Raw genomic sequence first — 87,425 nt, 5'->3', positions numbered from 1 at the left:
CGCCGCCACCCGCCGCGGCCCAGGGCGCGCCGGCGGGCGGGCCACCGGGCGAGGCGCCGCCGCAGCGCCGCCGCAAGCCCAAGCCGGCCCTGCTGCTCGGCGCGGTGGGCGTGGTGGGCCTGCTGGTGGTCGCCGCCGGGTACTTCGGCTACACCAGTCTGAACAGCGGCTACTACCTGGGCGCCGAAGGACAGAAGGTCGTCGTCTTCGAGGGCACCAACAAGAGCCTCTTCGGCTTCCCGGCCGCCTCCCGGGCCCCCCAGAAGGAGCAGCCGGCCCTCACCCTGGCCGACCTCCCGAACTCCGAGCGGAGCAAGATCCGCAACAAGTCCTTCCACAGCGACGACCTCGCCGCCATCCGCCGGGAGCTGACCCGCCTGGAGACGGCCTGCAAGATCCAGCTCAGCAAGCAGGACGACACCGTGGTCATCGTCCGCGGCCCGGACCAGCCCGGCTGCCCCAGCGCGCCGCTCACCCAGGACCCCGCCTCCGGCGGCCAGCTCCCCCGGCCCGACCTGCAGACCCTGCCCCCGTCCGCCCTCGCCGAGGCGCAGAGCAAGGAATACCGGACGGTCCAGGACGCGATCAAGGAGCTGACGGTCCTGGCGGAGCGCGCCGCCGGCTGCAAGACGCCGCAGCCTGACCAGAACAACGACTGCCCCAAGTGACGGCGCGTGTGAGGAAGGGACTCCAGGAGTCATGACTGAGGTAGCCACGCCGACGGCCGCGCGGCCACGCCGGGCGGCTTCCCTCGGCCTGCTCGTCTTCGCGCTGGTCGTCACCATCGCGGGCTTCGCCCAGGTCGGTCTGGCCCGCGACGGCAGCCTGCCCACGAACATGTTCGGGTACGCGCTGGCGATCGTCGCGCTGGCCGCCGTCGCCTACTTCGTGATGCAGAAGTGGACGCCGTACGCCGACCCGCTCCTGCTGCCCCTGGGCGTGCTGCTCAACGGCCTCGGGCTGATGATGATCTACCGCATCGACCAGACGACGACCGCCGACTTCCCCGAGGAGAAGACGCGGTTCGAGGCCGCCAACCCCGGCGTGAAGTACGTGCCGTTCGGCGCGGGCTCCGACGTCATGGGCCAGCTGATGTGGACGGTCCTGTCCATCGGCCTGTTCATCGCCGCCCTGATCATCATCAAGGAGGTCAAGGCCTTCCAGCGGTACCACTACACGCTGGGCGCGATCGGCCTCGTCCTGCTGATGCTGCCGATGGTCCCGGTGATCGGCACCGAGCTCAACGGCGCACGGATCTGGATCAAGCTCGGGCCGTTCTCCCTCCAGCCCGCCGAGTTCTGCAAGCTGGCCTTCGTCGTGTTCTTCGCCGCCTATCTGGTGAAAAAGCGGGCGGCGCTCTCCCTGGTCCAGCGCAAGATCTGGTTGCTGGAGCTACCGCGCTCGCGCGACCTCTACCCGATCCTCGCCTTCTGGATCCTCACCCTGATGGTCCTGGCCGTGGAGAACGACTTCGGCACCGCGCTGCTGTTCTTCGGCCTGTTCGTCAGCATGATCTACATCGCCACGGGGAAGGCGTCCTGGGTCTTCATCGGCCTGAGCCTCTTCATCGGCGGCGTGCTCATCATCTACATCGGCGCCCAGCTGATCGGTATCGAGCACATCAACCAGCGCGTCGAGATCTGGTTGTCGCCCGAGAACTACTTCGGCGGCGGCTGCAAGCTGCCCGACGGCACCGTCGACAACATGCTGGACGGCAAGCCCGCCACCCAGGCCGAGTGCTGGGACCTGGGCGGCAGCTACGCCGAGAGCGACCAGCTCATGGCCGGCCTGTACGCCATGGGCGAGGGCGGCGTGCTGGGCACCGGGCTCGGCCAGGGCCAGCCCTACCGCACCCCGCTGGCGTTCAGCGACGAGATCTTCACCTCCCTCGGCGAGGAGCTCGGCCTGACCGGCCTCATGGCCCTCCTGATGCTCTACGTCCTGCTGGTGGAGCGCGGCTTCAAGGTCGCCATCGCCACCAAGGACGAGTTCTCCAAGCTCTTCGCGGGCGGCGTGTCCTTCGTCTTCGCCCTCCAGATCTTCGTGATCACCGGCGGTGTCACCAAGCTGATCCCGTTCACCGGCCTGACCACGCCGTTCCTCTCCCAGGGCGGTTCGTCACTGCTGGCCAACTGGGTGCTGATCGCCCTCCTGATCCGGCTCAGCCACGAGGCGCGCAAGCCCGCTCCCGTGGCGATCCAGGACGAGGGCATGACGCAGATCGTCAACGTGGGGAACCTGCGATGAACAAGATGTCGATGAACGACCAGCTCAAGCGGGTGGCCCTGGTCGGACTGGCGCTGATCGCCGTCCTGATGATCAACGCCAACTACATCCAGGCCTACCAGGCGGAGGACCTGCGCAAGCACAAGTTCAACAACCGGCAGCACCAGGGGATCTTCCTGCGGCCCCGCGGCGACATCTACTCCGCGGACAAGGTGCGGCTCGCCTACTCCGAGAAGCTGAGCCCCGACAGCAAGAAGTCGAAGTACCAGCGGAAGTACGTCAAGAACGCCGAGGTCTTCGTCCCCGTCACCGGGTACTTCACCAGCAACCTGAGCAAGGCCGGGGTGGAGCTGTCCTTCGACTCCATCCTCGACGGCCAGGACGAGCGGCAGACGGCCACCTCCTGGATCAAGACGCTGGCGGGTGAGAAGCCGCTGGGCGGCAACGTCTACACCACGGTCGACGCCAAGGCCCAGCAGGTGGCCTACCAGCGGCTCCACGCCCAGGGCGCCACCCGAGGCGCAGCCGTCTTCATCGACGCGAAGACCGGCGCGGTCAAGGTCGCGGCGGGCTTCCCGTCCTTCGACCCCAACACCGTCGCCGACATCCAGAAGCCGGACGCCGTCTCCGCCGCCCTGGACAAGCTGACCAAGGACCGGCAGCAGCCGATGGTCAACAAGGCGTACGCCGAGCTCTTCCCGCCCGGCTCGTCCTTCAAGACCGTGGTGGCCGCGGCCTTCCTCAGCAAGAGCGGCAACAGCATGGAGACGTCGGTCCCCGCCCAGGCGGCGATCCCGACCGGTGGCAGCAAGCCGATCGAGAACAGCCACAACGACGGCATCAACTGCGGCCTTCCGATGGCCCCTCTGATCAGGACCTTCGCCCACTCCTGCAACACCACCTACGCTCTGCTCGGCGCCGAGGACCAGTACCTGGGCAACGAGGCGGTGCGCGCCCAGTCGGAGAAGTTCGGCTTCTACAAGCGGATCCCGATCGAGGACGACCTGACCGCCCCGGCCTCGGAGTACCCGCACAACGTGCAGAACCGCGACGAGATCCTGCGCGGCTCGTTCGGCCAGGGCGAGACCAAGGCCACCCCTCTGCAAATGGCGCTGATCGGCGCGGCGATCGCCAACGGCGGCGAGATGATGAAGCCGTACCTGGTCGAGAAGGCCGTCACCCGGGTCGAGGGCGACGACGGCAAGCCCGCGGAGTCCGGCACGATCTACAAGGCCGACCCGTCCTCGATGGGCAAGCCGATCAGCAGCGACTCCGCCGGCCAACTGCAGGAGATGATGCGCCGGGTGGTCGCCGACGGCACCGCCGGCGTGTTGCAGGGCCGCAACATCGCGGGCAAGACCGGCACCACCGAGCTGACCGTGGGTCGTGGTGGCGCCTGGTTCGTCGGGTTCGCCCCCGCGGACAAGCCCAAGTACGGCTTCGCCGTCTTCGTCGAAGGCAGCGACAAGATCTTCGGCGCCAGCTCCGCGGGTCCGATCGCCGCCGACATCTTCAACGCCCTGACCCAGAAGTGACGGACACCTGATGACGGTTTCGCCCGTGGAGACTCCGGTCACATCGGAACTGATGGGACGGCCCTCCGCAACCTCCGCAGGACCGCGCTCTGCAGCCGCCCGGCCGTCGGCGAGGACCGCCACGACGACGACTCGTCACGAACCCGATCCCGAAAGCACTACCGCTCGGGCGCTAGGTTCGGGTAACAAGGTTCGACTCGGATCAAAGGACTGCGAGACATGACACAGCCTCGGCTGCTTGGCGGCCGTTACGAGCTCGGTGCCGTCATCGGGCGCGGAGGCATGGCCGAGGTGTTCCGTGCCCGCGACCTCCGGCTCGACCGCACGGTGGCCATCAAGACCCTCCGCACCGACCTGGCCAGGGACGCCACGTTCCAGGCCCGGTTCCGGCGCGAGGCCCAGTCGGCGGCCTCGCTCAACCACCCGTCGATCATCGCGGTGTACGACACCGGCGAGGACGACTTCGACGGCCAGCCCGTCCCCTACATCGTCATGGAGCTGGTCGAGGGCCACACGCTGCGCGAGCTGATCCGGCCGGAGAACGGCGCGGAGCGGCGGCTGCGGCCCGAGCGCGCGCTGGAGATCGTCGACGGGATCCTGCGCGCCCTGGACTACTCCCACCGCGGCGGGATCATCCACCGCGACATCAAGCCCGCCAACGTCATGCTGACCCGCGACCACGAGGTCAAGGTGATGGACTTCGGCATCGCCCGCGCGATGTCGGACTCCGCGGCCACCATGACCGCGACCGCCCAGGTGATCGGCACCGCCCAGTACCTCTCGCCCGAGCAGGCGCGCGGCGAGCGGGTGGACGCCCGCAGCGACCTGTACTCCACCGGCTGCGTGCTGTACGAGCTGCTGACCGCCCGGCCGCCCTTCCAGGGCGACTCGCCGGTCGCGATCGCCTACCAGCACGTGCGGGAGGAGCCGATCCCGCCGTCCCAGCTCGACCCGGAGATCCCCCAGTGGGCCGACCGGATCGTGCTGAAGGCGATGACCAAGGACCCGGCGCACCGCTACCAGAGCGCGTCGGAGTTCCGCGCCGACATCCAGCGGGCGATGCAGGGCGTCCAGGTCGCCTCGCAGAGCACCTCGACCATGGTGGTGCCGCCGATGGCCGGCACCCAGGTGATGGGCCAGGTCCCCGGCAACCCGACGCGGGTGCAGCAGCCGGTCGGCCCCGCCACCTACGCGGGGCAGGGCGGCTACGACGACCTGCCTCCCGTCCGGTACGACGAGCCCACCCAGGGCGGCGGCCGGCGGCGGGCGGTCGCCTCCAACGACGACGAGCCCGGCAAGAAGGCGCAGAAGGCCGCCTTGTGGGTGCTGCTGGGGGTCGTGGTCGTCGGCGTCTTCGCCGGTCTGGCCATGCTGCTGACCAGCGGCGGCGGTGACGACGAGGAGCCCGCCGCGGAACTCGTGGCGATCGAGCGCGTCGAGGGCATGTCCCGGGACGAGGCGATCAAGATCCTGCAGGGTCAGGGCTTCACCGTCGACCCCCGGGAGCAGGCCAGCGACTCCGTGCCCAAGGGCAAGGTCATCGGCACCGACCCCGAGGGCGGCCAGGAGGTCGACAAGGGCAGCGCCGTCACCCTGCTCGTCTCCACCGGCAAGGAGAAGGTGACGGTCCCCGGCGACCTGGTCGGCAAGCCCTTCGGCGAGGTCCAGCAGATCCTCCAGAAGGCGGGCTTCCTGGTCCAGTCGCGGGAGCAGAACAGCGACTCGGCCGAGCCCGGCACGGTCCTGAAGGTCCAGCCCGGATCCGGCTCGTCGGTGAACAAGGGCGCGACGATCAACGTCACCGTCGCCAAGGCCGTGGACAAGAAGATCGTGCCCGACCTGATCGGCGCCGACGAGGTGACCGCCAAGGCGCGGCTCAAGGACGCCGGCTTCAACAAGTTCCAGTTCACCACCGTGCCGGCGGAGGGCGGGGCCGTTCCCGGCACCGTCTTCAAGACCAACCCGGTCGCGGGCACCGAGGCGACGGTGAACACCACGATCGTGGTCTACATCGCCGCGCAGCCGGAGACCCCGCCGGAGCAGACGCAGCCGCCCACGGACCCGAACCAGCCCGATCCCGGCCAGCCCGACCCGGGCCTGCCGCCGGGCCAGGAGGACGACACCGACCCCGTCGAGCCGTGAAGCGTCCCTGAGACGCGCTGAGACGCCAGAAGAGCCCCGGACTCCGAGTCCGGGGCTCTTCTGCGTCGCTGAGGCCTGGAGCGTCTGTTCACCTGATTCTCCGGGCACGAAAAAAGGGCTTCCGCCACTCGGGGGCGATGGCGGAAGCCCTCATACGGTCTTCGTCGCGGCAGGGGCCGTTGTTACAGATTCCTGGAAAGAACTTGAAGAAAAAACTCCTCGGGACCGGAGCGAACGCAGCCAGGCGCCCAGGAGGGCGTGCCCGTGCTCGCTGAGCACCGACTCGGGGTGGAACTGCACGCCCTCCAGCGGGGCCGTCCGGTGCCGCAGGCCCATGATCACGCCGTCGGGGGTGGTGGCGGTGACCTCCAGCTCCGGCGGCACCGAGCGGGGGTCGACGGCCAGCGAGTGGTAGCGGGTGGCGCGGAAGGGCGACGGCAGGCCGGCGAAGACGCCCTGTCCGTCGTGGTGGATCTCGCTGGTGTAGCCGTGGACGACCTGCGGGGCGCGGGCGACCCGGGCTCCGCAGGCGTACGCGAGCGCCTGGTGGCCGAGGCAGACGCCCAGGACGGGCGGCCCGCCGTACCGGGCGGCGGCCAGCAGCGCCAGGCAGACGCCGGTGTCGGCGGGGTGCCCGGGGCCGGGGCTGAGCAGCACCCCGTCCATGCCGGAGGCGTGCTCGGGGCGCACCTCGTCCCGGTCGAGGACCCGGCAGTCGGCGCCGAGCTCCCGCAGGTACTGGACGAGGTTGTAGACGAAGCTGTCGCGGTTGTCGACGACGAGGACGCGCTCAGCCGTCCTCATGGATGGTCCCGCGGTCGAACTGGATCATGGGCTCCACCCACGGGAAGACGACGTACCACAGCAGCGCCGCCGCGGCGAGGACGAGCGCCGCGGCGATCGCGGCCCTGGCGAGCGGGCTCTTGGCGGGGAGGTGACGCCAGATCCACAGGTACATGGGGTCGCCTTACTTCTGGCCCCCGTCGTTCACACGGGGAAGCTGCCGGTCGAGCTCACCGAAGATGATGAGTCGCTGGGCCGCAGAATACTTGGGATGGCAGGTGGTGAGCGTGATCAGTTTCTTCTTCGGCTTGCGGCCGGGGTGGAAGGGGACCGGCGCGGTCACCTCGATCCGGGTCGGCGCGACGACCTGGGCGCCGGTCACCCGGTAGACGTACTGGGTGCTGCGGGTGTCGATGAGGATCTCGTCGCCGGCCTTCAGCCTGTCGACCTTGTTGAAGGGCGCGCTGTAGGTCGTGCGGTGCCCGGAGACCACGAAGTTGCCGGTCTGGCCGGGCATCGCGGTCCTGGCGTAGTGGCCGGGGCCGCGCCGCAGATCGTCCGGGGAGGTGCCCTCGACGATCACGTACCGGTACTTCTTGCCGAACTTCGGGATGCGGATCAGCGCCATCCCGTCGCCGAGCCTCACCTTCTCCCGGGTGACGTCGGCGGCCGCGGGCTCGGCCCAGCGGGCGTCCAGCTGCTCGGCGAGCGTCGTCTGCTGGGCCTGGGTGTAGCGTCCGGTGCCCCACAGCGTGTAGGTCACGAACAGGAGCACGACCACCCCGAAGGTGATGAAGAGCTCGCCGAGTGCCTTGATGAATCCGCGCATCAACCCAGCTCCCTCACCCGGATCAACCTACCAGCGGCGTACTCGGCGTCCGGGGACGCTGCGCCCACGTGCGGAGAACGATTAGACTTCAACGGACTGGACGTTTGCGCGGGAGACGCGCGACCCCGCGTTCGTTGAGGAGACTACCCGTGGCCAAGTCCAAGACCCGCAAGAAGGCCGTCTACACTCCGCCCGTGCGGGCGGAGAAGGTCGCGGTCACCCCGCGCTGGCTGGTGCCCGTGATGCTCGCCGCCTGGCTGATCGGCCTGGGCTGGATCGCCACCTACTACGTCGGCGCCAGCACCGCCTCCGACGTCCCGCTGATCAGCGACCTGGGCAACTGGAACCTCGGCATCGGCTTCACGCTGATCATCTTCGGGGTGATCCTGTCCACCAAGTGGCGGTAATCCCTACCCACATAACGCGTGGACCAATCCACGAATGTTTTCCACAGCCTGGGGACAACGACTCATATCGTCCCCGGGCTGTTCGGGTCACCGCAGGGATGACGCGCGCCCGGCGGCGCGCCACCAGTGGCTGAACGCGCGCTGACGCGCACTGCACGATCCACGGGGATGACACGTCCGCCCGGCGGCGCACCGCCCGCGGAAGGGACACGCCGGGGCGTGTCGGGTGTTCTGCGGGAAGTGCGCGTGCCGGGCGGAGTGCGGGCCTCAGGTGAAGGCCGCCGTGCGGAGCACGATCAGGACGAGCAGGAGTGCCGTGATCGCGCCTGCGGCGCCGAACTGGACGGCCGTGCGGTTCTGCCGGGGGGCGTGGGCGTAGGCGAACGCCAGCAGGCCGCCGGTGACGAGGCCGCCCACGTGGCCCTGCCAGCTGATGTTCGCGCCGCCCAGCAGCGGGATCACGAAGGTGAACGCCAGGTTCAGGACGATCACGACGGCGATCGGCCTGATGTCCAGGTTCATCCGGCGGGAGATCACGAAGATCGCGCCGAAGAGGCCGAAGATGGCTCCGGACGCGCCCGCGGTGTTCGACAGGTAAGGCGAGGCCAGGTAGACCAGCGTCGAGCCGCCCAGCGCGCTCACCCCGTACAGCACGAGGAAGCGCGAGCGGCCCAGCCACAGCTCCAGGGACTGGCCCACCGCCCACAGCGCCCACATGTTGAGCGCCAGGTGCGTCACCCCGTTGTGCAGGAACGCCGAGGTCAGCAGCCGGTAGTACTCGCCCTCGGCGACCAGCGGCGGGATCAGCCCGAAGTCGTAGCGGATCAGATCGGCGTCCCCCAGCCCGTACTGCAGCAGGAAGACCACGACGTTGACCGCGATCAGCGCGTAGGTCAGCCGCGGAACGGTGGCCACCTCGCCGCCGAACCTGCCCTTGGCGTGCCGGATGTCGCGGTTGCCCTGGTGGACGCATTCGGGACACTGGAAGCCGACCGACGCCTCGACCATGCAGTCGGGGCAGATCGGCCGTTCGCAGCGCGTGCAGCGCACGTACGTCTCGCGTCCGGGGTGCCGGTAGCAGGTGGGCACCCCGGTCTGCTCGGAAGCCGGGGGAGTGTCTGTCACGTCAGGACAACGGTCAGCGGCGCTCGATCGTCACCGACTCCAGCTTGACTTCCTCCTTCGGCCGGTCACCGGGAAGCGTCTCGACCTTGCCGATGACGTCGACCACGTCCTGGCCCTCGACCACCTCGCCGAAGATGGTGTGGCCGCCGTTCAGCCACGGGGTCGGCACGGTGGTGATGAAGAACTGCGAGCCGTTGGTGCCCCGGCCGCCCTGGATGCCCGCGTTGGCCATCGCCAGCAGGTAGGGGCGGTCGAACCTGTTCTGCGCGTGGATCTCGTCGTCGAACTGGTAGCCGGGGCCGCCGACGCCGCGGCCCAGCGGGTCGCCGCCCTGCAGCATGAAGTTGTCGATCACCCGGTGGAAGATCGTCCCGTCGTAGAGCGGCGTCTTGGAGACGACGCCGGTCTCCGGATGCCGCCACTCCTTCGTGCCCTCGGCCAGACCCACGAAGTTCTCGACGGTCTTGGGAGCCAGTTCGGGGAACAGGCGAATGACGATCTTCCCCTGGCTGGTGTTGAACGTCGCAAGTGTCTCGGCCATGGCTCCTCCTGATGGTTGTCAGCACCGACCCCGTCATCCTGCCACGGTCTTCAAGCTCCACGTTCACAAGGTGTGACGTGCGCCCGGGTCAGGTGTGACGTGCAGGGCGCAGGGAAGGGAGGTTTCAGGACCGTCAGCTATTCGGGGGAGGAAACGTGTCCATGCGCCGTTCCGTGAAGAGAGCGCCCAAGGAGGTCGACCGGAGGCTCCGCCTGAAGACCCGAGGCGTGTCCGGTGCTCTGCAGAACTCCGGCATGCCGGGCCACCGTTCGAAGGGCATGGGTCACCCGAAGGGGATGAGCCGTCCCACGGGCATGGCCCGCCGGGGCATGAGCCGCCCGAAGGGCATGGCCCGCTCCATGGGCATGAACGGCTCGAAGCGCTTCGGCCGTTCGATGGGCATGGGCGGCTCGAAGGGCCTGGGCCGTTCCATGGGGATGGGCCGCTCGAAGGGTCTCGGCCGCTCCATGGGGATGGGCGGCTCCATGGGGGCGGGCCACTCGATGGGGATCGGCCGCTCGAAGGGCCTGGGCCGCTCGAAGGGTCTCGGTCGCTCCATGGGGATGGGCGGCTCCATGGGGACGAAGGGCCGTGGCGCCATGGCCGGGAAGCTGGCCGGGTCCCAGCTGAAGTCCCGGGCGCGCACCGGCATATCGCGCGCGCGGACCGGGGCCTCCCGCGTGCAGACGGGGATGCACCGGTCGCAGACGGGGATGCACCAGGCGCACACCGGCGCCACGAAGGCCATCGCCTGGATGATCCCGGCCTCGATCGCCGCGCGCCGGGTGGCCTCCCACCGGATGACCGCCGCCCGCGGCTGGACCGCGCCGCGGATCGAGCGCGCCGCCGTCTACTTCAACGGCAGCATGGCGCCGAAGATCGGCTCCGCGCTGAGCGACACCGCCGCCTGGATCGAGCCGGACAAGCACCGCCACCGCACCCGCAACACCCTGCTGGGCGGTCTCGCCGTGTGTCTGGCGGGCGCCGCCGTCGCGATGATGACGTCCCGGCGCCGGCACCAGATGGAGCACCTGCTGGAGCCGGAGGAGAGCCTGGAGACCGAGCGCTACCGCCGGGAGCAGACGTACTCGGGCTCCTACGGCCCGAGCGCCACCGGCCAGAGCCCCTCTTCCTACGGGGGCGGTTCGGTCTCGGGCACCCGCGGCACGGGCGGCATCGCGCCCGAGTGAGACCCGGGTGAGCTGCGCTGACCGGGCTACCCGCCCTACCGGCGGGTAGCCCATTTTTTAGGTACATGTACCTTTACCCCATGTTCAAGGATGGCGCGCGCCGACTGGCCGGAGAAGCCGTGCACCGGGCCTACGCACTGATCCGCAGGCTGGGCGAGATCAGCCCCGCCTCCCCCGGGGGCAAGCGCTTCCACCATCTGGGCGAAGGCGCGTGCATCGCCTTCCCGCAGGGCGCCATCTTCGGCGAGCCCTGGATCTCGGTGGGCGCGCACACCCTGGTCGGCACCCACGTGTCCATCTCCGCGGGCTTCGTCCCCGGGCTGGACCTGGGACCCGACGTCATCGTCCGGATCGGCGGGAGCTGCTCCATCGGCCGGGGCAGCCACATCGTCGGCCACCAGTCGATCGTCATCGGCGACGACGTGTTCACCGGTCCCTACGTCTACATCACCGACCAGAACCATACGTACGCGCAGATCGACGCGCCCATCGGCCGGCAGTGGCCGGAGAACAGCGCCGTCGAGATCGGCGACGGCTGCTGGCTGGGGACCGGGTCGATCATCCTGCCGGGGACGAGGCTGGGTAAGAACGTGGCGGTGGCCGGCGGCGCGGTGGTCCGCGGCGAGTTCCCCGACAACTGCGTCATCGCGGGCGTGCCGGCGAAGATCGTCCGCCGCTACGACGCCGAGGACGGCTGGCTGCCGCCGATGAAGAACCGGCCGACCGCCACCGCCGAGGAGCTCGCCCTGCTGTCCCTGGACGGTCTGCGCGGCCTCCAGGAGCTCCAGGACCGCATCCGCGGGGAGGACGCCGCCAAGCGCGAGCAGGCGGGCTGACTCAGCGCCCCAGGTACTTCTTGCCGGGCTTGGGCTTCTTCTCACCTTCCGAGGCCGCCAGGACGTCCGAGACGGACGCCAGGGTCAGCCCCTTGCGCTTGGCCGCCTTGAGGATGCGCGGAACGGCGTCCACGGTCGTGGGGTGGATGTCGTGCATGAGGATGATCGAGCCCTCGCGCAGCCCCTTGATGGCGCGGCGGGCGACGAGGGCGCTGTTCTTGTTGCGCCAGTCGTCGGTGTCCACGCTCCACAGGACCACCGCCATGCCGTCCTTGCGGGCGTGCTGCTCGACCCGCTTGTCGGTGGCGCCGTAGGGCGGCCGGAAGAGGTTCGGGGGGAAGCCGAGCACGCTCCTGACGATGCGGCTCGTCCCGTCCAGCTCACGTTCGACGGACTTGTCGGATTCCGCGGTGAGCTGCAGGTGCTTCTGGGTGTGGTTGCCGACCTCGTGGCCCTCTTCGGCCTCGCGCAGAAGGACGTCGGGGTACTGCGCGGCGTTCAGGCCGATGACGAAGAACGTCGCCTTCGCCTTGGCGGCGGCGAGCATGTCCAGCAGCCGCTCGGTGTCGGGTCCCGGCCCGTCGTCGAAGGTCAGCGCGACGCACTTGAGCTTGCGGCAGTCGGTCTTCGGCCGCTCGAAGCTCGGCGGCAGGGTCGGCAGTGGCGGAAGCAGCGGTTCATCCGGTTTCTCCGCCGCCTGTGCGTGCTTCTTCTGCGCCCAGGTCCACTCGATCCGGTGGGCGTCGCTCGCCGATCCCCCCGAGATCAGCATCAGCCCCATCAGCCCGGCGACACCGATCGCCAGCCGCCTACCCCAACGCACGGCTCCCCGCATTCCTCGCGGCCGTCACGGCCATCGGAGTTGAGAACTCTGTCGCCATAAAAGACGAGAAAGCCCTAGAAGCAAGAAATGCTACAGGCCGGACCCGTCTTCGGGCCCGGCCTGTCGCGTTGGTCGGTGGAGCTCAGGTCGCGGCGCCGGTCAGCGGCGCCCGCGACTCAGGCGGTCGTCGAACGGCGCTGGCGGTACGGGCGCTCGCCGCCCGAGGAGTTCCCGCCGCCGTGCCGGCCCGCGCCGCCGCGGTGGGCGCGGTTGCCGCCGCCCTCGCGGTCGTTGCGCTCCCGGTACGGACGCCCGCCGCGCTCGCCGTCGCGGCCGCCGTCACGACCACCCTGGTAGCCGCCTTCGCGGTTGCCCTGGTAGCCGCCGCTCTCACGGTTGCCCTGGTAACCGCCTTCGCGGTTGCCGCCCTGGTAACCGCCGCCTTCGCGGCCGCCCTGGTAGCCGCCCTCACGGTTGCCGCCCTGGTAACCGCCTTCGCGGTTGCCCTGGTAGCCGCCCTCGCGACCGCCGCGGTAGGGACGGCGCCCGCCCTCGGAGGAGCCGCCGCCCTCGCCGTCGCGGAACCGGCGCGGACCGCCGCCGCCGCGGCGCGGGCCGCGGCCGAAGCCGCCGCCCTGGCGACGCGGGCGCTTCTCCTGCTCGGGGATGATCGGCTCGGGGATGGGCTCGCCGGAGGGCTCGCGGGCTCCGGTCAGCGCGATCAGCGCCGGGTCCATCGAGGTGACCTTGAGCCGCTCGGCCTGGATGCCGGCGCGGCGCATCATCGACGTGGTCGCCCGCACCTGGTGGGAGAGCACCATCGTGACGACGGTGCCCTTCTCCCCCGCCCGCGCGGTGCGGCCGGCGCGGTGCATGTAGTCCTTGTGGTCGGCCGGCGGGTCGACGTGCAGCACCAGGGTGACGTCGTCCACGTGGATGCCGCGCGCGGCGACGTCCGTGGCGACCAGCACGCTGATGCGGCCCTCGCGGAACTCGGCCAGCGTGCGGGTGCGCAGGTTCTGCGACTTGCCGCCGTGCAGGCCCGCCGCGCGCACGCCGACCGACGTGAGCTGCTTGGCGATCCGGTCGACGCCGTGCTTGGTGCGGGCGAACAGGATCGTCCGGCCCTCACGGTTGGCGATCTCGGCGGTGATGGTGTTCTTCTCCTTCGGCGGGACCAGGAGAAGGTGGTGCTCCATCGTGTCGACCGTGTCGTCGATCTCGCTGAGCGCGTGGGTGACCGGGTCGTTGAGGTACTTGTTGACCAGGACGTCGACCTCGCGGTCGAGGGTGGCCGAGAACAGCATCCGCTGCCCGCCGGGCCGGACCTCGTTCAGGATGTCGGTGACGTCGGGCAGGAAGCCCATGTCGGCCATGTGGTCGGCCTCGTCCAGCACCGCGATGCGCACGTCCGACAGGTCGCAGGCGCCCTGGCGCATGAGGTCCTTGAGGCGGCCGGGGGTGGCCACCAGGATCTCGACGCCGCGGCGCAGCGCGTCGATCTGGCGGGGCATCGAGGTCTGGCCGATGACCGTCTTCATCCGCAGGCCGACGGCGCGGCCGAGCGGCTCGATGACGGTCTGCACCTGCTGGGCCAGCTCGCGGGTCGGCACCAGGATCAGGCCGAGCGGCTTCTTCGGCCGGGCCTGCTGGTGGGCGAGCAGGGTGAGCAGGGGGAGGCCGAAGCCGAGGGTCTTGCCGGAGCCGGTCTTACCGCGGCCCAGGATGTCCCGTCCGGCGAGCGCGTCGGGGATCGAGGCGGCCTGGATGGGGAAGGGGTGGGTGATCCCGCCGCGCGCGAGGGAGTCCACCAGCGCGCTGGGCAGGCCGAGCTCGGCGAAGGAGGGCAGGGTCTCTTCTTCCGTGGCGGGGGTGGGCAGGGCAGGGGATACGTCTGACACGTACAGCCTTCCGAGAGGGGGGCACGTCTCGGGAGGCCCCCTGTGCCGGCGGCACGTGAATGAGGAGGGTCGCTGCAAGGACGAGCCCGGCGGCCGAGGACCGGCACACCGTGAAATGGGTGAACACTGGACTAACGTCGGGAGAACCAGGTTTATGCCAGGTTCTCCACAACAGCTGCTCAGCATACCCGCCTTCGCCCGGCGGCTAGGCCGTTCCGTCCCGCCGCGCCGCCTTCTCCCTGCGGGCGATCAGGCCCTCCACCTGCCCGTTCAGCTTGGCACCCATCGGCCAGCCGACGTAGTGCGTGAGGAAGATGACGATCTCCCGCAGCTCGGCGGCGTCGAGCTCGCCGTTGTCCAGGGCGGCGGGGAGCTGGAGGTCCAGCACGTCGTTGAGGCCCTGTCCGGCCAGCAGGCCGATGAGCAGCAACCTGCGCTCGCGCATGGTCAGGCCCTCGCGGGTCCAGATCTCGGCGAAGAGGTGGTCGACGGTGTAGCCGAAGAACTCGTCGCCGGGGCTGTCGGTGACGTCGAAGCCGTAGACCTCGGTCATCTTGCGCAGGCCCAGCTCACGCCGTCCGGTCGCGTCAGTCACGGGGCACCCCCAGGGATTCGGGCAGCAGTTCGGCGGCGAGTTCGGCCAGGGGGGTCGCCACGCCCAGCTCGCCGGCGAGCTCCCGGGCCAGGGCCAGGTCCTTGTCGCCCAGGGCCAGGACGTGCGTGAAGACGTCGTGCAGGGGGTCGTCGGCGGCCAGGGGGCCGGTCTCGGACCGGAGCATGATCGAGCCGGGCCCGCCGGTGATCCCGTCGCTGTGCCGCACCACCCGGGCCAGCCTGCGCAGGGAGACGCCGGCCGCCTCGGCCAGGCGCTGCGCCTCGCCCGCGGCGGTGAAGGCGACGAAGTGCAGCAGGTTGCGGGCGAGCTTGGCGTGGGTGCCCGCGCCGACCGGCCCCATGTGCACGGTCAGCCCCGACCAGGGGGCGAAGGCCTCCTGGCAGCGGGCGAATGCCTCCTTGGAGCCGCCGACCATGACGGCGAGATCGCCCTGGTGGGCTCCCATGAAGCTGCCGCTGACGGGCGCGTCGACGACCTCCACCCCGTACGGCTCGGCCTCGGCCGCCAGCTCGACGGCGGTCTGGGCGCGGACCGTGGAGTGGATCGCGATGACCGACCCGGGGGAGAGCAGCGGCAGGAGGACGGCGCAGACCTCCCGCACCTGGGCGTCGTCGCGGACCATCAGCCCGACGACGTCCGCCTCGGCGACGTCCTCCAGCCTGCGGGCGCCCCTGGCGCCCTTGTCCACCAGCTCCTGTACGGCCTCCGGGCGCACGTCGTAGACGATCACGCCGTGTTCCGCCAGGTGACCGGCCATCGGGGCGCCCATCTGGCCCAGGCCGACGAAACCGATCATCACCGCACCTCGCCGGGGGAGTCCGCCGTCGTGTACCAAACGATTGTTTTAGACACGTGTCCAGATTACGGTCCAGGTCATCTCCCGGCAAGGAACCGGGGAACTCCAGCGCTTCCCCGCAGGTGCGCGCGGCACGCCGCGCAAGATTCGACCCATGCGATCCGGCAGCCCGCTGCTCCCCAAGCTGGGGGTGGAGCGGCTCAACGCCTTCTCCGACGGGGTCTTCGCCATCGCCGCGACCCTGCTGGTCCTCGACCTGAGCACGCCCGACGACCTCACTCCCGAGCAGTTCCGCGCGGACCTGTACCACAACATCCCGTCCATGCTGACCTACCTGCTCAGCTTCGCGGTGGTCGGCGTCTTCTGGGTGCGCCACCACCAGATCCTCTCGCTGGCGCGGGCCGTCTCCCCCGGGCTGCTCCTGCTGAACCTGCTCTTCCTGGCGCTGATCGCCCTGATCCCGTTCCCCACGTCGCTGCTGGGCAACTACTACGACGACCCGCTGGCACCCGCGTTCTACGCGACCGTCGTGGGGTGCGCCGACGTCATCAACATGGGGCTGATGCTCTTCATCGGCCGCAGGCCCGACCTGCGGCGGCCCGGCCTGCATCCGGCGCTGGTGCGCGCCCATCTGCTGCGGCCCGGCCTCTCGGGGCTGATCGCCTTCGCGTCCGTTCCCGTCGCCTACCTGGTCTCCGCCGGGGCCGCCGAGCTCACCTGGCTCCTGCTGATCCCCGTCCGGCTCCTCGTCTCCCGCCACGTCCACCGCAGGGTGGCGAGCCGGGCCGATCAGGAGGAGCCGCGGAGGTAGGGCTCCAGGAGTTCGCGGGCGAGGGCGCGTGCCTTCTCCTCGGCGAGGGCGCCGCTCTCCAGCATCAGGGACGCGCGCTGGATGACGGCCTGGATCAGCTCACCCATCTCCGCGGGGTCGTCGCAGCCCAGGGCGACGAGCGCCTCGTCCAGGGGGGTGCGCAACCGGTCGTGCAGGACCTTGCTGGACTCGGCCAGGAACTCCCTGCGGGCGAAGGCGGCCAGCCCGCGGGCGATGGCGTGCTCGCCGGAGGCCACCAGGTGGAGGTTGGCGTCCACGTAGGCCAGGGCGCGGTCCGCCGGGGCGGACGCCTCATCGACGCGCGCCTCGACGTAGGCCGCCCACCGGGGGAACATCTCGATGATGACGGCTTCCAGCAGGTCGTCCTTGGAGCCGAAGTACTGGTAGATGCTGGAGCGGGCCAGGCCGGTGCGCTTGGCGACCGCGGCCAGGCTCGGCGGCTCGCTTCCGCCCTCGGCGAGGATGCCCCGTGCCGCGTCCAGGATGGCCTTGCGCTGCATGGCGCGGTGCTCCGCGACGGTGGCCGCCTGAATCTTCGGCACGGGATCTCCCCACTCCTGCCTAGTCGATGCGCGAGAGCCTTCCGTCGACCATCTCGTGGACGGTGTCGCAGTGGCCCAGCACGTCATGGTCGTGCGTCACCATGATGGTGGCCACTCCATGTTCCCTGGTCTCGCGGGCGAGCAGTTCGACGATCTCGCGGCTGCGCTGCCGGTCGAGCGCGGCGGTCGGCTCGTCCACCAGGAGCAGGCTCGGGCCGGTCATCAGCGCGCGGGCGATGCCCACCCGCTGGCGCTCGCCGCCGGAGAGCTGGTGCGGGCGCCGCTTCGCCTTCTCGGCCAGCCCGACCTCGGCGAGCAGCTCCAGCGGATCGCGCCCCTTCTTCCCGCCGAACTTCACGGGCAGGCGCAGCTGGTCCTCGGCCGTCAGCGCCGGGATCAGGTTGCCGGACTGGAAGACGAACCCGATGGCCTCCCTGCGCAGCGCCGTACGCTCCCGATTGCCGGCGACCGTCATGTCGCGGCCGGCGACCAGCACGGTGCCGGATGTGGGCGTCGTGAGGCCGCCCGCGACGGCCAGGAGGCTGGACTTTCCGGCGCCGGACGGACCGACGATGGCGACGAACTCCCCCGGCTTCACGACGAGCGACACGTCGCTCAGCGCGTTGACGATGTCTTCGCCGTCGCCGATCTGCAGGTTCACGTCCCGCATGACCAGCCCCGATGTGCTCTTCTCGGAACGTGCCTCGGACACGGTCTCGGCCGGTTTCATCGGCTGCCTCCCAGGGCGGTCAGGGGATCCACGGCGGTGATGCGCAGCACCGCGCCGAGCGCGCCCGCCACGCCGAGGAGGACGAGCAGCGCGGCGGCCGTCGCGACGGCGCCGGCCTCCAGCGCGAACGGCGCGGTGCCGCCGATCAGGCTGCCGAGCCCGACGCCGACGGCCACGCCGACGCCCACCGCCAGGGCCAGGAGGATGAGCGCCTGGGCGAGGGCGTCGCGCAGCAGGTAGCCCGTGGGCGCGCCCATCGCGCGCATCACGGCGATCTCCTGCTTGCGCTGGATCGTCAGGACGGTGAAGAACGCGCCGACGACCAGCGCGGAGATGGCGTAGAGGAACACCTCGATGAGCTGGAGCGTCGCCGTCTCGGCGCTGTAGCCGGGGGAGGCGTCGAAGGAGTCGGCCAGGGCGAGGCTCTCGGTGCCCGCCGCCCGGTCGCCCGCCGCGAGGTCGGCGGAATCACCCTTCACTGCGACCGCGGTGATCTCCCGGTAGGCGCGCTCGGGCACCTCGTCGCCCGGTCCCGCTCCGACGTGCACCTCCTGCCAGGTGCGCAGCGGCACGTAGGCGACGTCCACGTGGCCGTAGGTGTGCTGGTCGGGGAGCGTCCCGACGACCTTCAGCTCGGTGCCGATCCGGGCGATCTTGATCGTGTCACCGATCTTGATCCCGTCGTCGACGGCCGTCTTGCTGACGACGATCCCGGCGGGGGCGTCGCCGCTCAGCCGCGCGCCCTGGGCGACCGCGGGCGAGAGGTAGGAGCCGGGCTCCACGCCGAACAGCGCCAGGTCGATCTCGACGCCGTCGCCGCTGCGGCCGTTGACCAGGACGTTCCCGAACGGCGCGGCGTCCTCCACCCCGTCCCGCTCGGCCCAGGCCCGGACCGCGGCGGTGTCCACGACGCTGCGCGAGAAGGCCGACGCGTGCTGCACGCCCTTCTCGAAGGCGAAGGACGTCGCGGGGAGCCGCTGCAGCCCGGACACTCCGTCGTTGACCAGCCCCACCGACAGTCCGGAAAGCAGCACCATGAGCACGGCGATCAGCGCCACCACGGCGCCCATGAGCCCGAACCGGGCGCGGGCGAACTTCAGTTCCTTCAGTGCCAGGAACACGGGCACCGTCCCTGGGACGGGATTTTTATCGACATCATGTCGGCATCGTATCGACGCCTTGTCGATAACCCTGGGCACCCCCTTTTTCCGGGTCTCATCCCGCCGGGCGGCCGCCGAGGCCCTGCTCCCGCGCGAGGATCGCGGCCTGCACGCGGGAGCGCAGGTCCAGCTTGGTCAGGATGTGGGAGACATGCGACTTCACGGTCGTCTCGCCGATGTTGAGGCGGCGCGCGATCTGCTGGTTGGACAGGCCCTCGCCCAGGCGGACGAGGACGTCGCGCTCGCGGTCGGTGAGCTCGTCCAGGCCCGGGGGCCGGGCCGGGGCGGGGGCGGGCGCGACGAACCGGGAGATCACCCGGCGGGTCACCTCCGGGGACAGCACGCCCTCGCCGCGCGCCACCAGGCGCACCGCCTCCACCAGCCGCGGGGCCTCGACGGACTTGATCAGGAAGCCCGCGGCCCCGGCCTGCAGCGCGCTGTAGACGTACTCGTCGAGATCGAAGGTCGTGAGGATCAGGACCTGGCAGACGCCCTCCCGGACCAGGACCCGGGTGGCCTCGATGCCGCCGCCCGGCATGCGGACGTCCATCAGCACCACGTCGGGCCGCAGGCTCCGGGCCATCCGCACCGCGCCGTCGCCGTCCGCGGCCTCGCCCACGACCTCGATGTCCTCGGCCCGGTTCAGGACGAGCACCAGCCCCTGCCGCACCGCCGCGTGGTCGTCCGCGACCAGCACCCTAACGCTCATTCCGCTCCCTCTCTCCCGCCACGGGGAGCACCGCGTGGACCCGCCAGCGGTCGCCGTCCCGTCGCGCCGTCACCGTTCCCCTGATCGCCGCGGCCCGCTCGCGCATGTTGAGCAGCCCGGCTCCCGCGCCGGGCAGGACGGGCTCCCCGCCCCGCGTCAGCTCGTTGACGACCTCCACGTGCAGGTCGCCGCCCTCGGGGAACACCCTGACCCACGAACGCGCCCCGGCCGCGTGCTTGATCGCGTTGGTCAGCGCCTCCTGCACGATCCGGTAGGCGGTGAGGTCCACGGAGGCGGGCAGCCCGGCCGGCGGCGCCGCGCCCCCTTCGACGGCGACCTCCAGTCCGGCGGCCCGCGCCGAGTCCAGCAGGAGGTCCAGCTCCGCCAGCCGGGGCGGCGCCGTGTCGGGGATCCGCCGGTCCTGCGGATCCTGGCTGCGCAGCAGTTCGATCATGGCGCGCATCTCCCGCAGTGCCTCGACGCTGTTCTGCCGGATGGCGCGCAGCACGTCGTCGACGATCTCCCGCTCGTCCCGCCTCGGATCCACCGCGCCGGACTGGAGGGCGATGGCCGACAGATGCCCGGCGATCACGTCGTGCAGGTCCCGCGCCATCCGCGCCCGCTCCTCCGCGACGGCCGAACGGCGGTCGAGCTCGGCGATCCTGGCCTGCTGCTCGGCCCGCAGCCGCTCCGTCTCGGCGGTCTCGCGCTCCTGGCGCACCGTCACGCCCCACCACACCGGGACGAGGACGAGGTCCAGCATCAGCAGGACCAGCAGGACGACGACCTGCAGGTCCTGCGCCGTGGCGAAGAGGACCACCGCGATGGCGACCGTCAGCGCCATGACGGTGCGCGCGAGCAGGCGGCTCGCCCTCTTGGAGGCGTGGAGGACCGCGCTGTGGAGCAGTTCCCACAGCGCCAGCAGCATGGCGACGCTGAAGCCCGCCAGCAGGTCGAGCGCGCCGAATAGCACGCCGACGCCGAGCGCGGGCAGCGGCCTGGTCCTGCGGACCAGGACGGCGGCGCAGGCGCCCGCGAGCACGACCAGCCGCCACGGGAGGGGGACCGGCCAGGGCGGCTCCTTGCCCCAGGCGAAAGGATCCCAGCCGGCCGAAAGGAACACGACGCCCAGGACGAACAGCCCCGCCGCGGGCAGGACGTCTTTCCGCGCGAGGCTCCGACCCCGCAGGACACCGGTAACGGACACATGATGATGAAACCACGGCAGTCGTCGGTTCCCCCGCCCGTTCTCCCTGTTCAGAGGGCATCTCATCCGAAAGTCGGAGCCGCGGGAGGCGGATCCGGCCGGCCGTCCTCCGAAGTGATGGCGGGCTCCCCTACCGATCGCCGAAGACGCGGCGGGCCGCCTCCGATGAGACTCCCGTCATGGAACAAGGCACGGTTCTCCCGCCTGCGAAGGCGGCTCCGTCGGCAGCGTCGGGCACGGACCGGCGCATCGATGTGCTGGACGTCCTCCGGGGCATCGCGATCATCGGCACGCTCGGCACGAACATCTGGCTCTTCACCCACCCGATGGGGCCGCCGAGCATCTTCTCCGCCGCGCCCGACACCGGATCCGCCCTGGAGCTCCTCCTCCGCTACCTCACGAACGGCAAGTTCCTGGCGCTGCTCACCCTCCTGTTCGGCGTGGGCCTGGAGCTCCAGTACCGGTCCGCTCTGCGGAAGGGGAAGCGCTGGCCCGGCTGGTACCTGTGGCGGACCGCCCTGCTGTTCGTCGAGGGGGCGCTGCACTTCGTCCTCGTCTTCGAGTTCGACGTCCTGGTCGGCTACGCGTTCATCGCGCTGATCGTCGCCTACCTGGTCGGCCGCGGCGAACGCAGCGTACGCCGGTGGATGGCGGGGATGGGCGCGGTGCACCTGGCGCTGGTCGTCCTGATCACCTTCGCCCTGCTCACGGCGAACGCCTCCGGCGGCGGCGCGCTCGGGCACCCCGACGTCTACGCCGCGGGCGGCTACCTCGACCAGGTCGAGCTGCGGCTGAGCCGGTTCCTCCTGTTCCGCTTCGAGACGTTCCTCGTGATCCCGATGGGCGTCGTGCTCTTCCTCCTCGGCTCCCGCCTGCTTCAGGCCGGGGCGTTCGAGGACGGCGAGCGCGGCACCCGCCTCCGCAACCGGCTGATGCTCGTCGGGCTGGGCGTCGGCGCCCCCCTGAACCTGGTGACCGCCTTCGCGGGCCCCGCCTGGTTCATGGTGGACCGGTACCTGCTGCCGCCGCTGGTGGCCGTCGGCCTCCTCGGCCTGGTCACCACCCTGGTGCACCGCGCCACCGGCGTGCCCGGCCTCTTCCGCCGCGGCATGACGGCGGTCGGCCGGACCGCCCTGTCCGGCTACGTGTTCCAGAACCTGGCGGCCTCCGCGCTCTGCTACGGCTGGGGGCTGGGGCTCGCCGCCCGGCTCGACTGGGCGCGCCCGTGGTGGCCGGTCCTCGCCTGGGCCGGGATCGTCACCACGCTCACGATCCTGTCGTCGCTGTGGCTGCGGAGGTTCAGCCGGGGACCGCTGGAACTCGTCTGGCACCGGGCGTACCTGGCTCCCCAGCGCTCGGACCGCTCCTGAACCCGCCCTCGCGCGAGGGGCACCCGGCGGACCGGCGGCGCCGCGCCGGTGCCGCCGACGGCCTCCGTCCGTGGACCGGGGCCTTCACCCGGACGAGCGGAGGAGGCGGACCACGGCGGCGACGCGGCGGTGCCGGGCGTCGTCGTCGGGGGAGAGGCCGAGCTTGGCGAAGATGCGCTGGGTGTGCTTCTCGACGGCGCCGACGGTGACCACCAGCGCTTCGGCGATCGAGGTGTTGGAGCGGCCCTCCGCCATCAGCGTGAGCACCTCGCGTTCGCGGGGCGTCAGCGCGGCGAGCGGGTCGCGCCGCCGGTCCATCAGGCCGCGCACGACGGCCGGGTCGAGCACCGTCCCGCCGTCGGCCACGGTGTCGAGCGCGTCGAGGAAGTCGTCGATCTCGCTGACGCGGTCCTTGAGCAGGTAGCCGGTGCCGCTCGGGTCACCGGCGAAGAGGTCCTCGGCGTAGGGGATGACGACGTACTGCGAGAGCACCATCACCCGCGCCTCCTGCCACGTCCTGCGCACCTCCAGCGCGGCCCGCAGCCCTTCGTCGGTGTGGCTGGGCGGCATCCGGACGTCGACGATCCCGACGTCCGGACGTTCCCGCAGCATCGCCTCGACGTACGAGGGCCCGTCGCGGACCGCCGAGACCACCTCGTGCCCGGCCTCGCCCAGCAGCAGTTGCAGGCCCTCCCGCAGCAGCGCCGAGTCGTCGGCGACCACTACGCGCATCAGCGCCGGTCCACCGGGACGCACGCCCTCACCAGGGTCGGGCCGCCGATCGGCGAGGAGACCGTCAGCTCCCCCTCGACCGCCTCGATCCGCCGCGCCAGCCCGGCCAGGCCGAGCCCCTTGCCCTCGTGCGCGCCGCCGACACCGTCGTCGGACACCTCCACCACAAGCCCCATGCCCGACATGCTGACATGGACTTCGGCCTGCCCGGCCCCGCTGTGCTTGGCGACGTTGGTGAGCGCCTCGGCGACCACGAAGTAGGCGGCCGTCTCCACGTGCGGCGGAAGCTCGCCCGGCACGTCCGCCCTGACCGTCGCGGGCACCGGGCAGCCCTGCGCCATCTCCTCCACCGCGGCGACCAGCCCGCGGTCCACCAGCAGCGGCGGCGCGATCCCGCGCGAGAGCGACCGCAGCTCGGCGACCGTCTCCGTGGCCTGGCGGCGAGCGTCCTCGATGAGCTGCCCGGCCCGCTCCGGATCCCGGTGGACCTGACGGCGCGCCCGGCCGAGGTCCATCGCGAGCCGCACCAGCCGCTGCTGCGGCCCGTCGTGGATATCGCGCTCCAGCCGCCGCAACGACGCCGACTCCGCGACCCGCGCCGCGTCCCGCGACCCCTCGGCCCGGTCGACCCGCCCCTGGAGCTCCGCCCGCCCGCACAGCAGCGCCCTGGCCGGCCCGGCGTGCGTCAGCGCGGCCGCCCTGATCACCCAGGGCAGGGTCACCAGCGCGAAGATCCCGAACCCGGTGTTGAGCATGATCTCCGGCTCGCGCCCCTCACCGAGCCCGATGAGCGACGCCAGGGTGTCATCGCCCTCGTTCATGGGCAGGAAACGCTCCCAGTACCAGTAGGTCAGCCCGCCCCCGACGGCCGCCCACCACGCCACCACCAGCGTGGCCGCGACCGTGCCGGTGAACAGGCCCACCACCGACCACACGACGTCCAGCCAGCTCTGCGGATCCCGCAGCGGCGTGAGGACCCGCCGCACGACCCCGTCGTCCTCCCGCGCCCGCAGATAACGCGGCCCAGGCGCGTCCTTGCCCAGCATCCCCCGCAGCCGCACCCGCTCCGCCACCGCGAACCCGCGCGACATCAGCACCGCCAACGCCATCAGCGCGAGCCCGATCCCCAGCACGGACAGCCCCGCCCCGGCCACGAGCACCGACACCACCACCACGAAAGCGGCCAGCGAGATCAGAAAGGAGGTGAGCGCGTAAGCGGATTCGTGCAGCACCCGCCGGACACCGCGCACCCGCGTCGGTGGCCGTCCGAACCGCATCGTGGTCGTCGTCATGCCCTTCATGCTCCTCGCCGCCCCGAACCGACACCATCCGGCCAGCCCGACACTTCCGAGCCCGACCACCGCGCCCCCCGAGCCGAGGATCCCCGTCTACTTCCCGCCGACGGCACCCCGGTAGAGCCCATACGCGGCTTCCAACCCGCCCACGACCATCAGCACGACTCCGACCTTGGTCAACGTGACCACCGGCGTCTCGACATCACCGGCGAACGACCAGAGGGTCAGCCCGATCACGAAGGTGACACCGCCCCAGACCACCGCCTTGGAACCCGCGCCCATCATCGCCTCCCCATCCCGATATGCGGCCTTCTCCCGGATCCTCGCAAGGTCCGGCACGAACCACACCCGTCAAAAGGAGGAGACGAACGCCGCGCGTCCTCCACCGCTCCTCAGCGGACGGAGAAGATCCGGTCGAGCCGGTGGTCGATGAGGCTCAAGACCGATGCGGGGGTGCGCCGACCGAGCAGCTGTTGTAACCGGAAGGGCGTCAACGTTCGTCAGTGATCGGAGGTGAGCACGCAAAGACGCTCCCTGGTCTTTCGGATGGCGTTCTGCTGTGCGTCGAGGCGCGTGGCCAGGGCGTCCAGTTCGGCGCGAAGGTCCGGGCACATCTCCAGTGAAACGCCTTGGTCGCCGGTCCGCGCGCAGTCGATGTACCGGCGTATGGTGTCGGTTCCCAGGCCGGCGGCGATCATCGCCTTGATCTGGGCCACGCGCAGGATGTCGGACTCCGCATAGACCCGGTAGCCGTTGACGTCACGTGCGGGGACCAACAGGCCGCGATCCTCGTAGTGGCGCAGGGCTCGCGCACTGGCACCGGTCCGTTCGGCGAGTTCGCCGATCAGCACTCGTCCTCCCGCGGCTTGACCTTCACGTTGGCGTGAACCCTTATCGTCCAGCGCATGACCTCCACTGCAACCGGACGGCGGGCCTCGATCTTCCACGGCTACGGCGCCACACCCGATGACCATTGGTTCGGATGGCTCGCCGAACAACTCGAAGGCGCCCGCATCCCGACCACGGTCCCCGCTCTGCCGAACTCTGAAGCACCGGACCCGGATCAATGGACCGCAACGGTGGAAGCCGTCGTGGGAACACCGGACCAGGATGCGATCGTCGTCGCCCACAGCCTCGGCTGCATCACGGTCCTGCGACACCTTCTCTCACTGCCGGAACCGTGGCGTCTCGGCAACCTCGTCCTCGTCTCCGGCTTCGTCGACAGGCTCCCGGCGCTCCCGCTCCTGGACTCCTACATCGGCGACGGCCTGGACGTGGCAGGACTGAGCGACCGCATCGACCACCTCACGATCATCCGCTCGGACGAGGACCCCTACGTCCCCGCGGACCACACGGACCGTCTTGCCGACCTGCTCGGAACCTCAGCACTGATCGTCCCAGGAGCCGGGCACTTCCTGGCGTCCGACGGAGTGACAACGATTCCCCTCGCCCTCGACGCGATCGCATAACCGCCTCGGCTCAAGAACCGCCTGACGTACCGCGACGCCACTGCATTCCTACAGCACGGTCTTCGCCTTCAGGACTTGGACCAACGCCCCGAATGCAGCACGCCCGAACAGCAGAGCCGCCCACTCGGGATTCTTGGAGTCACGCACCGCAACGGTTGTTGCGACGCCCGCGAGCTCGACGCAGGCTCCGCCTTCCGAGTCGCTGTATGTGCTCTTCCGCCAGGACATCGTCGAAAGGTCGGTCACGATCACTTACCCTCCATGATCGATCGGATGAGCCACTCGGACTCTGCCGCCGATAGTGCAGCAGACCTGATCACGTCGATGTAGGCGACGTTCGTCCCGTCGTCGAAGCCGAGCAGCTGGCAACCTCCGGGGTGATAGACCGGAGCGCCCTCGGGGATGAGCTGTATGCAGACTTTGGGATCGCCCATCAAGTCGAGCATGCGTTTGCACTGCTCCTCCCGGAACTCATCCGGGATGCCGCGGATCACCCGCTCATGGCTGAGGATGAAGAGCCAGGGAGACTCCGCCTTCCCGAGGATCTCCTGCCGCTCCATCCGGATCGCCAGCAGTTCAGCCGCCTTGTCCGGGCGGGCCCCGACGCTGAACATATGGGTGGCGAACGCTTCCGTCTGCACGAGCCCGGTGACCAGCAACGGATCGTAGATGACGATTCTCTTGGCCTCCTTCTCGGCTTCCACCAGAGGCCTGAACCCGTTCGAGATGAGTCCGAGCCGCCGGGCCTCCACCATCTGTTCCCACAGTCGCCGAAAGGTGCCCCCTGTGGCGAAGAAGGTGTCGAGGTCGTCAGCCAGGCCTTCGGACGGAAGCTTCTCGAAGGTCTCGACCTTCCCCGGCCATTGGGGCGAGCACCCCAGGCGCTCGGCGAGCTTGTAACGCGAGAGCCCGGCGGTCTCCCTTCGAGCCCGCATCTCGATCACGAACGACTTCTGCGGCCCGAGCGCATCGGTTCCTTGCCGGTTTGCCATCAGGTGCCTCCGGGTGTCGAACCCACGCCCATCTCAGCTCTTGGACCAGATGAGCACCGTCCGGATGGTGAACGGTTCGTGGCACACGGTAACCGTCGCCTGTGACAGTCGTCCTGAAAATCTTGACGAAGGCGGCGGGCAAGGATTCGATCTGGACGGAGTTGCGGCTCTGAGGAGGGAAAACCGGCGTTAGGGGCCGCATCCCGTTCGACGCGGTGTTCGGGGGTCAGGGGCGGCGGGTGGCCCATACGGTGCGTACGGTCAGGTCGTCGCGGTGCGCGATGTTGTGCGGGCCGCCGGTGTCGAGGAGGCGGTCGAGGGCGGCGAGGTCTTCGGGGGAGAGTTCGGGGGCGGCGGCACCGCGGATGCGCTGCAGGCTGTTGAGGGCGTAGCGGCCGATCGCTTCGTTGTGGGAGCCCTCGATGTTCACGGTGATGGTGCGTTCGGCCTCGATGGTGAAGCCTGCGGCGGTCAGCATCGGGCCCCAGTCGGCGCCGCGGTGGGGCATGTGCTCGGCGTGGAGGCGGTCGGTCACGGCGTGGAGGCGTTCTTCCAGGCCGGGGCGGTCCTCGGGGGCGTTCTCGGGGAGGAAGCGGGGGAAGCCGGCCAGTTCGACGACGCAGAACAGGCCGCCGGGCGCGAGTACGCCGTGGACGGCGCGCAGGGTGTGTTCGGGGTCGGCCATGTGGTGCATCGAGGCCGACGCCCACACCAGGTCGGGTGAGCCGAGGTCGGGCCAGGCGGTGTCGTCGAGGTCGGCCTGCACGGTGCGCACGCGCTCCTCCAAGCCGAGGGCGCGTGCCTTCTCGCGCAGGCGCTGGAGGTGCCCGACGGATGCGTCGACGGCGATGACGTGCGCGTCGGGGAAGCGGTCGAGGAGGGCGAAGGTGCCCGCGCCCGTGCCGCATCCCAGGTCCACGATCTGACGCGGGTCGGTCTTCAGCGGCAGCCACCCGGTGATGGAGGCCGTGTGCTCGGCGAGGATCTCGGCGTCCAGGTCGAGGATCTCCGCCTGGCCGGCGTCGTCGTGCTCCTGGTGGTGGCCGTGGTGGCCGTGGTGGGAGGCGTGCGGGTGTGCTTGGTTCATACCTTCACAGTAGGCGGGCATGCGATCGGGGCAAAACTTCTCCCCGTTTAAGCAAGACGATGGCCCGATGCGTTGCCCGACGCGCAAGTCGTGGCCGTCGCACGGTCATTTGCGGGTGCCCTGAGCCTCGCGGTCGTCGCCCTCGCGCTGGTGGCCGCGGCGGGCGTCGCGGTCGAAGATGCCCAGGATCTCGCAGGGGCCGCCCTCGGCGCCGATCGCGTGCGGCATCATCGTGGGGAACTCGGCGGCCTGGTTGGCCTCGATGCGGAAGCGGCGGTTGCCGAGCATGAGGACCGCGGTGCCGGACAGGACCACGAGCCATTCGCGCCCCGGGTGGGCACGCATGCGCGCCGGGTTCTCGGGCGGCGGTCCGGTCAGGCGCTGGCGCATCACGACCATGCCGGGATCGCCCTTGACGGGCCAGCGCATCGAGCCGTGGGCGCTGTCGATCACCGGACTGGTGATGACGTCGTCGGTGGCGGTCTCCACGAGCTGATCCAGCGTGGTGTCCAGGGCCCGGGCGAGGATGACCAGCTGGTCCAGGGCGAGGCGGCGCCGGCCGTTCTCGATGCGGCTCAGCGAGGACTGGCTGAGGTTGGCGCGGTTGGCCAGCTCTTCCAGGGACCAGCCCTGCGCCACCCGCAGGGCGCGGATGCGTTTGCGCACGAGGCCGTCCAACTCTCCATCTTCTTGCGTCATAGGCAACATCGTATGCCCTTAGTGCAAAGCACGGTTAGTGTCATGTGCAGACGGCCCGGAACGTCCGGGGCCATCCACGAGAAAGGGCGGACAGCCATGACCCACTACACGAGCGACGCGCTGCCCGGTGGAACCGTCGACGCGGTGGTGATCGGCGGCGGCGCCGCGGGACTGAACGGCGCGCTGATGCTCGCCCGCTCCCGCCGCTCGGTCGTCGTGATCGACAGCGGCACTCCGCGCAACGCGCCGGCCGAGGCCATGCACGGTTTCATCGTCCTGGACGGCACCCCGCCCTCCGAGATCCTCCGGCGAGGCCGGGAGCAGGTGCGCCAGTACGGCGGCCACGTCGTCTTCGGCGAAGTGGCCTCGGCCGAGCCCACCACCCCGTCGGCCGACGGAGATCCACGCTTCACCCTCACCCTGGCCGACGGCCGGAGCGTGACCGCGCGCCGAGTGCTGGTGGCCACCGGCCTGCGCGACGTGCTGCCCGACGTGCCCGGCCTGGCAGAGCACTGGGGACACAGCGTGGTGCACTGCCCGTACTGCCACGGCTGGGAGGTGCGCGACGAGCCCATCGGCGTCCTCGCCACCAGCCCGGCCTCCGTCCACCACGCGCTCCTCTTCCGCCAGCTGACCGAGGACCTGACCTACTTCACCCACGGCACCCGCCTGGACGAGGACACTCGCGCCCGGTTCACCGCCCGCGGCATCCGCATCGTCGACACCCCGGTGCAGGAGGTCGTCGACGACGAGGACGGCGCCCTCGCGGGAGTGCGCCTGACCGACGGCCGGACCGTGGCCCGCCGCGTCCTGGCCGTCGCCACACGGATGCAGGCCCGCACCGACGGCCTGGACGGCCTGAAGCTGCCGATGGAGGACCTGCCCGACGACATGGGCCGCCGTTTCGCCTCGGGCATGGCCGGCTCCACCGAGGTACCGGGCGTGTGGGTGGCCGGCAACGCCACCGACCTCACCGCCCAGGTCGGCGCCTCCGCAGCGGCCGGCGCCCTGTCCGGCGCCCACATCAACGCCCACCTGGCCACCGCGGACACCGACGCGGCCCTCACCGCAGCCCAAGGCGAGGCCCCCGCCTCCTGACACCCCGGCGACGCTCCCACGCATGACCTGACGAAGCGCCACCCGCAGGCCCGCAGACGCTTCCTTCATTCGAAACCGAGCCGTGGAAGGGGGGCGGCCGGCGCCAAGGGTCATGCGGGGTCGCCGGGAGCCGGGATGGCGTGTTCGGCCGCACGGCTGACCTCCTCCCAGGCGGCCCAGGTGTCCATGCGGCGGCGGGAGATGTCGAAGGCCAGGTCGTAGACCATGCTGCCGAGGAGGAGGCGCAGGGGCGGGTCGTCGGAGGCGACCAGGTGCATCACGGCTTCGGCGGCCAGGCGGGGGTCGCTGTCGACGGAGCCTTCGGCCCACTGCTTCTGGAGTTCGGCGCGCAGCGGGTCGTACGCCTCCAGGGGTTCGGTCGCCGTCAGGCCGGTGGTGTAGAGGTCGGTCCAGTAGCCGCCGGGCTGCACGATGGTGACCTTCACCCCGAAAGCGGCCGCCTCCATCGCCAGAGCTTCGCTCATGCCCTCCAGCGCGAACTTGCTGGCGCTGTACATCCCGTTGCTGGGGAAGCCGCCCAGGGCGCCGATGCTGGAGATCTGCAGGATGTGCCCCGAACCCCGGGCGCGCAGGTGCGGCATGACGGCCTGGCTCACCCACAGGGCGCCGAAGAAGTTCGTCTCCATCTGGGCGCGGGCCTGGGCCTCGGTGAACTCTTCGAGCATGCCCAGGTGCAGGATGCCGGCGTTGTTGACCACGATGTCCAAACGGCCGAAGTGCTCGACGGCCCGGGCGACCGCGGCGAAGACGGCGTCCCGGTCGGTGACGTCCAGCGGCAGGGCCAGCAGGCGGCCCTCATGCGCGGCGACGAGCTCGTCCAACGGGGCGGTGTCGCGTGCGAGAGCGACGACGCGGTCGCCCGCTTCGAGGGCGGCCAGGGTGAAGGCACGGCCGAGGCCCTTGCTGGCACCGGTGATGAACCAGACGCGATTTCCGGAGGCGGTGGTCATGGAGAGACTCCTTCACAAGTTGAGACGAGACGGTCCGTCTCGCTTGATGCCTCTACCTTGCCCCCGTCGAGCCCCTAAGTCAAGACGAACCGTCTCGTCTTGTTTAAGATGGGCACATGACCACGGAACGCAGAAAGAGCCCCGACACCACCCGCCGCAGCGAGGCGTCGCGCCGCGCCATCCTCACCGCGGCGTTCGAGCTGACCGGGGAGGTCGGCTACGCCAAGCTCAGCATCGAGGGCATCGCCGCCCGCGCCGGCGTCGGCAAGCAGACCATCTACCGCTGGTGGCCCTCCAAGGGCGCCGTCCTGTTCGACGCGTTCCTCGCCCTCACCGAGGGAGCCGAAGGGGCCGGGGAACAGGAGGCGGCCCTGCCCGACACCGGAGACCTGGAGGCCGACCTCAAGACGGTCCTGCGCGCCACCGTCGACGAGCTGAACGACCCCCGTTACGACGAGCCCATGCGGGCGCTGAACGTCGAGATCCTCCAGGACCCCGCCCTCGCCGCCGCCTACGCCGAACGGCTCGACGGCCCCATGAAAGAGCTGAAGAAGACCCGCCTGCGCAACGCCCAGCAAGCCGGGGAACTCCCCGAAGGCCTCGACCTGGACCTCGCCATCGAGATGGTGTGGGGCCCCCTGCGCACCCGGTGGCTGGAGCGCAGGGGCCCCCTGACCCACGCGTACGCCGACCGGATCGTCGAGACGGCCCTCAACGGCCTCCGCCCCCGCCCGGCCTGAAAGCCGGGACCCCGGCCGAGGATCGGCAGGCCCCCGAACGTGAAGAGGCCCCGCTCCCAGAAGGGGAGCGGGGCCCGAGTGTGGAGCCGTGGGGAATCGAACCCCAGACCTCCTGCATGCAAGGCAGGTGCTCTACCAATTGAGCTACGGCCCCAGGTCGTGCCGTCAGCGTACCGGGGAAACCCGCCGGTCGCGAACGCGTTTCCCGGTCACGGAAACGGCGCCGCTCGGGAGCACGCGGCGCCGGTTCTCGTCGGCCTTCACTCCGCAGAGGTGGCCTCGGTCCACAGGTCCAGCTCGGCGCGGTCCTGCTGGAGGCGCTTCCAGACGGCGAAGCCGCCGAGACCGAGGATGGCGAGCACGAGAAGCTTCTTCATGGTGAGGACCCCTTCACCGTCGACAGTGGTCAGAACCAAACTTAGCAACGACTGCACACTATCGAACGTTCTCTTCGTCTCATCGGGGGGAGCGGTCGATCAAGGAAATCGGCAGGGTGGCGAACCCGCGCACGTTGGAGGAGTGCACGCGGACGGCGTTCGCCTCGTCCACCTCGTAGGCGGAGACCAGCCGGGTGAACTCGGTGAGCGCGACCCGGGCCTCCAGCCGCGCCATGCTCGCGCCCAGGCAGTGGTGGCGGCCGCCGCCGAAGCTGATGAGCTGCGAGGTGTCGCGGTCGAGGTCGTAGCGGTCGGCGTCGGGGAAGACCGTCTCGTCGCGGTTGGCGGCGCCGACCAGCAGGAGGAGCCGCGATCCGGCGGGGACGGTCCGCCCGTGGGCCGTGAAGTCCGCGGTGACGGTGCGCGCGAGCTGCTGGCTGGAGGTGTCGTAGCGCAGCGTCTCCTCGACCCAGGCGTCCACCGGCTCCTTCAGCGCGCGGTCGGTGAGCCCGTGCTTCCACGCCCAGTACAGGGCGTTGGCCAGCAGTTTCGTCGTGGTCTCGTTGCCGGCGATGACCATGAGGAACAGGAAGGCGATGATCTCGCGGTCGGCGAGGCGGTCGCCGTCGATCTCGGCCTCCAGCAGCGCGGAGGTGAGGTCGTCGCCCGGCTGGCGGCGCTTGGCGGCGAGGAGGTCCTCGTAGTAGCCGACGAGGGTGAGCGCCGCGTCCATCCCGGCGGGCGGCACGTCGTGCACGCCCTCCTCGCGGTGGACGACGACGTCGGCGAGGCGGCGCAGTTCGGGCCGGTCGGCCGCGGGCACGCCCATCAGCTCGGAGATGACGTCCATCGGCAGGACCCCGGCGAAGTCGGCGATGAAGTCGAACGGTTCGCCTTCGGCCTGCTTCTCGAGGAGGGACGCCAGCAGCGTCCTGGACATCTCCTGGATGCGGGGGTGCAGCTCGCGCACCCGGCGCGGGGTGAAGCCGCGGGAGACCAGACCGCGCAGGCGGGTGTGGCGGGGCGGGTCGAGCGCCAGGAACGACATCGTCCGGTGCGCGTGCGGGCCCCACGCCGACGCGTCGAGCGTGACGCCGTTGACGCTGGAGAAGCTCTCCCAGTCCCGGAAGGCCGGAGCGACGTCGGCGTGCCGGGACAGGGCCCAGAAGTCGAGCTCCTCGTTGCGGTAGAGCGGCGCCTCCCGCCGGAGCCGGGCGTAGAGGGGGTAGGGGTCCTCGTGGACGCGGTAGTCGTACGGGCTGTACTCGAGATCGCTGGACACGTGTCCAGACGTTAGTTCACGTTTCCGGCGGGGACAAGGGAGGGCCGCTGACGAGCCGTGCCACCTCGGCCAGCCGGTCCGCCGCCTCCGCGTACGTCATGTAGCCCATCCCCGCCTGCAGGAGCGCCCCCGAATAGGCCATCTCCAGCGCGTCCAGGACCAGCTTGTCCTCCCGGCCGAGCGCCTGCACCAGCCGCTGGTGGATGTCCAGGCCGATGCGCAGCCGCAGCTCCCGCACGTCCGGGTCGGACGCCAGGACCGCCGTGGTGCAGGCCGCCGCCAGCTCCGGCTCGCTCGCGATGAGCAGCACGATCTCCCGGAGCGCCTGCGCGGCGTCCCCCTCCGTCTGCGGCAGCGCCTCCAGCCTGCGCCAGAAGACCTCGGTGAGCAGGTGGTTCTTGGAGGTGAAATACGTGTAGGCGGTCGCCGCCGCCACACCCGCCCGGCGTGCGACGTTCCGGACGGTCAGGCCGTCGTACCCCGTCTCCCGCACCTCGGTGACAGTGGCATCGGTCAGCCGGCGGACGGTGTCGGCCTGGCGGTCGCTCAGTCTCCGCCGCGTGGACTCATGTACGGACACGCGTCGGGACGCTATCAGCCCGAGTGGTCTTCCACGGCCACCCGAAGGCTGTGGAAAGCCCGCTCAGCCAGCCGCACCAGCTCCGCTCGCAGCTCCTCCCCGCCCTCCCCGGCGGCGGCGCGGCGCACGCCCGTCGTGTAGACGGTGCGGTAGGCCGCGGCCGTCCATGCCGCGGCCAGCCGGTTCGCGGGGTCGTCGGGGTCCGTCCCGGAAGCCTCGGCGAAGGCGCCCGCGACGACCTCCTCCAGCTCTTCCACGAACTCCCGGACCCGCGCCTTCAACGCGGGGGACTCGCGTACCACCTGCCAGAACCGGATGAAGGTCGGCCGGTCCACGTAACCGCCCAGCGGGTCGCTCTCCCCCAGCAGCCGCAGCAGGTAATCGCGCAGCGCGTCCACCGGGTGAACGCCCTCCGGACGCTCCCGCACGACCCGCGCGGCCTCCTCCATCGCGTCGGGAAAACGATCGAGAAAGAGGTCCTCCTTGCGCGGGAAGTAGTTGAACACCGTCTTCGGCGAGACCCCGGCGGCGTCCGCCACCTCCCCGACCGTCACGCCGTCGAATCCGCGCTCCAGGAAGAGCGCGGTGGCGGTGTCGGAGATCTGCTGCCGGGTCTCCCGCTTCTTGCGCTCCCTCAGTCCGTCTTCCACGCCCTCACTCTGGCATTCACCGCTCGGCCGGAGCCAGGAGGGTGGTCACCAGGTCGTCGAGGCTGACCAGGCCGATCAGGCCCTGCTCGTCCCGGACCAGGCCGAGCTGGCTGTGCCTGCCCCGCAGGACCGCCAGCGCGTCGGCGACCGGCGTCCCCGGCGTGAGCACCGGCACCGGGTAGCCCGCGTCGCGGGCGCGGAAGGGCATGCCCTTGGCCCGCGCCAGATAGGCGTCCCTGGCGTGGACCATGCCGATCAGCTCGCCGTCGGCGTCGCGCAGCAGCAGCCGGGTGTGCCCGGTGCGCATCGCGGTGTCGATGACGGTGCCCGCGTCGGCGTCCGGCTCCACCACCGTCAGCTCGTGCAGCGGGGTGATCAGCGGGACCAGGCTGGTCTCCGGGGCGTCCAGCGCGCGGCTGAGCACGTTGCGGTCCACCTCGTCGATCAGGCCCAGGCGGCGCGACTCCTCCACCAGGTGCCTGAGCTGGTCGGGGGTGCGCGAGACCGACATCGAGTCGCGCGGCTGCACCCGCATCAGCCGCAGCAGCCCGTTGGTCGTGCGGTTGAGCGCCAGCAGGACCAGCCGGAACAGCCGGGTGAACCCGCGGAACGGCAGCGCCAGCAGCAGCGCCGACCGCTCCGGTCCGGCGATCGCCCACGACTTGGGGGCCATCTCGCCGATGACCATGTGCAGGAACGTCACCAGCGCCAGCGCGATCACGAACGACACCGCGTGCGAGACGGTGGTCGACAGGCCCGCGCCGTGGAAGAGCGGGCTCAGCACCTCGGCGATCACCGGCTCGGAGACGATGCCCAGGCCCAGCGAGCACATGGTGATGCCCAGCTGGGCGCCGGCCAGCATCAGCGACAGCTCGCGGATCCCGGCCACGGCGGACGCCGCGGCGCGGCTCCCCTCGGCCGCCGCCTTCTCCAGCCGGGGCCGCCGGGCCGCCACCAGCGCGAACTCCGCCGCGACGAAGAAGCCGTTGCCCAGCAGCAGCAGGACGGTCAGCAGGATTCCCGTGGGCACGCTCATCGCGCCTCCTCCACACGGACGGGCCGCTCGCGCAGCCGTACCTTGGCGGGGACGTGGTGGCCGTTGCTGAGCACCTCGATCTCGACGGTCCGGCCGCCCTCCTCGACCTCGATCACGTCGCCGGGCTCGGCGAACCGGCCCAGGCGGCGCAGGATGAGCCCGGCGAGGGTGTCGTAGTCGCCCTCGGGCAGCTCCAGGTCGATGAGCTGGCCGATCTCGTCGATCCGCAGCCCGGCGTCCAGGTGCCACCACTCGTCCTCGGGCCGGACCTGGGGGAGTTCCTGGTCGGTCTCGTCGGAGATGTCCCCGACGAGCTCCTCGGCCACGTCCTCCAGGGTGAGCAGCCCGGCGAAACCGCCGTACTCGTCGATCACCACCGCGATCTCGTCGCGGCGCTCCTGCATCTGGACGATCACCTCGGGCAGCGGCAGCGAGTCCGGGACGAGCAGCGCCTCGCGGGCCAGCAGCCCGGCCGTCACCTTGTCCCACTCGGCGTCGCCGACCGGCAGCAGCTGCCGCAGACCCAGCACGCCCACGATGTCGTCCACCCGCTCCCCGACCACCGGGTAGTGGGTGTGGCCGCTGCGCCCGATGATCTCCACGATCTCGTCGGCGGTGGCCTCGGCCGGGATGGTCACCACGTCGATCCGCGGGATCATCGCCTCGTCGGCGGTGTGGTCGGAGAAGACCAGGGCGCGCTCCAGCAGGTGGACGTGCTCGTCGGCGAACTCCTCCTCCGACTCCCCGATGATCAGGCCGAGCTCCTCCAGCGTCGCGCCGTGGTGCAGCTCCTCGACCGGCTCGATGCCCACCGCGCGCAGCACGCGGTTGGCCGAGGAGTCGAAGAACCTGATCAGCGGGGACGCGACCGCCAGGTACACCAGCGTGGAGGGGGCCAGGACCCGGGCGAGGGTCTCCGGCTTGGCCAGCGCCAGGTTCTTGGGGAAGAGCTCGCCCAGCACCATCTGGATGACGATCGCCAGGACGAATCCCAGGGCCAGCGCCACGCCGCCGACGGCGGCCTCGGGCACGCCCAGCGGGTCCAGCGCGGGTCTGATCAGCTGCGCCAGGGCCGGTTCGGCGATGAAGCCCACCACCAGGGTGGTGACCGTGATCCCCAGCTGGGCGCCGGAGAGCATGAACGACAGCCGCTCCAGCACCCGGACGGCCCGCGCCGCCTTCTTGTCGCCCTCTCGTGCGGCCTGCTCCAGCTCGATGCGGTCGGCCGTCACGTAGGCGAATTCCTGCGCCACGAAATACCCGGTCGCCGCCGTCAGAATGAACACGGCGGCCAACCCGAACAAGACCGTCACCGGGGTTCACCCGGCCCTGCCGACGGGCTCGTTCTATGACCGGAGTCCGAACTATCGGACACCGAACTCCTCTCCCTCTTCGTCTGTCCGTCCAGTTCTTCAACCGGAACCGGACGGTGTTGCTTCCCAAACCTTAAGGCCGACCGGCTCCCCCACCAGCAGGCACTTCACGGGTTTGGCGGGCATCTTTCCCTTTTCGGGCAGACCAAACCCCGGCCGGAAGCAGCCGTTACGTGACAGAGTAATGACGCAAGGTGACAAGAGCAGGTCACGGGACGCGAGGAGGAGAGCGGAGCCATGCCCACCGCCGAAGAACCGCTGGTCGAGCGGATGCTGAACCACGCGGCAGCCACGATGGAGACGCTGAACGCCTGCCTCGGCGTCCGGCTCGGCCTGTACGAGGCGCTCGCCAGCGGGCCCCTGGACGCGCACGGCCTCGCCGAGAAGACCGGCGTCCACCCCCGCTACGCCCGGGAGTGGCTGGAGCAGCAGGGCGCGGCCGGCTGGCTGGCCGTGGACGGCGCGGACGGCGACGACCCCTACCACCGGTCGTTCCGCCTGCCGGAAGGCCTGAGCGCGGTCCTGGTCGACCAGGACAGCCCCTCCTACCTGGGCGCCCTCCCCGAGTTCCTCACGTCCATCGCCGGGGTCCTCGACCACGTGGCGGACGCCTTCCGGACCGGCGGGGGCGTCTCCTTCGCCGCCTACGGCGCGGGCACCCGCCACGGCATCGGCCGCCTGAACCGGCCGATGTTCCTCCACTCGATCACCGAGTGGTTCGGCGTCCTGCCCGGCGTGTCGTCCCGCCTGGCCGAGGCCGGCTCCCACGTGCTCGACCTGGGCTGCGGCACCGGCTGGTCGTCGATCGCCATCGCCGAGGCCTTCCCCGCCGCCCGCGTCCACGGCGTCGACCTGGACGAGGCCTCGATCGCCGAAGCCCGCCGGAACGCCGCGGACCGGGGCGTCGCCGACCGCGTCGCCTTCACCCGCGCCGACGCCGCCGCCTTCGACTCCGCGGGCCCGCGGTACGACCTGGCCTGCTGCTTCGAGTGCCTGCACGACATGGCCGACCCGGTGAGCGTCCTGAGCAACGTGCTGCGCCTGCTCGCCCCCGGCGGCTCCGTCCTCATCGCGGACGAGCGCGTCGCCGACTCCTACACCGCTCCCGGCGACATCCGGGAACGCCTCACCTACGCCTTCAGCACCCTGCACTGCCTCCCCGCCACCCGCGCCGAGGGCGCCAAGGTCGAAGCGGGCACCGTCCTCCGCGCCCCCACCGTCGGCGAATACGCCGCCTCCGCCGGATACACCTCCTTCAAGGAAGCCCCCATCGACCACGACCTGTGGCGCTTCTACCACCTCACCACGTGACGGGAAGAGGCTCCAGGTTCGACAGCCAGCTCGCGGGCAGAGCGGAGAAGCCGGTGCGGGCCGCCACGATGCCGCCGACGATGGCGCAGTTCGTGTCGACGTCCCCACCCGCCGCCGCGGTCCGCCAGAACGCCCGCTCGTAGTCGTCGAGGTCCTTGGCCGCCGCCCACAGGCAGAAGGGCACGGTGTCGTGGGCGGCGACCCGGTGGCCGTTGCCCAGCACCGCGCTCGCGGTGCCCGGTTCATCGACCGTCAGCAGCTTCCGCGCCTCCAGGACGCCCTCACGCACCAGGCCGGCCGGGGTGTGCTCCAGCACCCGGTCAAGGAAGCGTCCGGGCGAGAGCCTCTCCTCGGCGAGCGCGACGGCCGTCGCCACCGCCACCGCGACGCCGCCCGCGACGCCCTCCGGGTGCATGTGCGTGACCTCCGACGACCGCGCCGCCTCGGTGACGACCCGTTCCAGGTCGTCGCAGAACCACGCGCCCAGGGGCGCGACCCGCATGGCCGCCCCGTTCCCCCATGAACCCCGCCCCTCGAAGGGCTCCCGCGCCAGCTCCCGCCAGTCGCCGCCCTCCCTCACCAGCCGCAGGAGCCGGTTCGTGGAAGGCCCGTACCCGCGCATGAAGTCATGCCGCTCCGCGAACCTCCGGGCCAGCAGGTCCTGGTCGACGTGCCCCGCCTCCGCCAGCACCGACCAGATCCCGCACGCCATCTCAGTGTCGTCCGTCCACCGCCACCGCCCCGGAGGCACCTCCCTGGCCGCGTACGCCGCCGCGTTCTCCGGTACGAAGAACTGCGACCCCAGCGCGTCTCCCAGCGCCAGCCCGTGCAGCGAGGCCCACGCCGCCTCGCGCCGATCAAAATCCATGGACACCCTCCATACACTCATATCGAGAACGACGAGGAGGACGACGATGGGCCGCACTCTCACCCTGTGGCGCCCGGTGGGGCCCGAGGAGCTCGACCTCGTTCGCGCGTCCGGCTGGCGGCGGTGGCCGCCCCGGCTGCCCGAGCAGCCGATCTTCTATCCGGTGCTCAACGAGCGGTACGCCGTCAAGATCGCTCGGGACTGGAACGTCCCCGCCTCCGGCGCCGGCTACGTCACCCGGTTCGCCGTGGACGCCGACTTCGCCGCCCGCTATCCCGTACGCCAGGCCGGCGGCCGCGACATCCTCGAACTCTGGGTGCCGGCCGAGGAGCTCGCGGAGTTCAACGACCACCTCGTCGGCCTGATCGAAGTCGTCCACGAGTTCCACGTGAAACCGAGCGCGCCCCCACCCTAGGCCGCCGCCTCAGCGAGGGCCACGCGATGCGGACCGAAAGGCGCCCACCGACCGAGCGCCCCGGAAGACCCGCACCGCACCGACCACCCCCGGCACGAAAAAGAACTCCCGGCGACACAGGCGATCTCCGGCCCGGCGCCGTAGCGCCGAGCCACCTTCGGACGGAACACCCTCCGACGAAGGCGCGGCCGTCAGGCGGAGCGCCGGTAGGCGGAGCCATGGCCGTCAGGCGGAGTGTTGGTGGGCGGAGGCGTGGCTGTCAGGCAGAGCGTTGACGGACGGAGGCACGGCCGTCAGGCGGAGTGTTGGTGGGTGGGGGCGGCGTCGTAGCAGGCGAGGGTGGCGGCTATGTCGCGGAGGGCGGTGGCGCGCTGGTCGGGGGCGGCGATGGTGCGGGCGAGGCGTTCGGCCTCGGGAGGGTCGATCTCGGCCAGGGCCCGGGCTATGTCGCGGAGCACCTCGTCGCGGTCGTAGGACCGGATCAGGGTGCGGGCCAGGTGCTCGGACTCGGCCAGGAGGCCGCGGGCGCGGTGGGGGGCGGCGACGGTCAGGGCGGAGGCGACGTCGCGCAGGGCGCGGGCGCAGTGGGCCGGGTCGCCGATGCCGCGGGCGAGGCGTTCGGCCGACGAGGGGCTCAGGGCCGCCATCGAGCCGACCACCTCGCGGAGCGCGGACGTGCTGAGCGGGAGCGCCGCGGCCTCGGCCAGCAGGCCCTCCGCGTGCCGGGGGTCCTCGGCGCGCATCGCCTCCGCGACGTCCCGCAGCCGCCAGGCGCGGGACTCCGGGTCGGGGATGTCGCGGGCGATGCGCTCGGCGAGCGCCGGATCGCGGCCGGTCTGCGCCCGCACCAGGTCCAGCCAGGGGGTGACGCGGAAGTCCGGGTCCTCGATGTCGCCGATGATCCGCTCCGCGCCGGCCGGGTCCTCCCCGGCGAGCGCCCGGACGATGACGCCCAGCGCCACGTCGCGGGCCGACGAGTGCTCGATGCCGCGGGCGAGCCGCTCGGCCGCCGCCGCGTCGTGCCGCGACAGCGCCTCCACGACGAACTCCAGCGCCATGTCGCGCATCGCCGGATCCCCGATGCCGCGGGCGAGGCGTTCGGCCGCGGCCGGATCCTGCTCGGCCAGGGTCTCGGCGATCCGCGCCAGCCAGCCGTCCTGCGGCGGCAGCTCGCCGTCCCAGCCGCCGCCCCGGGTGGATCCGTCCGCGCGGACCAGCCGCTCCGCGTCGGCCAGCAGCTCCCGTGCCAGCCGCGGATCGCGTCCGGCGAGCGCGCGGGAGACGCGGCAGGCCATCCCGATCCGCGTGGACGTGACGGGAATCGTGGCGACCAGCGCCGCGGCCTCCGCCAGCATCTCTCCCGCCCGCTCCGGATCCCGCTCGGCGACCGTCCCGGCGAGGTCGCACAGTGCGCAGGCCCTGTCGTAGGAGCCGGAGATGTTACGGACGAGGCGCTCGGCGTCCTCCGGGTCGTGCGCGGCCGCCAGGCCCGCCAGCTCCCGCAGGATGCCGTCCCGGGAGAACACCGGGTCGGAGACGGTGTAGGCGAGCGCCTCGACCGCCGTCAGCAGCTTCTCGGCGCGGCCCACGTCCCGGTCCGCCTGCGCGCGGGCGATGGACAGCAGCAACGACGCCTGGAAGTGCGGTTTGGCGACGGTACGGGCGAGGCGCTCGGCGTCGGCGGGGTCCTCCTCGGCCAGCACCTCGACGATGCCGTGCAGCACCGGCATCCGGTGGTGCCAGAACGGGATGGACCAGGCGAGCCGCTCGGCCTCGGCGAGCAGGCGCAACCGGTACCGGGACTCGTACGGCATGCCCGTCCGCTGCAGCATCTCGGCGATCTCCGTGGCCTTCACCGGGCCGCGTCCGGGCTCACCGGCCAGCAGGTCGCCCAGCTGCACGTCGAGCTCGGGCAGGATTCCCCGGCGCAGCGAACGCGCCGAGGGCGGGTCTCCGGGAGGCGGCGCCCCCTGCCCGGTGAGCAGGCAGAAGATGGTGACGCCGAGCGAGTGGAGGTCGGTGCGCTCGTCGACCTCCCCGGCCTTCTCCGGATCGCGCAGCACCGCTATCCCGAAGTCGCACAGCTTCACCGTGCCGTCGTCCGACAGCAGCAGGCAGGACGGCTCCACCTCGCCGTGCACCAGGCCCGCCGAATGGGCCGCGGCCAACGCGTCGGCCGCCTGGATGCCGTAGTCGAGCGCGGTGCTGATCGGCAGGCCGCACGGCTCCTGCGCGAGTTCGGTGCCCAGGTCCCGGCCGCCCCACGGCTCCAGCACCAGGAACGGGCGCCCGTCGTGCTCGCCGACGTCCTGCACCGGGGCGATGCCCGGATGGATGAGCTCGACGGCGGCGCGGGACTCCTGCTGGAAGTACGCCAGCGCCCGCGCGCGGGCCCGCTCCTCCGCCGGCGGGTCGGCGGGCGGCACCCGGATCGTCACCATCCGGCCCAGGAAGAGGTCGACGCCCTGCCAGACCTCACCCGCACCGTCCCGGCGCACCGGCTCGTCCAGCCGGTATCGGCCCGCAAGTTCGACACCCGCCCGCATGCCACCTCTTCCCGGTCCGTCACCCGTGGCCTGATGAACCTTTACCCATGGTGACAAAGGAATTCCTCTTCTCCGACACCGGGGGGAGAGGAGAAGAGACAAGGCCGGTCCCCGTATCGAGAACCGGCCTTGTGGACTACTGACCGCGGGCCACCGAAGTGGCCTCGCGTGAAGTCTCCGAGTGGGCGTACCAGGACTTGAACCTGGGGCCTCATCCTTATCAGGGATGCGCTCTAACCGACTGAGCTATACGCCCGGGCGTTGCCGGGAGGTTTTCCTCCCTGGCGACGAGAAGTGAGATTACCCCATCTCATCGGGCAACGCGAACTGGTTACTCGGCCTCCTTGAGGGTGACCTCCACCCCGCCCACGAACTCGGCGGCCAGGTTGTAGATGACCGAGCCCACGGTGGCCAGCGCGGTGATCAGCAGCACGTTCAGCGCGCCCAGCAGAGCGGTGTAGCCCAGGATGCGGCCGGCCGAGAACCAGTCGCCGGCGTCCGAGCTCTGGTTCGGCCCGTTGGTCGTCTCGTTGATGGCCCCGGAGATCGAGTCGAAGACCCCCAGGCCCGAGAGCACCATGTACAGCACCGTGACGGCCACGAACAGCACCACGAAGCAGACCAGGGACATGACGAAGCTGAACTTCATCACCGTCCACGGCTCGAACCGCGCGATCTGCAGGTGCGCCTTGCGCGCCGACTTGCCGTCCTTGCCGTCCTCGTCGTCCCGCCCGCCGTCACCGGTGAGCTGGCGGCCGAGCTTGGAGGCGAGCGCCGCGGCCGCGGAGGCCGCGGAGGCCACCGGACGGTCGGTGCTCGGCTGCGGCGGCAGCGGGGACTTCGGCTCCGGCGACGGCTGCTGGGCCCCGTCCCCGACCGCGGGCATCGCGGCGGTGGCGCCCTGCCCCGGGGCGCGGTCGGCGAAGACCGAGTCCGAAGGCTCGGCCGCCACCGTCCAGGGCGCGTCGACGACCGTCTCGTCCGGGGCGGGCGTCAGCGTCGGCTTGCCCGCCACCGCCTTGTCCGCCGCGGCGGCGTCCCCTTTGGCCTCGTCCGGCTCAGCGGGTACGGCCTCGCCCTTCGCCGCCTTCTCGGAGTCGGCGGGATCGGGGTTGCCGTCCGCCTTGTCCTCGTTCTGGGAGGTCGTGCTCACGGGCTCTCACTTCCCTCTTCCTCCGCCACGGCTTCCGTGGAGTCCTCGATCGACTCTACGTTCCTCGCGATGGCCACCACGACATCGCCCTCCGCGAGGTTGACGAGACGAACGCCCATCGTCTGCCTGCCGGACTGCTTGATCTCGCCCGCGCTGGTGCGAATGACGCCGCCGCTGGACGTCATGGCGAACACCTCGTCCTCGGGGCGGACCATGAGCGCCCCGACCAGCGTGCCGCGATTTTGTACGATCTTAGCGGTGAGCACACCCTTGCCGCCCCGTCCCTGGACCGGGTACTGGTCGGCCGGAGTCCGCTTGGCGTAGCCGCCCTCGGTGGCGATGAGCACCTCCTCGTCCCCGCCGTCGTGGATGACGTGGACGTCCAGCAGCTCCTGGTCCTCGTCGAACCGCATGCCGATGACCCCGCGCGTGTCGCGCCCCATGGGGCGCAGCTGGTCGTCGTCGGCCTTGAAGCGGATCGCCTGGGCGGAGGTGGAGACCATGAGGAGGTCGTCCTCGGAGGAGACCAGGCGGGCGGCGATGACCTCGTCGTCGTCCTTGAGGCCGATCGCGATGAGGCCGGCCGAGCGGGGCGAGTCGTAGGCGCTGAGCGCCGTCTTCTTGATCATGCCGCTCTTGGTGGCGATGACCAGGTACGGGGCGACCTGGTAGTCGCGCAGGTCCATCACCTGGGCGATCTTCTCGTCCGGCTGGAAGGCCAGCAGGTTGGCCACGTGCTGGCCGCGCGCGTCGCGGCCGCTGTCGGGCAGCTCGTAGGCCTTGGCGCGGTAGACGCGGCCCTTGTTGGTGAAGAACAGGATCCAGTGGTGCGTCGTCGTCACGAAGAAGTGCTCGACGATGTCGTCCTGCTTGAGCTGCGCGCCGCGCACGCCCTTGCCGCCGCGCCGCTGCGCCCGGTAGTGGTCGGTGCGGGTGCGCTTGGTGTAGCCGTCACGGGTGATGGTGACGACGATGTCCTCCTCGGCGATGAGGTCCTCGATGGACATGTCGCCGTCGAAGGGGATGATCTCGGTGCGCCGCTCGTCGCCGTACTTCTCGACGATCGCCGCGAGCTCGTCGCCGACGATGGAGCGCTGGCGCTCCGGCGAGGACAGGATGTCGTTGTAGTCGGCGATCTCGGCCATCAGCGAGTCGTACTCGTCCATGATGGCCTGGCGCTCCAGGGCCGCCAGCTTGCGCAGCTGCATGTCGAGGATGGCGCGGGCCTGCAGCTGGTCGATGGCGAGCAGGTCCATCAGGCCCTGCTCGGCCTCGGACGCCGACGGGCTGCGCCGGATGAGGGCGATGACGTCGTCGATGCGGTCCAGCGCCTTGAGCAGGCCGCGCAGGATGTGGGCGCGCTCCTCGGCCTTGCGCAGCAGGAAGCGGGTGCGCCGGACGATGACCTCGATCTGGTGGGTCACCCAGTGCCGCACGAACTGGTCGACGCGCAGGGTGCGCGGCACCCCGTCGACCAGCGCCAGCATGTTGGCGCCGAACGTCTCCTGGAGCTGCGTGTGCTTGTACAGGTTGTTGAGGACGACCTTGGCGACCGCGTCGCGCTTGAGGACGATGACCAGGCGCTGGCCGGTGCGGCCCGAGGTCTCGTCCTTGACGTCGGCGATGCCCGACAGCTTGCCCTCGCGGACCAGCTCGGCGATCTTCAGCGCGAGGTTGTCCGGGTTGACCTGGTAGGGCAGCGAGGTGACGACCAGGCAGGTGCGGCCCTGGATCTCCTCGACCTCGACCTGGGCGCGCATCGTGATGGAGCCGCGGCCGGTGCGGTAGGCGTCCTCGATGCCGCGGCGGCCCACGATGAGGGCGCCGGTGGGGAAGTCCGGGCCCTTGATGCGCTCGATGAGCGCGTCGAGCAGCTGCTCGTCGTCGGCGCCGTAGTTCTCCAGGTACCACTTGACGCCGTCGGCGACCTCGCGCAGGTTGTGCGGCGGGATGTTGGTCGCCATGCCGACCGCGATGCCGGCCGAGCCGTTGACCAGCAGGTTGGGGAACCGGGACGGCATGACGTCCGGCTCCTGCTGCTTGCCGTCGTAGTTCGGCGAGAAGTCGACGGTCTCCTTCTCGATGTCGCGCAGCAGCTCCATCGCCAGCGGCGCCATCTTGCACTCGGTGTAGCGCATGGCCGCGGCCGGGTCGTTGCCGGGCGAGCCGAAGTTGCCCTGGCCGTCGACCATCGGGTAGCGCAGCGACCACGTCTGCGCCAGCCGCACGAGGGCGTCGTAGATCGAGCTGTCGCCGTGCGGGTGGTAGGAGCCCATGACGTCGCCGACGACGCGCGCGCACTTGAAGTAGCCGCGGTCGGGGCGGTAGCCGCCGTCGTACATCGCGTACAGCACGCGCCGGTGCACCGGCTTGAGACCGTCGCGGACATCGGGAAGCGCACGGCCCACGATCACCGACATCGCGTAGTCGAGATAGCTCTTGGCCATCTCGTCCTGGATGTCGACCGGTTCGACCCGGTCGTGGCCCTCGCTCGTCACCTCGGTCACTTACAACCCTCTTCGTTCATGGCAGGTTCGGGAAAGGCAGGGAGCGACCCGCGGATCAGATGTCCAGGAACCGGACGTCCTTGGCGTTCCGCTGGATGAAGGAGCGGCGCGCCTCGACGTCCTCGCCCATGAGGACGGAGAAGAGGTCGTCGGCCTGCGCCGCGTCGTCCAGGGTGACCTGCAGCAGGATGCGCCGGGCCGGGTCCATGGTGGTGGACCACAGCTCGTCGGCGTTCATCTCGCCCAGGCCCTTGAAGCGCTGGACGCCGTCGCTGGAGCGCGGGTCGCGCTTGCCGGCCGCCATGCCCGCCTCGATGGTCTGGTCGCGCTCCCGGTCGGAGTAGACGTAGTCGTAGTCCGTGCCGGTCTTGTTCCACTTGATCTTGTACAGCGGCGGCTGGGCCAGGTAGACGTGGCCCGCCTCCACCAGGGGCTTCATGAAGCGGAACAGCAGGGTCAGCAGCAGCGTGCGGATGTGCTGGCCGTCGACGTCGGCGTCCGCCATCAAGATGATCTTGTGGTACCGCAGCTTGGTGATGTCGAACTCGTCGTGGATGCCCGCGCCCAGCGCGGTGATCATCGCCTGGACCTCGGCGTTCTTGAGGACCTTGTCGATGCGCGCCTTCTCCACGTTCAGGATCTTGCCGCGGATCGGCAGGATGGCCTGGAAGCGCGGGTCGCGGCCGCCCTTGGCCGAGCCGCCCGCCGAGTCGCCCTCGACGATGTAGATCTCCGACTCGCTCGGGTCGGTGGACTGGCAGTCGCTCAGCTTGCCCGGCAGGGACGTGGTCTCCAGCAGGCTCTTGCGCCGGGTGAGGTCGCGCGCCTGGCGGGCGGCGATCCGGGCGCGGGCGGCCTGCGAGGCCTTGGTGATGACCTCCTTGGCCTCGCCGGGGTTGGCGTCGAACCAGTCCTTGAGGTAGTCGTTGCAGGTCTTCTGGACGAACGACTTGGCCTCGGTGTTGCCGAGCTTGGTCTTGGTCTGGCCCTCGAACTGCGGGTCGGACAGCTTGATCGAGATGATCGCCGTCAGGCCCTCGCGGACGTCCTCGCCGGTGAGGTTCTCGTCCTTCTCCTTGAGGAGCTTCTGGTCGCGGGCGTACCGGTTGACGATGCCGGTGAGCGCCGAGCGGAAGCCCTCCTCGTGGGTGCCGCCCTCGGCGGTGTTGATGGTGTTGGCGAAGCTGTGCACCGACTCGGAGTAGGCGTTGCTCCACTGCATCGCGATCTCCAGCGCGATGCCCTGGCCCTCGGCCTCGAAGTCGATGATCGAGTTGTGGACCGGCTCCTTCTTGGCGTTGATGTGCCGGACGAAGTCGGAGATGCCGCCCTCGTAGTAGTACGTAACAGTGAAGGGGTCGCCCTCGTCGGTCTCGTGACCGGGCCGCTCGTCGATCAGGGTGATGGACAGGCCCTTGTTGAGGAAGGCCATCTCCTGGAAGCGGCGGCTGAGGGTCTCGAAGCTGTACTCGGTGGTCTCGAAGATCGTGTCGTCGGCCCAGAACGTGACGGTGGTGCCCGTCCGGGTGGCCTCCTCGTCCTTCGACAGGGGGGCCTGCGGGACGCCCTGGCGGTACTGCTGCCGCCAGACGTAGCCGTCGGTGTGGACCTCCACCTCGAAGGAGGTGGACAGCGCGTTCACCACGGCCGCGCCCACACCGTGCAGACCGCCGGAGACGGCGTAGGACTGGCTGTCGAACTTGCCGCCGGCGTGCAGGGTGGTGAGCACCAGCTGGACGGCGGGGACCTGCTCGACCGGATGCAGGCCGACGGGGATGCCGCGGCCCTCGTCCAGGACGCTCACCCCGCCGTCCGCGCGCAGCGTCACGACGATCTTGTCGTTGTACCCGGCGAGGGCCTCGTCCACCGCGTTGTCCACGATCTCGTAGACCAGGTGGTGCAGTCCTCGTTCGCCGGTGGACCCGATGTACATGCCGGGGCGCTTGCGTACCGCTTCCAGGCCCTCGAGGACAGTGATGGAACTAGCGTCGTACGACAAAGGGAAGCCTCCTGCCGGGGACACCCACCGTTTGCGCATGCCCCGTAACACGCGGTTTTGTTGAACGTGGAAACACAGACGGCGACCGCACCATGTCCAATACAGATCGCCACGTTACGGTGCAGTGTCCTGAACCCACGCTCAGTCTACCGGGTCAGGGGGCGAAAGTTGCCAGTGACGGGGGCTGAGCGCAAATCTGGCGGGCAAACGGACGGCAACCCACATCCCCCTACTCACCCCGGGGTCTACTGGCGCGTACGTGCCGCTTGACAAACCTGCCCGTTCGTCCCGACGGACTTATCGGACACGCCACTGGCCGGGTTTGCGGACCTGCTGCGGTCCGGTGACCTTCACCCGGCGCACGGTGCCCTCGCCCAGCTCCTCGTTGAGCCTGCGCACGAGCTGGCCGGAGAGCAGCCGCACCTGCTGCGCCCAGGCGGGGGAGTCGCAGGAGACGACCAGTTCGCCGTCCTCGAACGCGCCGGGGCTGGTGTGCTCCGCCAGGTCGCGGCCCACGACGCGCTCCCAGTCGCCGAAGAGGCCGCCGACGGCGGCGCGCTGCTCCCAGCCGCGGTCGGAGAGGAGCTGCTTGATGCCCGCGCCGAAGAGCTGGGGGCCGCCGCCGCGCCGGGGATCGCGGGCGGAACCGCCGGACCTGCGCCGGCGCCGCTGCCCGGGGACGGACTGGCGCTTGGCCGCGTCCGCCCTGGCCTGGGCGAGCGCCTCGCGGGCCAGCTCGATGCCCGTCTTGGGCGCGGGTGCGTCGCCCGGCGCGGCAGCCTCGCCCGACCGGGTTCCGGGCTCATCCTTCGACACGTCTCACCTCCCCTTCGGCGACGTTATAGGCCGCCCCCGACAGTTCCGGGGGGACGTCCTCGGGCACCGCCGCGGTGATCAGCACCTGCTCGGCGGGGGAGACCATCTCGGCCAGCCTGCGCCGGCGCCCGGCGTCCAGCTCGGCGAAGACGTCGTCGAGGATGAGGACGGGGTCGTCCCCGTCGGAGCGCAGCAGCTCGTAGGCGGCCAGCCGCAGCGCCAGCGCGAACGACCACGACTCCCCGTGGCTGGCGTATCCGCGGGCGGGGAAGTCGCCGAGCTTGAGCAGCAGCTCGTCCCGGTGCGGTCCCACCAGGCTCGTCCCCCGCGCCAGCTCCTGCCTGCGGACCTCGGCCATCCCCGTCAACAGGAACTCCACGAGTTCTCCACGGCCTGTGGACGACTCCGAACGCATCGATCCGCCACCGTCCGCGGGCGGGTGTTCTCCGAGGGGCTGCTCGGCGGGGAGGAGCGCTCCGACGCGGCCTCTAGCGGGCAGCGGCCCCTCGCGGGAGCAGCGGTACTCCAGGCCCGCGCCGGAGCCGGGGGCCAGCTCGGCGTAGGCCTTGGCGACCAGGGGGGCGAGCTCGCCGACGAGGTCGAGCCGGGCGCCGAGCAGCTCGGCGCCGACCTGGGCCAGGTGGGTGTCCCACACCTCCAGGGTGGCCAGCAGCTCGGGCGTGGCGGGGCGGCGCTGCTGCGCCGCCGACTTCAGCAGGGCGTTGCGCTGCTTGAGCACCCGGTCGTAGTCGGCGCGGACCCCGGCGAACCGGGGGGCGCGCGCGACCAGGAGGTCGTCCATGAACCGGCGGCGCTCCCCCGGGTCGCCCTTGACCAGCGCGAGGTCCTCGGGGGCGAACAGGACGGTGCGCACCATCCCCAGGATCTCCCGGGGCCTGGGGACGGGCGCGCGGTTCAGCCGCGCGCGGTTGGCGCGACCCGGGTTGATCTCCAGCTCGATGAGCGCCTCGCGGACGTCGCGCACCACCCGGGCCCGCACGATCGCGCGGGACGCGCCCTGGCGGACCAGGGGGGCGTCCGTGGCCACCCGGTGGCTGCCGTGCGTCGCCACGTAGCCGATCGCCTCGACGAGGTTGGTCTTGCCCTGCCCGTTGAGCCCCAGGAAGGCGCTGACCCCCGGCTCCATCGCCACCTCCGCGGTGGCGTAGGACCGGAAATCGGCGAGGCTCAGATGGGCGACGTACACAGCAGACGAGTCTAGGGTCGCACCCGCACCCCCCGCTCCACAGCTTGTGGACAACCCCGCGCGCATCCCTGGACGGCGCACGGCCGGTGCCCGGAACCCGCCCATCGCGCACCGCCCGGGGCAGGACCCTCACGACGCGGATTCCCCACAGCCTGTGGACCGGCCGGGAGACCGCCCCGGAGGGCGGTCGCTCAGTGCTTCTCGACGGCGTGGCCGCCGAACTGGTTGCGCAGGGCGGCGACGACCTTCATGGCGGGGGAGTCGTCCTGGCGGGAGGCGAAGCGGGCGTAGAGGGAGGCGGTGATCGCGGGCAGCGGGACGGCGTGGTCCACCGCGGCCTGGATCGTCCAGCGGCCCTCGCCGCTGTCCTGGGCGTAGCCGCGGATGTCGGCGAGTTCGGGGTCCTCGGCCAGGGCGCGGTTGAGCAGGTCCAGCAGCCAGGAGCGGATGACCGTGCCCTCCTGCCAGCTGCGGAAGGTCTCCGGGACGTTCTTGACGATGCCGCTGGCCTTGATCAGCTCGTAGCCCTCGGCGAAGGACTGCATCATGCCGTACTCGATGCCGTTGTGGACCATCTTCACGAAGTGGCCCGCGCCGGCCTCGCCGCTGTGGACGAAGCCGAAGTCGCCCTCCGGCTTGAGCGTGTCGAAGACCGGCTGGGCCTTGGCCACGTCCTCCTCGGTGCCGCCGACCATGAGCGCGTAGCCGTTCTCCAGGCCCCAGACGCCGCCGGAGACGCCGCAGTCGACGAAGCCGATGCCCCGGCCCTTGAGGTACTCGGCGTGCCTCTGGTCGTCCACGTAGTGGGAGTTGCCGCCGTCGACGACGGTGTCGCCGACGGAGAGCAGGTCGCCGAGCCGGTCGATGGTCTCCTGGGTGGGCGCGCCGGCCGGGACCATGACCCAGACCAGGCGGGGGGAGGGGAGCCGGCTCACCAGCTCCTCCAGGGACTTCACGTCGCTGAGCTCGGGGTCGCGGTCGTAGCCGACCACGGTGTGGCCGCCGCGGCGCAGCCGCTCGGCCATGTTCCCGCCCATCTTGCCCAGACCGATGAGGCCGAGTTCCATTGCCGCTCCTTGTACGGGTGTGCGGGTGTCGAGGGTCCTCCCCTTCAGGAGGGCCGAAGATGCTTCCTTGTGGGAGCCCTCCAAGGCTAGCCGTCCCCAGATCACCTACCCGAAAATCCGATCATCCGGCCATCTCCGACGATGTGGTGTCTTCCACACCCTTCGTCCACAGTTCACCGACCCCTGTGGAACGTCGGTACGCGTCGGCGGCGTCCGGCCGCGGGCGGCGCGTCGCCGGACACGCGTCACCCCTGTGGATAACCCGGTTATCCACAGGGGTGGGGATGCCTGCTCGATATGGCACTTCCGACCGGATGCGCGGCGGTCTGTCCACAGGGCGCCGCGGGCCTGTGGACGAACGCGGGCGAACCGGGTCAGCCGGAGAGGCGGACGGGCATGATCAGGTAGCGGTAGCCGGGCGTCCCGCCGTCGTCGAGGGGCTTGCCGGTGAGCACCGCCGGCTTGGTCGGCGTGGTGAACGACAGCCGGGCGATGTCCGACGCGATCTGGGCGAGCCCGTCGAGCACGTAGCCCGGGTTGAAGGCGATGTCGATGTCCTCGCCCTCCAGAGACGCCTCCAGGGCCTCGACGGCCTGGGCCTCATCTCCGGTGCCCGCCTCCAGGACGACCTCTCCCTGGTGGAATGAGAGCCGCACAGGGGTGTTCCGCTCGGCCACCAGGGAGACGCGCTTGAGGGCGTCGACGAACGGACCGGTCTGAACCTCGGCATACCCGGCGTACTCGGCGGGGAACAGCGAGCGGTACTTCACGAAGTCGCCGTCGAGCAGGCGCGAGGTCGTCTTACGGCCGCCGCCCTCGAAGCCGATGATGTTCTCGTCCTTGCCGTCGCCGCCGCCCAGGGAGATCTTCACCTCGGCGCCGGACGTCAGCGACTTGGCGGTGTCGGCGAGGGTCTTGGCCGGGATGAGCGCGACGCCCGTGCGGTCGGGGCTGTCGGGGTTCCACTTGAGCTCGCGCACGGCGAGCCGGTAGCGGTCGGTGGAGGCCAGCGTGACGGTGTCGCCGTCGATCTCCACCCGCACGCCGGTGAGCATGGGGATCGTGTCGTCGCGGCCCGCGGCGATGGCCACCTGGGCGACGGCCACGGCGAACTCGTCGCTGCCCACGGTGCCCGCGACGGGCGGCAGCGAGGGCAGCGAAGGGTAGTCCTCCACGGGCATCGTCTGGAGGGTGAACTTCGCGCTGCCGCACTTGAGCGTGACCTTGGCGCCGTCGGTCGTGACGTCCACGGGGTGGGGAGGCAGCGCCCGGCAGATCTCGGCAAGCAGCCGGCCGCTCACGAGGGCCGTGCCGGCCTCGTGGCAGTCGATCTCGGCCGAGACCTGGGCGGAGACCTCGTAGTCGAACGCGGACAGCCTCAGGCCCTCCTCAGAGGCCTCCAGGTGCATGCCCGCCAGCACCGGGACGGGCGGACGGGCCGGGAGGGTGCGGGCCGTCCAGGCCACGGCGTCGGCGAGAGCGTCACGGTCGATGCGGAACTTCATGGACCCGCCTCCTGATCGTCGAGGGTTTTCAAGGGCTTCCCCAGGGGTGTGGACGGGGCCCGGTGGAACGCGGACCCGCGGGACCCTGATGGGTACTGATCTTCGTTGCTTCGCTGGATAACTGGAGTAGTCATAGTCATAGGGGCTGTGGAAACCGTGGATAACCCATCCCGCCCCAGCTCAGAGCCGAAGTTTTATCCACCGCGCCTGTGGGTAGGCAACTGTGGACAACCGGGGCCCCTGTGGACGGCGGAAACCTGTCCACAGCTCGTCCCCAATTTGATCTCGACTTGCCCACAGGTTCTCCACAGGTTATCCACAGCGGTGACATTCTGCGGGAGCAAATCGGGCGAAAGTGGATGGAAATAGGTTGTGGACGAGGGAAGGCCCCCACCAGGTTTTCCCCAGGTAATTCACAGGTTCTCCACAGGTTATCCACGAGTTCGTCCACAGGGCATGAGAAATGGTCGAGAAATCGTCCACAGGACATCCACAGCTCGTCCACAGGTTGTCCCCATGATGTCCACAGGTTGTCCCCAACTTTATCCACAGGCAGTGACGAAATGATCCGGGGATGGGTGGGGTTCAGGTGGTTCAGCGAGTGCCGCGGGTCTGCTGCTTGATGCGCGAGGTCAGCTCGGTCACCTGGTTGTAGATCGAACGCCGTTCGGCCATCAGCGAGCGGATCTTGCGGTCGGCGTGCATGACCGTGGTGTGGTCGCGGCCGCCGAACTGCAGGCCGATCTTGGGCAGCGACATGTCGGTGAGCTCGCGGCACAGGTACATCGCGATCTGGCGGGCGGTCACCAGGACCCGCGAGCGCGAGGCGCCGCACAGGTCGTCGATCTCGATGCCGAAGTACGTGGCGGTCTGGGCCATGATCATGCCCGCGGTGATCTCGGAGCCCCCGGCGTCGGGGATGAGGTCCTTCAGGACGATCTCCGCCAGGCGCAGGTCGACCGACTGCCGGTTGAGGCTGGCGAACGCGGTGACGCGGATGAGCGCCCCCTCCAGCTCCCGGATGTTGGTGGAGATCTTCGTGGCGATGAACTCCAGCACGTCCGGCGGGGCGGCCAGCCCCTCCTGCACCGCCTTCTTGCGCAGGATCGCGATCCGTGTCTCCAGCTCGGGCGGCTGGACGTCGGTGATCAGGCCCCACTCGAAGCGGTTGCGGAGCCTGTCCTCCAGGGTGACCAGCTGCTTGGGGGCGCGGTCGGAGGAGATGACGATCTGCTTGTTGGCGTTGTGGAGCGTGTTGAAGGTGTGGAAGAACTCCTCCTGCGTCTGCTCCTTGCCCTCCAGGAACTGGATGTCGTCCACCAGGAGGATGTCGACCTCGCGGAAGCGGCGCCGGAAGCTCTCCGCCTTGCCGTCGCGGATCGCGTTGATGAAGTCGTTGGTGAACTCCTCCGAGCTGACGTACCGCACGCGGGCGCCGTCGAACAGGCTCCGGGCGTAGTGGCCGATGGCGTGGAGGAGGTGCGTCTTGCCGAGGCCGGAGTCCCCGTAGATGAACAGGGGGTTGTACGCCTTGGCCGGCGACTCGGCCACGGCGACCGCCGCGGCCTGGGCGAAGCGGTTGCTCGCGCCGGTGACGAAGGTCTCGAAGGTGTACTTGGGGTTCAGCCGGGCGGCCTCGATGGTCCCCTTGGCCTGGGCCTCACCGTCGCCCCCCCGGCTGCCGCCGCCCTGCCAGGGGGCGGGCGGGGAGACGACCTCGGGCTGCGCGGGCTCGGGGGGAGGGGGGGAGTGCGCGGCGGGGGTGAACAGCTCGGGCTCGTGGCCGCCGAAGGTGTGGCCGACGATGTGGGAAGGGCGCGCAGGTTGTGGAGGAAGTTGTCCACCGGCCTGTGGATAACTTGTGGAGCCCGAGGTCAGAGGGTCCTCAGCCTGTGGAAGATCTTGTGGACGAAGATCCGCGGGGCGGGGTTCGTACCCGGGCTGTGGACGGGACTCCGGCTGCGGGAAGCCCTGCCGCGGCTCCGGCCGCTGCTCGTACGGCTGCTGCTGCGGGGCGGGGGCGGGGTAGGAGGGCTGCTGGACCGGCGGGGGCGGCGGCTGCCGGGAGATCTCCGGCTGAACGGTCAGCACCACCCGGATCGGCTGGCCCAGCTCCTGGGAGAGGGTGGTCTCGATCAGGGAGGTCACCCGCTGTTCGAGCGTCTTCTTGGCGAAGTCGTTGGGCACGGCCAGCAGCGCCATGCCGTCGAAGATGCCGATGGGCCGGGTGACGCCGAGCCAGGCGCGCTGGTGGGCGGGGACCTCGGGGAGGGCGTCGACCGAGCGGTTCCAGAGGGACTCGAGGTCCTGTCCGTCCACTGTGAAGCCTCCCCCATGCGTATCTTTGATCTCCCGCCCGTCGTCCGCGCGGGGCCTCAAGCCAGAGCTCAGGGGGACCTTCAGGAGCGGGAAGACCCTACTCTCTCATGTTTCATCCACAGGTTTGTCCACAAGCTGTGTATAACTCTGGCCATGGGCGGGGAGGGCCGCGCGGAGGCGGTCGAGACCCTTCCGTTTGACCCGATGGGCGGGGAGAACGTAACGTTCTACGGTCGAGTCGCATCGATGGTGGTGACGCGTGCCCGTCAAGCTTTCGACAGGTGGACGGGCCCCCGCTGCGAGGGACCAAACGTGCCCGCGATGCGATCCTTATCGTCAGAGCAGCAGGAGTCAGCAGTGAGCAAGCGTACGTTCCAGCCGAACAACCGTCGTCGTCACAAGAAGCACGGCTTCCGGCTGCGCATGCGCACCCGTGCCGGCCAGGCGATCCTCGCCGCGCGTCGGCGCAAGGGCCGCACGCGCGTCGCGGTCTGACGATCGACCCATGCTGCCCTCCGGTCACCGGATGCGGCGGCGCCACGAGTTCACGTTGGCCGTCCGGCGCGGTGTCCGCGCCGGGCGGCCGCATCTCGTTGCGCACCTTTTCACCGGTGGGGAGGCCGACGGGAACTCCCTCGTGGGCTTCATCGTCTCCAAGTCGGTGGGCAACTCCGTCGTGCGCGGCAGGGTGCAGCGCCGGTTGAGGCATCTCGTCCGGGACCGGCTGGACCTGCTGCCGCCGGGTAGCCTGCTGGTGGTGCGCGCCAACCCCAAGGCGGCGTCCGCATCGTCGGAGGAACTGGCCCGGGATCTCGACTCCGCGCTCGGCCGGTTGCTGAGACCGTCGGGCAAGGGGCAGTGATGAGCGGGAGACCGGGGCCGATCGCGTGGACGCTGATCGGCTTCGTGCACTTCTACCGGCGGTTCATCAGCCCGCTGCTGCCGCCCACCTGCCGGTTCGAGCCCTCCTGCAGCGCCTACGGACTCGGGGCCCTGCGGACGCACGGCGCCCTCCACGGCTTCTGGCTGACCGTCGCACGTGTCGCCCGGTGCCATCCCTTTCATCCCGGCGGGTACGATCCGGTTCCTGTACCGCGTACACGTACCGGCCGCGGCGAGGCGTCCGGCGCCGAACACACGACCCCTGAGCCCTCAGACACAGACTCGCTAGGAGCAGACCGGTGACGCTTGACCCGTTGTACCGGGCCGTGGCGTGGATCCTCATCAAGATCCACAGTGGCCTGACCTTCCTCGGCATCGACCCCGACAGCGGGTGGGCCTGGGGCGGGTCGATCGTACTGCTCACCGTGCTGATGCGGATCCTGATCTTCCCGCTCTTCGTGAAGCAGATCCAGTCCTCCCGCAAGATGCAGGCGCTGAACCCGCAGCTCCAGGCACTGCGCAAGAAGTACAAGAACGACAAGCAGCGTCTCAACCAGGAGACGATGAAGCTCTACCAGGAGAACGGGGCCAACCCGGTCGCCGGGTGCCTGCCGCTGCTGATCCAGTTCCCCATCTTCATCTCGCTGTTCCAGGTGCTGAACAAGATGGCGAACGCCAAGGAGGGGAACGGCAGCCACGGCATCTCTGCCGAGCTCGTCCACAGCGCCAACCACGCCAGCATCTTCGGCGCGAGCATCTCCGACAGCTTCCTCAAGTCCTGGGGATCCTCGACCAGCGGCGTCATCGTCTGCGCCATCGCGGTGATCATCTCCTCGACCACCACCTTCCTCACCATGCGGGCGAGCATGTCCCGCCAGCCGGCCATGGACCCGGACAACCCCATGGCCACCGCCCAGAAGATGATGGTCTGGCTGGCCCCGGTCTTCGGCCTCTTCGGCCTCGGCTTCCCCCTGGGCGTGCTGCTCTACTGGGTCACCTCCAACACCTGGACGCTGGCGCAGACGCACTACATCCACAAGCGCTACCCGATGCCCCTCCCCGAGGACGCCAAGGGCGCCAAGGGCGCCAAGGCCCCCGCCGTCAAGGAGGGCGCCAAGAAGGCCGAGGAGTCCGGCAAGGGCAGCCTGCTGAAGAAGCGGCGCGCCGACGAGGCCGCCGCGGCCGCGGAGATCCGCAAGGAAGGCCCCTCGGTCGTGCGCAAGCAGCCGACGCGGCAGTCGAGAAGCAAGCGAACAGGCTCCTCCAAGCGTTAGATTGACACTCCCATCCAGGAAACGGAGACAGCGGTGGCCGAAACCGCAGCAGCCGAGATCGAGGCGCTGGAGCAAGAGGGCGACATCGCCGCCGACTACATCGAGGGCCTGCTCGACATCGCCGACTACGACGGCGACATCGACCTCGACGTCGAGGGCGAACGGGCCATGGTGTCCGTCGTGGGCAGCGACCTGGACGAACTGGTCGGCAAGCGCGGCGAGGTCCTGGAGGCGCTGCAGGAGCTGACCAGGCTCGCGGTGCACCGGCAGACCGGCAACCGCACCCGGCTCATGCTGGACGTCGGCGGCTACCGGGAGCGCCGGCGCCAGGAGCTGAGCAAGCTCGGCCGCGACGTGTGCGAGGAGGTCAAGCGCGACGGCAAGCCCAAGCCGCTGGCGCCGATGACCCCCTTCGAGCGCAAGATCGTCCACGACGCGATCGCCGCGGCGGGCCTGCGCAGCGAGTCCGAGGGCGAGGAGCCCGAGCGCTACGTGGTGGTCTACCCGAGCTGACGGCGATCCTCGGTTCGCCGGAGGTCTTCTGGGAAGATCGTGGTGAAAGCCCCCGCTCTGTGCGGGGGCTTTTGTTTTGCCGGAATTCCCGCGGACGGGGAGCGTCACGGGGAAGATGGCGGCGTCGGGTTTCGCGGGCGCGCGGCGCATGTGGAACCATCGTTGATTGTGGGGAAGAACCGATGACTGAGCAGCCGGAAGCCGTACCGCCGCGGGCACAGGAGGTCTTCGGCGCGGCGTTGCCCGTCGCCGAACGGTATGTGCGTCTCCTGGCGACCGCCGGAGTGGAGCGCGGGCTCATCGGCCCCCGCGAGGTGGGCCGCCTCTGGGAGCGGCATGTGATCAACTGCGCGGTGCTGAGCGAGGCGGTGCCCGAAGGGGCCTCGGTGATCGACATCGGCTCCGGCGCCGGGCTGCCCGGGCTGGTCCTGGCGATCGTCCGGCCCGACCTCGACATCACCCTGCTGGAGCCGCTGCTGCGGCGCACCACCTTCCTCAACGAGGCGGTCGAGGAGCTCGGCCTCGCCAACGTCACCGTCCGGCGGGGGCGTGCCGAGGAGGTCGCCAAGGACTACGCGGTGGACGTCGTGACGGCGCGGGCGGTGGCCCCGCTCGACCGGCTGGCCACCTGGGGGCTGCCCCTGCTGCGGGTCGGCGGCGAGATGCTGGCCCTCAAGGGGGAGCGCGCGGCGCAGGAACTCGCCGAGGCCGAGCCCGTGCTGCGCAAGCTCGGCGTGCGCAGGGCTGAGCTCCTCCTGGTAGGGCAGGGTAAGGTCGATCCGCCGACGACGCTCGTTCGGCTCGTCGCCGAACGGATTCCCGAGCGTGGAGGCAGAAGGAGCAAGCGGAAGGGTGACCGGTCGCCGACGAGCGGCTGAGCCCCCCTCTCTTCGACGAAGGAGCCCGCGGTGGAGCCGTCATCAGGCCACGCGTTCAGTATGCAGGGGACAGCCGAGACGGCGTCTGTCGCGCCGCGCATGGAGACGGAGCAGACCGTGGATTCACGTGAAACGCTGGTCCCGCCTCCCGGCACCGGGAATCCGGTGGCGCGGGCCGCGGCCGCCGCACGGCAGGTGATGGCCCAGCGGGGCGACAACGAATGGCCCCGCCCGGCGCAGACCCGGGTGATCACCGTCGCCAACCAGAAGGGCGGGGTGGGCAAGACCACCACGTCGGTCAACCTGGCGGCCGCGCTGGCGATGCACGGGGCGCAGGTGCTCGTCGTCGACCTCGACCCGCAGGGCAACGCCTCCACGGCCCTGGGCATCGACCACCACGCGGACGTGCCCTCCATGTACCACGTGCTGATCGAGGAGCGGCCGCTCGCCGAGATCGTCATGGCCTCGCCGGAGCTGCCCAACCTCTACTGCGCCCCCGCCACGCTCCACCTGGCCGGCGCGGAGATCGAGCTCGTCTCCAAGGTGGCCCGCGAGTCGCGGCTGCGGCGCGCCCTGGACGACTACGACAAGAGCCGCTTCGACTACGTGCTGATCGACTGCCCGCCGTCGCTCGGCCTGCTCACCCTGAACGCCCTGGTCGGCGGGGACGAGCTGCTGATCCCGATCCAGTGCGAGTACTACGCGCTGGAGGGGCTCAGCCAGCTGCTCGGCACCGTCGACCTGGTCACCTCGCACCTCAATCCCACGCTGAACGTCTCCACGATCCTGCTGACGATGTACGACGCCCGCACCAGGCTCGCCGCGCAGGTCGCCGAGGAGGTCCGCTCCCACTTCGGCGAGACGGTCCTGAAGACGGTCATCCCCCGCAGCGTCCGGGTCTCGGAGGCCCCCAGCTACGGCCAGTCCGTCATGACCTACGACCCCGGCTCCACCGGAGCCCTCGCCTACAGCGAAGCCGCCTCGGAGATCGCCCACCGCTGGGCCGAGGTCGCCACGTGACCCCCACCCACCCCCCCACGCCCAACGGCGCGCCACCCGCGCCACCCCACACCGGGCACTCCCCTGAAGAGCACCCGCCCAACGAAGCACCGTTCGCGACTGGCCGCGTATCCTGCGACGCGCCATTCACGGCTGGCCGCGTATCCCACGATGCGCCGCTTACAGCTGGACGTGTATCCCGCGACGCGTGGCTCACGGCGGGCCGTGAGCGGCTGCGCGCCGGACGATCCACTGTGGAGCGTGCGACTGACGGCGTAGGTCATGAGCTGCCGCCCATCGAACGGTCCACCGTGGAGTGTGTGTCCGGCGGCGCGCGGACTGCGGCCGAGCACGCGCTGGCGCGGGCTGGGCGGGCCGTTGAAGAACGTGTGTCCGGCAGCGTGCCGTTCGCGGCTGGACGCCTGGCCCGCGACGCGTGGCTCACGGCGGGCCGTGAGCGGCTGCGCGCCGGGCTTTTTGTTGAAGAACGTGCGCCTGGTGGCGCGCTGTTCGCGGCCGAAGGTGCGTTGAGGCGCACCGGGCGGTCCGGCGGGGAGAGGGCGCCTGAGGGCGTGCTGTCCGCGGCTGGACGAACCACTGAGTACATGTACGCCTACGGGGGTCGATGAATGAGCGCTTCACGTCAGCCGCGGGGCCTGGGCCGGGGCCTCGGCGCGCTGATCCCGACGGCACCCGTCGCGGCGGCCGCGGCGGAGCACGCCGGGGGCCCGTTCGGCGAGGCCGACCTCGACACGGTGGACGGCGCCCGCTTCGCGGAGCTGCCCGTCAAGGAGATCACCCCCAACCCGCGCCAGCCCCGCACCCACTTCGACGAGGAGGCGCTGGAGGAGCTGGCCGCCTCGATCTCGATCGTCGGCCTGCTCCAGCCGATCGTGGTGCGCGAGACGCCCGCGGGCGCCACCCGCTACGAGCTGATCATGGGAGAGCGGCGCTGGCGCGCGTCCCAGCGGGCCGGCCTGGACACGATCCCCGCCATCATCCGGGACACCTCGGACGACGACCTGCTCCGTGACGCCCTCATGGAGAACCTCCACCGCCAGCAGCTGAACCCGCTGGAGGAGGCGGCCGCCTACCGGCAGCTCCTCGACGACTTCGGCGCCACCCACGAGCAGCTCGCCACCCGCGTCGGCCGCTCCCGCCCCCACATCAGCAACACCCTCCGCCTCCTCAACCTCCCCCCGGCCGTGCAGCGCCGCGTCGCCGCGTCCGTCCTCAGCGCCGGACACGCCCGCGCCCTCCTCGGCCTGGACTCCCCCGAGGCGATGGAGGCGCTCGCCACCCGCATCGTCGCCGAAGGCCTGTCCGTCCGCGCCGTCGAGGAGATCATCGCCCTCCGCGAGGCCGACGACCCCCAGCCCCAGGCCCGCCGCCCCGTCCGCAAGCCCGCGGCCCCCGGCCTCGAAGCCCTCGCCGACCGCCTCAGCGAACGCTACGAGACCAGGGTCCGCGTCGACCTGGGCGCCCGCAAAGGCAAGATCGTCGTAGAGTTCGCCACCCTGGAGGACCTCGAGCGCATCATCGCCACGATGGCCCCCACGGACGACGAGTCCACCTGATCCCACCCCTTCCCCAAAGGCCCTCCCCGGAGGGCCTTTTTCTTTTCCCTCCCCACCGACTCCTCACCCACCGGTCCCTCCGACGGCCCGCTCCGTCGACCGCAGCGATTTCACGTGAGTCGACCGCAGCCGTTTCACGTGAAACGGCATGTGAGGGAAGTCGACGGGCACCCGGTCGGCAATCGCTTCCGCTCAACGCTTTGCTCTCGGCCGGGCAGAGACGTACGTAGAGACGAGAAACCGAGGCGCGGTTTCACGTGAAACTGGACGCGCACAGGTGGTCGAACCGTCAGGCCCAGCGACCGGGACCGCCCGGGGTCGGAGGGGGCGGGCAAAGCAGAAGAGCACCTGTGCCCAGGCGTCAATGATGGGTTTCACGTGAAACGGGCCGGGGGAAGCCCGGTGCTTCGTTCGAAGTGGTGCGCCGTGAAGGCGAGTATGCGCGAGCGCCGACGAGGACGCCCGTTGCGGCCGACCGAACCGGCGCGGCTCGCAGCCACAACCGGTTCGGCCGCGTCAGGGATGCGAGGGGGCCGTTGTCGATGACCGCCTTGGATCGTCTTCGCTTCGGGATACCCGAGACCCCGTACGGGAAGCGATTTCCCCGGACGAACCGCGCCGAATGATCCTGCGCAACGGCAGTCCTCTTCCCTCGGAGCCATGGGTTCGGTTTCACGTGGAACGACAGGACGCTTGGCGGGAGCCGCAGGGATGTAGACGGCCTGGAGTGGTTTCACGTGGAACGTCGATGAGGATGCAGGCCGATCGGTTTCACGTGGAACAGGGCGGAGCGCAGCGCGCCGCCCTGTGGCGCTGAGGGTCCGCAAAGGCGGGAGTGCTGTCGTCGCTGACGGTTCGGCAGCCGTATACCGGCGCTACCAGAGAGCTGATTCTCGGACGTCGGCTGTCGGTGTCATGAAGCGAAGCGCTTGATGAGAGCCCGGGATACGGTTGCAGTGGTGCGGACGAGCCATAGAACGGTCTGGCTGGTTTCACGTGGAACCGGCGGCGGAAGACGCCGTGGGGTTCCGAAAGCGGGTCACATGGAGATTCACCGGGCGGGCCGCGTGGAGATCCGGCTGGGAGGGTCGGTCCGAGGGTCGGCGCCCTCGGACCGGGCGGCTCCGGGTTCTTGTTTCACGTGGAACGGGAGTGGTCTCCGGCGCCGGGGGAGGGGACGGCGGGTCAGAGGGAGGAGAGGATCTGGGTGATGGTGAGGTGGGAGGCGTGGAGAGCCAGCGGGAGGCTGCTGGTCTCGGTCATGCCGGGGGCGACGTTGACCTCCAGGAGGTGGGGGGTGCCGTCGGTGTCGACGATGATGTCGCTGCGGGAGAGGTGGCGGAGGCCCAGGGCGTGGTGGGCGGCGAGGGCCGTGCGGCGGACCTGTTCGGTGGCCTCGGGGGAGAGGCGGGCGGGGGTGATGAACTCGGTCTGGCCGGCGGTGTAGCGGGCCGTGTAGTCGTAGCTCTCGCCCAGGGGGATGATCTCCACGGCGGGGAGCGCGGTGGGTTCGCCGTCGACCTCGATGACGCCGACGGCCACCTCCGTGCCGGTGACGAAGCGCTCGATGAGGGCGACGTCGCCGTAGGAGAAGCAGCCGATCAGCGCGGTGGACAGCTCCGCCGCCTCCCGGACGACCGACGCGCCCAGCGCCGACCCGCCGCGGGTCGGCTTCACGAACAGGGGCAGGCCGAGTTTGTCCAGGACAGCCTTCATGACGGCGCTCGCGCCCAGATCGTGGAAGGCGGCCTTGGGCAGGGTCACCGACTCGGGGGTGGCCAGGCCCGCCTGCCGGAAGACCGCCTTCGCCGTCGGCTTGTCCCACGCCAGCCGGCAGGCGTCGGGCCGCGCCCCCACGTAGGGGACGCCGAGCAGTTCCAGCACCTCCCGGATGGCGCCGTCCTCCCCCTCGGCGCCGTGCAGCACCGGGAACACCAGATCCGGCGGGTCCTCCATCAGCAGGGGCAGCAGGCCGGCGTCCGCCTCCCTGATCTCCACCTGCATCCCCACCTGCTTCAGAGCGTCCGCCACCCGCCGCCCCGAGCTCAGCGAGACCTCACGCTCGTACGACATGCCACCGGCCAACACGATCACCCGTTCCATGGAACAGGACCCTACGCCTCCCGGCCCCCCGCCCATCCCACGCCTCCACCCGCACGCCGTCGGCGTTCGGCGGGGGAAAAGAAAACCGCCGCCCGGGTGGTCGGGCGGCGGCGGGGGTGGAGCCGGTCAGCGGAAGGTGTCGCGCAGGGCGAGTTCCTGGTCGATGACGGAGGCGAGGCGGTGGACGCCTTCGCGGATGCGGGCGGGCTCGGGGTAGCAGTAGGAGATGCGCATGTGGCGGTGACCCTGGCCGTCGGCGTAGAAGCCGGTGCCGGGGACGTAGGCGACGCGGTTGGCGATGGCCAGGGGGGACATGGCCTTGGAGTCGAGGCCCTCGGGGAGGGTGAGCCAGACGAAGAAGCCGCCGGCGGGGCGGGTCCACGTGGTGCCCTCGGGCATGGTCTCGGTGAGGGCGTCGAGCATGGCGTCGCGGCGTTCGCGGTACAGCTCGCGGTAGGCCTTCACCTGGTCGCGCCACGGGTGGGTCTTGAGGAACTCGCGGACGGCGAGCTGGGTGAGGTTGCTGTGCGAGAGGATCGCGGACTCGGCGGCGAGCACGAGCTTGGCGCGGACGGCGTGCGGGGCCAGGGCCCAGCCGACGCGCAAGCCGCTGGCGAACGTCTTGGAGAACGAGCCGAGGTAGATGACGCGCTCGGACTCATCGGCGCGCAGCGGGCGCGGCGGCGGGGCGTCGAAGCTCAGCAGGCCGTACGGGTTGTCCTCGATGATGAGGAGGTCGAACTCCTCGGCGAGCGCCAGGATCTCGGCGCGGCGCGGTACCGACAGGGTCACGCCCGCCGGGTTCTGGAAGGTGGGCACCGTGTAGAGGAACTTCACCCGGCGCCTCTCGGCGCGCAGCCGCGTCAGCGTCTCGCGCAGCGCCTCGGGGACGATGCCCTGGCCGTCCATCGGGATGTGCACGACCTCGGCCTGGTAGGAGGCGAAGGTGCCGAGCGCGCCCACGTAGGAGGGGGACTCGGCGAGCACCACGTCGCCCGGGTCGACGAAGATCTTGGTGATGAGGTCGAGCGCCTGCTGGGAGCCGACGGTGACGGTGATGTCGTCGGGGCTGGCGGTGATGCCCTCCAGGGCCATCACGTCGCAGATGCGCTCGCGCAGTTCCGGGTCGCCCTGGGCGGAGCCGTACTGCAGGGCCTCGCCGCCGCGGGTGGCGACGAGGTGCTGGAGCATCGCGCCGACCCCGTCCAGCGGCAGCGCGTCGATGAACGGCATGCCGCCCGCCAGGGACACGATCTCCGGCCGGGATGCCACCGCGAAGAGAGCTCGGATCTCGGAGGCCACCATGCCACGGGCACGGGCGGCGTAACGGTCGAGATGCGAGTCGCTGCGGGTGGTCTCCATTTTCTTTCCTCCTGCATGAGGCGCTGGGCCGGGTACCACCGTACGGCACGGGGCACGGTTCCCGACGGTCGGTATTGGATACGATGCCTGCGGGGTCATTTCGGTTGACTCGAAGCGCAGAGTCCACCGAGAGGGCGGCCTGATCGACCGACCACGACGGAAGGTGTGCGCCCGGTGTCACGTCGCCTTGTGAACGTCACGCTCGACAACCTCGTCGACCTGCCGCGCCGCTGTCGCCACTGCGTGTTCTGGGAACTGGACCCGGTGAGCCGGGAACGGGCCGTGGAGGCCGGAGCCCCCGAGTTGGAGAAGGAAGCCTGGGTCTCCGCGACGCTGCTCGAATGGGGCAGCTGCGGGAAAATCGCTTACGTGGATGATATTCCCGCCGGATTCGTGCTTTATGCACCGCCGCTTTATGTGCCGCGCTCGGCGGCGTTCCCCACGAGCCCGGTCTCCGCGGACGCCGTCCTGCTGATGACCGCGCACATCCTCCCGGAGTACGCCGGCGGCGGGCTGGGGCGCATGCTCGTCCAGGGCGTCGCCAAGGACCTCACCCGCCGCGGCGTCAAGGCGATCGAGTCGTTCGGCGACCTGAAGACCGAGGAGGGCGGCTGCATGGTCCCCGCCGACTACCTGCTCTCCGTCGGCTTCAAGACGATACGCCCGCACCACCGCTACCCGCGGCTGCGGCTCGACCTGCGTTCGGCCCTGTCGTGGCGTGAGGACGTCGAGGTGGCCCTGGAACGCCTGCTGGGGTCCATGACCCCCGAAGGGGCGCTGCGGCCCGTCTGAGGCCTTCTGGGCCGTGCATCGTTTTCTGCGATCGCCATCCCTTTTCGGACAGCGGACCGGTAGGCTCCCGGCACCGTCCCCCATCCCGAAGAGGTCTCCCGCGTGAAAGCCCGCCTGACCGCGCTCACCGCCGCCGCCGCCCTGTCGACGAGTCTCCTGGCGCCCGCCGCGCAGGCCGCGCCCGCGCCCGGAGCGCCGGCCGCGCGGGCCAAGGCGTCGCCGAACGTCGTCTGGGCGTACGTGACGAACAAGAAGCCGAAGAAGTCCTTCTACAAGAAGAAGGGCGCCGTCCCCGTCGGGCGGACGGGCGGCGCCGTGCACCGCGCCTACTACCGGGTCGACCTCGGCGACGTGATGAGCGAGGACGTCGTCACCTCCGTCCGGCTGCGCATCCCCGTGAAGTCGCCCAGCGCGTGCCGCCGCGGCGGGGCGCCGGCCGTCAAGGTCCAGCAGACCCGGACGCTCTCGGGCAGGCCCACCTGGAAGAAGCAGCCGAAGGCCACCCGGACGCTGGGCACCGTGAAGCCCAGGTGTTCGGGCAAGGCGCTGGACGTCGACCTCACCCAGGCCGCGCGCCGGGTGCTGGCGCAGGGCGGCGACAACATCAGCTTCCGCCTGGTCGCCACCAGCGAGAAGAAGACGAAGAAGTCGCTCAAGCTCTCCCACGCCGCCAAGCTCACCCTCCGCGCGCACAGCGACAACGACGACGAGGGCGGCCTGGGCAACCCGGCGGCGAACAGGCCGCAGCCGGTGGCCAACGCGTCGCTCGACGGCGCCGGCTGCCAGGTCGGCGCGGCGGCGCCCGTGATCCGCGACGGCGCCGCCACGTTCACCGGCACGACCTCCGACCCGGACGGCGGCTTCATCGGCCTGCGCGTCGAGTGGGAGACCGTCGGCGGCGAGGGCGCGCCGGTGTCCAAGATGCAGTTCTCGGCCCCGAACGAGCCGCGGAACTTCACGGTCGACCTGCCCGTCGGCACCTTCAAGAAGGACGGCGACTACCGCTGGCGCCTCCAGGGCTTCGACGACTTCGGCGGCGGCCCCTGGACGGGCTGGTGCGAGTTCGAGGTCGACCTGCCCGCGGCGCCCCCCGTCGTCGTGCCTCCCATCGCCCCCGTCGTCCCCGCCCCGGTGGTCCCGCCCGCGGCCGAGGACGCCCCCGCCGCACCGTGACATGACGAGGCCCGCCCGGAGGTTCTCCGGGCGGGCCTTCGGCGTCAGGGGCCTTGAGGGCTACAGGAACTCGGCGAGGTCCCGCAGCAGGGCGGCCTTGGGCTTGGCGCCCATGATCTGCTTCACGACCTGGCCGCCCTGGTAGACGTTCATGGTCGGGATCTGCATGACCCCGTACTCGCGGGGGACGTTGGGGTTCTCGTCGATGTTGAGCTTCACGATCGAGATCTTGTCGCCGTGCTCGGCCGCGATCTCCTCGAGGATCGGGGCGACCATGCGGCAGGGCCCGCACCACTCGGCCCAGAAGTCCACGAGGACCGGCTTGTCGCTGTCGAGGACCTCGCTCTGAAAGGTCTTGTCGGTCACTGCATCCATCTGTTCTCAGCCCTCCTGGAGGTAACGCTCGGCGTCGATCGCGGCGGAGCAGCCGCTGGCGGCGGCGGTGATCGCCTGGCGGTAGACGTGGTCGACCACGTCGCCGCAGGCGAACACGCCGGGGATCTCGGTCTTGGTGGTGGGGTGCTGCACCAGCAGGTATCCGTCGTCGTCGGCGGTGAGCTGGCCCTTGAACAGCTCGCTGCGCGGGTCGTGGCCGATGGCGATGAACAGGCCGGTGACGTCGAGTTCGCCGATCTCGTCGGTCTTGACGTTGCGGACCTTCAGGCCGGTGACCTTCTCCTCGCCCAGGACGTCGACGACCTCGCTGTCCCACAGGAAGGTGATCTTCGGGTTGGCCAGCGCGCGCTCCTGCATGATCTTGCTGGCGCGCAGCGTGTCCCTGCGGTGGACCACCGTCACGTGGGCGAACTTGGTGAGGAAGATCGCCTCCTCCATGGCGGTGTCGCCGCCGCCGACCACCGCGATGTTCTGGTCGCGGAAGAAGAACCCGTCGCAGGTCGCGCACCAGGAGACGCCGCGGCCCGACAGCCGCTTCTCGTTCTCCAGGCCCAGCTCGCGGTAGCCCGAGCCGGTGGCGACGATGACGGCCTTGGCGTAGTGGAACTCCTCGCCCACCTTGACGACCTTGGGGTTGCCGGTGAGGTCGACCTCGGTGACGTCGTCGGTGACGAGCTCGGCGCCGAACCGCTCGGCCTGCTTGCGCAGGTTGTCCATGAGGTCGGGGCCCATGATGCCGTCGGGGAAGCCGGGGAAGTTCTCCACGTCGGTGGTGTTCATGAGCGCGCCGCCGGCGGTGACGGAGCCCTCGAACAGCAGCGGCTTGAGATCCGCCCGCGCCGCGTAGATCGCCGCCGTGTACCCGGCCGGACCGGATCCGATGATGATCACATTGCGGATGTCGGTGCTCACTGCTGCTCCCTATTTCTTTGGCCTGTGCCATGCGGTGGCGACAACGAATCCTATGGCCCGCTCATTCCCGGCCGATCGTGCGGCCCGTGGCCGCATTAGGGTAGGAGCCGTGGCGGAGATCCTATTGTTCCACTCGGTGTACGGGCTGCGACCGGCGGTACGGGGGGCGGCGGAGCGGTTGCGCGGGGCAGGGCACGTGGTGCACGTGCCCGACCTGTACGAGGGCCGCACCGCCGACACGATGGCGGACGCCAAGGTGATCTTCGAGGAGATCGGCAGGGACGCCCTGCTGGAGCGGGCGGTCCGGGCCGCCGCGCCGCACTCGGGCACCGGGCTGGTCTACGCGGGCTTCTCGCTGGGCGCGGCGATCGCGCAGACGGTGGGGCTGGCCGACGAGAACGCCAGGGGGCTGCTGCTCGTGCACGGCACGTCGGACCTGGCCGAGGACGTCGAGGCGGACCTGCCGGTGCAGCTGCACGTGGCCGACCCGGACCTGTACGAGACGGCCGACTGGCTGAACAGCTGGTACCTGGACATGCGCCGGGCCGGCGCGGACGTGGAGATCTTCCGTTACCAGGGCGCGGGCCACCTCTTCACCGACCCGGACCTGCCGGACTACGACGAGCACTACGCCGAGCAGGCCTGGGCGATCGCCCTCGACTTCCTGGCGGAGGTCGGTCAGGCCCGCTCGGCGTAGCGCCCGCCGGTCAGCCGGAGATGCGGGTGGTGGCGAAGAGGTCCGGCTCCTGGGCGGAGCACTGGGCGCCGACGGCGTAGACGAGGGCGTCGTCCGCACGGCCGTCGGAGACCACGATCACGGTGGCCTCGCGCCCGTCGAACCAGGCGTTGTCCACCAGCAGGACCTGCGCGGCCGGGCCCGCGACGGCCTTCACGCAGTCCAGGATGCGGGGCGGCACCGTTCCGGCCCGCACGTCCTTGCTCCTGTCGAGCTGGTCCTCGACCTGGGCGGCCAGGGTGGCGTCCTGGTACCGGGTGGCGCTGGTGACCAGCGGGAGCTCGTCCGCGGACGCCACCGGCACGGGAGTGCGCCCCCACAGGAGGGCGGCGGGCGCCGCCTGCTCGGAGCCCGCTTCCAGGGCCCCGTTGGCCAGGGCCGCACCCACGCCGGAGACGACGGCCACGGCGGCCGCCGCGGCGAAGACGCGCTGCATCCTCATCCGCCTGCGGGCGGCCAGGTCGATGACCGGCGCCCCCTCGGTGGCCTCGGCCAGCACCGCCGCGTCCAGCCGGGCCGCGAGGGACTCCGGCAGCGGTGGCAGTGGCGCCGCCGCCAGGATCTGGCTGACGCTCTGCAGATCGTCCGAGCGATCCCGGCATTCCGCACACTTTTCCAGATGCGCACGGACCGAAGTCGCGGGCTGCTCTTCCAGCAGCCCCTCGGCGAGATCCGCGAGCACGTCATAGTCGACATGGTGTCCGTTCACGACGCGCTCCCTCCTTCTTCGAGCACCGAAGGTCCAGCCTGGCGGGGTACGGCGCGGACCTGAGAGTCATTCGAAGGTCCGACGACGGAGCCGCCCGCCCGGTTCCGGAGATGGCCGAGAAGTGGCGCCAATCTCGCGCGGCCCCGGGCGCACCGGCTCTTGATCGTGCCCGGGGGGACCTCCAGCACCTGGGCGGCGTCGTCGACGCTGTAGCCCATCATGTCCACCAGGACGAGCGCGGCCCGCTGCTCGAAGGGGATGTTCCGCAGCGCGTCGGCGACGTCCAGGCTGAGCTCGTGCGCGGAGGTCGGGTCGGGACCCTTGGGGGCGACGGAGTCCAGGACGTCGTCGTCGGGGAAGGCGACGGTGGGCCGGGCGGTGCGGCGGCGCAGCCGGTCCAGGCAGGCGTTGACCACGATCCGGTGCAGCCAGGTGGTGACGGCCGACTCGCCGCGGAACTTGCCGGCCGCCCGGTAGGCGGACAGGAAGGCGTCCTGCAGGGCGTCGGCGGCCTCCTCCTGGTCGCCGATGGTGCGCAGGGCCACCGCCCACATGCGGTCGCGGTGCCGGGAGACCAGCACGGAGAAGGCGCGGGGATCGCCCTGGGCGTGCTTGGCGAGGAGCTCCTTGTCACCGAGCGCCTCGACCTGCTTGTTGCCGAACAAGGGCATCACTCCGTCCCGTGTACCGAGGCCTCACCGACCTGGACCCGCCCCGACTGCGGAGACGTAGTGAACCAGATGATCACATAGCGTCCGGTACCGGTTCCGGAGACCTCGGTGCTGCCGGAGCCGAGCGCCGTGGAACCGAACTGGACCGACTGGGACCGGTCCTCGCTGTCGCCCACGTAGACCTTGAAGTTGGCACCCATGCTCGTCGGAGGCGAGTGCAGGACCACCTTGCTGACCTGCTTGGAGGCGCCCAGGTCGAGGACGACGCCCATGCCCTTCAGGTAGTTGCCGAACTGGGTGGCGTACGGAGCCCGGTAGCGATCGGTCTCGAAGTACGTACCGTTCTTCTTGTCCTTGATGAAGTGCGCGGTGGCCTCGACCTTGCTGTCGGCGTTGCCGTTGCCGGTCAGCTCGAGAATGCCCCGGGCGTGGTTGATCGACAGCTTCTTGGTGCTGGGCACGACCGCGGCCTCGGTGGGCTGGACCCCCTGTCCCGGATCGCCGTTGCCGTCCTTCTTGCCCCCGGTGAACTGCCAGGCGGCGACGCCGATGACGATGGCGGCGACCGCGGCCGCGACGGCGACCAGCGGCCGGTTGATCTTCTGGTCGGCGGGGGTGACGGCGGGGGTGGACGGCGAGGAGGTCGCCGGCGGGGCCGGCTGCGCCATCTGCGCGGCGGGTTGCGGCGCGGCGGTGGGCCGGGTCGGGGCGGGGGGCCGCGGCTGGGGCACCGTCTTGGCCGGGGCCTCGGTGCGCCGCGGCCGGTCGATCACGGCGGGCGGCGGCCCGGACTGCAGCCCGGCGAAGAGCGGCAGCGGGGTGCGCGGCACCTTGGCGAGCGCGGCGGCGACCTGGGCGGGCGTGGTCAGCGGCTCTTCCGGCGCGCCGATCTCCATCGCCCGGCGGACGATCTCGTCGACCGCGGCGGGCACCTCCTCGCGCAGCTCGCGCGGCGGCACGTGGTCGCCGTTCTGCTCGGGCGCGGGCGGCAGCGAGGACTCGTCCGCGCCGCCGGGCCAGTGGCCGGTCAGCGCGGCGTAGAGCATCTGGCCGAGGCCGAGCGCGTCCAGCCGGGCGGGCTCGGTGGAATTGACGCCGCACAGCACCGCCTCGACGCCCAGACCGGTGAGCTTGACGGTGCCGCCCGTCGTCCAGACCAGGTGGCGGGCGGTGAGGCACAGGTGGGACATGCCCGCCTTGTGCGCGGCGGCCAGCGCCTCGGCGGCCTCGGAGACGAACCGCGCGGCGCGGCCGGGCGCCAGCGGGCCGCCGGAGGCGATCATCTCCTCGAGCGTCTCACCGCTGACCCACTCGCTGATCACATAGGCGAGCTCGCCGTCGTTGTCGGCGTCGAAGACCTGGGTGAGGCGGGGGTCGGTGAGCCGGGACGCGGTGCGCGCGGCGGTGACGACCTCGGCGGCGCGGGGGAACCCGGGCTCGAAGGTGCGCACGGCGACGGCCCGCGCGAGGATCTCGTCGATCGCCTTCCACAGCGTGGAGCCGTCCGCCTCGCTGACCTTCTCCTCGAGGCGGTAGCGGCCGGCGAGCCTGGTCCCGGGCTCAATGACGGAGGTGCTCATGACTGTTCCCGTCGCATTCCCGCCGCACATCAACGAATCCCATGGTGCCTGACATCGTAGTAGGGAAAGAGGGTTCTAGCGCAGACCGGGGATCCGGGCGCCGAGCGTCCTCGTCATGGTCTCCACCTCCGGTATGCGGAGGACGCGGGCGGCGGCGACGTACAGGATGCCACCTCCCAGACCACCGAGGACGAGTGCCGCCAGAGAAGACAGAAGGCCGGTTCCGGCCCATTTCTCCAGCGCCACATGACAGCCGAGCGCGAAGGCCGCGAGCGGACCCGCGGCAGCCAGCATCTTGACATGAGAGGCGATGATCCGGCCAGCGTCGATCCGCCCCAGCCGCCGGCGCATGATGATCCCGCACAGGACGACGCCGACCGAGTTGGTGACCACGAAGGCCCCGGCGATGCCGACGACGACGTCCTCGGTCGGCAGGGCGCGGGTGGCCAGGTAGGCGGTGCCGACGTTGACGGCGACGGTCGCGAAGGCGATCAGCGCGGGCGTCCGGGTGTCCCGGTAGGCGTAGAAGACGCGCAGCATCAGCTGGTAGATCGAGAACGGCACCAGCGCGACGGCGAACACCTGCATGATCCGCCCGATGACCGCGGCGTCGGCGGCGCTGGTGTTGCCGTGGGCGAACAGCGCGTTGACGATGTCGGGGGCCAGGACGAGCATCAGGGCCGCGCCGGGGATGACCAGGACGGACGACAGCCGCAGCCCGGAGGAGAAGTCGTCGCGGACGAGGTCGGTCTTGCCCTCGGCGGCGTGGCCGCTCATCCGGGGCAGCAGCGCGGTGATCACCGAGACCGCGACGATCGCGTAGGGCAGCTGGAAGAACTGGTACGCCGTGGAGTAGGACGCGTAGCCGTACGCCTCGCCCAGCCCCTCGGCCTTGGCCTGGAAGCCCGCGTCGTTGGTGAACCGCGTGATGAGCAGGAAGCCGACCTGCAGCAGCAGGACGTACAGCAGCGACCAGGCGGCGGTGCGGCCGACCTGGCCGAGCTCGCCCTTCTGGAAGTCCAGCCGGGGGCGCCAGCGGAAGCCCGTGCGGCGCAGCGCGGGCCACAGCACGATCGTCTGCAGCACGATGCCGCCGGTGGTGCCGGCCGCCAGCAGCCAGAACTCGGCGCCGCTGAGGTTGGAGGCGTCGGGCTTGCCCCCGTCCTGGATCAGCAGGAACGCCACGCCGACGCCGATGACGACGAAGTTGTTGAGGACCGGCGCCCACATCGGGGCGGCGAAGGAGTCGCGGGTGTTGAGGATCGCCCCGGCGAAGGCGCCCACGCCGTAGAAGAAGATCTGCGGGAGGAAGAACATCGCGAACAGGACGGCCAGCCGCAGGTCGTCGCCCTGGAGCTCGGATCCGCCGTAGGCGCGCATGATGAGCGGCGCGGCCAGCACCGCCAGCACGGTGAGCACGCCGAGCCCGACCAGCGCGATGGTGAAGAACCGCTGCTCGTAGGCCTTGCCGTACGCGGCGTCCCGCTTCTTGGCCTGCACGATCAGCGGGACGATCACCGAGGTGAGGATGCCGCCGAACAGCAGGTCGTAGAGGATGTTCGGGATGGTGTTGGAGAGGTTGTAGATCGACCCGAGGACGCCGTTGCCCAGCGCGATGATGATCACCGCGCTGCGGACGAACCCGGTGATCCGGGAGGCGATGGTGCCCAGGGCCATGAGGGCGCCCGAGCGCATCAGGCTCGCGGCCGCGCCCCCGCTCCGCTCCTCAGACCGCTGCTCCGTCATGCTGTGCTTCCTCCTCCTTGCGCCGCCGCCGCGCGCGCATCCCACGGAAGCCTACGCCGACGACCAGCACGCCGAGGGCACCAACGGTGATGAAGAGTCCGATCGAGGAGATCCCGGTCGTTTTCACGAAGACGCTCTGGGCGCTGATCTCCTCGCGCTCCCGGTTGGAGATCTTGACGACGACCTCGACCTCGTTGGTGAACGAGCTGCCGGTGGGGAGCTTGACCGGCACCAGGAGGGTGTCCTTCTGGTTGCCCTCGATCCGGCGCTCCAGCATGTAGCTCTCCTGGTCCTCCTCGTTCTCGTCGGGGAAGACCAGCCGGCCCGCGGGGTAGGTGAAGATCTCGATGAAGACGTCGACCGGCCCGCTGCCCTCGGGGAACTCGTTCGCGATGGTGAATCTCAGCACACCGGAGGAGCCCGCGAGCTGCTTCTCCGTCCCCTGGACCAGGCTGACCCGGCTGACCCCGGCCTTGTGGTCGTCCTCGGCCGCCCCCAGGAAGGCGTAGGCGGCGTTCTGGCGCCTGCTGTTGCCCCGCCAGTAGTTGGAGGCGGCCCGCATGGCCGTCCGCTGGAGCGAGGTGTCGGGCTCGGGGAAGATCTTGGAGAAGGCGTAGGCGGTCTTGTTCATCGCCTTCACGACCTCCAGGTAGTGCCCGGTGAGCTCGCGTTCCTCGTCGGCGTAGGTGACGAAGGTGCGCTCGGAGGTGCGGTTCTTGGGCGCGGCGACGTCCCCGAGGGCGGTGGGCTGGAGCCAGCCGCTCCGGGCGTCCTTGGCCAGCAGGCTCCTGGCGAAGTCCGGATCGGGGTTCCAGCGCCGGTCGGGGGTGACGACCAGGGTGCGGCTCTTGCTGGGCGCCTCCGTGGTGATCATCGCGGTCTCGGCCAGGTACCGCTGCCGGGCGGCGAGGGCCGCCCCCGGGGAGCGGGTGTCGGCGCTGATGATCTGCTGGATGGTGTCGTCGTAGGCGATGGCCGTCTTCTGCCTGCCCTTGGACGTGTCGACGGTGGTCGCGGCGCTGGGCGTGTAGGTGATGCCGGTGCCCGGCATCAGCTGGTTGCTGCTGAGCAGGAAGTAGCTGCTGCCGAGCTTCCCGTTGGCGGCGAGGCGGTCGATCGTCTTCTGGTTGATGGCCCCGCTGTTGGTCCAGGCGAGGCGCGAGTATGACTCGGCGTCCTTCTCCAGGACGTCGAGGCCGAGCTTCTTGTCGGCGTACGCGGCCTTCAGGAGGCTGCTCTGGCCGCTGGCGAGCCGCTTGTTGACCAGGGCGACGGTGTCGACGTCGCTGTAGGGCGTCAGGAAGAACTTGCTCTTCGGGTTCTTCAGATACGTCCTGAGCTTCCCGAGCCAGGCCGAGGCGTCCTTGTTCCCGGGCTTCTCCTCCTCCTGCCTGCGTATCCGGTAGGGCTTCTGCATCGCCGCCACGTCGGTGAGGAGGCCGGGGTCGATCGCCAGGGTGACGGACTTGTCCGCGGAGCCCAGCGCGGAGAGCAGATCGTTCAGCCGGCTCTTCCGGCTGCCGGAGGCGAGGGACGGGGCGAGGCCGTCGTCGTAGAACCTGTCCTCGGTGGTGCGGTGCGGGCCGTCGATGAGCGGCCAGACGAAGGAGACGCGGGTGGGCTGGACGCCGCTCTTCTTGATGTCCTTGGCGACGTGGTTGACGTAGGTGTGCACGCCCGCGAGACGCCCGGTGGCGGCCGAGGACACCGTCACGGCCAGCGGGTGGACGGAGAGCGGCCCGGAGCCGCGGGAGAGGACGTTCGCGGCGTCCCCCGAGAGGGTCACCGTCTTGGCCGCACCCGGAGCGAGGTCGAAGGGATCGCTGGACTTCAGGACATGGGGGACGGATTCCTCGGTCTCGCTGCGGGAGAAGTAGTCGAGCTGGCTGCGGGTGGTGAACGCGTCGCCGTACTGCAGCTGAGCCGTGAGGCCGGAGAGCGCGCGGCCGGTCTCATTGGTGATCTTCGCCTGGACGGTCAGCTTCTTGGTCTTCGCCACGATGATCGACGGCTTGATGTTCTCCAGGACGGCCGTCACGGTCCCCTGGCGCCGGGCGGCCGCGACCGCCGAAGTCATGCCCGGGAGGAAGGCCGTGGCCGTGAAGAGCAAGACGAGCGCTCCGAGGGCAGCCGTGAAACGCGCCTTCACTGGTACTTCTCCCACCGCGCTGCCACGCGGTCGATCGTAGTGTGCTTCCGGGGGTGAAAGACCGGACTCCGCCTCCCTTGACCGGCCTGCTCACAGGTCTCTCGCGGACGGTGATGCCCGCGTCGCAGCGGGTGAATACTTGTTTTGCGGCTTTCTCGTGAACGCTTACCCTTGGTGGTCGTGTCGAATGAGGAACAGCGCAGGGCCCTGGCCGAACTGCTGGGACGGGTGGTGCCCGCCGAGGCCGAGGAGCTCGGGCGGCTTTTCGCCGCCGCCGGTCACGAGCTCGCCATCGTCGGAGGCCCCGTCAGGGACGCGCTCCTCCAACGGCCGGTGACCGACTTCGACTTCACCACCGACGCCCCGCCGGAGCGCATCCTGGAGCTGGTCGACGGGTGGGCCGACGCGGTGTGGACGATCGGCATCGAGTTCGGCACGGTCGGGCTGCGCAAGGGCGACCAGAAGCTGGAGGTCACGACCTACCGCAGCGAGACCTACGACCCCAGGTCCCGCAAGCCCGAGGTCTCCTACGGCACCTCGCTGGAGGCGGACCTGCGGCGCCGCGACTTCGCGGTCAACGCGATGGCCGCGCGCCTGCCCGGCCGGGAGTTCGTCGACCCGTTCGGCGGCCTGCGCGACCTGAAGGAGAAGGTGCTGCGCACCCCCGGTTCCCCGGAGGACTCCTTCAGCGACGACCCGCTGCGCATGCTGCGCGCCGCCCGGTTCGTCTCCCAGCTGGGCTTCACCGTCGATCCGGCCGTCATGAAGGCGATGCGGGAGATGGCCGGCCGCATCGAGATCGTCTCGGCCGAGCGGGTGCAGGTGGAGCTGTCCAAGCTGCTGTGCGGCAGGTACCCGCGGGCGGGCCTGTCCGTCCTGGACGTCTCGGGCCTGGCCCGGTACGTGCTGCCCGAGCTGCCCGCGCTGCGGCTGGAGATCGACGAGCACCACCGGCACAAGGACGTCTACGAGCACTCGATGATCGTGCTGGACCAGGCGATCGCCCAGGAGGAGGACGGGCCCGACCTCGTCCTGCGCCTGGCGGCGCTGCTGCACGACATCGGCAAGCCGCGGACGCGGGCGCACCTGCCGGGCGGCCGCGTCTCCTTCCACCACCACGAGCTGGTGGGCGCCAAGATGACGCGCAAGCGGCTGGCCGCGCTGAAGTACCCCAAGGACGTCATCGCGGACGTCTCACGGCTGGTGGAGCTGCACCTGCGCTTCCACGGGTACGGCGACGGCGAGTGGACGGACTCCGCGGTGCGCCGCTACGTCCGGGACGCCGGGCACCTTCTGCCGCGCCTGCACAAGCTCACCCGCGCCGACTGCACGACCCGCAACAAGCGCAAGGCCGACCGGCTGGCCCGCACCTACGACACGCTGGAGGAGCGGATCGCCCGGCTGGCGGCCGAGGAGGAGCTCGGGAGGATCCGGCCGGAGCTGAACGGCGACGAGATCCAGGAGGCGCTGGGGATCACGCCGGGGCCGCTGGTCGGCAGGGCCTACAAGTTCCTGCTGGAGCTGCGGCTGGACCAGGGGCCGATCGGCAAGGACGCGGCGCGCGAGGCCCTCCTGGCCTGGGCGCGCGAGGAGGGCCTGCTCCAGCGGCAGGGCTAGGCCGGGCCGCGGGCCGTCGGGCCGTCCGCGGGCCGTCAGGCCAGGGTGCGGGCCGCCGCCGTCATCGCGGTGGTGATCCGCTCGATGTCGTCCGGGGTGCTGATGTAGGGCGGCATGGTGTAGATCAGGTCGCGGAAGGGCCGCAGCCACACGCCGTGCGCCATGACCGCCTCCTGGACGGCCCGCTGGTCGAGGGGGACGCTGGTCTGGACGACGCCGATCGCCCCCTTGACCCGCACGTCGGCGACGCCGGGCATGCCCCGCACGCCTTCGAGGCCGGCCGCCAGCCCGGCCTCGATCGCCTTGACCTCGGTGCGCCAGTCGCGTTCGGCCAGTAGCCGCAGCGAGGCGCCCGCCACGGCGGCGGACAGCGGGTTGGCCATGAACGTGGGGCCGTGCATCAGCGGGGTCCCGCCGGAGGCGCTGAGTCCCGCGGCGACGCGGTCGGTGCACAGGGTGGCGGCCATGCTGAGGTAGCCGCCGGTGAGGGCCTTGCCGACGCACATGATGTCGGGCACGACACCGGCGTGGTCGGCGCCCCACAGCTCGCCCGTGCGGCCGAACCCGGTGGCGATCTCGTCGAGGATCAGCAGGAGGCCGTGCTCGTCGGCGAGGCCGCGCAGCGCCCGCAGGTGGGACGGGTCGTAGAAGCGCATGCCGCCCGCGCCCTGCACGATCGGCTCGGCGATGATCGCCGCCAGTTCGCCGGCGTGCTCGGCGACGAGCCGCTCCAGGCCGCGGACGTACGCCTCGTCGGGGCCGGGCGGGGGCTCGGGGGCGAAGACGTGCGAGGCCAGGACGTCGGTGAACAGGTGGTGCATCCCGTTCTCCGGGTCGCAGACGGCCATGTCGCCGAAGGTGTCGCCGTGGTAGCCGCCGCGCACCGTCAGCAGGCGCGGGCGGTTGATCCCCTGGGCGCGCCAGTACTGGAGCGCCATCTTGATGGCGACCTCGACGGACACCGAGCCGGAGTCGGCGAAGAAGACCTTGGTCAGGCCCGCGGGCGCCAGGTCGAGGAGCGCCGCGGCGAGCTCGACGGCGGGCGGGTGGGTGAGGCCGCCGAACATGACGTGCGCCATGCGGCCGAGCTGGTCGGTGACCGCGGCGTCGAGCACGGGGTGGCCGTAGCCGTGGATGGCCGCCCACCACGAGGACATGCCGTCCACGAGCTCCGTGCCGTCGGCGAGGGTGAGGCGGACGCCGCGGGCCGAGACCACGGGGTGGACGGGGATCTGCGCGGGCATGGGGGCGTAGGGATGCCAGACGTGTTCGCGGTCGAAGGCCAGCAGCTCCTCAGGGGTCATACCTGCACACGGTACGCCAGTGATCTGTGTTACCTATGAGTAGCTGACCTGGGTAATTATCCGCTTATGGGCGGTACGTGAGCTGTCTCACCTGCGGGAACGCGTAAGTAGACGCTTTGTCAGCATTACTTTGATCGCGCGTTCGTGGCATCCCCCGTCCCCTTGGAGTCCGCCGTGCGTCTCGCAGCAGCCCTCACCCTGTCCGCCGCGCTGCTCCTCGGTGCCGCCCAGCCCGCCGCGGCGGCGCCGACCGTCGACCTTCGCCCGCCGGGATCCGTGGTCGTCGGCCCCGGCACGGGCACCTACGCCACCTTCGCAGCCGCCGACGTGCCCGCGTCGGTCCGCGCCATGGACCTCTACATCTACGGCCCCAATGGCGACCGCGCCCTGGTCGACCTGCAGATCCGCAACCGGCCGGGGATCTGGGAAGGCGAGTACAAGTTCCACCGCTCCGAAGGCTTCGGGCGCTGGAAGGCGGTCCTCACCATGCGCGACAACGCCGGAAGGACGAGCAAGGGCGGGACCGTCCACTTCACCGTGAAGCGCCGGACGACCCTTTCCACCGCCGATTCCCAGTCGCGTGGCAGCGGCGTCTCCGGTGTCCTGCGCAAGATGAACGCCAAGGGGAGGTACACCGCGTACGCCGGGCAGAAGGTGCGCCTGTACCGCTGGGACGGCTCCTGGACGTACGTCACCGCGGACGTGACGGACGGGAAGGGCCGCTACTCCTTCAAGAAGCGCTCCGGCAAGCTCCAGATCCGCTACGCGGGCAGCGGCCTCAACGCGGGCGCCGTCCGTACGGTGAGCTGACTCAGGGCGTGCGCCACCGCGAGGCCAGCGCGTAGTACCCCGCCGCGCCCAGCAGGTAGGCGACGATCACAAAGCCCAGGACGGCGTATGACAGGCCGTCCGGGGGGAGCACCGCGGCGGCGACGCAGGCGGCCGCCACGAAGGCGGCGTTGAAGAGCATGTCGTAGGCCGCGAAGACACGGCCGCGGAACTCGTCGTCCACGGACTGCTGCACGATCGTGTCGACGCAGACCTTGATGCCCTGGGCGGCCACACCCAGCACGAAGCCGCCCGCCACGTAGAGCGGCTCGCGGAACGGGACGGCCAGGAACAGCAGCCCGGCCGCGGCGGTGGCCAGCAGGATCGTGATCCACAAGGTCTTGCCGATCACGCGGGTCACCGGAGGCGTGATCACCGCGCCGGCGAAGTAGCCGATGCCGGAGACCGCCGTGATCACCGCGACTCCCCCGAAGCCCGAGGGGAAGTGGTTGCGGTACAGCAGCAGCGTCATGATCAGCCACAGCCCGTACAGGAAGCGGTAGAGGGCGATCGTGCCCAGCGCCAGCGCCGCGGGTCGGCGCCGGGCGACATGCCGGACCCCGGCGATCATGCCGACGACGACGTTCCGCACGGACCCGCGCTGCCGCTCGCCGGGGCCCAGCCCGTCCAGCGGCAGGGTGCGGGCCACCAGGGAGGTCGCCAGATAGCAGCAGACCGCCGCGAGCAGCGCCGCCTGCGCGCCCGCGAGCTGGACGACGAAGCCCACGCCCGCGCCGGCGAACGAGGCGATCGTCCCCGACGTCACCGAGACGGTGTTGGCCAGCAGGAGGTCCTCCTCGCGCACCACGTGCGGGAGCGCGGCGGGCAGCGCGGCGAGGAAGAAGCGGTTGATCCCCAGGACTACCAGCGCGGCGGCGAGGAAGGCGTCGGTGCCCAGCAGCATCAGGCCGGCCATCGCCAGGACGCACGCCGCCCGCGCCAGCGGGGTGTACACCAGGACCTGGCGGCGCCGCCAGCGGTCCAGGAGGACGCCGGTGAAGGGGCCGAGCACCGAGTAGGGCAGCAGCAGGACGGCGAAGGCCACGGCCGCCTTGGCGGCGGTCGTCTGCTGCTCGGGGGCGAAGAAGATGTAGCCGCCGAGCGCGATCTGGACCATGCCGTCGGCGAACTGGGACGTGAGCCGGGTGGCGTAGAGGCGGCGGAAGTCCCGTTCTCGCCAGACGTCACGTATTCCCACGTCAGACACCATACGCCCCGGAAAACACGGAATCCCCAGGCGGCACTCCGCCCGGGGATTCCCGTGTGACGCCGCTCTTTACCGCTCGACGTCGCCGCGGATGAACGCCTCGACGGCCTCACGGGCCTGGTCGTCGTTGTACTGCTCCGGCGGGGACTTCATGAAGTAGGAGCTGGCCGACAGGATCGGGCCGCCGACACCGCGGTCCTTGGCGATCTTGGCGGCGCGGACGGCGTCGATGATCACGCCGGCGGAGTTCGGGGAGTCCCAGACCTCCAGCTTGTACTCCAGGTTCAGCGGGGTGTCGCCGAAGGACTTGCCCTCCAGGCGGACGTAGGCCCACTTGCGGTCGTCCAGCCACGGCACGTGGTCCGACGGGCCGATGTGCACGTCGGCCTTGGCCATCTCGTGCGGGATCTGCGAGGTGACCGACTGGGTCTTGGAGATCTTCTTGGACTGCAGGCGCTTGCGCTCCAGCATGTTCATGAAGTCCATGTTCCCGCCGAAGTTGAGCTGGTACGTGCGCAGCAGCTCCACACCCCGGTCCTCGAACAGCTTGGCCATCACCCGGTGGGTGATCGTCGCGCCGACCTGGGACTTGATGTCGTCGCCGACGATCGGCACACCCGCGTCGGTGAACTTCTTGGCCCACTCGGGGTCGGAGGCGATGAACACCGGCAGGGCGTTCACGAACGCCACCTTGGCGTCGATGCAGGCCTGCGCGTAGAAGCGGTCGGCCTCCTCCGAACCCACGGGCAGGTAGGACACCAGCACGTCCACCTGAGCGTCCTTCAGCGCCTGCACGACGTCCACCGGCTCGGCGTCGGACTCCTCGACCATGTCGAGGTAGTACTCGCCCAGGCCGTCGAAGGTGTGGCCGCGCTGCACGGTCACGCCGGTCGGCGGGACCTCGGCGAACTTGATCGTGTTGTTCTCGCTGGCGTGGATGGCGTGCGCGAGGTCCTGACCGACCTTCTTCGCATCGACGTCGAACGCCGCGACGAACTCCACGTCACCGACGTGGTAGTCGCCGAACTGAACGTGCATCAGCCCGGGAACCCGCTGCTCGGGCGCCGCGTCCTTGTAGAACTCGACACCCTGGACGAGTGAAGAGGCGCAGTTGCCCACTCCAACGATGGCTACGCGCACCGAACCCATCCGGTTGCTCCTTTTCTCTCACCCTGTACGGGGGTCTGATGCGATCCCCAGGCTCATTGGTAGGTACGGAAGCCCCTTAAGAGGGGGCATCCAGGTCATTGCCCTTTGTTGCGTCATGCCGCGGCTCGGACCTCCGGTCCGCCGCCTGCGCGTGCTCCCGGCCGATCAGCTCGTTGAGCCACCGGACTTCGCGCTCCACCGACTCGAGCCCGTGGTTCTGCAGCTCGAGGGTGTAGCTGTCGACCCGCTCCCGGGTCCGGGTGAACGCGGTGCGCACGTGCTCCAGGCGCTCCTCCAGCCGGCTGCGCCGGCCCTCGAGGATCCGCAGGCGCACGTCCGCCCGGGTCTGGCCGAAGAAGGCGAAGTGCACACCGAAGCCCTCGTCCTCCCACGCCGCCGGTCCGGCTTCGGACAGGAGCTTCTGCAGGTGCTCCTTGCCTTCGGCCGTGAGCTTGTAAACGATCTTCGCCCGCTTGCTCTGGAGCGTCCCCGGGGGCGCCTCCTCCTGGTCGTCCTCGGTGATCAGCCCCTGGTTGAGGAGCTGCTTGAGGCAGGGGTAGAGCGTCCCGTAGGAGAACGCCCGGAACATGCCGAGCAGGGTGTTGAGCTGCTTGCGCAGCTCGTACCCGTGCATCGGGGACTCATGGAGCAGCCCGAGTACGGCGAGTTCGAGCACGCCGCTCCTCTTGCCGCTCATGGCACCCTCCGCGGTATCTCCACCAGATGTATCGTCCGAATGTATCGGCTCGATACATCGCCAAGATACGTAGTGCGACACGACTTCGCAAGATGCCCCATTACGGCATCTATGTCGTAACCGTGTGGCTCATCCCACCCTCTGGAGGTTGCTCCCCTCGGTACCATGGCGCCGCTAGACACCTGACGCTGCTGGGGCCACTCGACCCCCCACCCCGCACCGGCAGCGCCGACGTGGGGGTCCCGACCGGGGCCCTCACCCCAGCCGGGAGAGGTCGTGTGAGTAATCCGCCGTACGGGCCGGGCCAAGGAGCCCCCGGCAATGGACCGGAGGATGACTGGTTCAGGCCGGCGCCGCAGGCCCGTGAAGAGATCTACCGCGAGTCGGAGTACGGCAACAGCACGCCGCAGTTCGCCTCCCACGACGCGCCTTACGACGACCACGGACAGAACGGTCACCCAGCGTACGGCAACGGATACGACTCCTACGACCAGGGTGGCGCCTACGGCCCCGGGGGGGAGTCGTACGACCAGAACGGCCAGCCGTACGACCAGAACGGCCAGCCGTACGACGACCTCTACGCCTCGCCCGACGGCCAGGGGTACGCGGCCACCACGGTGAACGGCGCGGTCGGCTACGACGACGACCAGACCCGGCTCGACGGCGCCCCGATCACGGACGACCCCTCCGGGGACGGGAAGAAGCCCTCCAAGAAAGAGGGCTGGAAGAAGTACATCCCCAACTGGAAGATCGTCGCGGGCGTCGTCGTCCTCGGCCTGGTCGCCTCGGGGACCCTGGTGGGCGTCGGCTACGCCACCACGGACACCCCGGACCTGGCCAAGGACGCCAAAGAGGAAGCGACGAACCAAGGCTCGAACGTCTACTGGGCCAACAAGAACGCCAAGCCGATCTTCCGTGTCGGCCAGGCCCGGGAGAACGTCAAACTCGACCAGGTGCCTCTGCACGTGCGGCAGGCAGTGATGGCGGCCGAGCAGCGGCAGTTCGAGACGGAGCCCGGCATTTCGCCGCGTGGTCTGATGCGTGCGGTGTACAACACGGCCACCGGCGGCCAGGTGCAGGGCGGCTCGACGATCACCCAGCAGCTCGCCCGCAACTACCTGAACGACCTGAGCACCGAACGCAGCATCGGCCGCAAGTTCAAGGAGATCTTCGCCGCGCTGAAGATGGAGGACAAGTACTCCAAGGACGTGATCCTCGAGAAGTACCTGAACACCATCCCCTTCGGACGCCAGGCGGACGGCATCCAGGCGGCCTCTCGCGCGTACTTCCACAAGAACGTCGACAAGCTCACCGTCGCCGAGGGCGCGCTGCTGGCGGCGATGATCCAGCAGCCGTACTACTTCTGCACGCGGGTGGGCCCCCAATGCCCGGAGGACTCCGGCAAATACCAGGGATTGCTGTTCCGCTGGGACTACGTACTCAGGGGAATGGTCACCGAGGGCTGGCTGACCCAGGCCGAAAAGGACAAGCTGAAGTTCCCCAAGACTGAGAAGAGCTGGGTGTGGACCTCCAATGAGGACGATCAGACCAGCCACATCCGAGAGCGGATCAACGTCGAGCTGGCGGACATCCCGAACTTCGACGAGGACCTGGTGCACACCGGGGGCTACAAGATCTTCACCAGCCTCGACCGGAACCTGATGAGATACGCCAAGCAGGCGGTCAAGGAGCAGGCGCCCAAACCGGTATCCAAGGAGATGGCGAAGGTGGTCCGCTCCGGTCTCACGGTGGTGAACCCGGAGAACGGAGCGATCGTCGCCTTCTACGGAGGCAACGCCAAGAAAGAGCAGTCGGACGCCGCCCTGGTGGAGCGGCCGCAGATCGGCTCCTCCTTCAAGCCCTATGTACTGGCCACCGCGCTCTCCCAGAACATCAACGTCAAGTCGATGATCGAAGGACGCGGCCTGATCTGCCTGGACAAGGTCTCCGGTGACGTCATTCCCGGTGCGGGATCCCTGGAGCAGTGCGAGGGCCAGCACGCGAACGGCTACTGGATGCGGAGCACGCACAGCGAGGGCCAGGCCATCACGTTGGTCAAGGCGACCGAGCAGTCGATCAACTCCTCGTTCATCCGGCTCGCTTTGAAGCTCGGCCTGCCGAAGGTCGTTGAGATGGCGCAGTCCTTCGGTCTCCCGAAGTCCGCGTTCGAGAACGACATGGACAAGAACGCCAGCCTCGCGCTCGGCACGATCAACGTTTCCGCCATGTACCAGGCGGGGGGTTACGCCACCTTCGCCAACGGCGGCAGGGCCGTCACCCCGCACATCATCACCAAGATCGTCAAAGAGGTGGACGGCAAGGTGGTGGAGGAGGTCAAGCTGCCCTGGGTCAAGCCCGGCAAGCAGATCCTGACCGAGGACCAGGCGGCTCAGGCGACCGTCGCGATGCGGGCGGTGGTCACCCAGGGCACCGGCACCAGGGCTCGGCTCACCAGCCAGCCCGCGGCCGGCAAGACCGGTACGACGGACGAGGGCGCGGCGACCTGGTTCGTCGGTTACACCCCGCAGTACTCGGCCGCCGCGACGGTCTTCCACCAGAACAGCAAGTCGTTGAGTCCCTACATCGGGCGAGACATCTACGGTGGTGACTACGCGGCCGGCATCTGGAAGGCCTTCATGGACAAGGCGCTGGCGGGCAAAGAAGTCGAGGACTTCCCGGCGACCTCGTACTCGGGCCAGACCGAGATATACGACTCGCCGAAGCCCAAGCCGAAGAAGACCGAGAAGGAATGCAACCCGCTCATGCAGTTGGCGGGGCAGTGCGGTAACGAGCACGACCAGCCCCAGCCGCAGAACCCGGCGGACCAGCCCGGCTGCACCGAGGGCAACCTGCTGAACTGCGACCCGAACAAGCCGCCGCCCGGCACCGAGGGCGCACCTCCCGGCTGGTGGTGCATGGTCCACCCCGACTACGGCGCGTGCCAGAACCAGCAGCCCGGAAACCCGGGCCAGCCCGTCGACAACGACGGCGACGGCATCCCGGCGGGCGAGGACCCCAACGACAACGACCCCAACTGGCCGAACCAGCAGCATCCGTAGCGGCGGATCCGTCCGCGATGGTGGCGGGATTTGCCCGTGATCTTCCGCCGACCCATGGTCGACACGGAGCCCCGACCGCCTTATCGGAGCTTGAAGAGGGCCCACACGAACGTTTGGTGTGGGCCCTCCCCCTTCTCTGCCTCCGAAGCGATTACCGAGGCCACAGGACGGACGTGGTAGAACGCCTCAGTATGAAGAGCCTGATCCCTCAGCGCACCGACCGTGCGGCGCTCGGGACCTGGGTGTTCGCTTACCTGGCGGCTGCCTGGTTCTCCATCGTCGTGATCAGGGTGATCCCCCACGCCGGCGACTGGCCGGACTACCTCACCCGATGGAACCAGTGGGACGCCGACCGCTTCTGGTGGCTGGCCACCTACGGCTACGACGGCGGCCCTCCCGGCCGCTACGAGGCGTACAGCTGGCCCGCCTTCTTCCCCGGCTACCCCCTCGCGATCCGCCTCGTCGGCCAGATCGTCACCGACTACCGGGCCGCCGGCCTCCTCATCTCCTTCCTCGCGGGCCCCCTCGCCGCCCTTGCCCTCTCCCGCCTCACCACCCTCACCCCCTCAGCCCTCTTCACCCCTCCCCGCCCCCGGAGATCCCCCCGTCCCCTCCGCACACCTCAGCCCGCGGCCCCGTCCCACTCCACGGCTTCGTCCCCCTACTCGGATTCGCCCCGCTCCGGGAACCCTCTCGACTCCGAGGACGCACCCCGTTCTGCTGAGCCACCCTCGTCCGCAAATTCACCCCATCCTGCAGACCTGTCCCGCTCCGCAGAATCTCTTCGTTCCGAAGACAGAGCCCGCTCGGCGGAATCTCTTCGCTCCGAGGACGGATCCCGCTCCGAAGATGGATCCCGTCTTGGAGATGGATCCCGTTCTGGGGGCTCATTCGGCTCTGAGGACACGCCTGGTTCTGTAGACCCGACCTGCTCCGCAGACTCTTTCCGTTCGGGGGTCGGATCCCGTTCCGGGGGCGCTTCCCTTGCCGAGGGCTCGCCCGGCTCTGAGGACACGCCTCGTCTTGTCGGTTCATCCCACCCCGTCCCGCCTTTCTCTCACCCGCACGTTGTGCCGCCTGGCGAATCCCTTCAGGGTGCTGGGACCGACTTCTCCGACGCCGCTCGCGGTTCTTGGGAACAGGCTTCGCGATCCCAGGAGGTCGCGGCGGAAGCCACCGCTCTTCGGGCTTCGCAACCTGCGGAGTGCTCCCAAGACGCGGAGTGCTCTTTTGCCGTAACGCGCCCTCTGAGCGAGAAGGAGCCGCAGAGCGGAGAACCGTTGGTCGAGACGGCGCTCCTGGCCGAGGCGACCGCCTGGGTGGAGCGGGGGGCCGCAGCGGAAAGAGGCACTCTGATCGGGTCCGAACGCCGGACCGGGGAAGGCGTCCGTGAACGTGCGGCCGAGGTGAACGGTCCGGCACATGCGGCCGAGGCGAATGGTCCGGGAAGAGAAGGACCGAGGACGGCCATGAGTGCGTCCGAGCGGAAAGGGAAGCAGGGGCAGGGTGCCGGGACCGCTGTTCTGGAGCGGTCCGAATCTGAGGCCCGGCCCGGATCGGCGGGCGGAGACGGCGCCGACGGCGAGAACGGTGAGAAGAGCGGGCGGAAAGGGCTGGGACCGGGGTTCTACGCGGTGCTGGCGCTCGTCACCAGCCCATGCGCGGTCTTTCTGTTCGCGGCCTACTCCGAGGCGCTCTTCCTCGCGCTGGCCATCCCCGCCTGGCTGCTGGCGAAGAAGGGCCGCTGGGAACTGGCGGTGCTGTGCGCCGCCGGCGCCTCGATGGTCCGCATCACCGGCCTCTTCCTGGCACTGGGCCTCATCGTGGAGTTCCTCGTCGGCGAGAACGGCCGCAAGGCGCCCGGAGGCTGGCGCAACGCCCCGTACCTGATCACGCCGTTCCTGTCGATCGGCGCCTACATGGGCTACCAGTGGTACCGCACCGGCGACCCCATGGCCTGGCAGCACGCCCAGGAGCAGGGCTGGAACCGCCACACGGTCTGGCCCTGGGAGGCCTTCGAGACCACCTGGTACAACGCCTTCACCATCCAGACCGAGTGGAGCAACTCCTTCCGCGTCGAGATCTTCGCCGCCATCGTCGGAGTCCTCCTCACCCTCTGGCTCCTCTACCGCCGCCAGTGGCCCGAGACCGTCTACATCTCCACCCAGCTCGCCGCGTTCATGACCTCCAGCTTCTACCTCTCCATAGGCCGTGCCACCCTCCTCTGGTTCCCCCTCTGGATCCTGCTGGGCCACCTCATGAGCCGCCACCGCTGGTTCCTCGGCCTCTACCTGGCCCTCTCCCTCCCCCTGGCCGCCGCCTTCGTCGCCTCCTTCACCCAAGGCCAATGGACCGGCTGACCCCCTCCGAAGGCTGATCCCCCTCCAAAGAAGGAAGTCCCTTCAAGAGCAGAGAGCAGAAGGAAGACCCTTCAAGAACGACTGACCAGGAAGCCCCACACCACCATTACCGGTCCCATCCACTGCCGGTTCCACCCGCTTCCTATCCGTTGCCGGTCCCGCCCACTGCCGGTTCCCACCCGCTTCCGGTCCGCCGTCGGTCCCACCCACTGTCGGCTCCTGCTCGTCGTCGGCTCCCATCTGGCCCTACTCGTCCTGGGTCCTACTCGTCCCCATCTGGATCCGTCTCTCGTTGGTTCTCCCACTCCACTTGTCGTTGTCCCGCCTGGACTCCACCCGTCGTCGGCTCCCATCGGGT

81 protein-coding genes and 2 tRNA genes are annotated in these 87,425 nt (G+C 70.3%); 29 read left to right on the top strand and 54 right to left on the bottom strand.

What is annotated here, in order from left to right; all coding sequences use genetic code 11:
* From ABD140_RS05245 to pknB, 4 genes are all read left to right on the top strand, one after another.
* Window positions 1-668, top strand: a 668-nt coding sequence (locus tag ABD140_RS05245; RefSeq protein WP_425544081.1) for a hypothetical protein, incomplete at its 5' end; no start/stop codon positions are given.
* A 31-nt stretch (window positions 669-699) separates the two neighbouring features.
* Window positions 700-2,247 (top strand): FtsW/RodA/SpoVE family cell cycle protein, encoded by a 1,548-nt coding sequence (locus ABD140_RS05240; RefSeq protein ID WP_344237259.1) that lies wholly within the window; start codon window positions 700-702, stop codon window positions 2,245-2,247.
* Window positions 2,244-3,761, top strand: coding sequence for a penicillin-binding transpeptidase domain-containing protein (locus ABD140_RS05235; RefSeq protein ID WP_344237257.1), 1,518 nt, complete (start codon window positions 2,244-2,246; stop codon window positions 3,759-3,761). The genes ABD140_RS05240 and ABD140_RS05235 overlap by 4 nt, the downstream gene beginning before the upstream one ends.
* 219 nt (window positions 3,762-3,980) lie before the next feature.
* Complete coding sequence (gene pknB / locus ABD140_RS05230) at window positions 3,981-5,903, top strand: Stk1 family PASTA domain-containing Ser/Thr kinase (protein WP_344237255.1); 1,923 nt, start codon at window positions 3,981-3,983, stop codon at window positions 5,901-5,903.
* A 150-nt stretch (window positions 5,904-6,053) separates the two neighbouring features.
* Here the strand turns inward: pknB and ABD140_RS05225 are convergent, their stop codons facing one another.
* Genes ABD140_RS05225 through ABD140_RS05215 form a run of 3 tightly spaced genes read right to left on the bottom strand, consistent with a single transcriptional unit; the run spans window position 6,054 to window position 7,515 of the window.
* Window positions 6,054-6,707 (bottom strand): anthranilate synthase component II, encoded by a 654-nt coding sequence (locus ABD140_RS05225; RefSeq protein WP_344237253.1) that lies wholly within the window; start codon window positions 6,705-6,707, stop codon window positions 6,054-6,056.
* Window positions 6,694-6,861 (bottom strand): hypothetical protein, encoded by a 168-nt coding sequence (locus tag ABD140_RS05220; RefSeq protein ID WP_344237251.1) that lies wholly within the window; start codon window positions 6,859-6,861, stop codon window positions 6,694-6,696. Before ABD140_RS05220 ends, ABD140_RS05225 begins: the two co-directional genes overlap by 14 nt.
* Window positions 6,862-6,870: 9 nt before the next feature.
* On the bottom strand, window positions 6,871-7,515 hold the full coding sequence (locus ABD140_RS05215) for a class E sortase (protein WP_344237249.1): 645 nt from the start codon (window positions 7,513-7,515) through the stop codon (window positions 6,871-6,873).
* A 149-nt stretch (window positions 7,516-7,664) separates the two neighbouring features.
* Between ABD140_RS05215 and ABD140_RS05210 the strand changes: the two genes are divergently transcribed.
* Window positions 7,665-7,922, top strand: coding sequence for a cell division protein CrgA (locus ABD140_RS05210; RefSeq protein ID WP_344237247.1), 258 nt, complete (start codon window positions 7,665-7,667; stop codon window positions 7,920-7,922).
* A gap of 267 nt (window positions 7,923-8,189) precedes the next feature.
* Here the strand turns inward: ABD140_RS05210 and ABD140_RS05205 are convergent, their stop codons facing one another.
* Window positions 8,190-9,047 carry a rhomboid family intramembrane serine protease gene (locus ABD140_RS05205; protein ID WP_344237245.1) on the bottom strand — a complete coding sequence of 286 codons (858 nt, stop codon included), beginning with the start codon at window positions 9,045-9,047 and terminating at the stop codon, window positions 8,190-8,192.
* A 13-nt stretch (window positions 9,048-9,060) separates the two neighbouring features.
* Window positions 9,061-9,588, bottom strand: a complete 528-nt coding sequence (locus ABD140_RS05200; RefSeq protein ID WP_344237243.1) for a peptidylprolyl isomerase — start codon at window positions 9,586-9,588, stop codon at window positions 9,061-9,063.
* Window positions 9,589-9,884: 296 nt separating this feature from the next.
* Here ABD140_RS05200 and ABD140_RS05195 point away from each other — a divergent pair, with 296 nt between their 5' ends.
* On the top strand, window positions 9,885-10,778 hold the full coding sequence (locus ABD140_RS05195) for a hypothetical protein (RefSeq protein ID WP_344237241.1): 894 nt from the start codon (window positions 9,885-9,887) through the stop codon (window positions 10,776-10,778).
* 80 nt (window positions 10,779-10,858) lie between these two features.
* Window positions 10,859-11,614, top strand: coding sequence for an acyltransferase (locus tag ABD140_RS05190; protein WP_344237239.1), 756 nt, complete (start codon window positions 10,859-10,861; stop codon window positions 11,612-11,614).
* 1 nt (window position 11,615) lies between these two features.
* Here the strand turns inward: ABD140_RS05190 and ABD140_RS05185 are convergent, their stop codons facing one another.
* The 4 genes from ABD140_RS05185 to ABD140_RS05170 all read right to left on the bottom strand — a co-directional run bounded on the left by ABD140_RS05185 (window position 11,616) and on the right by ABD140_RS05170 (window position 15,750).
* Window positions 11,616-12,437, bottom strand: a complete 822-nt coding sequence (locus ABD140_RS05185; RefSeq protein ID WP_344237237.1) for a polysaccharide deacetylase family protein — start codon at window positions 12,435-12,437, stop codon at window positions 11,616-11,618.
* A 176-nt stretch (window positions 12,438-12,613) separates the two neighbouring features.
* Window positions 12,614-14,338 (bottom strand): DEAD/DEAH box helicase, encoded by a 1,725-nt coding sequence (locus tag ABD140_RS05180; protein WP_344237235.1) that lies wholly within the window; start codon window positions 14,336-14,338, stop codon window positions 12,614-12,616.
* A gap of 205 nt (window positions 14,339-14,543) precedes the next feature.
* A complete protein-coding gene (locus ABD140_RS05175) occupies window positions 14,544-14,933 on the bottom strand; it encodes a carboxymuconolactone decarboxylase family protein (protein WP_344237233.1) in 390 nt (129 codons plus the stop codon).
* Window positions 14,926-15,750, bottom strand: a complete 825-nt coding sequence (locus ABD140_RS05170; RefSeq protein ID WP_344237231.1) for an NAD(P)-dependent oxidoreductase — start codon at window positions 15,748-15,750, stop codon at window positions 14,926-14,928. Before ABD140_RS05170 ends, ABD140_RS05175 begins: the two co-directional genes overlap by 8 nt.
* A 154-nt stretch (window positions 15,751-15,904) precedes the next feature.
* Here ABD140_RS05170 and ABD140_RS05165 point away from each other — a divergent pair, with 154 nt between their 5' ends.
* Window positions 15,905-16,561, top strand: coding sequence for a TMEM175 family protein (locus tag ABD140_RS05165; protein ID WP_344237229.1), 657 nt, complete (start codon window positions 15,905-15,907; stop codon window positions 16,559-16,561).
* On the opposite strand, the gene ABD140_RS05160 is transcribed toward ABD140_RS05165, so the two are convergent.
* The 5 genes from ABD140_RS05160 to ABD140_RS05140 form a co-directional block, all read right to left on the bottom strand.
* A complete protein-coding gene (locus tag ABD140_RS05160; protein WP_344237227.1) occupies window positions 16,540-17,124 on the bottom strand; it encodes a TetR/AcrR family transcriptional regulator in 585 nt (194 codons plus the stop codon). The two genes, ABD140_RS05165 and ABD140_RS05160, sit on opposite strands and share 22 nt — an antisense overlap.
* A gap of 19 nt (window positions 17,125-17,143) precedes the next feature.
* On the bottom strand, window positions 17,144-17,854 hold the full coding sequence (locus ABD140_RS05155; protein WP_344237225.1) for an ABC transporter ATP-binding protein: 711 nt from the start codon (window positions 17,852-17,854) through the stop codon (window positions 17,144-17,146).
* Window positions 17,851-18,975, bottom strand: a complete 1,125-nt coding sequence (locus tag ABD140_RS05150; protein WP_344237223.1) for an FtsX-like permease family protein — start codon at window positions 18,973-18,975, stop codon at window positions 17,851-17,853. Before ABD140_RS05150 ends, ABD140_RS05155 begins: the two co-directional genes overlap by 4 nt.
* Before the next feature lie 94 nt (window positions 18,976-19,069).
* Complete coding sequence (locus tag ABD140_RS05145; protein ID WP_344237221.1) at window positions 19,070-19,723, bottom strand: response regulator; 654 nt, start codon at window positions 19,721-19,723, stop codon at window positions 19,070-19,072.
* Window positions 19,713-20,930, bottom strand: coding sequence for a sensor histidine kinase (locus ABD140_RS05140; protein WP_344237219.1), 1,218 nt, complete (start codon window positions 20,928-20,930; stop codon window positions 19,713-19,715). Before ABD140_RS05140 ends, ABD140_RS05145 begins: the two co-directional genes overlap by 11 nt.
* Window positions 20,931-21,109: 179 nt before the next feature.
* Between ABD140_RS05140 and ABD140_RS05135 the strand changes: the two genes are divergently transcribed.
* Window positions 21,110-22,300, top strand: coding sequence for a DUF418 domain-containing protein (locus ABD140_RS05135; protein ID WP_344237217.1), 1,191 nt, complete (start codon window positions 21,110-21,112; stop codon window positions 22,298-22,300).
* Window positions 22,301-22,384: 84 nt separating this feature from the next.
* Here the strand turns inward: ABD140_RS05135 and ABD140_RS05130 are convergent, their stop codons facing one another.
* The 4 genes from ABD140_RS05130 to ABD140_RS05115 form a co-directional block, all read right to left on the bottom strand.
* Window positions 22,385-23,032: a response regulator gene (locus ABD140_RS05130; RefSeq protein WP_344237215.1), complete on the bottom strand. Its 648-nt coding sequence runs from the start codon at window positions 23,030-23,032 to the stop codon at window positions 22,385-22,387.
* The gene (locus ABD140_RS05125) at window positions 23,032-24,324 is read right to left on the bottom strand and encodes a sensor histidine kinase (protein ID WP_344237213.1); all 1,293 of its coding nucleotides are present in this window, start codon (window positions 24,322-24,324) and stop codon (window positions 23,032-23,034) included. The genes ABD140_RS05130 and ABD140_RS05125 overlap by 1 nt, the downstream gene beginning before the upstream one ends.
* A 96-nt stretch (window positions 24,325-24,420) precedes the next feature.
* Window positions 24,421-24,675: a DUF5708 family protein gene (locus ABD140_RS05120; protein ID WP_344237211.1), complete on the bottom strand. Its 255-nt coding sequence runs from the start codon at window positions 24,673-24,675 to the stop codon at window positions 24,421-24,423.
* A gap of 152 nt (window positions 24,676-24,827) precedes the next feature.
* Window positions 24,828-25,178, bottom strand: a complete 351-nt coding sequence (locus tag ABD140_RS05115; protein WP_344237209.1) for a MerR family transcriptional regulator — start codon at window positions 25,176-25,178, stop codon at window positions 24,828-24,830.
* A 54-nt stretch (window positions 25,179-25,232) separates the two neighbouring features.
* Between ABD140_RS05115 and ABD140_RS05110 the strand changes: the two genes are divergently transcribed.
* Window positions 25,233-25,796: an RBBP9/YdeN family alpha/beta hydrolase gene (locus tag ABD140_RS05110; RefSeq protein WP_344237207.1), complete on the top strand. Its 564-nt coding sequence runs from the start codon at window positions 25,233-25,235 to the stop codon at window positions 25,794-25,796.
* A 48-nt stretch (window positions 25,797-25,844) separates the two neighbouring features.
* Here ABD140_RS05110 and ABD140_RS05105 read toward each other — a convergent pair whose 3' ends face one another.
* The 4 genes from ABD140_RS05105 to ABD140_RS05090 all read right to left on the bottom strand — a co-directional run bounded on the left by ABD140_RS05105 (window position 25,845) and on the right by ABD140_RS05090 (window position 28,574).
* Window positions 25,845-26,048: a DUF397 domain-containing protein gene (locus tag ABD140_RS05105; protein ID WP_344237205.1), complete on the bottom strand. Its 204-nt coding sequence runs from the start codon at window positions 26,046-26,048 to the stop codon at window positions 25,845-25,847.
* Window positions 26,045-26,788, bottom strand: a complete 744-nt coding sequence (locus tag ABD140_RS05100; protein ID WP_344237203.1) for a helix-turn-helix domain-containing protein — start codon at window positions 26,786-26,788, stop codon at window positions 26,045-26,047. Before ABD140_RS05100 ends, ABD140_RS05105 begins: the two co-directional genes overlap by 4 nt.
* 226 nt (window positions 26,789-27,014) lie before the next feature.
* A complete protein-coding gene (locus ABD140_RS05095; RefSeq protein ID WP_344237201.1) occupies window positions 27,015-27,875 on the bottom strand; it encodes a class I SAM-dependent methyltransferase in 861 nt (286 codons plus the stop codon).
* A 105-nt stretch (window positions 27,876-27,980) separates the two neighbouring features.
* Entirely contained in the window at window positions 27,981-28,574 is a 594-nt protein-coding gene (locus tag ABD140_RS05090; RefSeq protein ID WP_344237199.1) for a helix-turn-helix domain-containing protein, read from the bottom strand.
* Between the two features lie 96 nt (window positions 28,575-28,670).
* Between ABD140_RS05090 and ABD140_RS05085 the strand changes: the two genes are divergently transcribed.
* Complete coding sequence (locus ABD140_RS05085) at window positions 28,671-29,672, top strand: NAD(P)/FAD-dependent oxidoreductase (protein WP_344237197.1); 1,002 nt, start codon at window positions 28,671-28,673, stop codon at window positions 29,670-29,672.
* 110 nt (window positions 29,673-29,782) lie between these two features.
* On the opposite strand, the gene ABD140_RS05080 is transcribed toward ABD140_RS05085, so the two are convergent.
* Window positions 29,783-30,643 (bottom strand): SDR family oxidoreductase, encoded by an 861-nt coding sequence (locus ABD140_RS05080; RefSeq protein ID WP_344237195.1) that lies wholly within the window; start codon window positions 30,641-30,643, stop codon window positions 29,783-29,785.
* 116 nt (window positions 30,644-30,759) lie between these two features.
* Between ABD140_RS05080 and ABD140_RS05075 the strand changes: the two genes are divergently transcribed.
* The gene (locus ABD140_RS05075) at window positions 30,760-31,383 is read left to right on the top strand and encodes a TetR/AcrR family transcriptional regulator (RefSeq protein ID WP_344237193.1); all 624 of its coding nucleotides are present in this window, start codon (window positions 30,760-30,762) and stop codon (window positions 31,381-31,383) included.
* Window positions 31,384-31,464: 81 nt separating this feature from the next.
* Here ABD140_RS05075 and ABD140_RS05070 read toward each other — a convergent pair.
* From ABD140_RS05070 to ABD140_RS05040, 7 genes are all read right to left on the bottom strand, one after another.
* Window positions 31,465-31,537 (bottom strand) — tRNA-Ala (locus ABD140_RS05070).
* A 106-nt stretch (window positions 31,538-31,643) separates the two neighbouring features.
* Window positions 31,644-31,760 (bottom strand): DLW-39 family protein, encoded by a 117-nt coding sequence (locus ABD140_RS05065; RefSeq protein WP_344237191.1) that lies wholly within the window; start codon window positions 31,758-31,760, stop codon window positions 31,644-31,646.
* Window positions 31,761-31,839: 79 nt separating this feature from the next.
* Window positions 31,840-33,042, bottom strand: coding sequence for a cytochrome P450 (locus tag ABD140_RS05060; protein ID WP_344237189.1), 1,203 nt, complete (start codon window positions 33,040-33,042; stop codon window positions 31,840-31,842).
* A 16-nt stretch (window positions 33,043-33,058) separates the two neighbouring features.
* Window positions 33,059-33,622, bottom strand: a complete 564-nt coding sequence (locus ABD140_RS05055) for a TetR family transcriptional regulator (RefSeq protein ID WP_344237187.1) — start codon at window positions 33,620-33,622, stop codon at window positions 33,059-33,061.
* 14 nt (window positions 33,623-33,636) lie between these two features.
* Window positions 33,637-34,272 carry a TetR/AcrR family transcriptional regulator gene (locus ABD140_RS05050; RefSeq protein WP_344237185.1) on the bottom strand — a complete coding sequence of 212 codons (636 nt, stop codon included), beginning with the start codon at window positions 34,270-34,272 and terminating at the stop codon, window positions 33,637-33,639.
* Between the two features lie 16 nt (window positions 34,273-34,288).
* Window positions 34,289-35,308 (bottom strand): hemolysin family protein, encoded by a 1,020-nt coding sequence (locus ABD140_RS05045; protein ID WP_344237183.1) that lies wholly within the window; start codon window positions 35,306-35,308, stop codon window positions 34,289-34,291.
* Window positions 35,305-36,594, bottom strand: a complete 1,290-nt coding sequence (locus ABD140_RS05040; RefSeq protein ID WP_344237181.1) for a hemolysin family protein — start codon at window positions 36,592-36,594, stop codon at window positions 35,305-35,307. Before ABD140_RS05040 ends, ABD140_RS05045 begins: the two co-directional genes overlap by 4 nt.
* Window positions 36,595-36,918: 324 nt before the next feature.
* On the opposite strand from ABD140_RS05040, the gene ABD140_RS05035 reads away from it, so the two are divergent.
* Entirely contained in the window at window positions 36,919-37,992 is a 1,074-nt protein-coding gene (locus ABD140_RS05035; RefSeq protein ID WP_344237179.1) for a class I SAM-dependent methyltransferase, read from the top strand.
* Here the strand turns inward: ABD140_RS05035 and ABD140_RS05030 are convergent.
* Complete coding sequence (locus ABD140_RS05030; protein WP_344237177.1) at window positions 37,982-38,860, bottom strand: ADP-ribosylglycohydrolase family protein; 879 nt, start codon at window positions 38,858-38,860, stop codon at window positions 37,982-37,984. The two genes, ABD140_RS05035 and ABD140_RS05030, sit on opposite strands and share 11 nt — an antisense overlap.
* A 46-nt stretch (window positions 38,861-38,906) precedes the next feature.
* Here ABD140_RS05030 and ABD140_RS05025 point away from each other — a divergent pair, with 46 nt between their 5' ends.
* The gene (locus ABD140_RS05025; RefSeq protein ID WP_344237175.1) at window positions 38,907-39,275 is read left to right on the top strand and encodes an ADP-ribosylation/crystallin J1; all 369 of its coding nucleotides are present in this window, start codon (window positions 38,907-38,909) and stop codon (window positions 39,273-39,275) included.
* A gap of 293 nt (window positions 39,276-39,568) precedes the next feature.
* Here ABD140_RS05025 and ABD140_RS05020 read toward each other — a convergent pair whose 3' ends face one another.
* The 10 genes from ABD140_RS05020 to dnaA all read right to left on the bottom strand — a co-directional run bounded on the left by ABD140_RS05020 (window position 39,569) and on the right by dnaA (window position 54,394).
* The gene (locus ABD140_RS05020; protein WP_344237173.1) at window positions 39,569-41,821 is read right to left on the bottom strand and encodes a protein kinase domain-containing protein; all 2,253 of its coding nucleotides are present in this window, start codon (window positions 41,819-41,821) and stop codon (window positions 39,569-39,571) included.
* 182 nt (window positions 41,822-42,003) lie between these two features.
* Window positions 42,004-42,077 (bottom strand) — tRNA-Ile (locus ABD140_RS05015).
* Between the two features lie 75 nt (window positions 42,078-42,152).
* Window positions 42,153-42,974: a DUF3566 domain-containing protein gene (locus tag ABD140_RS05010; protein ID WP_344237171.1), complete on the bottom strand. Its 822-nt coding sequence runs from the start codon at window positions 42,972-42,974 to the stop codon at window positions 42,153-42,155.
* Window positions 42,971-45,481, bottom strand: a complete 2,511-nt coding sequence (gyrA, locus tag ABD140_RS05005; RefSeq protein ID WP_344237169.1) for a DNA gyrase subunit A — start codon at window positions 45,479-45,481, stop codon at window positions 42,971-42,973. The genes ABD140_RS05010 and gyrA overlap by 4 nt, the downstream gene beginning before the upstream one ends.
* 55 nt (window positions 45,482-45,536) lie before the next feature.
* Window positions 45,537-47,480 (bottom strand): DNA topoisomerase (ATP-hydrolyzing) subunit B, encoded by a 1,944-nt coding sequence (gyrB, locus tag ABD140_RS05000; RefSeq protein WP_425544080.1) that lies wholly within the window; start codon window positions 47,478-47,480, stop codon window positions 45,537-45,539.
* 297 nt (window positions 47,481-47,777) lie between these two features.
* On the bottom strand, window positions 47,778-48,296 hold the full coding sequence (locus ABD140_RS04995; protein WP_344237165.1) for a DciA family protein: 519 nt from the start codon (window positions 48,294-48,296) through the stop codon (window positions 47,778-47,780).
* On the bottom strand, window positions 48,283-49,503 hold the full coding sequence (gene recF, locus ABD140_RS04990) for a DNA replication/repair protein RecF (RefSeq protein WP_344237163.1): 1,221 nt from the start codon (window positions 49,501-49,503) through the stop codon (window positions 48,283-48,285). The genes ABD140_RS04995 and recF overlap by 14 nt, the downstream gene beginning before the upstream one ends.
* A gap of 191 nt (window positions 49,504-49,694) precedes the next feature.
* Window positions 49,695-50,570 carry a phosphogluconate dehydrogenase (NAD(+)-dependent, decarboxylating) gene (gene gnd, locus ABD140_RS04985; protein ID WP_344237161.1) on the bottom strand — a complete coding sequence of 292 codons (876 nt, stop codon included), beginning with the start codon at window positions 50,568-50,570 and terminating at the stop codon, window positions 49,695-49,697.
* A 374-nt stretch (window positions 50,571-50,944) separates the two neighbouring features.
* Window positions 50,945-52,075: a DNA polymerase III subunit beta gene (gene dnaN, locus ABD140_RS04980; protein ID WP_344237159.1), complete on the bottom strand. Its 1,131-nt coding sequence runs from the start codon at window positions 52,073-52,075 to the stop codon at window positions 50,945-50,947.
* A gap of 594 nt (window positions 52,076-52,669) precedes the next feature.
* Window positions 52,670-54,394, bottom strand: coding sequence for a chromosomal replication initiator protein DnaA (gene dnaA, locus ABD140_RS04975; RefSeq protein WP_344237157.1), 1,725 nt, complete (start codon window positions 54,392-54,394; stop codon window positions 52,670-52,672).
* A 357-nt stretch (window positions 54,395-54,751) separates the two neighbouring features.
* Here dnaA and rpmH point away from each other — a divergent pair, with 357 nt between their 5' ends.
* The 8 genes from rpmH (at window position 54,752) to ABD140_RS04935 (ending at window position 60,517) form a co-directional block, all read left to right on the top strand.
* Window positions 54,752-54,889 (top strand): 50S ribosomal protein L34, encoded by a 138-nt coding sequence (gene rpmH / locus ABD140_RS04970; RefSeq protein ID WP_344237155.1) that lies wholly within the window; start codon window positions 54,752-54,754, stop codon window positions 54,887-54,889.
* Window positions 54,890-54,899: 10 nt separating this feature from the next.
* A complete protein-coding gene (gene rnpA / locus ABD140_RS04965) occupies window positions 54,900-55,256 on the top strand; it encodes a ribonuclease P protein component (protein WP_344237153.1) in 357 nt (118 codons plus the stop codon).
* Window positions 55,256-55,579: a membrane protein insertion efficiency factor YidD gene (yidD, locus tag ABD140_RS04960; protein ID WP_344237151.1), complete on the top strand. Its 324-nt coding sequence runs from the start codon at window positions 55,256-55,258 to the stop codon at window positions 55,577-55,579. Before rnpA ends, yidD begins: the two co-directional genes overlap by 1 nt.
* Complete coding sequence (gene yidC / locus ABD140_RS04955) at window positions 55,576-56,550, top strand: membrane protein insertase YidC (protein WP_344237149.1); 975 nt, start codon at window positions 55,576-55,578, stop codon at window positions 56,548-56,550. The genes yidD and yidC overlap by 4 nt, the downstream gene beginning before the upstream one ends.
* A 33-nt stretch (window positions 56,551-56,583) precedes the next feature.
* Window positions 56,584-57,063 carry a Jag family protein gene (locus ABD140_RS04950; RefSeq protein WP_344237147.1) on the top strand — a complete coding sequence of 160 codons (480 nt, stop codon included), beginning with the start codon at window positions 56,584-56,586 and terminating at the stop codon, window positions 57,061-57,063.
* Window positions 57,064-57,245: 182 nt separating this feature from the next.
* A complete protein-coding gene (rsmG, locus tag ABD140_RS04945) occupies window positions 57,246-57,941 on the top strand; it encodes a 16S rRNA (guanine(527)-N(7))-methyltransferase RsmG (protein ID WP_344237145.1) in 696 nt (231 codons plus the stop codon).
* Between the two features lie 99 nt (window positions 57,942-58,040).
* A complete protein-coding gene (locus tag ABD140_RS04940) occupies window positions 58,041-58,961 on the top strand; it encodes a ParA family protein (RefSeq protein WP_425544079.1) in 921 nt (306 codons plus the stop codon).
* 608 nt (window positions 58,962-59,569) lie between these two features.
* The gene (locus ABD140_RS04935; protein WP_344237143.1) at window positions 59,570-60,517 is read left to right on the top strand and encodes a ParB/RepB/Spo0J family partition protein; all 948 of its coding nucleotides are present in this window, start codon (window positions 59,570-59,572) and stop codon (window positions 60,515-60,517) included.
* A 1,185-nt stretch (window positions 60,518-61,702) separates the two neighbouring features.
* On the opposite strand, the gene ABD140_RS04930 is transcribed toward ABD140_RS04935, so the two are convergent.
* Both ABD140_RS04930 and ABD140_RS04925 read right to left on the bottom strand, forming a co-directional pair.
* Window positions 61,703-62,620, bottom strand: a complete 918-nt coding sequence (locus ABD140_RS04930) for a D-alanine--D-alanine ligase family protein (protein ID WP_344237141.1) — start codon at window positions 62,618-62,620, stop codon at window positions 61,703-61,705.
* Between the two features lie 126 nt (window positions 62,621-62,746).
* Complete coding sequence (locus ABD140_RS04925) at window positions 62,747-63,982, bottom strand: aminotransferase-like domain-containing protein (protein ID WP_344237139.1); 1,236 nt, start codon at window positions 63,980-63,982, stop codon at window positions 62,747-62,749.
* A gap of 174 nt (window positions 63,983-64,156) precedes the next feature.
* Between ABD140_RS04925 and ABD140_RS04920 the strand changes: the two genes are divergently transcribed.
* Together ABD140_RS04920 and ABD140_RS04915 are read left to right on the top strand one after the other, a co-directional pair.
* Complete coding sequence (locus tag ABD140_RS04920) at window positions 64,157-64,774, top strand: GNAT family N-acetyltransferase (protein WP_344237137.1); 618 nt, start codon at window positions 64,157-64,159, stop codon at window positions 64,772-64,774.
* 102 nt (window positions 64,775-64,876) lie between these two features.
* Entirely contained in the window at window positions 64,877-65,947 is a 1,071-nt protein-coding gene (locus tag ABD140_RS04915; RefSeq protein ID WP_344237135.1) for a DNRLRE domain-containing protein, read from the top strand.
* A gap of 60 nt (window positions 65,948-66,007) precedes the next feature.
* On the opposite strand, the gene trxA is transcribed toward ABD140_RS04915, so the two are convergent.
* Both trxA and trxB read right to left on the bottom strand, forming a co-directional pair.
* Complete coding sequence (gene trxA, locus ABD140_RS04910) at window positions 66,008-66,322, bottom strand: thioredoxin (RefSeq protein ID WP_344237133.1); 315 nt, start codon at window positions 66,320-66,322, stop codon at window positions 66,008-66,010.
* Window positions 66,323-66,328: 6 nt separating this feature from the next.
* Window positions 66,329-67,255 carry a thioredoxin-disulfide reductase gene (gene trxB, locus ABD140_RS04905; RefSeq protein ID WP_344237131.1) on the bottom strand — a complete coding sequence of 309 codons (927 nt, stop codon included), beginning with the start codon at window positions 67,253-67,255 and terminating at the stop codon, window positions 66,329-66,331.
* Between the two features lie 109 nt (window positions 67,256-67,364).
* Between trxB and ABD140_RS04900 the strand changes: the two genes are divergently transcribed.
* Window positions 67,365-67,952, top strand: coding sequence for a dienelactone hydrolase family protein (locus ABD140_RS04900; RefSeq protein ID WP_344237129.1), 588 nt, complete (start codon window positions 67,365-67,367; stop codon window positions 67,950-67,952).
* 10 nt (window positions 67,953-67,962) lie between these two features.
* On the opposite strand, the gene ABD140_RS04895 is transcribed toward ABD140_RS04900, so the two are convergent.
* The 5 genes from ABD140_RS04895 to ABD140_RS04875 all read right to left on the bottom strand — a co-directional run bounded on the left by ABD140_RS04895 (window position 67,963) and on the right by ABD140_RS04875 (window position 74,846).
* The gene (locus ABD140_RS04895) at window positions 67,963-68,700 is read right to left on the bottom strand and encodes a cupin domain-containing protein (protein ID WP_344237127.1); all 738 of its coding nucleotides are present in this window, start codon (window positions 68,698-68,700) and stop codon (window positions 67,963-67,965) included.
* Window positions 68,697-69,365 (bottom strand): RNA polymerase sigma factor SigM, encoded by a 669-nt coding sequence (gene sigM, locus ABD140_RS04890; protein ID WP_344237126.1) that lies wholly within the window; start codon window positions 69,363-69,365, stop codon window positions 68,697-68,699. The genes ABD140_RS04895 and sigM overlap by 4 nt, the downstream gene beginning before the upstream one ends.
* 5 nt (window positions 69,366-69,370) lie before the next feature.
* Window positions 69,371-70,951, bottom strand: a complete 1,581-nt coding sequence (locus ABD140_RS04885) for a protein kinase family protein (RefSeq protein WP_344237124.1) — start codon at window positions 70,949-70,951, stop codon at window positions 69,371-69,373.
* Window positions 70,952-71,026: 75 nt separating this feature from the next.
* The gene (murJ, locus tag ABD140_RS04880; protein WP_344237122.1) at window positions 71,027-72,697 is read right to left on the bottom strand and encodes a murein biosynthesis integral membrane protein MurJ; all 1,671 of its coding nucleotides are present in this window, start codon (window positions 72,695-72,697) and stop codon (window positions 71,027-71,029) included.
* Window positions 72,678-74,846, bottom strand: a complete 2,169-nt coding sequence (locus ABD140_RS04875) for a DUF6049 family protein (RefSeq protein WP_344237120.1) — start codon at window positions 74,844-74,846, stop codon at window positions 72,678-72,680. The genes murJ and ABD140_RS04875 overlap by 20 nt, the downstream gene beginning before the upstream one ends.
* Before the next feature lie 180 nt (window positions 74,847-75,026).
* Between ABD140_RS04875 and ABD140_RS04870 the strand changes: the two genes are divergently transcribed.
* A complete protein-coding gene (locus ABD140_RS04870; protein WP_425544078.1) occupies window positions 75,027-76,463 on the top strand; it encodes a CCA tRNA nucleotidyltransferase in 1,437 nt (478 codons plus the stop codon).
* Between the two features lie 35 nt (window positions 76,464-76,498).
* On the opposite strand, the gene ABD140_RS04865 is transcribed toward ABD140_RS04870, so the two are convergent.
* Window positions 76,499-77,767 (bottom strand): adenosylmethionine--8-amino-7-oxononanoate transaminase, encoded by a 1,269-nt coding sequence (locus ABD140_RS04865; protein ID WP_344237116.1) that lies wholly within the window; start codon window positions 77,765-77,767, stop codon window positions 76,499-76,501.
* Window positions 77,768-77,941: 174 nt separating this feature from the next.
* Between ABD140_RS04865 and ABD140_RS04860 the strand changes: the two genes are divergently transcribed.
* Complete coding sequence (locus ABD140_RS04860) at window positions 77,942-78,577, top strand: hypothetical protein (protein ID WP_344237114.1); 636 nt, start codon at window positions 77,942-77,944, stop codon at window positions 78,575-78,577.
* A gap of 1 nt (window position 78,578) precedes the next feature.
* On the opposite strand, the gene ABD140_RS04855 is transcribed toward ABD140_RS04860, so the two are convergent.
* The 3 genes from ABD140_RS04855 to ABD140_RS04845 form a co-directional block, all read right to left on the bottom strand.
* Window positions 78,579-79,793, bottom strand: a complete 1,215-nt coding sequence (locus ABD140_RS04855) for an MFS transporter (protein ID WP_344237112.1) — start codon at window positions 79,791-79,793, stop codon at window positions 78,579-78,581.
* Window positions 79,794-79,871: 78 nt separating this feature from the next.
* A complete protein-coding gene (locus tag ABD140_RS04850; protein WP_344237110.1) occupies window positions 79,872-80,951 on the bottom strand; it encodes an inositol-3-phosphate synthase in 1,080 nt (359 codons plus the stop codon).
* 76 nt (window positions 80,952-81,027) lie between these two features.
* On the bottom strand, window positions 81,028-81,648 hold the full coding sequence (locus tag ABD140_RS04845) for a PadR family transcriptional regulator (protein WP_344237108.1): 621 nt from the start codon (window positions 81,646-81,648) through the stop codon (window positions 81,028-81,030).
* 278 nt (window positions 81,649-81,926) lie between these two features.
* Here ABD140_RS04845 and ABD140_RS04840 point away from each other — a divergent pair, with 278 nt between their 5' ends.
* Together ABD140_RS04840 and ABD140_RS04835 are read left to right on the top strand one after the other, a co-directional pair.
* Window positions 81,927-84,707: a transglycosylase domain-containing protein gene (locus tag ABD140_RS04840; RefSeq protein ID WP_344237107.1), complete on the top strand. Its 2,781-nt coding sequence runs from the start codon at window positions 81,927-81,929 to the stop codon at window positions 84,705-84,707.
* A gap of 1,469 nt (window positions 84,708-86,176) precedes the next feature.
* Window positions 86,177-87,067: a hypothetical protein gene (locus tag ABD140_RS04835; protein ID WP_344237105.1), complete on the top strand. Its 891-nt coding sequence runs from the start codon at window positions 86,177-86,179 to the stop codon at window positions 87,065-87,067.
* Window positions 87,068-87,425: the final 358 nt, after the last annotated feature.

Source organism: Actinocorallia libanotica (assembly GCF_039525175.1).
GTDB classification, from domain to species: domain Bacteria; phylum Actinomycetota; class Actinomycetes; order Streptosporangiales; family Streptosporangiaceae; genus Actinocorallia; species Actinocorallia libanotica.
Note: the sequence above shows the minus strand (reverse complement) of the source record. Positions and strands in the feature narration are given on the sequence as shown.

Excerpts from the sequence above, each read along its gene's own strand:
- ABD140_RS05240 (WP_344237259.1), top strand. The coding sequence starts at position 700 with ATGACTGAGGTAGCCACGCCGACGGCCGCGCGGCCACGCCGGGCGGCT.
- ABD140_RS05235 (WP_344237257.1), top strand. The coding sequence starts at position 2,244 with ATGAACAAGATGTCGATGAACGACCAGCTCAAGCGGGTGGCCCTGGTC.
- pknB (WP_344237255.1), top strand. The coding sequence starts at position 3,981 with ATGACACAGCCTCGGCTGCTTGGCGGCCGTTACGAGCTCGGTGCCGTC.
- ABD140_RS05225 (WP_344237253.1), bottom strand. The coding sequence starts at position 6,707 with ATGAGGACGGCTGAGCGCGTCCTCGTCGTCGACAACCGCGACAGCTTC.
- ABD140_RS05220 (WP_344237251.1), bottom strand. The coding sequence starts at position 6,861 with ATGTACCTGTGGATCTGGCGTCACCTCCCCGCCAAGAGCCCGCTCGCC.
- ABD140_RS05215 (WP_344237249.1), bottom strand. The coding sequence starts at position 7,515 with ATGCGCGGATTCATCAAGGCACTCGGCGAGCTCTTCATCACCTTCGGG.
- ABD140_RS05200 (WP_344237243.1), bottom strand. The coding sequence starts at position 9,588 with ATGGCCGAGACACTTGCGACGTTCAACACCAGCCAGGGGAAGATCGTC.
- ABD140_RS05195 (WP_344237241.1), top strand. The coding sequence starts at position 9,885 with ATGAGCCGTCCCACGGGCATGGCCCGCCGGGGCATGAGCCGCCCGAAG.
- ABD140_RS05190 (WP_344237239.1), top strand. The coding sequence starts at position 10,859 with ATGTTCAAGGATGGCGCGCGCCGACTGGCCGGAGAAGCCGTGCACCGG.
- ABD140_RS05170 (WP_344237231.1), bottom strand. The coding sequence starts at position 15,750 with ATGATCGGTTTCGTCGGCCTGGGCCAGATGGGCGCCCCGATGGCCGGT.
- ABD140_RS05165 (WP_344237229.1), top strand. The coding sequence starts at position 15,905 with ATGCGATCCGGCAGCCCGCTGCTCCCCAAGCTGGGGGTGGAGCGGCTC.
- ABD140_RS05155 (WP_344237225.1), bottom strand. The coding sequence starts at position 17,854 with ATGAAACCGGCCGAGACCGTGTCCGAGGCACGTTCCGAGAAGAGCACA.
- ABD140_RS05145 (WP_344237221.1), bottom strand. The coding sequence starts at position 19,723 with ATGAGCGTTAGGGTGCTGGTCGCGGACGACCACGCGGCGGTGCGGCAG.
- ABD140_RS05135 (WP_344237217.1), top strand. The coding sequence starts at position 21,110 with ATGGAACAAGGCACGGTTCTCCCGCCTGCGAAGGCGGCTCCGTCGGCA.
- ABD140_RS05130 (WP_344237215.1), bottom strand. The coding sequence starts at position 23,032 with ATGCGCGTAGTGGTCGCCGACGACTCGGCGCTGCTGCGGGAGGGCCTG.
- ABD140_RS05125 (WP_344237213.1), bottom strand. The coding sequence starts at position 24,324 with ATGACGACGACCACGATGCGGTTCGGACGGCCACCGACGCGGGTGCGC.
- ABD140_RS05110 (WP_344237207.1), top strand. The coding sequence starts at position 25,233 with ATGACCTCCACTGCAACCGGACGGCGGGCCTCGATCTTCCACGGCTAC.
- ABD140_RS05100 (WP_344237203.1), bottom strand. The coding sequence starts at position 26,788 with ATGGCAAACCGGCAAGGAACCGATGCGCTCGGGCCGCAGAAGTCGTTC.
- ABD140_RS05095 (WP_344237201.1), bottom strand. The coding sequence starts at position 27,875 with ATGAACCAAGCACACCCGCACGCCTCCCACCACGGCCACCACGGCCAC.
- ABD140_RS05090 (WP_344237199.1), bottom strand. The coding sequence starts at position 28,574 with ATGACGCAAGAAGATGGAGAGTTGGACGGCCTCGTGCGCAAACGCATC.
- ABD140_RS05085 (WP_344237197.1), top strand. The coding sequence starts at position 28,671 with ATGACCCACTACACGAGCGACGCGCTGCCCGGTGGAACCGTCGACGCG.
- ABD140_RS05080 (WP_344237195.1), bottom strand. The coding sequence starts at position 30,643 with ATGACCACCGCCTCCGGAAATCGCGTCTGGTTCATCACCGGTGCCAGC.
- ABD140_RS05075 (WP_344237193.1), top strand. The coding sequence starts at position 30,760 with ATGACCACGGAACGCAGAAAGAGCCCCGACACCACCCGCCGCAGCGAG.
- ABD140_RS05065 (WP_344237191.1), bottom strand. The coding sequence starts at position 31,760 with ATGAAGAAGCTTCTCGTGCTCGCCATCCTCGGTCTCGGCGGCTTCGCC.
- ABD140_RS05045 (WP_344237183.1), bottom strand. The coding sequence starts at position 35,308 with ATGAGCGTGCCCACGGGAATCCTGCTGACCGTCCTGCTGCTGCTGGGC.
- ABD140_RS05035 (WP_344237179.1), top strand. The coding sequence starts at position 36,919 with ATGCCCACCGCCGAAGAACCGCTGGTCGAGCGGATGCTGAACCACGCG.
- ABD140_RS05030 (WP_344237177.1), bottom strand. The coding sequence starts at position 38,860 with ATGGATTTTGATCGGCGCGAGGCGGCGTGGGCCTCGCTGCACGGGCTG.
- ABD140_RS05025 (WP_344237175.1), top strand. The coding sequence starts at position 38,907 with ATGGGCCGCACTCTCACCCTGTGGCGCCCGGTGGGGCCCGAGGAGCTC.
- ABD140_RS05020 (WP_344237173.1), bottom strand. The coding sequence starts at position 41,821 with ATGCGGGCGGGTGTCGAACTTGCGGGCCGATACCGGCTGGACGAGCCG.
- gnd (WP_344237161.1), bottom strand. The coding sequence starts at position 50,570 with ATGGAACTCGGCCTCATCGGTCTGGGCAAGATGGGCGGGAACATGGCC.
- dnaN (WP_344237159.1), bottom strand. The coding sequence starts at position 52,075 with ATGAAGTTCCGCATCGACCGTGACGCTCTCGCCGACGCCGTGGCCTGG.
- rnpA (WP_344237153.1), top strand. The coding sequence starts at position 54,900 with ATGCTGCCCTCCGGTCACCGGATGCGGCGGCGCCACGAGTTCACGTTG.
- yidD (WP_344237151.1), top strand. The coding sequence starts at position 55,256 with ATGAGCGGGAGACCGGGGCCGATCGCGTGGACGCTGATCGGCTTCGTG.
- rsmG (WP_344237145.1), top strand. The coding sequence starts at position 57,246 with ATGACTGAGCAGCCGGAAGCCGTACCGCCGCGGGCACAGGAGGTCTTC.
- ABD140_RS04940 (WP_425544079.1), top strand. The coding sequence starts at position 58,041 with ATGGAGACGGAGCAGACCGTGGATTCACGTGAAACGCTGGTCCCGCCT.
- ABD140_RS04935 (WP_344237143.1), top strand. The coding sequence starts at position 59,570 with ATGAGCGCTTCACGTCAGCCGCGGGGCCTGGGCCGGGGCCTCGGCGCG.
- ABD140_RS04930 (WP_344237141.1), bottom strand. The coding sequence starts at position 62,620 with ATGGAACGGGTGATCGTGTTGGCCGGTGGCATGTCGTACGAGCGTGAG.
- ABD140_RS04925 (WP_344237139.1), bottom strand. The coding sequence starts at position 63,982 with ATGGAGACCACCCGCAGCGACTCGCATCTCGACCGTTACGCCGCCCGT.
- trxA (WP_344237133.1), bottom strand. The coding sequence starts at position 66,322 with ATGGATGCAGTGACCGACAAGACCTTTCAGAGCGAGGTCCTCGACAGC.
- ABD140_RS04885 (WP_344237124.1), bottom strand. The coding sequence starts at position 70,951 with ATGAGCACCTCCGTCATTGAGCCCGGGACCAGGCTCGCCGGCCGCTAC.
- murJ (WP_344237122.1), bottom strand. The coding sequence starts at position 72,697 with ATGACGGAGCAGCGGTCTGAGGAGCGGAGCGGGGGCGCGGCCGCGAGC.
- ABD140_RS04865 (WP_344237116.1), bottom strand. The coding sequence starts at position 77,767 with ATGACCCCTGAGGAGCTGCTGGCCTTCGACCGCGAACACGTCTGGCAT.
- ABD140_RS04850 (WP_344237110.1), bottom strand. The coding sequence starts at position 80,951 with ATGGGTTCGGTGCGCGTAGCCATCGTTGGAGTGGGCAACTGCGCCTCT.
- ABD140_RS04845 (WP_344237108.1), bottom strand. The coding sequence starts at position 81,648 with ATGAGCGGCAAGAGGAGCGGCGTGCTCGAACTCGCCGTACTCGGGCTG.
- ABD140_RS04835 (WP_344237105.1), top strand. The coding sequence starts at position 86,177 with ATGAGTGCGTCCGAGCGGAAAGGGAAGCAGGGGCAGGGTGCCGGGACC.